Here is a 115024-nt window from a genome sequence, read left to right on the forward strand (position 1 = left end):
ATGCCGCCGTGCCGGTCCAGATGGTCAGGAGACAGGTTGGTGAACACCGCCACATCCGGCGTCAGCGCGCGGGCCAGCTCTGTCTGGTAGCTCGACAGCTCCAGCACCACCACGCCGCCCTCACCGGGCGGATCAATGTCCAGCACACCGCGGCCGATATTGCCCGCCAGCTGGCTCTCTCGCCCCGCCTCTTGCAAGATGTGGTGCAGCAGCGCCACCGTGGTCGACTTGCCGTTGGAGCCGGTGACAGCCACCACCCGCGGCGGCTGGTCGTGCATTTGCCAGTCGGCATCGGCAAAGGAGCGGAAGAACAGCCCGATGTCATTGTCCACCGGCACCCCACCCTCCATCGCGGCGCGGATCACCGGATTGGGTTTCGGGTAAAGATGGGGAATGCCGGGCGACGTGATTAGCGCCGCCACGTCATCAAAGGCACCGGCTTTGTGAAGATCGCGGCAGTCAAAACCTTCCGCCTCCGCCGCCTCGCGCGCTGCCGGGTTGTCGTCCCAGCACAGCGGCTCCGCACCGCCTGCCCGCAGGGCCCGTGCGGTTGTCAGGCCTGAGCGTCCAAGACCCAGCACCGCCACCTTGGCGCCCTCATATCCTTTGACCGGGATCATCACCTGCCCTCCCATAGACCTATTGCCAGAACCGCTATCCGATCCGCTCAGCCTTTGCCAGAGCCGTCAGATTGACAAGCCCCGGCCCATGCCGGAGATTCCGCGCAAATCAAGAAGGAAGGATCGCCCCGTGGCTGCGGATATGCAGGTTTTGCTCGACCGGATCAGTGCTGAGATGCAGGGCCGCACCGACCGCGGCGCCGTCGCCAGCTATATTCCGGAACTGGGGCAGGTTGACCCCAACCAGTTCGCGATTGCAGTGGCCACTGCCGAAGGCGGCCTGTTCCACGCGGGCGATGCGCTGACAAGGTTTTCCGCCCAAAGCATCACCAAGGTGTTCACGCTCGCCATCGCGCTTGGCCGCTCTGGCGACCAGCTGTGGAGCCGTGTCGGGCGCGAGCCCTCGGGCACCGCCTTCAATTCTATCGTCCAGCTGGAGCATGAGCGCGGCCGCCCCCGCAACCCCTTCGTCAACGCAGGCGCTATCGTCACCACGGATGAGCTGCTGGCCGGCCGCGCTCCAAAGGAAGCACTGGCGGAAATCCTGGCCTTCTTCCGCGCCGCCGCAGGGGACGAGGACATCCACATCAACAAGGCAGTTGCCAGCTCGGAAACCCGCCACGGGCACCGCAACTTTGCCCTTGCCAATTTCCTGGCGTCTTTCGGCAACCTCAAGAACACGCCGGAGAAAACGCTGGGCACCTATTTCCACCAATGCGCCACCGAACTGACCACGGTGCAGCTGGCCAAAGCAGGCCGCTTCCTGATCGGTGGCGGTGCCAAACCGGCATTGGTGTCGCAAGGCAGGGTGCGGCGGCTCAATGCGCTGATGCTGACCTGCGGCCATTACGACGGGTCGGGCGAGTTCGCCTACCGCGTCGGCTTGCCCGCCAAGAGCGGGGTCGGCGGCGGCATTCTGGCGATTGTGCCGGGCAAAGCCAGCATCGCGGTCTGGTCGCCAGGGCTGGACCACAACGGCAACTCCAAACTTGGCACCGAAGCGATGGAGCTGCTGGCCCGCGAGATGGACTGGTCGGTGTTCTGATCCGGTTGCTCCGAGCCCCCCTGCACAGCCTGCGCAGAGCGGTGCCGGGAAGGCGCCAAAACGTCCCTGGCACCTTCCATTTCAATCCAGTCTACGGCCTTAATTGAACCGGACACCAAATCGCATAGAGTTTGAAACCCCGCGTCCACCACCGAGGGCGGCGCCCGGCCCGGCGGGGTGGGAAGCGAAGCGCCCGCCCCGTGGGGGGCGGGACGGGCGCTGCCCGGCCTATCGGCCGGGCGGAAGGCTTTTGAAAGGTGTTGCGTACCCTGCGTACGCTGCCCTCACCACATCTTCACTCCGCCGGGTTACCTTCGAACCGTTGCAACAAGAAGACCAGGAGACCGGCCCCCTCAGACCACCTCTTCATTGGGTGCAGGGCGGGCCCGCATAGGCCGATAGACGGGCACAGCCCCTTGGCAAGGGCTGTCCGATGCTCCGCCCCTCCGGCGGCGCCGCCTTCTTCTTCAAAGACAAACCGCCCGCAGCAGCAGCCCCGGGCGGTTCCATGGAAAAGAGAGTTCAAACCACCCCGCCAAGGACACGGCGCGGCGGTAAAACGGCGTGTCTTACCGCACCTTCAGCGTCGCCAGACCGATCATTGCCAGGATCAGCGAGATGATCCAGAAGCGGATCACGATCTGCGGCTCGGCCCAGCCCTTCTTCTCATAGTGGTGATGGATCGGCGCCATCAGAAACACCCGCCGTCCGGTGCGCTTGAAGTACAGGACCTGAATGATCACCGACAGCGCCTCGACCACGAACAGCCCGCCGACGATGGCCAGCACCAGCTCGTGCTTGGTGGCAATGGCGATAGCGCCAAGCGCGCCGCCCAGGGCCAGCGAGCCGGTGTCGCCCATGAACACCGCCGCGGGCGGCGCGTTGTACCACAGGAAGCCAAGGCCGGCACCGAACAGTGCGGCACAGAAGATCAGGATCTCGCCGGTGCCAGGCACGTAATGCACGTCCAGATATTCGGTGAAGTCGACGCGGCCCACCGCATAGGCGATGACGCCCAGGGTGCCTGCCGCGATCATCACCGGCATGATCGCCAGACCGTCCAGGCCATCTGTCAGGTTCACCGCATTAGCAGCACCGACGATGACGCAGATCGAGAACGGCACGTAGAAAATCCCAAGATTGATCAGCGTGTCCTTGAACACCGGCAGCGCCAGATGGTTCTGCAAGGGCGCCGGGTGATAGGCCGCGGCCCAGACTGCCGCTATTACCGCAATCATGATCCCCAGTGCCAGCCGGACCTTGCCGGGCACGCCCGCGGTGTTCTGCTTGGAGACCTTGGCGTAATCATCGGCAAAACCGATCAGGCCGTAGGCCAGCGTCACAAACAGCACCAGCCAGACAAAGGGATTGTCCCAGCGCGCCCACATCAGGGTTGCGGTCAGCAGCGCGCCCACCACCAGCAGGCCGCCCATGGTCGGGGTGCCTGCCTTGGAAAAATGCCCCTCCGGCCCGTCGTCGCGGATCGGCTGGCCCTTGCCCTGGCGCTTGCGCAGCACGTTGATCAGCGGCTTGCCGAACAGGAAGCCAAAGATCAGCGCGGTCATGAAGGCGCCGCCTGCGCGGAATGTAATGTAGCGGAAGAGGTTGAAAACATCCCCCCCGTCCGACAAAGCGGTCAGCCAATAGAGCATCTGAGCCCTTCCCTCGTTCTCTTATGCGTTTTCCTGTGTGGGGGTGGAGTGACCCATTTCGCGGATGCCGTCAACGATCTTGGCCAGCGCCATGCTGAGCGAGCCCTTGGCCAGCACGATGTCGCCGCCATGGATTTCGCCCGCCAGATCGGGCACCGCCTCGGCACTGGTTGCGTACCAGCCGCCGCGTTTTTCCTCCGGCAAGGCTTCGTGCAGCGCCTGCATCAGCGGGCCAATGCAGTGAATCCTGTCGATGCCCTGGACCGCGTCCAGATCCGCCAGCCCGGCGTGCAGCTGCACCTCCTGCGGCCCCAGTTCCTTCATGTCGCCGACATAGGCGATCCGCCGCCCCTGCCCCGGCGTCGCCGCCAGCACCGCCAGCGCCGCCGCCATTGAGGTCGGGTTGGCGTTGTAGCTGTCGTCCAGCAGGGTAATCGATCCGCTCTCCAGTTGGATCGCTTCGCGCACGCCGCGGCCCTTGACCGGCGACCACAGGGCGAGGCTTTCAACGGCTTTAGCCGGATCAGCGCCCAGAGCTTCGGCGCAGGCCAGCGCACCCAGCGCATTCATTGCGAAATGGGCGCCAAGCGATTGAATATGCAGCTCAACATCCCGGCCGTTTGCCGTGGCGCGGGCCACGGTCTCCTCGCCCTCTATCCCGGCGGAATGCAAGGTGTAGTCCGCAGCGCTCTCGCCAAACCAGCGGGCGGTCGCACCCAAACCAGCGGCCACGTCGTGCAGTACATGGGCCTCAGCAATATCGGCGTTCAAAACCGCGGTGCCGCCGGGCTCCAGCCCTTCCATGATCGCGGCCTTCTCAGCCGCGATGCCTTCGACGTTTTCAAAGGCCTCCAGATGAACGGCAGCAACCGTCGTCACCATCGCCACATGCGGGCGCGCCTGCTTTGCCAGGGGCGCAATTTCGCCGGGGTGGTTCATGCCGATCTCGATCACCGCAAACTCGGTATCGCGCGGCATCCGCGCCAGCGTCAGCGGCACGCCCCAGTGGTTGTTGTAACTGGCAACGGCGGCATGGGTACGGCCCTGGTCCGACAGCATCCGCGCCAGCATTTCCTTGGTCGAGGTCTTGCCGACCGAGCCGGTCACCGCAACGACCTTGGCGTTCGTCCGTGCCCGCGACGCGCGGCCCAGGGCCTCTAGCCCCGCCTGCACATCGTCTACAATCAGCAGCGGCGCGTCCGCAGGCACCCCATCGGGAACGCGGGAGACCAGCGCAGCGCCTGCACCCTTTTCCAGCGCCTGCGCCACGAAATCATGGCCGTCGCGCGCGGCCTTCAGCGCCACGAACATATCGCCGGGTTCGATGGTGCGGGTGTCGATCGACAGGCCGGAAACAGACCAGTCGCCTTGCGCCTTCCCGCCAGTAGCAGCGGCGGCCTCAGATGCGGTCCAAAGGGTCATGCGATCCTCCCATCGAGCGCGGCCACGGCAATGCTGGCCTGCTCCACATCGTCAAACGGCAGCACCGTGTCGCCCACGGTCTGGCCGGTCTCATGGCCCTTGCCGCAGACAATCAGCGCATCACCCGCCTGCAGCATGTCAGCGCCGCGCAGGATCGCCTCGGCACGGTCACCGATCTCAATACAGTCGGGCGCGCCGCCTTTGACCGCAGCACGGATGATGGCCGGGTCCTCGCTGCGCGGGTTGTCGTCGGTGACGATCACCACATCGGCATTGTCATGCGCCGCCTGCCCCATCAGCGGCCGTTTGGTGGTGTCGCGGTCGCCGCCAGCGCCGACGATGGCAATCAGCCGGCCCAGCACATGCGGCCGCAGCGCCTTGATGGCGCTGGCAACGGCATCAGGAGTGTGCGCGTAATCCACAAACACTGCAGAGCCATTGTCGCGCGATGCCGCCAGTTGCATCCGGCCGCGCACGGTGGTCAGATGCGGCAGGGTTTCAAACACCCGCTCCGGGTCCTCGCCGCCGGCAATCACCAGCCCGCAGGCCAAGAGCACGTTTTCCGCCTGGAAACCGCCGATGAGGTTCAGCCGCACCTGGTAGGGTTTGTCATGCCAGGAGAAGCGCACGTCCTGCCCGGTGCCGTCATAGCGCATCCCCATCAGGTTCAGATCGCCCAGGCCGCGGCCGACGCTGATCACCTCCTGCCCGCGGGCGGCGGCAACCGCGCGCATCTCGGCGCCGCGGGGATCGTTCATATTGATGACCGCCACGCCCTCATCCGGCAGCACCCGGCGGAACAGGCCCGCCTTGGCGGCGAAATAGGCATCGAATGTCTCGTGATAGTCCAGGTGGTCCTGGGTGAAATTGGTGAAGCCGGCAGCCGCCAGCTGCACCCCGTCCAGGCGGCGCTGGTCGAGCCCGTGCGAGGACGCCTCCATTGCCGCATGGGTCACGCCTGCCGCCGCGGCCTCAGCCAGCGCGCGGTGCAGGGTGACCGGCTCCGGTGTGGTATGGGCCAGCGGGTAGCTCCAGGCACCTTCGATGCCGGTGGTGCCCATGTTGACAGCCTCATGGCCCAGCTCAGACCAGATCTGGCGCACGAATGTCGCCACGGAGGTTTTGCCGTTGGTGCCGGTCACCGCGACCACGGTTTGCGGCTGGCCGCCGAACCACAAGGCGGCGGCATAGGCCAGGGTCTGGCGCGGATCCTCAACCACCACCAGCGCGGCGTGGCTTTCGTCCAATACCTTGGCGGCGATTTCTGCCCCTGCGGCATCGGTCAGGATGGCGGTTGCCCCCTTATCCAATGCGCCGGGAATGAACTTGGCGCCATGCACCTGGCTGCCCGGCAGCGCGGCAAACAGGAACCCCTCGCGCACCTCGCGGCTGTCCACCGCCAGTCCGGAAATCTGCGGGTCAGCGCCGCCGCGGGCAGTGAGCCCCAATTGGCTCAGGGGCTGGTCTGGTCTGCTGCTGCTCATGGCGGCCCTCACCTGTGTCAGTTCGAGGTGAGGGTTATACCAGTCACCTCTGCGGGTTCAACTTGCGGACGCAGCCCCAGGAGCGGCGCGACGCGGCCGATCATCTCAGCCGCCACCGGGGTGGCGGTCCAGCCTGCGGTCCGGCGCTCCTCGCCGTGGGCAATAATCGAGGGCTCGTCCAGCGTTACGATCAGCACGTATTTCGGGTCATGTGCCGGGAAAATAGAGGCAAAAGTAGCGATCACCTTGTCATCATAATAGCCGCCGCGGGGTTTGGGCTTGTCGGCGGTGCCGGTCTTGCCGCCGACCTGATAGCCTTCAACTTCAGCAAAAGAGGCGGTGCCTTCGCTGACCACCTTGCGCAACATCTTGCGCGCGGCCCTGGCAGATGCCTCGCTCATCACCCGCTGGCCCAGCTGCGGCGCGGTCTGCTTCAGAATCGTCGGCGCCACGTAACGGCCACCATTGGCCACCGCCGCATAGCCCGCTGCCAGATGCATCGGCGTGGTGGAGATGCCGTGGCCGTAGGAGATGGTCATCGCCGACAGCTCCGACCAGTTGGCGGGCAAGAGCGGCTTGCCGCCGGCAGCCTCGGAAATCTCGAACGGCGTCGGCTCCAGCATTCCCATCGTTTCCAGGAAGCTTTTCTGCCGCTCCACCCCGATCTGCTGCGCCAGCCGCGCGGTGCCGATGTTGGAGGATTTGACGATGATCTTGGTCACCGACATTTCGTTTCCGTAGTTGCGGAAATCGCGGATCGCAAAGCGGCCCCAGCGCAGCGGCCCGCGGGTGTCGATCACGGTGTCGGCGTTGACCAGGCCGAGGTCCATCGCCTGGGCGGCGGTGAAGATCTTGAAGGTGGAGCCCAGTTCATACACGCCCTGCACCGCGCGGTTGAACAGCGGGCTGTCGGAGGGGTCAAAACCGGAGGTGGGCGGGCGCGGACGGTCGTTGGGGTCGAAATCCGGGAAGGAGACCACCGAGATCACTTCGCCTGTGTGAGCGTCCATCAGGATCGAGGTGGCTCCTTTGGCGTTCATCAGCTTCATGCCGCCATAAAGCACCTGCTCCGCCGCCGCCTGCACGGTGAGGTCCAGCGACAGCTGCAGCGGTTTGCCCGCATTGGCCGGGTCGCGCAGGTAGTCGTCGAACTGGCGTTCGACACCGGCAACGCCGATCACCTCAGCCGCGTTCACGCCTTCCTTGCCGAACCCGGCCCCGCCCAGCACATGCGCGGCCAGACTGCCGTTGGGATACAGGCGCATTTCGCGGGGGCCGAACATCAGGCCGGGATCGCCGATATCATGCACCGCCTGGAGCTGCTCTGGGCTGATTTTCTTCTTCACCCACAGGAACTTGCGCTTGCCGGTGAAGTCCTTGATCAGGCGCTCGCGGTCGAGGTCAGGGAAGATCTCGACCAGTTTCTCAGCCGCCCCCACCGGGTCAATCATCTGCGGCGGCTGGGCGTAAAGGGAATGGGTTTCGAAATTGGTGGCCAGCAGGCTGCCGTTGCGGTCAACGATATCGGCGCGCTGCGCGGCGATGGCGGCGCCGGGGACGCTGGCAACGGGCTCGGCCGGTTCCGACACTGCGGTCATGCCCATGCGGGCGATGATCGCCCCGAAGGCGCAAACAAAGAACAACCCCAGCACCAGAAGCCGCCCCTCGGCGCGCTGGCGGGCCTGCACCTGCATTTCCTGATGGCGCAGGCTGATGTTTTCCTCTTCGATCACATCCGGGTTTTCGCCGCTTGCGCGGGCGTGGAGGATGCGGGCCAGCGGGCGGAGCGGTGTGCGGATCATGGCTGGCTCCCTGCGTTCAGGCCGGAAACTTCAACCTCGTTGGTGATCTCCAGCACCGGCGGCGCCGGGTAGGAGACCTCATCCACGCGGCCGAACTGATCCGGGCGCAGCGGCAAAAGGCCAAGGCTGTCAAAGTTGATGTCCGCAAGGTCGCGCAGACGCTGCGGGCGGTTCAGGTAGGCCCATTCCGCGCGCAGCACGCTGAGGCGCACCTGGGCGGCGCCGATCTGGCGCTGCAACGCGCGGGTGTCTTTCAGCACCTGCTGAGTGGCGTAATTTTCGCGGTAGGCCCAGAAGGCGAGGCCGAAGACGGCCAGGCAGGTAGCGGCATACAGCAAAGTCTTCATTTGCGCGCCTCTTTCAGCTGCGGCATTCCAAGTTCCTTGGCCGTGATTGGCCCCGGTGCGGCGTCCGTCCGGCGTCCGACCCGCAGGCGGGCGGAGCGGGAGCGCGGGTTTTCGGCCAACTCCTGATCGTCCGGGCCCACGGCCTTGCGGGTGACCAGTTCGAATTGTGAGGGTGTTTCCGCCTGTTCCGGCGCGTAGCGATTGGCGCGGCCGGTTTTGCCTGCGCGGTGCTGGAAGAAGCGTTTGACCATGCGGTCCTCGACCGAGTGGAAGGTCACAACCGCCAGCAGCCCGCCGGGCTTCAGCGCCCGTTCAGCGGCCAGAAGGCCCTCGAACAGCTCGTCATATTCGGCGTTCACCGCGATGCGCAGGCCCTGGAAGCTGCGGGTCGCCGGGTGCGACTGGCCGGGCTTGGGGCGCGGCAGGCAACTCTCGATGATGCCCGCAAGGCGCAGGGTGGTGGTGATGGGTTCAATCGCGCGCTCTTTGACAATCGCCTTGGCGATGCGGCGGCTGGCGCGTTCCTCACCGTAGTGGAACAGGATGTCGGCGATCTGCGCTTCGTCCAGCTCGGCAATCAGGTCCGCGGCGGAGGGGCCGGACTGCGACATCCGCATATCCAGCGGGCCGTCTTTCATGAAGGAGAAGCCGCGCTCGGCCAGGTCCAGCTGCATAGAGGAGACGCCAAGGTCCAGCACCACGCCGTCGAGGTCCTGGGCGTATTCATCCATGCGGGAAAAGACACCGGGCTGCAGGATCAGGCGGTCGCCGTACTCCCCCGCCCAGGGTTTTGCCAGTTCAAAGGCCAGCGGGTCGCGGTCAACGCCGATCACCTGCTCAGCACCGGCCTCCAAGAGGCCGCGGGTATAGCCGCCTGCCCCGAAGGTGCCATCAAGCCAGCGGCCCGACACCGGCGCCACGGCTGCAAGCAGCGGGCGGAGAAGAACCGGGATGTGGGGACCATTGGCAGCTGTTTGGTCCTGGGTCATGTCTTAAGCGCCCCCGGCGCCGTCTAGGAATTCCATTGGATCGAAACCTTCTGGCAGGTCGTCCATCCATTCTTCGGCCTGGGCCAGTTCCTCTGCCTCGTAGGTTTCCGGCTTCCAGATCTGGAAGGTGTCGCCTGCGGCGATAAAGAAGGCCTCTGCCTCAAGGTCGATTTTCTGGCGCAGCTTGGCCGGCAGAACCAGGCGGCCGGTCTCATCCACGTTGGTCGGGAACGACTGACCGTGGAACATGCGCTGCAGCATCTTGCGCTGCATCGAGCCGCGCGGGAGCTGGTCGATCTTGGCGTCGACCTCCTCGATCGCCTCTATAGTATAGCATTCCAGGAAGTTGCGGCGCTGGTCGCCGTAGACGATCACCAGTTCGGGGTTCTGGCCGGGCTGCCAATTGGGGTCAGCGGCCTCCAGCACACGGCGAAAGGAGGCAGGAATTGACACCCGCCCCTTTGTATCCACCTTGTGGTGGCTTTCGCCTCTGAACCTGCGGCCCAATTTCCCGTCCTTTTCGCGCGTCCCTCGCGTTAATCCGTCCCCCAGAATGAAAAGGGGCGGGTTGATCTGCTGCCACTGATCAACCCGCCGCCTTGGCCCGCTTTGCGGGATGTCCGACTGCACGCGCCACCTGGGGGGATGTCTGCTCGCCCGCGCGCCGGATCTCTTGGTTCGATGAAAGCGAAGGCCTGTATGAAACCTGCTTGTTTTGTTTTTGGCTCTGGGGTCGTTTGGCGCCCCGTCCCTCGTCTCATCCGATGAACTAGGGATACTATGGGAATTGATGGTCCCGCAACTGTTTTCTGCGGGAAATCGCCGAAGCCTTGACAAGGAATCCGCAGATTCGGGCAAGATTCGCAGTCAAATTAGGGCAAAATTCGGAACCACTAGTGAGTAAACTCAGCGCAAACACTAGATATAGACACAGATTGCAGAGGCAACTTTTTTCCCATAGTTTCCCGCGATTCCACAGATCCCGCGCTCACGAATTTGAATGTTCCCGATACGTTCTCGCCCAGCAATCAGAAACAGCGCTAAAAACGCCCTGCATAAGCGTTTCAACACTGAGTGATTCGCAACTTCAAGGGGTGCATTGCAGGGAAAGGGCCATGATTTCCCATGCTGCCCATGATTTCCCGCAGTTCCCGTGATTTCCCATCAGTCCCACGCTTTCCCAGCGGTCCCATAAGTTCCCGCCCGGCGCAGCATGTGCCATGCAGTCCCATTTCCGGCGGGCAATCCCATTTGCGCCCAAAGCAACAGAATACTCCGCCCCCGCTGTGCTCTGCGCGCAGGCAACCAATGGTTCACCCCCGTCATGCTAATGGCCCGCCAAAACGGCGGGCCTGTCAGAAAAGTCTCTCAATTTTTGGGAGCGGACCGGCGCCTCAGGCCATGCCGCCGCCGATCAAGCCTTCGGCAATGCGGGCATAGGCCTGGGCCATTGGCCCCTCCCCCGCGGCGATGGGCGTGCCGCTGTCGCCGGCCAGGCGGGTCTCCAGATCAATCGGCAGAGCCCCCAGCAGAGGCAGGCCAAGGGTTTCGGCCTCTGCCGCGACGCCGCCGTGGCCGAAGATGTGATGTTCGCCGCCGCAATCGGGACAGGTGAAGAATGACATGTTCTCAATCAGTCCCAGCACCGGGGTTTTAAGGGTGTTGAACATGTCCATCGCCTTGCGTGCGTCCAGCAAGGCCACATCCTGCGGGGTGGAGACCACGATGGCGCCGGAAAGCTCTGCCTTGGTGCACAGCGTCAGCTGCACGTCGCCGGTGCCGGGCGGCAGGTCGACGATCAGCACGTCCAGCTCGCCCCAATTCACCTGCCCCAGCATCTGCTGCAGTGCGCCCATCAGCATCGGGCCGCGCCAGACCACGGCCTTGGCGTCATCCACCATGAAGCCGATCGACATCAGGGTGACGCCATGGGCGTGCAGCGGCTCGATGATTTTGCCGTCCGGGCTGGCGGGGCGACCCCTGGCGCCCATCATCCGCGGCTGGGACGGGCCGTAGATGTCGGCATCCAAGAGGCCCACCTTGCGGCCCTGTTTGGCCAGCGCCACAGCGAGGTTCGACGACACGGTGGACTTGCCCACCCCGCCCTTGCCGGAGGCGATGGCCAGGATACGCTTGACGCCTGCGGGTTTCAGCGGCTCCGCCTGCGGCTTCGGGTGACCGCCGACCTTGAGGCTGGGTGCGGGCTGCTGGGGGGCATGGGCGGTCAGCGCGGCGGAGACGGTTTCAACGCCTTCCAGCGACTGCACCGCGGCCTCGGCGGCCTTGCGCAGCGGCTCCATCAGCTTGGCGATCTCGGGGCTGGGCGCCTCGATAACGAAGCTCACCTTGCCGCCCTCGATGCGCAGGGCGCGCAGCATGTCACGGGAGACCAGGGTGCCGCCGTCCGGCAGCGCCAGCCGTTCCAGCACCGCGCGAATCTGTTCCTGTGTGACACTCATTGCTGCTCTCCTGCGTCAAATCCGGCCCATATATATGTGTGTGCCCGCGCGCAGGGAACCCGGCCTGCGCCTTTGCCGCATCAACAGGGCGGCAGATGTGTCAATCCACAGCCGCACAAGCCATGCGCTGAGCGTGGCTGCATGCCCGGAAATTATACAGCTGCGCAACGGGCCGCGGAAAATCTTGGCCAATTACAAAGGCCTACCCTGCGTCACCCATGCAGATGCTGCATAGCGGCATTGACGAAGCGCGGGATTGTGCATCTGCGGCATTTCCTTAAATTGTCATTCAAGAAACGCCACGACGGCACAGACGAGACGATAGACGAAGGAACAGAACGATGGCAGCAGCACAACAGATGTCCGCGGTGAGCATTGCATCCCCGGTAGGCTTCCTGGATGCCCTGCTGGTCAAGTTCACCCGCTACCGCCTGTACCGCCAGACCGTGAATGAGCTGTCCGCGCTGACCGCCCGCGATCTGGCTGACCTGGGCCTGAACCGGTCCGAAATCAAGCGCGTCGCCTACCAGGCGGCATACGAGAACAACTGATAGAGATCAGGCTCCTTCTCCTCCTCCCTTAGAAGAGCCTGTCTTCTGCGGCGGCATCCTCCTCCTCCCTGATGCCGCCGCACCCTATACCGGCCGAAAGCCGGGATTGGATCACCGGGGTCTCCTCCTCCCTGATACCCGGTGTTTGACAGAACGGCGGTGCCCCCTCCTCCTCCCTGGGCGCCGCCGTTTCTTGATTCTAGGGCCGCGGTTTGCCGCGCCCGGGCCGGGAGGCTGACGGTTTTGCGCTATCCCTTTGCCGCATCTGCTGATTTGATCGTAGGCATAGGCATCAGTGATTTGCGGGACCGCGCCATGAAATTCATCCACCTCACCGATATCCACCTAATGGCGCCGGGCGTGCCGCTGAATGGCGGCGATCCGGCTGCGAATCTCAGCCGGGTGCTGGCGGATATTACTGAGTGGCACCGCGATGCGGCGTTCTGCGTGATTTCGGGCGATTTGGCAGATGAGGGTGATCCGGCGGCCTATGGCTGGCTGCAGGAGCAATTGGCGGCGTTCCCGCTGCCCACATTCCTGATGCTGGGCAATCATGATGTGCGGGAGAATTTCCTGAGCGTCTTTGCGGATCACCCGCGCGACGGCGGCGGGTTTGTGCAGCACAGTCACGCGGCGGGTGGTGCCAGGTTCCTGTTTCTGGACACCCTGACCGGCGGGCCGGGTGTCCATGATGGCGAGTTGTGCACACAACGGCTGGCTTGGCTGGAGGCGGAGCTGGAGCAGGCCGGGGAAACACCGGTGTTCCTGTTCCTGCACCATCCGCCGTTTGACGTCGGTCTGCCCTATGTGGACGACATCAAGCTGCGCGATCCGGAATGTTTTCACGCCGCACTGCAGAAGGGGCGGAACATCCGCCATATCTTCTTTGGCCATATCCACCGGATGACCTATGTGAACTGGCGCGGCTACAGCTTCACCTCGCTGCCCAGCACCAACCACCAGATCCCGCTGGTGCCGGAACGGGCCGGGAGCGAATACTGCGTTGAGCCGATGGCCTATGGCGTGGTGCAGGTGAGCGATGACCAGGTAACGGTGCATTTCGATGCCTATCTGGACCGGCCCGGCCAGGGGGCTGTCTCCTAAGTGGAACTTCTGTGGATCTTGCTGGTCCTCTTGTCGGCGGTCACCCACCCGCTGCGCGACCTGACGCTGAAGGGCGTGGCGCATCCGGTGTCCTGCTACACCGGCGTGTGCCTGTCGTGGGTGGTGTTTGCAGGCCTGCACATGGCGCTGGCGGGGCATAGCCCTGCCCTGCCCGCCGGGGTCTGGCCTCTGGTTCTGGCTTCGGCGCTGGGGCTGACGGTTTACTACTATGGCACCCTGTCGGCGCTGCGGCGGGGAAACCTGTCGGCCTATTACCCGATCGTGCGCTCCTCGCCCCTGGCGATTGCCGCCTTCAGCTGGCTGGTGCTGGACCGCAGCTATACCGGGGCGGCGCTGCTGGGGATGGGGCTGATCATCTGGGCCGGGCTGATGATCCAGAAGGGCAAGGGTCGCTTGCTGGATGATCCGCGCGCCTTTGCCATGGCGGCGATGGCGATGCTGGGCTCCGCGGCCTATTCGATTTCCGACGCGGCAGCGATGCAAGGAGCAGCCAGCGCGCCGTTCCTGTTCTGGACCTATATCCTGGTGACGCTGGCGATGGGGGCGTTGCGCGCCTGGGAGGATAGGGGGCAGTCGGCGCCGCTGCTAGGCGTGGTGCGCGGCTGGGCGCAGAACCCCTGGCGCATCCTGTTTGCCGGGCTGTCGTCCTACCTGTCGTACCTCTTGATCCTGCGGGTGTTTCAGCTGGGCGCCGAGGCGGCGGCGGTAAGCGCGGTGCGGCAGGTGTCGATCCCGGTGTCTGTGATCCTGGCGGCGCTGGTGCTGAAGGAGCCGCGCGGTCTCAGCCGGCTGGGCTGGGCGGTGCTGATTGCCGCAGGTATTGCGATGATTGCGCTGCGGTAAACCTGCAGCCCTCCCCGCCTCACGCGAACTTCAGAGGAAGAGGGTGGCGCAGGCGCGGCGGGCAGCAGTGCTGCCCGCCGCGCCTGCGCCCGGATCGGATCGCTGCGCGATCCGATCCGGCGGTCATCCCGATGCAGATGGATGTTTCAGAACGGCACGTCGTCGGTGGCGGTCACAAACTTGGCCACCACTTTCTTGGGGCCTGCCTTCTCGAAGTCCACTTCAAGCTTGTCGCCCTCGATGCCGGTGATGGCGCCATAGCCGAACTTCTGGTGGAACACCCGCTCCCCCATCGTGAAGCTAGAGGTGGCGGTGAGGTCGATCACCGTGTTCCTGCTCTCCTTGGGCTGAGACATGCCGTACTGCCCTGCACGGGCCTGCATCCGTTTCCAGCCGGGGGAGTTGTAGCCGTCGGCCTGTGCCACGCGCTCGTCGATGGTGGAGCGGACTTGTGCGGCACCTGGAGCCGCCGCGCCGTAACCGCCGCCGTAGAGGCCCGGCGGAGTCAGCACCTCGACGTGCTCCTCCGGCAGTTCGTCAATGAAGCGGGAGGGCAGCTGCGACTGCCACTGGCCGAACACCCGGCGGTTGCCGGCAAAGGAGATGGTGCAGATCTGCTCTGCCCGCGTGATGCCGACATAGGCCAGGCGGCGTTCTTCCTCCAAGCCTTTCAGGCCGCTTTCGTCCATCGAGCGCTGCGAGGGGAACAGCCCATCCTCCCAGCCCGGCAGGAAAACAGCGGGGAACTCCAGGCCCTTGGCGGCGTGCAGGGTCATGATCGAGACCTTCTCATCCGCGTCCTGCTTGTCATTGTCCATCACCAGGCTGACGTGCTCGAGGAAGCCTTGGAGGTTCTCGAAGCTTTCCAGCGCCTTGACCAGCTCCTTGAGGTTCTCCAGCCGACCGGGCGAATCCGGGTTTTTGTCGTTTTGCCACATGGTTGTGTAGCCGGACTCGTCGAGGATGATCTCCGCCAGCTCCATATGGGTGATGTCCGCGTCGCCGGCCATGCGGCCCCAGCGGGCAATGCCCTCGACCAGTTCGCGCAGCTTGCCTGCGCCCTTGCCCTTGATATGGCCGCCTTCAACTGCCAGCCGGGCGCCCTCCACCAGCGAGACGTTGTTCTCGCGGGCAACCATCTGGATGGTCTGCTGCGCCTTGTCGCCAAGGCCGCGTTTTGGCGTGTTGACGATGCGTTCAAACGCCAGACCGTCATCAGGCGAGACCACAACGCGGAAATAGGCCATGGCATCGCGGATCTCCATCCGCTCATAGAAGCGCGGGCCGCCGATCACCCGGTACGGCAGGCCGATGGTGAGGAAGCGGTCCTCAAACGCGCGCATCTGGTGGGAGGCGCGGACCAGGATGGCCATGCTGTTGAGGCCGAGGGGAGACTGTCCACGGGTGCCGCGCTGCATCGATTCAATCTCTTCGCCGATCCAGCGGGCCTCTTCCTCGCCATCCCAGTGGCCGATAAGCCGGACCTTCTCGCCATCGCCCGCGTCGGTCCACAGCTCCTTGCCCAGACGGCCGGCATTGCCGCGGATCACGCCCGCGGCGGCGGCGAGGATATGGCCGGTGGAGCGGTAGTTCTGCTCCAGCCGCACCACCATGGCGCCGGGAAAATCCTTCTCGAACCGCAGGATGTTGCCAACCTCGGCGCCGCGCCAGCCGTAGATCGACTGGTCGTCGTCGCCAACGCAGCAGACGTTCTTGTGCGCACCGGCCAGCAGCCGCAGCCACAGGTACTGGGCGACGTTGGTATCCTGGTATTCATCCACCATGATGTAGCGGAACCAGCGCTGGTACTGCTCCAGAACATCGGGGTGGTTCTGGAAGATTGTCACCATGTGCAGGAGCAGGTCACCGAAATCGACCGCGTTCAGTTCCAACAGCCGCCTTTGATACTGACTGTAAAGCTCGACGCCCAGATAGTTGTAGGCACCGGCATCTGCAGACGGCACCTTGTCCGGCGTCAGGGCGCGGTTTTTCCAGTCGTCAATGATGTTTGCCAGCATCCGCGCGGGCCAGCGCTTGTCGTCGATGCCTGCGGCCTGGATCAGCTGTTTCAGCAGCCGGATCTGGTCGTCGGTGTCGAGAATGGTGAAATTCGATTTCAGCCCCGCCAGTTCCGCATGGCGGCGCAGGAGTTTGACGCAGATCGAGTGGAAGGTGCCGAGCCAGGGCATGCCTTCGACCGCCTGGCCGAGCATGCCTGCCACCCGCTCCTTCATCTCGCGGGCGGCCTTGTTGGTGAAAGTGACCGACAGGATCTCGTTCGGGCGCGCGCGGCCGGTGCTGAGGAGATGCACGATGCGGGTGGTCAGCGCCTTGGTCTTGCCGGTTCCGGCGCCGGCCAGCATCAGCACCGGTCCGTCGAGGCATTCCACCGCCTCCCGCTGGGCGGGATTCAGCGTGTCCAAATAGGGCATCACCCGCGCGCCCATGGCGCGGGACGACAGCGATGCGCCCTCAAAGGCGTCCATTTCGTCAAAACTGCTCATGGCCGTGATCCTAGCGTGATTCAGGTCCGGCGGAAAGAGGACGTTCACAGTCTGTTCACTTGTCCGCCCCTAGTATCCGCACCCGGCGTCAAGGCCTGCTTTTGCTTGCATTTTGCCTATTCGGCACAAGCGCAGACCGGTGTCTTCATGTTCTGTAAAGGCTAACGCGCAATTCTAGCGCAAACGCCCAATGCCAGAGGACCACCATGACACAGGGGACGGCCCGGAAGCTGATATCCAAGCTCAAAACATTTTCGATGCTGCCGCTGCTGCTGGCGGCGGCCGGCCTGAGCGCCTGGGCGGTCTATTCTGTGCCGGCACCTATTGTGGACCGGATGCTGGAAGCGGACCTGCGAAAGCAGGCCGACACCTGGCGGCGGGCGGTTCTGCTGCATCTTGATAACAGCAAGGATGCCTTTGTGCTGGGTGATCTGGATGAGCACGACCAGGAATACCTGGGCCTGGTGCCGGAAACCTCGGATGTGTACCGGCTGAAACTGTTTGAGGCGGATGGCACTATCTTCTGGTCGACGCGGCCCGAGGAAATCGGTGAGCGCAACACCAAGCCGTATTTTCAGTCCGTCGTCTCGCAAGGGCTGGTTTATTACAAGCATGAGGAAAAGCCCGCGACAGAGGTGGACGGGCTGCGCACCGCGGCCAATGCGGACGGGTCGATCCCGGAGCGCGAGGTGGCAGAGGTTTATTCCCCGGTGCTGCACGACGGCATTTTCATTGGCGCCATTGAGTTCTATTCGGACATCACCGATATCCGGAACACCTTCATCACCCGCGTCCGGATCTCGCTGGCGCTGATTTCGCTGGTGACAGTGGCGGCGATGACCATCGTGTCGGTTGTCGTCTTCAAGGCCAACCGCCGCAGCCTGCGCCAGGTTGAGGAACGCTCTGCCCGCGATCAGGAGGCAATGGCGAACCAGCTGCAACTGGCGCGGGAGGTGAAGCTGCTGGGCGAACTGAACGAGTGGCTGCAATCCTGCCGCTCGCTGGGTGAGCTGTTTGACATGGTGTCGGAGTTCATGGGCCATCTGCTGCCGGATGCAGAAGGCAGCATCTATGTGTTCTCTAATTCGCGTGATGTGCTGGATGGATGCTCCAGCTGGAACGGCGGCAGCCACAAGGACCATATCCAGCCAGGCGAGTGCTGGGGCCTGCGCCGCGGGCGGACCTATGAGTTCGGCGCCTCGGAAGTCGAGTTCACCTGTGCCCATGCAGAACCGCACGACGGGCGCCCCTATTTCTGCTTTCCGATTCTGGCGCATGGCGAGACGGTGGGCCTGATGCATCTGCGGGCGCGTCCCAGCCGGGCCGGGGATTTTGCCGGCTGCAAGCAATTGGCGCAGATGTGCGCCGAGCAGATCAGCATGGCGATTGCCAACGTGAAGATGCGCGATCAGCTGCACGACCAGTCGGTGCGCGATTCGCTGACCGGGCTGTTCAACCGCCGCCACATGACCGAATCCCTGCGCAAGTTCGTGGGGGCCAGCCAGAACAGCGGCAAGCCGCTGAGCGTGGTGTCGATCGACGTCGATCACTTCAAGAAATTCAATGACAACCACGGCCATGATGCCGGCGACATGGTGCTGCGCGCGGTTGGCGCCGCGATGGAGCAGGCCTGCGATGGCGATGAGGTGGCCTGCCGCCCCGGCGGCGAGGAGTTCGCGCTGCTGCTGCCGGGCGTGAGCCCGGAAGATGCGGTCACCAAGGCGGAACTGCTGCGCCAGGCCATTGAGGACGTGGTGGTGCGCTACGGCGAAAAGGCGCTGCCGCGGATCTCGATCTCGCTGGGGGTGGCCCATTACCCGGCGCATGGCACCATGCCGCAGGATCTGCTGCGCGCCTCGGACGAGGCGCTCTATGAGGCGAAGGCCAAGGGCCGCAACCAGGTCTGCATCGCCGAGGGCGCGAGCCCCCTGCCCCGCAATCCTGCGGCGCTGCCTGCCGCCGGCAGTGCAGAGGATGCAGAGGACCGGAAGAAAGGCGCGGCATAAGCCGCGGCTGGCCGCCGGCGCCCGATGCAGGCGCCGGCGCTTTTCCTTGCACAATCCCTTGCGGCGCGTACCAATGCGCAGATGGATCAGCATCAGACATACCCGGGCCTAGATGACCTGAAACGCCGCGCCCGGCAACGGCTGCCCAAGTTTGTCTGGGAGTATCTGGACAGCGGCACAGGTATTGAATCCGCCAAGGCGCAGAACCGTGCCGGGCTGGACCGGATCGGCATGCTGCCCTCGGTGCTGCACGGGCCGCTGGAGACGGACCTGTCTGCCGAACTGCTGGGTACGAAGCACGCTTTCCCGTTCGGGGTCGCTCCGGTCGGCATGTCGGGGCTGATCTGGCCGGATGCGGAGGGCATCCTGGCCCGCAGCGCTGCTGCCGCGGGCATTCCCTATTGCCTGTCCACCGTGGCCAGCCAATCGCCTGAGGACCTAGCGCCGCATTTGGGGGCGGATGCCTGGTTCCAGCTGTACCCGCCCAAGGATGAAGGCATCCGTGCCGATATGCTGGCGCGGGCGAAGGACGCCGGGTTCCGCACGCTGGTGCTGACGGTGGATGTGCCGGTGGCTTCGCGCCGGGAACGGCAGACGCGTTCCGGTCTGACGCAGCCGCCGCGGCTGACCCCGCGTCTGCTGGCCCAGATCGCGATGCGGCCCGCCTGGGCGCTGGGAATGGCACAGGCCGGAATGCCGCATATGCGGACGCTGGACAAATACATCAGCGGCGAGCAGGCCAACCTGCCGCCAACGGCACATATAGGATACCTGCTGCGCACCTCTCCCGACTGGGAGTATGTGCACTGGCTGCGGCGCAACTGGGACGGACCGTTTATCATCAAGGGGGTGCAGCGGGCTGCGGATGCGCAGCGGCTGCAGGAAGCCGGCGCGGATGCGATCTGGCTGTCGAACCACGGCGGCCGCCAGTTCGACGGCTGCCCGCCCGCCATCAGCCTGCTGCCGGAGATCCGCAATTCCGTCACCGTGCCAGTGATCTTTGACAGCGGCATCGGGGGCGGGCTGGACATCCTGCGGGCGCTGGCGCTGGGGGCGGATTTCGTCATGCTGGGGCGTGCCTTCCACTATGCGCTGGCGGCCCTGGGAAGTGCCGGACCGGCGCATCTGATCAGCATCCTCGCCAAGGATCTGGAGGCCAATATGGGCCAGCTGGGCCTGTCCAGCCTGGCCGGGGCATGCGGATTGCAAACCCGTCAACTGGGCTGATTGCGCACCCGGCCGGCGCTTTTTGCGCGAATTCGCACGAATTGCGCCAAAATGACGCACACGCAGCGTCACTTTGCGCTGCACCGCAACAAAAAAAGTTACAAAATCATGCTGCATGTGCAGAATTTCTGCAGAATCTGCAAATGTTAGCGCCGAGCAATGCGGTAAATTGCAAAGTCAGGAACCCCCAAAAACGAGGCCAGAAAGGAAAGGACAAGCCGCTTGAGAGCGCAATCATGCCGGAAATACCCAGAACTACTGTTGTGCGGTTCGATAATATCCGCCTAACACTGCACCAACTTGCACGGACCCCGAGGGTGACATGACCGACTTCAAAAAAATCCTGATTGCCAACCGTGGCGAGATCGCGATCCGCGTGATGCGCGCCGCCAACGAAATGGGCAAACGCACCGTCGCCGTCTATGCCGAGGAGGACAAGCTCGGCCTGCACCGGTTCAAAGCGGACGAAGCCTACCGGATCGGCGAAGGCATGGGGCCGGTTGCGGCGTACCTGTCGATCGACGAGATCATCCGCGTTGCCAAGGAAAGCGGCGCTGACGCGATCCACCCCGGCTACGGCCTGCTGTCGGAAAACCCGGAGTTCGTGGACGCCTGCGCCCGCAACGGCATCACCTTTATCGGCCCCAAGGCCGAAACCATGCGCGCGCTGGGTGACAAGGCCTCGGCCCGCAAGGTGGCGATTGCGGCCGGCGTGCCGGTCATTCCGGCAACCGAGGTGCTGGGCGACGACATGGACGCGATCCGCAAGGAAGCGGCCGAAATCGGCTATCCCTTGATGCTGAAGGCCTCCTGGGGCGGCGGCGGCCGCGGCATGCGTCCGATCCACGCCGAGAAAGAGCTGGAAGAAAAGGTGCTGGAAGGCCGCCGCGAGGCGGAAGCCGCCTTTGGCAACGGCGAGGGCTACCTGGAAAAGATGATCACCCGCGCCCGCCACGTCGAGGTGCAGATTCTGGGCGACAAGCACGGTGAGATCTACCACCTCTATGAACGCGACTGCTCGGTGCAGCGCCGCAACCAGAAAGTGGTTGAGCGCGCCCCTGCCCCGTACCTGAGCGAAGAACAGCGCGCCGAGCTGTGCGACCTGGGCCGCAAGATCTGCCAGCATGTGAACTATGAATGCGCGGGCACCGTCGAATTCCTGATGGATATGAACGACGGCAAGTTCTACTTCATCGAGGTGAACCCGCGGGTGCAGGTGGAGCATACCGTGACTGAAGAGGTCACCGGCATCGACATCGTGCAGGCGCAGATCCTGATCGCCGAAGGCAAGACCATTGCTGAGGCAACCGGCAAGGCCAGCCAGGGCGACATCCGCCTGAATGGCCACGCGCTGCAGACCCGCGTCACCACCGAAGATCCGCTGAACAACTTCATCCCGGACTACGGCCGCATCACCGCCTACCGTTCCGCCACCGGCATGGGCATCCGCCTGGACGGCGGCACCGCATATGCGGGCGGCGTGATCACCCGCTATTATGACTCGCTGCTGACCAAAGTGACCGCCTGGGCACCGACCCCGGAAAAGGCGATTGCCCGCATGGACCGCGCGTTGCGCGAATTCCGGGTGCGTGGTGTCAGCACCAACATCGCCTTTGTCGAGAACCTGCTGAAGCACCCGACCTTCCTGTCGAATGAATACACCACCAAGTTCATCGACGAAACGCCGGACCTGTTCCAATTCAAGAAACGGCGCGACCGCGGCACCAAGGTGCTGACTTATATCGCGGATATCTCCGTGAACGGCCACCCGGAGACAGAAGGCCGGGCGGCCCCCGCTGCCGACCTGAAGGAGCCGCGCGCACCGAAGGCGGATGTGGGCAACCTGCCTTATGGCACCCGCAATCTGCTGGAGCAGAAAGGCGCGCAGGCCGTGGCCGACTGGATGAAGGCGCAGCGCCAGCTGCTGCTGACCGACACCACCATGCGCGACGGCCACCAGTCGCTGCTGGCGACCCGGATGCGCTCGATCGACATGATCAAGGTGGCGCCGGCCTATGCGCAGCACCTGAACCAGCTGTTCTCGGTTGAATGCTGGGGCGGTGCGACCTTTGACGTGGCCTACCGCTTTTTGCAGGAATGTCCCTGGCAGCGCCTGCGCGACCTGCGCGAGCGGATGCCGAACCTGATGACCCAGATGCTGCTGCGCGCGTCCAACGGCGTCGGCTACACCAACTATCCGGACAATGTGGTGCAGGAGTTCGTGCGCCAGGCGGCGGAGACCGGCGTCGACGTGTTCCGCGTCTTCGACTCGCTGAACTGGGTCGAGAACATGCGCGTTGCGATGGATGCAGTGGTCGAGAGCGGCAAGGTCTGCGAAGGCACCATCTGCTACACCGGCGATATCCTGGATCCGAACCGCGCCAAGTACGACCTCAAGTATTATGTCGGCATGGCGAAGGAGATGGAGGCCGCCGGTGCCCACATCCTGGGCCTGAAGGACATGGCGGGCCTGTTGAAACCCGCCGCGGCCCGCCAGCTGGTCAAGGCGCTGAAGGAAGAGGTCGGCCTGCCGGTCCACTTCCACACCCACGACACCTCCGGCGTGGCCGGTGCCACCATCCTGGCGGCGGCGGATGCCGGCGTGGATGCGGTGGATGCGGCGATGGACGCCTTCTCCGGCGGCACCTCGCAGCCCTGCCTGGGTTCGATAGTCGAGGCCCTGCGCAACACCGACCGCGACACCGGCATCGACATTGCCAAAGTGCGCGAGATCTCCGGCTACTGGGAACAGGTGCGGGCGCAGTATGCGGCGTTTGAAAGCGGCCTCGCAGCCCCGGCTTCGGAAGTGTACCTGCACGAGATGCCGGGCGGCCAGTTCACCAACCTGAAGGCGCAGGCGCGCTCCTTGGGTCTGGAAGAGAAATGGGCCGACGTGGCGCAGACCTATGCTGACGTGAACCAGATGTTCGGCGATATCGTGAAGGTGACTCCGTCGTCCAAGGTGGTTGGCGACATGGCGCTGATGATGGTCTCCCAGGGCCTGACCCGTGATGAGGTCGAGGATCCCAAGACCGACGTGGCCTTCCCCGACTCGGTCGTCGACATGATGCGCGGCAACCTGGGCCAGCCCCCGGGCGGCTTCCCGGACGGCATCGTCGCCAAGGTGCTGAAGGGCGAAGCGCCCAACACCGAGCGCCCCGGCGCGCATCTGGAGCCGGTTGACCTGGAGGCGGTCCGTGCGGATCTCTCCAAGCAGCTGGAAGGCTTCACCGTCGATGACGAGGACCTGAACGGCTACCTGATGTACCCCAAGGTGTTCCTCGACTACATGGGCCGCCACCGCCAGTACGGCCCGGTGCGCACCCTGCCGACCAAGACCTTCTTCTATGGCATGGAGCCGGGCGAGGAGATCACCGCCGAGATTGATCCGGGCAAGACCCTGGAAATCCGCCTGCAGGCGATTTCCGAAACCGACGAGAAGGGCGAAGTGAAGGTCTTCTTCGAGCTGAACGGCCAGCCGCGGGTGATCCGGGTGCCGAACCGTCTGGTGAAGGCCTCAACCCAGGCCAACCCCAAGGCGGAAGCGGGCAACCCGAACCACGTCGGCGCACCGATGCCCGGTGTTGTGGCATCTGTCGCGGTTCAGGTGGGCCAGCAAGTGCATGAAGGTGATATGCTGCTGACCATCGAAGCGATGAAGATGGAGACCGGCATCCACGCCGAGCGCGACGCGGTGGTGAAGGCGGTGCATGTTCAGGCCGGCGGCCAGATTGACGCCAAGGACCTGCTGGTCGAGCTGGAATAAGCTGCAAGGCTGAACTCAACAGAGGGCGTCCCGCCGGATGGCGGGGCGCCCTTTTCTTTTTTTCAGGAGGCGGAATTCGGCGCGTTTTCAGGAGGCGGAATTCGGCGCGAATTCCGGCCAATTTACCGGCGCGGAAAACCGGCGTCGCCGGCAGCCGAAAATCCTCGCAGGATTTTGGCCGTTTCCCGCGCCGGGAAACGGATTGCTTCGCTGTCAGGCCTTTAAGGCGGCTGGAGCCGGCAGGGTCATGGTTTCAACCTGCACTGGCTTAACCGCCTCGAACTGCCCCGCCCAGCTGTCCGCCTGAGGTGTGCTGAAGTGATGATCACTGTGCACAAATAGCCCCAGGGCAATCGCGGCCGCCAAGCTGGCGATCCGCAGGTAATCCTTGCACGGCATGGGCTCAATCTCCCTGAAAATCTTCTTCTTCGCCAATCAAACGCACGTCCTTTGGCTTTCCGTCGCTGCCGATGCAGATTTTTTTCTTCCATTGCCGATTTTCCTCTTGCAGCTTAGCCCCCGAGACCCTATTTCACCGCTCACCGGATGGCAGCGCGGGCGTAGCTCAGGGGTAGAGCATTACCTTGCCAAGGTAAGGGTCGTGAGTTCGAATCTCATCGCCCGCTCCATCGGGAAACGGACAGGCCGCCCTTAGGGCGGCCTTTCGCTTTTCGGCATTTCCGCATAGTCTGGCCGGGTGCAGAAAACCTTGTGCGGAATCGCTTTACCGCTTAGGAACAGAGCGAGAACAGAAACGGGCGGGCAGAGCAGAATGCTGACATCGGTAGAACTATGCGCAGGTGCGGGCGGCCAGGCCCTCGGTCTCGAGGCGGCGGGCTTTGACCACACGGCGCTGGTTGAGATCGACAAGCACTGCTGCGCCACCCTGCGCCACAACCGCCCCGCGTGGAACGTGCTGGAAGAGGACGTGCGCAAGTTCAAGGACGTCGCGGGCGACTACAAAGGCATCGACCTGTTGGCCGGCGGCCTGCCCTGCCCGCCGTTTTCGGTCGCGGGCAAGCAGCTGGGCGAGAAGGACGAGCGCAACCTGTTCGATGATGCGATTGAGATCGTCGATGCCACCCGCCCTCGCGCGGTGATGATTGAAAACGTGCGCGGCTTTCTGGATGCGGTGTTTCATGACTACCGCGAAAAGCTGAAGAAACAGCTCTCGAAACTGGGCTATGAAACCGACTGGCGCTTGCTCAATGCCTCCGATTTCGGCGTGCCGCAGCTGCGGCCACGGGTGGCAATTGTTGCCCTGCGCAAGGAATTTGCCAGCCAGTTCAACTGGCCTGAGCCGCTGCCGCACAATCCGCCGACCGTGGGCGCAACCCTAGTGGACCTGATGAAGGAGCGCGGCTGGCGCGGGGCGGATGACTGGGCTGCCAAGGCGGATGAGATTGCGCCGACCATCGTGGGCGGCTCCAAGAAACACGGGGGGCCCGATCTGGGTCCGACCCGCGCGCGGCGCGCCTGGGCGGCGCTGGGGGTTGAAGGACGCACCATTGCGAATGAGGCGCCGGATCCCTTCCACAACGACATGCCGCGTCTGACGGTGCGGATGGTCGCGCGTATCCAGGGGTTTCCGGACTCATGGCATTTCACCGGCGCCAAGACCAATGCCTACCGCCAGGTGGGCAACGCCTTCCCGCCGCCGGTGGCAGAGGCGGTGGCGCGGGAGTTGAAGGCGGCGATTGCCAAGCCGAAGCTGCATGCCGTGCGGGCGTAATCCGTTTCCTACCCCCACTGTCTTGCGGATCGTTGGACAGCAGCAGCCATGAAACAGAACATTCCCGACAGCCTTGTTGATTTCGACCACCAGGATTTCAACGTTCTGCTCCACCTTGAGATGGAGATCACCCAGCGCGCCGGCGGGTTGCTGGCACTTGAGCATGACGTGGCCTTCATGCTGCGCGACTGCATCGACGATGTGATCATGACGCCCAAGACCGGGCGGCGGTCCTACGAAGAGCTGGAGAAGACCGAGAAGACATACATCGGCACCCGGGTGGAGATTGAACTGCGGGCGCTGCTGGGCCTGCGGAAGGGACGGCTGGATACCGTGATCCTGGGCCATGACGTGGACATCAAGCACACCATGGGCAGCAACTGGATGATCCCAACTGAAGCGGTGGGCAGCGCCTGCCTGCTGGTGGCCGCGGACGAGGCGCGGGCGCGCTGTTATCTGGGGCTGATCGTGGCGCGGCCCGAGTATCTGACCGCAGGCCAGAACAAGGATGCTAAGCGCACCATTTCTGCCGAAGGGTTCAAGCACATCCAATGGCTGCTGAAGGACCACCCCTACCCCGCCAACTTCTGGCGCACTGCAGATGCGGATGCAGTCGAGGAGATATTTGGCTGCGACACAGGCAACGCCCGCATGGCCACACTGTTCCGGCTGATGCAGCGCCGCCCGATTCCCCGCGCTGCGGTGGAGGCGGTGGCGCAGCAGAAGGATTTCATGCGCCGCATCCGCGCCGACGGCGGCCATGGCACCCGCGACATTCTGGGGCGGGAGCAGATTGTGGTGCTGGAGGGGCGCAAGGATGCCCAGCTGATCAAGGCGCTGGATCTGCCGCCCTGTGCGGCCAGCGAATTCATTTCCTGCCGGATTGAAACGGAGTACCATGCCCGCCTGGCCGGACAATCAGGGCATCCCATCGCGTGGCCGACAAGCTGACACCGGAACGGCGCAGCGCCAATATGGCCAAGATCCGCGCCAAGAACACCAAGCCGGAAATGCTGGTGCGGCGGATGGTGCATGGGATGGGCATCCGATACCGCCTGCACCGCAAAGACCTGCCGGGCAAGCCAGATCTGGTGTTCGGGCCGCGCTGCAAGGTGATCTTTGTGCATGGCTGCTTCTGGCATCTGCATGACTGCCGCGACGGGCGCATCCCGGCAACGCGCCGCGACTATTGGGAACCCAAGCTGCTGCGCAATGCGGAACGTGACGCGGAGCATCTGGCCGCGCTGCAGGCGGCAGGCTGGCAGGTGCTGACCATCTGGGAATGCGAGAGCAAGGATCTTGCTGCCTTGGAAAAACGCCTCACGCAGTTCCTTAAAACGGAAGAATAATGCTTATCCACAGATACTTGCCAGGTTTCGGAATTTTCCACTTGCGGCCCGTTTGGGAAATCCCTAAACACCGCCTCACCGAATGGCAGCGCGGGCGTAGCTCAGGGGTAGAGCATTACCTTGCCAAGGTAAGGGTCGTGAGTTCGAATCTCATCGCCCGCTCCATTCGAAAGCCGAAAAGGCCGTCCTCCGGGGCGGCCTTTCGCTTTTCTGCGCCGCGGCATCGGCGGCATTTTCTTCACCATCCTTTCATTTTCCGCTTGCGGGTTGCGCGCGGATTTCCTATTCACCGCGTCACCGGATGGCAGCGCGGGCGTAGCTCAGGGGTAGAGCATTACCTTGCCAAGGTAAGGGTCGTGAGTTCGAATCTCATCGCCCGCTCCATCGGGAAACGAAAAGGCCGCCTTCCAGGGCGGCCTTTCGCTTTTTCTAGCGCCCTTGTGAAATTTGATCAAATTCCTTTGACGCGGGCTGAAAAACAGGCCAATGCTACTGCCAAACAATGCTCACGGGCAGATCATCGCAGGAGTTTGGCCATGGCCCCAGTCATCTACCCCACCACCAATTTCACCGCGACCGAACAGCTGTGCCTGGACCGCGGCGAAGGCATCCATGTCTATGACACGGACGGTAACAAATACATCGAAGGGCTGGCAGGCCTGTGGTGCACCTCGCTGGGCTACAGCAATACTGAGGTGATGGACGCGATCACCGAGCAGCTGCACAAGCTGCCGTTCACCCACACATTCGGCGGCAAGACCCACAAGCCGATCATGGAGCTGGCCGAGAAACTGAAGGCGATGGTGCCGGTGGAGGATGCCTATATCTTCTTTGGCAACTCGGGTTCGGACGCCAATGACACCCACTACAAGATGCTGCGCTATTACTTCAACGCCATCGGCAAGCCGGAGAAGCGCAAGATCATCACCCGCGAGCGCGGCTATCACGGGGTGACCGTCGCGGCGGGCTCGCTGACCTCCCTGCCCGCGAATCTGGCGCATTTCGATGCGCCGCTGGAAGCGCTGCACATTCTGCGTTCTGACGCGCCGCATTATTACACCGGTCGCCAGGGCAATGAGACCGAGGAGCAGTTTGTCGACCGGATCATCCATAACCTGGAAGAGCAGATCCTGGCCGAGGACCCCGACACCATCGCAGCGATGATTGTCGAGCCGATCACTGGCGCGTCCGGCGTGATCGTGCCGCCGGAAGGCTATTACGAGAAGCTGCAGGCGCTGTTGCGCAAGCATGGCATTCTAGTCTGGGCCGATGAGGTGATCTGCGGCTTTGGCCGGACCGGCGCCGATTTCGGCTGCACCACCATGGGCATCAAGCCGGACTTGATGACATTCGCCAAGCAGCTGAGCTCTGCCTATTTCCCGATCTCCGCCTCGGTCATTCCCGGTTACATGTACGAGGCGATGATCGACCAGACCAATGAGGTCGGCGTCTTCGGCCACGGCTACACCTACTCGGGCCACCCGGCGGCCTGCGCTGCGGCGCTGAAGACGCTTGAAATCTATGAGCGTGACAACCTGTTCGAGCACGCCGCCGAAGTGGGTGCCTATATGCAGGCGCAGTTGCGCGAGGTTTTCACTGATCATCCGCTGGTCGGCGAAGTTCGCGGCAAGGGCTTGATTGCGGCGCTGGAGCTGGTGTCGAACAAGACCACCGGCGCCAGCTTTGACAAAGGGGCCGCAGGCGCCGCCGCGCAGAAGGCCTGCCAGGAAAACGGGCTGATCCTGCGGGCGGTGGCTGGCAACGCGCTGGCGCTGTGCCCGCCGATCATTATTACCAAGGAAGAGGTCAATGACATGCTGGTGCGGATGAAAACCGCGGTCGACAGCGCCTATGAGGAGCTGAAGGCGCAGGGGCTGATTGCAGGCTGAAGCCAGCGACCTGACAAATTTCCGTGAGACGCCCCGGCCTGTCCGGGGCGTTTTCCGTTAAGTGTCTGCTGCGCAAGAGGTTAATCACCCCTCGTCAAGCGGGTCGATTTTTCTGCTCAAATCCGCTACACTTCACACAGTTTGTTTCAGACCGAGATTTTAATTATGACACGCCGCACCGGCATTGCCGGTCCATCTGCCAGAGATACCACTGCAAGGGTCCGTTTTGTGACCGCTTAAGCGCTCTGCGCCGAATCTCAGCCTGCTGACAGCAGACCGGGCACCTGTTCCGGTCACGAGTTCCGTTGGGGACCGGGGACCCTCAATGCCCCTCGCAGCCCGGGCAGCTGCGGGGGGCTTTCTTTGACCTTTCAGAACACCTTGTAGGTCATGGTGGTCAGCGACCGTTCGATCCCGTCGATCTGCAACAGCTGGTCGTTTATGTATTTGCCGACGTCCTCCCCCGAGGGGATGTAGAGCTTCATCAGCAGGTCGAAATTGCCGCTGGTGGAGTAAAGCTCCGAATGGATTTCGCGCAGGGCAATCTCCTCGGCCACCTTGTAAGTGGTGCCGGGTTTGCAGCGGATCTGGACAAAGACGCAGGTGGACATGGGCGGCCCTTTTGAATGGTCACGGATTTTCGCCCAAGCTCGCACGCGGCGCAGGCGGGCGCAAGAGACCGGGATTGCTGCAACAGGTTGCCCCCCTTGCACAATGCCGCACTTGAGCCATGCCCCCTGCCCGCCCTATAAGCGCCCAGGCAGAATTGAAGTTCTTGCAGCATGACGAAGGATAAGCCGCTGATGCGTACCGCCAAAGTGACCCGCAAGACCGCGGAGACCGAAATCTCTGTCGAGATCAACCTCGACGGCACCGGGGTTTACGACAACCAGACCGGGGTTGGCTTTTTCGACCACATGCTGGACCAGCTGGCGCGTCATTCGCTGATCGACATGACCATTCGCGCCAAGGGCGATTACCACATCGACGACCACCACACGGTGGAGGACACCGGCATCGCGCTGGGTCAGGCGCTGGTGCAAGCGCTGGGGGACAAGAAAGGCATCCGCCGTTACGGCGAGTGCCACCTGCCGATGGATGACGCCCAAGTGCGCTGTGCGCTGGACCTGTCGGCGCGCCCCTTCCTGATCTGGAATGTGGAGCTGCCGACCCAGAAAATCGGCACCTTTGACACCGAGCTGGTGCGCGAGTTTTTCCAGGCGCTCAGCACCCACGGCGGCATCACCCTGCATATCGACCAGATCCACGGATTCAACAGCCACCACATCGCCGAGGCGGGCTTCAAGGCAGTGGCCCGCGCGCTGCGGCTGGCGGTGGAGACCGATCCGCGCAAGGCGGATGCGATTCCGTCGACCAAGGGTGCGCTGTAAATGCTGACCGCAATTATCGATTACGAGTCCGGCAACCTGCACTCGGCCGAGAAGGCGTTCCAGCGCATGGCGCGGGAGACGGATGCGGGAGAGGTCGTGGTAACCTCTGATGCCGATGTGGTGGCCCGCGCCGACCGGCTGGTGCTGCCCGGCGATGGCGCCTTCCCTGCCTGCGCGGCTGAACTGCGCGGCCACAAGGGCATCTATGACGCTCTGGTCGAGGCGGTGGAGCAGAAGGGCCGTCCGTTCCTGGGTATCTGCGTCGGCATGCAGCTGATGGCGACCACCGGGCATGAGTATCAGGAGACACCGGGCCTCGGCTGGGTTGGTGGTGATGTGGTGAAGATCACGCCCGCGGATGCCTCCCTGAAGGTGCCGCATATGGGCTGGAACGATCTGGTAATCGATCACTCCCACCCGGTGTTTGACGGCATCCAGAGCGGTGATCACGTTTATTTCGTGCATTCCTACCATTTCCGGGTGGCGAACCCGGCGGAACGGCTGGCGCATGTGGATTACGCCGGCGACGTGACCGCGGTCATCGGCCGCGACACGATGGTGGGAATGCAGTTCCACCCGGAGAAAAGCCAGACCACCGGCCTGCGGATGATCGGCAACTTCCTGACCTGGAAACCGTAAGGGGACGGCGCTGATGCGCCGTTGCCTCCGGCGGGAGTATTAGAGCAAAGGTGAAGTTAGGGGCGCTATGCAGCAGCCGTCCTCAGCGAAACCGGCGCGACGCCATAGGCCTTGCGGAAGGCGCGGGTAAAGCCCTCGGGGCTGGTATAGGCATAGCGGCGTGCCACCGCCTCCACCCTATCGCCGCGCGCAAGGTCCTGGTGCGCCAGGATCAGCCGCCAGCGGCGCAGGTAGCCGATCGGGGTTTCGCCCACCTCTGCCGCGAAGAGTTCCGCAAAGCGCGACAGCGACAACCCCGCCTCCTGCGCCAGATCGGCATTGGTCCAGAGCCTGCCGGGGTGATCATGCATCGCCACGATGGCGCGGCTGAGGCGCGGATCGGCGAGGCCCGCCAGCAGCCCCGGCTCTGTCGCGCCTTTCTGGATCTGGTTGCGCAACAGGCGCACCATCAGAACCTCGCCCAGCCGGTTGATCACCGATTGCGCGCCGCAGTGCTGGCCCTCTGCCTCGTCCCGCATCAGCCTAACCAGCCCCTGCGCCTCGGCATTGCCGGACACGTCATACTCCACCACCGGCGGCAGGGCGGCCAGGAACGGGTTGCTTTGCCCCGACCATTCCACCCGCGCCGCCCACATGACCGCACCCGGAGCAGGCTCCGACAGCGGGCTGCGGGTGCGGTAGAGGATCCGCACAGGCTCTCCTGCCGCGTTTGCCAGGGCGATCAGGTTGGCGCGGCCCGGGACGGCGGCCTGCACGGCGAGCTGAAAACGGTCCATTAAAGTCGTGAGGCGGTCCATGCTTTCGGTGTTTCCATCATGTTTTTCGGATTTTCCGGACATTAAACTGCGCAATACATTCAGGCAAGCACCACCACTCACACCGCTCACAAGGACCAATCACATGCTGATCCCCCGCCAGAAGACCCCGGACCTGACCCTGCCGACGCTGGACCACGGCCAGTTTGACCTGTCCTCGGAAACGGCCGAGCGCGGCACCGTGATCTGTTTCTACCGCGGTCTGCACTGCCCGATCTGCGCCACCTATCTGAAGGAATTCGAGAAGAAGGTTGCCGCCTTTGCCGAGCGCGGCGTCAACTGCATCGCGATCAGCTCCGACGGCGAGGAGCGCACCCGCGCGATGGCCGACAAGATCGAGGCCAAGGAACTGCGGTTCGGCTATGACCTGCCGCTGTCCGTGGCCAAGGAATGGGGGCTTTATATCTCAACCTCGCGCGGCAAGACCTCGATCGGGATCGAGGAGCCGGCGCTGTTCTCCGAGCCCGGCCTGTTCATGGTGACGCCGGAGCAGACGCTCTATTACGGGTCTGTGCAAACGATGCCGTTTGTGCGCCCGCATTTCGCCGAGCTGGTGGCGGCGCTGGATTTTGCCATCCCCAACAACTACCCGGCGCGCGGCGAATACACAGGTGAGGTGTAAGCGTCACAGCTGCCGCCGGGGCCGGTGCAATTCGCCGGATTGAACAATAGACAAGGGGTCCGCTTCGAGGCATACGGGGCGGACCTCTTGTCACTGCGGCAGCCCCCTTGCACATCCGTTTCGAGAAATACGACCACGCCGAAGGCAAGCACCGGTATTGCTTGCTGAGCCTGACGCCGACGCTGTTCGGCGACTGGTGTGTTGAGCGTGTCTCGGGGCCTCTGAATGCTCCGGGCGGCGTACAGAAGCGGACCTATTTCGCGGCGCAGGCCGAGGCGCAAGCAGTATTCGAGCGCTTCCGGGACCGGCAGCTGAAACGCGGCTATGCGCCGATCCCGGTGCAGCTGGGGCTGCTGTAGCGGCAGCCTTCAGGTGCTTACTGGACCCGGGTCCAGGTTTGCTTGGAGCAGATCAGCCCGCCCGCGACGCAGCCGCGCAAGGCCAGAGAGCTGCCCGACAGATCCATCTTGCCGGTGTAGATCTTGTCGTTGGACGGGCGCCATACCTTGCCCTCATAGGAGCCGTCGCCGTTCGGCACCATGTCGATCACCAGCGTCTTGCCGATGTTCGGAGATTTGTACTCGCCTTCGCTGTTGAAGGTACGGGCGATCTTGCCGCAGACCGCTGCGCCGCATTTCGCCATCTGGATATGAGCATAGGAGCCGTCATCTGCTTCCGTCTTCCAGACGCCCAGAACCGGGTCCGCCGCTGCGGCGCCTGCCAGTCCCAAGGCGACAGCAATGCCTGCCAGAAGATGTTTCATTCCATTTCCTCCCTGTTTTTCAGGCAGCCTGTCCCTGATGCCGTCTTTGAGGCAAGGTTGACTTCGGGTCGCGTTGCAATCTGCCCTTACGTTGTGCAAAACACCGCCAGCTTGATTTCACGAAGGACCGCCCGGATGATCCTCTACCCCGCGATTGACCTCAAAGACGGCCAGGCCGTGCGCCTGCTGCATGGCGAGATGGACAAGACCACTGTGTTCAATGACAACCCCGCCGCGCAGGCGCTGGAGTTTGTCGAGGCGGGTTGCGAGTGGCTGCATCTGGTGGACCTGAACGGCGCCTTTGCTGGCGAGCCGGTGAATGCGGCACCGGTGGAGGAGATCCTGAAGCAGACCAAGGTGCCCGCACAGCTGGGCGGCGGCATCCGCGACATGGCGACCATCGAGCGCTGGATCAGCAAGGGCCTGGCCCGGGTCATCCTGGGCACCGTGGCGGTGGAGAACCCGGAGCTGGTGCGCGAGGCTGCGCGGGAGTTCCCCGGCAAGGTTGCTGTTGGCATCGATGCCCGCAACGGCAAGGTCGCAACCAAGGGCTGGGCCGAGGAGACCGACGTGATGGTCACCGACCTCGCCAAATCCTTTGAGGACGCGGGCGTTGCCGCGATCATCTATACCGACATCCTGCGCGACGGTGCGATGAAGGGCCCGAATGTGGAAGCCACCGCCGATCTGGCCAATGCGGTCAGCATTCCGGTGATTGCCTCCGGCGGCGTGTCATCGCTGGATGACCTCAGAGCGCTGAAATCCTGCGGCGCGCCTCTCAATGGTGCGATTTCAGGCCGGGCGCTCTATGATGGCGCCATTGACCTGAAAGAGGCGCTGGCGGTTCTGAAAGCCTGACACCTTACTGGCGAAGGGAAAACCCATGCGCCTTGTCCGCCGAGTTCTGGCCATCCTGACCATTGGGCCGATTGTCCTGTGGCTCTTGTGCATTGCCTTTGTGATGCTGCTGGGGTTTGGCTTTGATTGCGAAATTCACGAAGGGTTTGCCAACCCCTGCGTGGTGCTGGGCCAGGACCTGGGTGAGACCGCCTATACCATGGGGGTCCTTGCCGCCTGGGGGCCGCTGATTTTTGGCCCGGTCTCCATGGGGGCCGGGCTGCTGTGGGGGCTGGCGATTGCGCTGTCACGCTATCTGGCAGCGCGGCGCTGAGGCTACTCGGCTGCTTTTGCGGTCAGCTTGCCCAAGGCGCCCTGCATCTTGGCGATAAACGCCGCGTCAGCCGGGATGTCGAGGCCAGAGAGCATTTCGCCTGGATCCTGATAAGTCAGCCAGACCTGGCCGTCCCCATCCTCATACGCCAGCACCTTGAGCGGCAGGTAGAGCCCCGCCCGCATGTCTGCCTGCATCGCCGGAGTGCCGAGTTTCGGATTGCCGAAGATCAGGAGCTGGGACGGGCTCAGCTCCAGTGCTGCATTCTGCGCTCCTGCGGCATGGTCCACCCGGGCAAAGACAGTCGCGCCCGCACCCTCCACCGCGGCCTGCAGCGCATCCATGGTTTCACCGACGGATTTCTGGCTTTGCACAGTCACCAGTTCAGCGGCGGCGGGGAGTGCAGAGGCGAGCGCAACGGCGCCTGCAAGAACAAGGGATTTTGTCATAACGAAGTCTCCAAATGTCACGGCGTCCATCCATGATCCGGGCAGGCAGGCCGGGCAGGCAACTCAAATCTGCGAGACCAGCCCGTTCCGGCGGTTCCACGCGGATGCTTCCTCCGCCGACAGTCAGGACCAAAACGCGCATCCCCCGCTATATTTGTTGCGCTTACGGCAGTCATTTCGTACCCACGGGGCAAGCAGCTTGAAAGGCACGATCCATGCTGAAAACCCGCATCATCCCCTGTCTCGACGTCGCTGACGGGCGCGTGGTCAAGGGCGTCAACTTTGTCGGCCTGCGTGATGCGGGCGACCCGGTGGAATGCGCCAAGGCCTATGATGCGGCGGGCGCGGATGAGATCTGCTTTCTGGATATTCACGCAACCCATGAAAACCGAGGCACCATGTTCGACATGGTCCAGCGCACCGCCGAGCAGTGTTTCGTGCCGCTTACCGTGGGCGGCGGCGTCAGGACCAAGGAAGATGTGCGCGCGCTGCTGCTGGCGGGTGCTGACAAGGTCTCTTTCAACTCGGCCGCAGTGGCAAACCCGGACGTGATTGCCGAAGCCGCAGACCAGTTCGGCAGCCAGTGCATTGTCTGCGCCATTGATGCCAAGACGGTGGAGCCGGGCCGCTGGGAGATTTTCACCCACGGCGGCCGCAAGCCCACCGGCATCGACGCGGTGGAATTTGCCAGGCTGGTGACAGCCAAAGGCGCCGGTGAAATCCTGCTGACCTCGATGGACCGCGACGGCACCAAGTCCGGTTTCAATCTGCCGCTGACAAAGGCGATTTCCGATGCGGTGGACGTGCCGGTGATCGCCTCGGGCGGCGTCGGCAACCTGGATCACCTCGTAGAAGGCGTGACCAAGGGAGGCGCCAGCGCGGTGCTGGCGGCCTCGATCTTCCACTTCGGCGAATACACCATTCAGGAAGCCAAGGACCACATGGCCGCCGCCGGCATCCCGATGCGGTTGAACTGAAGGGGCATGTGATGAGCCTGCTGCACGATCTCGAAGCCACCATCCTGTCCCGCAAGGGCACCGACCCGGAGACCAGCTGGACGGCCAAGCTGCTGGCCAAAGGGCCGGAGAAATGCGCCGAGAAATTCGGCGAGGAAGCCATTGAGGCGATCATCGAGGCGGCGAAGGATAACAAGGCAGGGCTCGCGTCCGAAGGTGCCGATGTTCTGTATCATTTCCTGGTGATGCTGGCCGCCCGTGATGTGGCGCTGGACGACGTGCTGCAGGTGCTGGCCGAGCGGCAAGGTCTCAGCGGCATTGCCGAGAAGGCCAGCCGCCCCAAGGACTGACAAACGGGTCCGGCGGCGGGTCAAGGGAGGCGCAGCCTCCGCGCGGCACGCGCGGCTTGTCCTTGACGCGCCTTTAAAACCACAATCAGCAACGCCCTTGAGGGCAAACCTGCCCCTCAAGGGCTTCTCAGCAAATCCTTTGCGCCGCGCAGCGGCGCCGGGCCCAACCGCGAAGGCTGTCCGGCAGGACGGCAGCAGCGGGCGGGAGCGCCTTGCCCCGCGCCAGCCGTCAGAGTTTCGAGGAAATGATCCCGGTGGCAAAGCCACCCATGCGCAGCTCACCAAACAGGCGCTGGTATTCGATTTTGGGGCAGCGGTTCTGGATCACGGTGACGCCGCGCGCCTCGGCCTTGGCGGCGGCCTCTGTGTGTTCAACCCCGATCTGCATCCAAATGGTCTGCAGCTTGGGAAAGGCCTCCAGCGCCTCATCGACAATGGGCGGCACTGCCTCTGAGCGGCGGAAGATGTCGACCATGTCCACAGGCAGATCAATATCCGAAAGGCTGGACCGTACCGCCTCTCCAAACAGCATCTTGCCGGCATGGCCGGGGTTCACCGGAATCACACGGTAGCCCTTGAGGCCCAGATAGCGCGCCACATAGTAGCTGGGACGCACCGGGTTCATCGACACGCCCACCACGGCCACTGTCTTGGCACGCTGCAGGACCTTCTTGAGATGCTCATCGCTGTAATCTGTCATACCGCGTACCCTAGCTGCGGTGCCACCCGCCGCAAAGCCGGATTCGGAGCTGAGCAAACAAAAAAGCGCCCGGAAGAACCGGGCGCTAGGTATGGAACGAGGGACAGTGAAAAAGATCTGCGGTGGTTCCACTCCGCAGTCTGTATTGAATATGGGTCACACATTGAAAAATAAAAGGGGCTGTCACGCAATTGTGAGGTGACAAGCTATTTTCGCAGGATTGCAGGCCAGTGGATGTGCCCGGCGGCAATCATCTGGGCGGTATCTGCCTGCCACAGAACGAGCACCCGCCTGTTATTCAGCAGATACAGGTCTCCATCAACGATCGCCCACAGCTGCGGATTGCCTTCGTGCAGCTGCCCCCTGGACATGGCATAGGCGCAGTAGCCGCCAAAGGCGGGGGCATAGGCGCGCGGGTTGGCCTCAAACAGCGCCTGGTTGCGGGAGGAGGCAAAGCGCCAGACGACTCCCTTCCACATTACAGCATGGCTGCGCCGCCCCTGCTCAGCCGCGCCGCGTTCAAAGAAGGCAACCGCATCATATCCGCCAATGGCCACCCCTGAGCGGGAGGAAAACACCGCTGGTTCGGCCCGCACCGTATCCGGCATGGACAAGAACAGCACCGCGGCAGCCATCAGGACCAGACGCAGGATCACATTGCACTCCATTCACTACTTGCAGCAACCCTGCGAGTCTGCCGCACAGGCCGCGCTTTGCAAAGGCAGCATACGCAGATGTGAACAGGGTGTGACGCGGGTCGCGTCAGCGGGCGATGGAGGCGTAAAGGGCGATGGCGGCTGCGTTGGAGACATTGAGCGATCCAAAACCGCCCGCAGCGTCGATCTTGACCAGGCCATCGACGGTTTCCTTGGTCTTCTGGCGCAGGCCCGGCCCTTCGGCCCCTAGCACCAGCGCCACCGGCAGGTGCTGCTTACCCGCCAGCGCGGTTTCGATGGTCTGCTCCGCCTCGCCATCCAGACCCAGCACGACAAAGCCCATATTCTGCAGTTCGGTGATGGTGTCGGCGAGGTTGCGCATCCGCAGATAAGGCTGGCGCTCCAGCGCGCCGCTGGCTGTTTTGGCCAGCGCGCCGGTTTCCGGTGCCGAATGGTGGCGGGTGCCAATGACCGCGCTGGCGCCCAGCACCTCGGCAGAGCGCAGAATGGCGCCGACGTTGTGCGGGTCGGTGACCCGGTCCAGCAGCAGCACGCGGGGCGCTTCACGGCCAATGCAGTTCTCTGCCAGCCCGCCCCAATTCAAGGATTTCACTTCTAGCGCCGCCCCCTGGTGCACCGACTGCGGGTCGATTGGCGGGTTGAACTTTCGCGGGTCGATGACCTCTGCCTCGATGCCGGAGTCAGAAATGGCATCTGCCAGTTTCGCCTGCGCGTTCATGGTCACCATCAGCCGCAATTTTTCACGCTTGGGATTGAGCAGCGCATCGCGCACCGCATGCAGCCCGAACAGCCATACGGTTTCTGCCGCGGCGGCCTTCTTGGACTGTTCTTTTTCGACGACCCATTTGGGTTTCTTGGACATTTTGCTCTCCGGCAGAAAGAAATTTCGAGGCACGCGAAAAACTTGCGTTTTTCCGGTTGACGCCCCTTTGGCCTGCTTGTAATCACGCCTCCACATCAGGTGCAACAAGCAACTGACAGTGGGCGACAGGCCGCAAGGTGTGGCAGGGGACTGTAACTCCCTCGCGGAGACGCACGCCTGGTTCGATTCCAGGGTCGCCCACCATCTTCTCTCTATTTCAGAAATGACGATGGTGGTTCAGCAGCAGGCTGGACAGGCCGCGCGCTGTGCGCACAGCAAAAAGCCCGCGTGAGCTTCGCAGGCCTTTACTTTGATTTGAATAGAGAATCCGCCACTCAGGCAGTTTCGGCCACGGCCTGTTCTGCCCATTCGGCCAGTGCATCCAGATCCGGGCCTGCCGCGACCGCCATGCCGTCGGCAAACGCCTGGAACGGCTCCACGTTCATCTTGTTGACACCGGAAATAACCGGGATGCCCAGCGCCAGCGCCTCGCCGATGATGGGCCGCATGCCGCGCCCGTCGGCTTCATGCTTGCCGAATTTGTTGACGATCATCAGCTGCGGTGCCGGGTCCGTCTGCAGGGTGGCAGAGACCTGCCCGACCGCCTGTTCCAGCGCCTCCGGGTTCAGGCGGCAGCCGCGGGCGCCAGCGCCAAGGGATTGCGAAATGCGGATGGTCTCGCCTGCGGGCAGCACCCGCACATCCATGTCGCACAGCTCCTTGTCGTAGCATTCCACATTGGTCTGCACGATGCCGGCCAGGCGGATCCCCTTGGCCTGCAGCCGTTCGGCCAGCTCGCTCAGCAAGCGGTCCGTGGCACCGCGTTCTTCGGTCATCACATAGGCCAGGTGCATCGGTCTTATTCTCCAGTCTCGTGTCGTTTCATAGGTGGTCATGCGGGCGCCGGGGTCAACCCCTACCAGGGCAGCGGGTTGTAGCCGATGACAGGGGCGTGCAGCAGCAAAAGCGCCAGGAACACCGCAGCGGCCAGCGCGGCTTCACTAGCCTTTGGGCGCATCCGCAGCAGGTTCAGCCGTGCGGTATCGCGGCTGAGGCGGCGCCATTCCCCCTGCCCCATTTGACGCTGCTTGCGCTTGTCGATCAGCGCCATACCCATCCAGGCAAAGCCCGCAAAGAGGCCGAACAGGATCACATGCGCCAGGTCGCCGTTTGCCAGCAGGTGCGCCCCGGCCCAAAGCGCCATCGCCGCCAGGAGCGGATGGCGGCTTACAGCCAAGATACCGGGGGCTGCCGGATCAAAGGGCTTGATGCCAAGCCCGCCAAAGCTGAAGGGGTTCTGCCGCATCATGCCACCCACAGCCAGCAGGCAGGCCAGCGGCATCACCAAGAGCGGCACCCAGCGGAAGCCCTCCCAATAGGGCAAAACGCCAACAAAAGGCGCGCGAGCGGCGGCGGCGACCAGCCAAGCGAGGATCATCAGCGACAGCAGGCTGTAGGCGATGATATAGACGCGCAGGCCGAGGCGGCTGACCAGCCAGGGCCGCACCGGCGGGCGCACGGGGATGGCATGGCTGGCCAGGAACAGCAACAGCGCGGCGGTGAATTCAAGCCAGCCCATCAGGGTCTCTCCGGATATAGATCAGTCTTCTGTGCAGCTATAGGCGGGCTGGCAGTATAAAACGTTGCCCCAGATCAAAAAAGGGCGCCGCTTGGGCGCCCTTTCTATTGGCTTCTTGGGCCGTTACAGACCCAACGCCTTACGCCGCTCCTCAGCAAAACCTTGCACCATGCGGTCGGCGATCAGGGCGAGGATCGCCATCGCCGCGCCTGCAGAGATGCCCAGCCCCACATCCGCCTGCCCGAGCGCCAAATAGATCGACTGGCCGAGGCCGGTGGTGCCGATCAAGGCCGCAATGACCAGCATCGCAAAGGCATAGAGGATGGTCTGATTGAGGCCAAGCAGGATCGACGGCGCCGCATAGGGCGCGCGGATGTCCTTGAGCATCTGCCATGTGGTGGCGCCGGAGGCGGTCGCAGCCTCGATCATCTCCTCCGGAGTGGAGACCAGCCCGTGCCGCGTGTAGCGGATCATCGGCACGATGGCATAGGCGATGATCGCCAGGAAGGCGGAGAATTCGCCGATCTGGAACACCATCAGCACCGGGATCAGGAACACGAACAACGGAATGGTCTGCAGCATGTCGCAGACCGGGCGCACCACACGCCAGACACCGGGTGAGACCGCAGAGGCCAGACCGATGGCGCCGCCCATCACCGCGCAGGCAAAGACTGCAGCGCCAGAAAGGTAGAGCGACAGCAGCGCCCGCTCCCACAGGCCGGACAGCAGGATGGTGCCCAGCAGAACCACAGTCAGGACGGCCAAATTGCGGCCGCCTGCAACCCAGGCCAGCGCGCCGGCACCCACCAGCACAAAGGGCCAAGGCAGCTGCGAAATGCCTGTTTCGAGCATTCCGGCAGCAATCAGCAGCATGATACCGAGCGCTACCTGTCCGCGCAGTGCAAAGACTACGCCTGCAGCGGCACCCGCCGCAAACAGCGCCGCACTCATCGCCGGGGTCCAGGCAAAACCCCAAGTGAAGGGCAGAACCGCCTGGTCCAGCCCGATCCGCATCGGCAGCAGCACATAGAACAGCACGTTGTTCTTGAGCGCGGTCAGGAACTCCGCATTGGCGCTGGTAAAGGACGACAGCCCCCGGTCGACACTGTCCGCCACCGGGTTGAACAAGCCGTAGTTGCCGGGCTGCTGAACGCTGCCCCAGAAGGCCGCGCTGACCAGGACGCCCAGCGCCAGGATGCCCCAGGCAACGCGCGGGTCATGCCTGTCGCGCCGGTCCTGGGTCAGGGTGCCGCTCATCCGGTCGATCAGGATCGCGAAGATCACGATCACCAGGCCTGCCAGCAGGCTCTGCCCGAACTGGGCCTTGCGCATGGTCAAGAGGACCTCCCAGCCGATGTCGTCAAAGCCGCCGATCACGGCGGCGATGATCACCATCGACAGCGCCGCCATCAGGCACTGGTTGACACCAACCATGATCTGCTGCCCGGCCGAAGGGATCTCGCACTGGAACAGCTGCTGCAGGCGGGTGCCGCCGGCCATGATCGCAGCTTCCTTGATCTCCGGCTCCACCCGTTCGAGGCCAAGGAGCACATTGCGCGCCATCGGCGGCGCTGCGTAGATGGCAGAGGCGATGAGACCCACCACAGGGCCAAAACCGAACAGCACCAGCAGCGGCGTCAGGTAAGCAAAGGTCGGCACCGTCTGCATGATGTCGAGCACCGCCTGCACCGGTTGGCGGATGCGGGGGTATTCATTGGCAAGGATGCCTATACCGCCGCCGATGATCAGCGCCAACGGCACCGAGACAGCAACCAGCGCCAGGGTGTTCATGCTTTCGGGCCAGTAGCCGGAAGCGAGCACAAAGCCGAGGCCCACCACCGCCATCAGCGCCATCCGCACGCCGCCCAGGGTCCAAGCCAGCGCCGTGGTGGCGCAGATGACCAGCGGCCAGGGCGTATGGCTCAGCACGTAATTCGCGGCTTCCATCGGGTAGAACATCAGCGCAGAGAAGGCCCGTGCCGTTGGTTTGATCAGCGCCAGGAACCACTCCATGAAGGCCCCAACCCAGCCGGTGGCGGGCAGCACCCAGGCGGCGGGAAACTTGACCAGCCAAGGCAGGCTGCTTTCCAAGAGAAGGCACAAGGCACCCACAACAGCTGCGATCAGCGCCGCAACCGAGCCTTTTGAGAGAGACGCCATCACCCCTGCTCCACCTGCAGCGCGGCAGCGAGGTCAGCAGGGTTCACCACGCCGACCAGCTTGCCGTCATCCGTGCGGACCGGCACCGGTTCGTACAGCTCCATGCAGCGCGCAAGGGCTGCATCCAGCGTCATGTCCTGGCGCAGGCCGGGATCGTCGGCGCCGTAGACATGGTGTTCGCCGGGCTGCATCACCGAGGACACATGCGCATGCTGGCCTTTGGCCACATCCTTGGAGAATTCGCGCACATAGTCATCGACCGGACGCAGCACGATGTCGGCGGGGGTGCCGATCTGCACCACCTTGCCGTCGCGCATGATGGCGATCCGGTCAGCCAGCTTCAGCGCCTCGTTGATGTCGTGGGTAATGAAAACGATGGTGGTCCTAAGTTTGGCCTGGATTTCCAGGAACTCATCCTGCAACTGCCGCCTGATCAGCGGGTCCAGCGCCGAGAACGGCTCATCCAGGAACCAGACCGAGCAATCGGCCACCAGAGAACGGGCGATGCCGACGCGCTGGCGCTGACCGCCGGAGAGTTCACGCGGGAAGTTCTTTTCACGCCCGCCAAGGCCAACGAGTTCGATCACCTCCTGCGCCTTGGCAAGGCGCTGCTTCTTCTTCACCCCCTGCACCCGCAGCGGGTAGGCGACGTTTTCGGCCACGGTCATATGCGGGAACAGGCCGAAATGCTGGAACACCATGCCCAGCTTCTTGCGGCGCAGCTCGATCAGCCGCTTGGGGCTGGCCTCGACGATGTTTTCGCCGTCGATGCGGATCTCGCCGCCGGTGGCGTGCAGCAAATGCGAGATGCATCGGATCAGGGTCGACTTACCAGAACCCGACAACCCCATGATCACAAACAGCTCCCCCTCCTTCACGTCAAAGGAAGCGTCCTGCACGGCGGGGATCAGCCCCTTGCCGCGCAAGTCCTGCGCAGCAGCTTCGGGTGTTTCGTGCCGCGACAGCGCCTCCTTCAAGGCGCTGTCTGCATTGTTGCCAAACACCTGCCAGACATTCCGGCAGGTGATGGCTGGCGTCTCAGAGCCGCTCACTTGGGTCAGCTCAGTTAATGGCGGCGTCGACAACCGGGCGCCACTTGTCCTCATTGGCGGCCATCCATTCGGCAACCACCTCTTCGACCTTGCCGCCATCCACGTCGACCGCGCCCATCATCGGCTGCTGGTCTTCCACGGCCAGGGTGTAGTTCGACAGGATCTCAAACGCCGCGGGCCAGGTTTCCGCGGTGCCGGACCAGGCGGCCTTGAAGATGCGCGAGGGTGAGAAGTCGCAGTCGTTGACAGCATCCGGGTTCGGGCCCCAGGCCGGATCGGAGAAGCAGGCGTCCTCGCCCGGCGGCAGATCGACGAATTTCACGTCATATGCCGACATCGCCCAATGCGGCTGCCAGAAGGTGATCAGGAGCGGCGTCTTGCGTTCGGTCGCGGCACGCAGCTCGACGATCAACGCTGCCTCGGAACCCGCAGGCACGGCCTTGAACGGCAGCGCCAGGCCGGTCATGCGATCGGCCCCCGGGGTGCCCCAATCTGCCGGATAGTCAACCAGGCGGCCTTCGGGCAGGGTTTCGGCGGTGGCGAATTGCGCGGCACAGTCCTTCAGCGCCTCCCAGGCCGGCAGGCCGGGGCAGATCTCGGCCACATGCGCCGGATAGGCAATGCCTTCGCGGGCGTTCAGCTCCAGGTCACCCAGCTCGACGACGGTGCCTTCTTCGACCTTCTTGGCGTATTCATCGGAGACATTGGAGGACCAGATTTCCAGCGTCGCATGGATGTCGCCATCTGCAATCGCCTGGAACTGGTTCATCATCCCAGCAGAGACATATTCCACATCATAGCCCGCAGCCTTGAGCATCTCGCCCGCGATGTGGGTGGTCACATGCTGGCCGGTCCATTCGTTCACCGCCAGCTTGATCGGCTTGCTGGTGTCGCCCAGCTCGGCGGCGGAGGCGATGCCCGCGGCAACCGTCATTGTTGCGGCGCCCAGCGCCAGCGCAAATCCCTTGAAGTTCATCCTTCTACTCCCTGTCATTGTTGTTGCGCCGCCGGTTGTCCGGCTTGGCGCGTCATTGGAACCCGGCGGTTCATGGCGCCTGGCCAGCCTTTTGGCCGGCCGTTCTGTTACTTGCAGACGCCGATGCCCCAAGTGTGGCCGGGGATAATGCAAGTATTGGAACATATTACGACCGCTTGTCGAGCAAATGCGACGCAAATGGCAAAAAATTTTGATTGACGGTTTAAGTTTTTGTGCAAACACACAAGTTCCGGAATCAACCGGCGTGCCCGCTGGACTTAGCCCGGGGGCTCTTCAGACCGCAAGCCGGATGCGATGAAACGGGACGAGCGCCCCCGCATCGCGGGAGCGCTGTCTTTTTTTTTAGCAGTTAAGAGCAGCCCGGCTCAGGAACGGCCCTTGCCCGTCGCCTCCTCGACAATGGGCATCCATTTGGCCCGGTTCACCGCCAGCCAGCCGCGGGCCGCACCCTGCGGGGTTTCGCCGCGGACATCCACCAGCCCGATCAATGGTTGCTGGTCCCAGATGCTCAGCTGGTAGTTCTTCAAGATCTCATAGGCGGCAGGCCAGCGCTCCTTAAACCCCGGCCAGCTCGCCTTGACCACGCCGCCGCGGTAAAAATCGCAGTCGCCAGTGGCCTTGGGGTTCGGCCCCCAGGACGGGTCTGTGTAGCAGGCGGGCTCCGGCTTGGGCAGGCGCACAAACTGCAGCGCATACGAAGACATTGCCCAATGCGGCGCCCAGAAGGTGGAGATCACCGGGCGTTTCTCGCGATAAGCCGCCTGGAAGGCTTCGATCATCGCCGCCTCCGACTCAGCCGCGACCACGTCAAACGGCAATTCCAGCGCGCGGATCCGGTCAGCACCGGGCGAACCCCAGGATTCCGGGTAGGCCAAGTAAATGCCACGTTTGCCCTTGCCGTCCTCTGAGAAGATGCCTGCGCAGTCGCGCAGCGCCTCCCAATTGGGCAGCCCAGGACACATCTGCGCCACGTAGGGCGGGAACACCACGCCGTTGCGCGCATCCAGCCCCATGTCGCCCAGGTTCTCCAGACGGCCCGCATCCACCAGATCGAAGTACTCAGCAGGATCGCTGCTGGTCCAGACCTCCACCATTGCATGCATATCGCCGTCGGCGATTTCACCGTACAGGTTGCTCTGGTCCGCCTCGGCATATTCGACGGTATAGCCCGCCTCCTCCAGCAGTCCGCCAGCGATATAAGTCGACAGGTGCTGGCCGGTCCAGTTGTTCAGCGACAGCCGGATCGGAGTTCCCATATCCCCCATATCTGCAGCTTCGGCGGCCCCCGTAGCCGCCAGTGCCGCAAAAGCTGCGGCAATCACATTGATTTTCATTGGCGTAACTCCCGTTCTGCCAGTCGTCCCACGCGCCGCGCCTCAGCGCAGCTCCGCGGACCGGCATATCAGGCGGGAGTTGACAAAGATTAACGGCTTGCGGGAACAGCTGCGCCTTTGAATAGGAAAAAGCCTAAAACTTGCTTCAAGCATCCGCCCGGATCAGCCAGCACGACGGGCAACCAGAAGCACCGGATCATAGGTCAGCGGCAGCTTGCAGCCCCGGCCAAACCGCTCGCGGTAGTCATCCTCGAACGAACACAGTTTCCTGCGGCTCCACCCCTGCTGAGCATTGCCGTTCACCCCGGTCTGGCGCAGATGCTTCAGCAGCTCTACCGCAGAGCCGAACTCCAGAACGGAGGGATGCTGGGCGATTTGCTGGACTTCCAAACCATCCGGCAGCACCGAGCACCATTCATCCGCATCAAGGTAACTGGGTGCAGCGGCGGCGGACCCCAACGCTGCCAGCTCGCGGAACTGGCTGCGGCCGAAACCCGATAGCGCCAGCCAGCCGCCGGGTTTCAGTTGCATTGCCAGCCGGGAAAGCAGCGCCGGCAAGTCAGGTATCCACTGCACGGTCGAGGCAGAAGCGATCAAATCCAGCTGATACGGCAGCGGCAAGCTCTCCACCGGACCGGCCTCGAACCTGGCGTTCAGCCGGGTCTCCTCATCCAGTGCCTGCAACACCTGTCCCGCCTCCGGCACAAGGTCATTGAGGATCAAACGGTCCGCCCGGAACCGCTGCATAAGCTGCCGCGTCAAATGGCCGGTTCCGCAGCCGAACTCGAGAACACTGCCGAAGCGCCGCGCCCCCGCCTGATCCTGCAGCATCCGGGCCAATTGGCGGGCAGTTTCCGCCTGTACCGATGCGGCGTCGTGATAACTCTCCAGCCCGCGCCGGAAGCTTTTCCGCACACGTGACTGATCCGGATGCTGGGGCTGCATGTCTTTCATCAGAACAGCGCCTCCCACTGCGCAAACCGGTCAAATGGCGCATGCGGCGCGTCCAGGTTCGCAACGTTCTGCCCCGCCCAGGCACGCGCCAGATTGGCTGGCGGAAAAATCTTGTCGCCGGAGCAAATCCAGACCTTGTCAAAGCGCATTTGAGGCGCGTCCCCGCGGCGCTCCACCGCCAGCAGTTCTGCCCGGCGCGCTTCCACATCCAGAGCTTCGGCGTCCTGCCGGGCGCCAAACACCCGGCCTAGGAATTGCTGATAGCTGTCAAGGCTCAGGGTTTCCACAGTGCGGCGGAACACGGCCGGCGGTATGCCCGCCCCGCGGTTCACCGGCTGCAGGCTGCCGTTCACTGCCGTCTTGCGGCTGAACGGGTCCGGACGCCCCTGCTGCCAATGCGCATAGGCAGCCACGCCAAACGACCAGGCCAGCAGGCTGACCCGCTCATAGCCGGAAAGGTCCGGCAGCTCTGCATCCAGATCGGTGTACCCGCTGGCAAACAGGATGTCCTGGGGGCCATCCAGGTGCCAGAACACCTCCGGCCCCACAGCCCAGCCGCCGAAAACCACGATGGCCTCGGCTGCCTGGATCTGTTTGAGCCAGCGGAACTCCATGGCTTACAGCTCCCGCGCCAGCCGCAGCATACCTGCGGTGATTTCGCTCAGCTGATCCGGCGAGGTGATGAAGGGCGGCATTGTGTAGATGTTGGTGCCGAAGGGGCGCAGAAACACGCCCATTTCATGCGCCCGGGCATGCGCCTCGTCGGCTGAGACGCGGTGCTTCATCTCAATGACTCCAATGGCGCCCAGTACCCGCACGTCCGCCACGTTGGGCAGATCGCGCGCCGGGGCCAGTTCTGCCTGCATCTGTTTGCCGATTGCCGCCACCGTGCCGCGCCAGTCCTGCCCCGTCAGCAGGTCCAGCGACGCCTTGGCAGCGGCACAGGCCAGCGGGTTGCCCATATAGGTCGGCCCGTGCATGAACAGGCCGGGATTGCCGCCGCCGATGCCCTCTGCCACCCGATCATTGGTCATGGTGCAGGCAAAAGAGATATGGCCGCCGGTCAGCCCCTTGCCGAGGCAGATGATATCCGGCTCAACCGAACAGGAATTGGTGGCGAACAGTTCGCCTGTGCGGCCAAAGCCGGTGGCGATCTCGTCGAAGATCAGGAGGATACCCAGCTCATCACAGAGCGCGCGCGCCTGATTGAGATATTCGGGGTGATAGAAATACATCCCGCCGGTGCCCTGCACCACGGGCTCCAGTATGAAGGCGGCGATCCTCTTGGCGTTGGCCTCCAGCACTGCCCGCAGCTCGCCCAGGCCGTTCTGCGCCGGGTCGTCGATCCAATCCTCATGAATGCGGACTGGCGGGCGGGAGACGAAGTGCTGCACGCTCAGCGCGCCCTGGAACAGGTGGTGCATGCCGGTATCCGGGTCGCAGACGCTCATCGCCTTCCAAGTGTCGCCGTGATAGCCGGAGCGGATGGTGGCAAATTCCTTGCGCCCCGCCTGGCCGATGGCGTGCTGGTATTGCACCGCCATCTTCATCGCCACTTCGACCGAGACGGACCCGCTGTCGCAATAGAAGATGCGCGTCAGGCTTTCGGGTGTGATCTCCAAGAGCTTGCGGCCCAGGTCGATGGCCGGGTCATGGGTCAGCCCGCCGAACATCACATGCGGCAGGGTGTCAAGCTGGTCGTGAATGGCTTTGGTGATCGCCGGGTTATTGTGCCCGTGCATCATGCACCACCAGGACGACATGGCATCTATCAGACGGGTGCCGTCGTCCAGGGTGATGTACATGCCTTTGCTTTCCTTCACGACGAAGGTCGGGCCGGGTTTGGCGACATTGGTGTAGGGATGCCAGAGGTGCTGTTGATCAAACTCCAGCTGGGTGAGGTCTGCGGCACTCATGCCATCTCTCCTTGGGCCAAGGCCTCCTTGATCAGATCCACCCGGATGCTGGCCTGAAAGGCCACGGCCAGCGCGTCAGAGGTCAGCTCGCCCAGCACCGGCAGCCGCCCCAGGTGCGCCACCTGGCCGAACTGGCAGATGGTTTCCTCAACCGCCGGCTCCGCGTCGCCGATGAAGGCCACGCCCGCAACCGGGCAGCCCGCATCGCGCAGGGCTTTCAGCGACAGCAGCGTGTGGTTGATCGTGCCCAGCTGGGTCCGCGCGCAGAGGATCACGGGGGCGCCCCAGCGGGCGAACAGATCGATATACAGCACCTTGCGGTTCAGCGGCACCATCAGCCCGCCTGCGCCTTCGGCCACCAGCACGCCATCAACCTCAGGCAAAGACAGCGAATCCGGGTCGATCTCCGCGCCTTCGGCCTCTGCTGACAGGTGCGGCGAAGCGGGCAGTTGCAGAAGGTAGCCCTCGGCCAGCGCCGGGCGGCCCGACAGGCGGGAGACGATTTGGCTGTCGGTCTCCTCTTCCAGCCCCGATTGCACCGGCTTCCAATAGGTGGCGCCCAGCGCCTGCACCAAGCCGGCCGAGAAGATGGTCTTGCCGATACCGGTATCGGTTCCGGTGACGATCAGCGCGCTCATGCTGCACTCTCCATTTCCCGGGCGAGGTCTTCGAACATCCGGGTGATGACCTCTGCCCCCGTATTCAGTGTGATCGACAGCCGCAGCCGCGAGGTGCCGCGCGGCACTGTCGGCGGGCGGATGCCGCGGATGTCGTAGCCGCGCGCCTGCATGGCCGCGGCCAGCGCCATGGTGCTCTTGTCGTCACCGATCACCACCGGCAGGATTTGGCTTTGGAAACCATCCAGCCCGCACAGGCGCTTGGCCTCATCTTGGGCATGGGTAATTCCCTGCCACGCCTGTTCGCGGCGGCCCGGGTTCTGCTGAAGTTCCTGCAAAGCTGCGCGCACCAGGGCCGCGTTCAGCGGCGACGGCGCGGTGGCAAAGATGAACCCGCGCGCCTTGTTGATCAGTGCCTCGATCAAAACCTTCTGGCCGCAGATCAGCGCGCCCGAGGCGCCCAGCGCCTTGCCGCAGGTGTGCAGGGACAGGACATTGGGGCGGTGGGCGATGCCGTGTGCCAGCCCGCGGCCCAGATCGCCGAACACGCCGGAGGAATGCGCTTCGTCCACCACCAGCACGGCGCCCTCGGCGTCTGCCACCGCCATCAGCGCATCCAGCGGCGCCAGATCCCCATCCATCGAATAGACCGCCTCAACCGCGAACCAGACCTGGCCCTCGCCGCCTGTCGAGCGCCAGTCCTTCAGCACCCGTGCCGCGTCCTCCGCATCGCTGTGGGCAAAGCTGCGGGTCTCTGCCCGGCCCAGCCGCATCCCGTCATGGGTGCTGGCATGGATCAGCGCATCATAGAGCACCAGATCGCCCTGCTGCGGCAGGGTGGAGAAGATCGCCTGATTGGCGTTGAAACCGCCGCCCATGAACAACGCGGCCTCAGTGCCGAAAAACGCAGCCGCCTCAGCCTCCAGCAGCTGATGTTCTGCATCGTTGCCGCGCAGCAGGCGCGAGCCGCCTGCCCCCACCGGCACCCCGCGCGCCAGCGCGTCTGCGGCGGCGGCGCGCAGCACATCGCTGCCCGCCAGCCCGAGGTAGTCGTTGGAGGCAAAGTCATGCCCGTCCCGCGGCATCAGCTGCCGGTAGCGTCCGCGCGTGCGCAGCGCTTCCAGCGATTTCTCATGCCGCGGAAAGGCGCCCGCCATCAGCGGCTGCCGTCGCAGCCTGCCGCCATCGCGGTGATGCCCAGACGGTCGAACAGCTGCTGGTCCTTGTCCTCTTCGGGGTTGTCCGCGGTCAGCAGCGTGTCGCCCACAAAGATCGAGTTGGCACCGGCAAAGAAGCACATCGCCTGCATCTCGTCCGACATATCGGTGCGGCCCGCGGACAGGCGCACGTGGGACTTCGGCATCAGGATGCGGGCCAGCGCCACCGAGCGGACGAATTCGATCGGGTCCAGCTTCTCGACATTGGCCAGCGGCGTGTCGGCGATCGGGATCAGCATGTTGACCGGCACCGAATCCGGGTGCACCTCCAGCGTGGCCAGCGCCAGCATCATGTCGATGCGGTCCAGCTGCTTTTCCCCCATGCCAACGATGCCGCCGGAGCAGACCTTGATGCCCGCCTCACGCACCCGGTTCAGGGTGTCGATCCGGTCGGCAAAGGTGCGGGTGGTGATGATCTCGGAATAGTAACGCTCCGAGGTGTCGATGTTGTGGTTATAGTAATCCAGACCGGCATCGCGCAGGCGGAACACCTGTTCCTCGTCCAGCATGCCCAGGGTCATGCAGGTTTCCATGCCCAGGTCCTTGACGCCCTGCACCATCGCCTCAAGTGCGGCCATGTCTCGGTCCTTGGGCGAGCGCCAGGCGGCCCCCATGCAATAGCGCGTCGCGCCGCCTTCCTTGGCTTTCTTGGCCTCGGCGATCACCCGCTGCACCTCGATCAGCTTGGAGGCAGAAAGCTGCGCGCCGTTGCGCGCCGACTGAGAGCAATAGGCGCAATCCTCGGCGCAGCCGCCGGTCTTGATGCTGAGCAGCTTGGATTTCTGCACCTGGTTGGGATCGAAATACTGCCGGTGCACGGTGTGCGCCTGAAACAGCAAGTCCATGAAAGGTTTGTTATAAATCGCTTCCGCTTCCTCGCGGGTCCAGTCGGTGCGGATGGGTGCAGCGTCCAGCATGCTGTCTCCTGTTCTCTATACCTGTTGGCCATGCGCGGATGGCGTTTCCGGTTTTATAGATAATTTTGCAGCCTTCGATCAAGCATCAAAGCTGCGCTGCAGCGATTTGCCCCAACCCGGTGCCAATAAGGCCAATACTGAACTGATATTAATGCCAAAAAATAATCTACAAAGATTCCGGTTGACGCAAACCCCGCACCTCCCCTAGCCCTATAGGCACGCAGGGGAGTCCCGCCCAAGGGACTGAGAGGCGTCATGGTGCGGAGGATCCCGGACCGGCGGCGCGACCCTTTGAACCTGACCCAGTTGATACTGGCGTAGGAAGCAAGAAGCATCGCACGGCGCCCCGGCGGCAAGCGGTGTTTCGGACAGGCAGCATGCGTGCACCGGCCGTACACCGGCTGTACACCCCCCCCTGCCCGTTTTCCTCCGTCCCGGCTCAATTGGTGTTTTTGAACCGAAGGCCCGGAGGAACACCAGATGAACGTCCCCAACCCGAAAATCACCACGGGCGCATTGCCCGCATCCCGCAAGATCTACGTCAGCGGCGAGGTCCATGAGGACATCCGCGTGCCGATGCGTGAGATCTCCACCCACCCCACCGCGGGCGAGGCGCCGTTGCCGGTCTATGACAGCTCCGGCCCCTATACCGATCCGGAGGTCCTGACCGACATCCGCCAGGGCCTGCCCGCCCTGCGCCGCCAATGGGTTGAGGCGCGCGGCGACGTCGAGAGCTACCAGGGCCGCGATGTGAAGCCCGAGGACAACGGCTTTGTCGAAGGCGACCGTCTGACGCCGGAGTTCCCGGTGAAGCCCGCCCCGCTGCGCGGCAAGGACGGCAAGGCGCCGACCCAGCTGGCCTATGCGCGTGCGGGCATCATCACGCCGGAGATGGAGTTCGTGGCGATCCGCGAAAACCAGCTGCGCGAGCTGTCGCCCTGCCACGGCAACCGCGACGGCAATGACTTTGGCGCCAACATCCCGGACTACGTGACGCCGGAATTCGTGCGGTCCGAAATCGCCGCCGGTCGCGCCATCATCCCCGCAAACATCAACCACCCGGAAATCGAGCCGATGATCATCGGCCGCAATTTCAAGGTGAAGATCAACGCCAACATGGGCACCTCTGCCGTGACCTCCTCAATGGAGGAAGAGGTCGACAAGCTGGTCTGGGCGATCCGCTGGGGCGCCGACACGGTGATGGACCTGTCCACGGGCCGCAACATCCACAACACCCGCGAATGGATCGTGCGCAACTCCCCTGTGCCGATCGGCACGGTTCCGATCTACCAGGCGCTGGAGAAGGTGAATGGCATCGCCGAGGACCTGACCTGGGAAGTGTTCCGCGACACGCTGATCGAACAGGCGGAACAGGGCGTCGATTACTTCACCATCCATGCGGGCGTGCGGCTGCATATGGTGCCGATGACGGTGAACCGGGTGACGGGGATTGTCTCGCGCGGCGGCTCGATCATGGCGAAGTGGTGCCTGCATCACCACAAGGAGAGCTTCCTCTATGAGCATTTCGAGGAAATCTGCGACATCTGCCGCCAGTATGATGTGAGCTTCTCTTTGGGTGACGGGCTGCGGCCGGGCTCCATTGCGGACGCCAATGACGAGGCGCAGTTTGCCGAGCTGGAAACCCTGGGTGAGCTGACCCAGATCGCCTGGGCCAAGGACTGCCAGGTGATGATTGAGGGGCCGGGCCATGTCGCCATGCACAAGATCAAGGAGAACATGGACAAGCAGCTGGAGTGCTGCCACGAGGCGCCGTTCTATACGCTGGGGCCGCTGACCACCGACATTGCGCCGGGCTATGACCACATCACCAGCGGCATCGGGGCGGCGATGATCGGCTGGTTCGGTTGCGCGATGCTGTGCTACGTGACACCGAAGGAACACCTGGGCCTGCCCGACCGTGACGACGTGAAGACCGGGGTCATCACCTACAAGATCGCAGCCCATGCTGCCGACCTCGCCAAGGGTTTGCCCGGTGCCCAGCGCCGCGACGATGCGCTGAGCCGCGCGCGGTTCGAGTTCCGCTGGGAGGACCAGTTCAACCTGTCGCTGGACCCGGACACCGCGCGCGAATTCCACGACCAGACCCTGCCGAAACAGGCCCACAAGGTTGCCCATTTCTGCTCCATGTGCGGGCCGAAATTCTGTTCGATGCGGATCAGCCACGACATCCGCTCCGAGGCGCAGAAAGAGGGCATGGAGGCGATGGCCGCCAAGTTCCGCGAGGGCGGCGAGCTCTATGTGCCTGCCGCTGAAGCAGCGGAACCGGCGGAATGATCACCATCGCAGGCGCGGGCCTGGCCGGCCTCGCCTGCGCCTATGAACTGGCGCAGCGCGGGGCCGCGGTCACCGTTTATGAGCGGGGCAAGGCGCCCGGGGCTGGCAGTGTCGCACGCTTTGCGGGCGGCATGCTGGCGCCCTGGTGCGAACGCGAAAGCGCCGAAGCAGAGGTGATCACCCTCGGCAGCCGCGCCTTCGGCTGGTGGGCCAAGGTCACGACCGTGCACAGGCGCGGCACGCTGGTGGTGGCGCCTGCCCGCGACCGGGCAGAGCTGACCCGTTTCGCCCGCCGCACAAGTAGCCACCGCAGTGTGGACGGAGCGGAGATCAGCGCGCTGGAGCCAGCGCTGGCGGGGCGGTTTGCGCAAGGTCTGTTCTTTGAAGGCGAGGCGCATCTGGACCCGCGGCGGGCGCTGCGGGACTTGAGCGCCAAGGTGCAGGAACTGGGGGTCGAGATCCGCTATGGCTCACCCGCCCCGGCCCGCGTCACGCTGGATTGCACCGGGATGGCGGCACCGCTGCCCGCCTTGCGCCCGGTGCGCGGCGAGATGGCCATCCTGCATTGCACGGAGCTGGAAATCCGCCGCACCCTGCGCCTGCTGCACCCGCGAATGCCGCTGTACCTGGTGCCCCGCGGCGATGGGCATTTCATGATCGGCGGCACCATGATCGAGAGCAGTTCCGACCGTGCCGTCACGCTGCGCTCGCTGAGCGAGCTTTTGAGCGCGGCCTTTGCCCTGCACCCGGGCTTTGCCGAGGCCGGCGTCGTGGAAACCGGCGCGGGCCTGCGCCCGGCCTTCCCCGAAAACCTGCCGCGGCTCACTGAACAAGACGGCACGCTTTACCTTAACGGGTTGTACCGCCATGGCTTTTTGCTGGCACCCGCGATGGCGCAGCAGGCCGCGGACCACCTGCTACCGGAGACTTCAGATGAAGATCATCGTGAACGCCAAACCGCATGAGGTTTCGGCAAGTGACCTGCAATCTGCCCTGCGGGAACTCGGCTTTGCCTGTTCCTCTGTTGCGACCGCTCTGAACGGCACATTTGTTGCCCGCGGCCAGCGGGCAGAGGTGCAACTGGCGGAGGGCGACCAGTTGGAAGTCCTGGCCCCGATGCAGGGAGGCTGAGATGGAATTCTACGGAACAGAGATCACCTCGCGGCTGCTGTTGGGCACCGCGCAATACCCCTCGCCCGCGGTGCTGGCAGAGGCGGCAAAATCAAGCGGCACGGAGATTATCACCGTCAGCTTGCGCCGGGAGACCGCCGACGGATCCGGCACCGCCTTTTGGCAGGAGCTGCAGAAGACCGGCTGCCGCATCCTGCCGAACACAGCGGGCTGCCATTCGGTGCAGGAGGCGGTGACAACGGCCCGTATGGCGCGGGAGCTGTTTGATACGCCATGGATCAAGCTGGAGGTGATCGGCCATTCCGACACGCTGCAGCCGGATGTATTCGGGCTGGTGGAGGCCGCGCGCATCCTGAGCAGTGAAGGCTTCCAGGTCTTCCCCTATACCACCGATGATCTGGTGGTGGGTGAGAAACTCTTGGAGGCGGGCTGCGAGGTGCTGATGCCCTGGGGCGCGCCGATCGGCTCCGGCCAGGGGCTGCGCAACCCGGATGCCTTGCGCGCGATGCGGGGGCATTTCCCGGGGGTGCCGCTGATTGTTGATGCCGGGATCGGGCGGCCCTCGGATGCTGCCCAGGCGATGGAGCTGGGGATGGATGCGGTGCTGCTGAACACTGCCGTGGCCAAGGCCGGCGACCCTGCGGGCATGGCCCGTGCAATGGCGCTGGCGGTTGAGGCGGGCCGTGCGGGCTTTGCTGCCGACCCGATGGAGCGGCGCGACATGGCGGTGCCCTCAACCCCGGTTCTGGGAATGGCGGAGTTTGCTTGATGGAACGGTTTTATCTGATCACAGGCCATGTGGGACGGCTGGAGCTGCTGGTGCCGCATGGGGTCAAGCTGGTGCAGCTGCGGATCAAGGACCAGCCGGAGGCTGAAGTCCGCCGTCAGATTGCCCGGGCGCGGGATTTCTGCGCGGTGCATGATTGCCAGCTGGTGGTCAATGACTACTGGCAGGCGGCTTTGGACCTGAACTGCGGCTTTGTGCACCTGGGACAGGAAGACATGGACACCGCCGACTTTGCCGCGCTGCGCCGCAAAGGGGTCCGCTTCGGCCTGTCGACCCATGACGAAGCGGAACTGGACCGTGCCCTGTCCCTTGGGCCCGCGTATGTGGCGCTGGGGCCGGTCTATCCGACACTCCTGAAGAAGATGAAATGGGGGCCGCAGGGGCTGGAGCGGGTCACGCGCTGGAAGCAGATGACAGGCGATGTGCCGCTGGTTGCCATCGGCGGGCTGACCCCGGAGCGGCTGCCGGGGGTTTTTGCAGCGGGCGCCGACAGCGCGGCGGTGGTGACGGACATCCAGCTGGCAGACGATCCTGAGGCCCGCACCCGCGAATGGGTGCAGGCTTGCCGGATCCGGGAGGACGCATGAGCCGCTATGCGCGTCAGATGGTCCTGCCGGAAGTAGGTGCGGAGGGCCAGGCACGCCTCGCCCGCGCCCATGTGCTGGTGGTTGGTGCCGGGGGGCTGGGCTGTCCGGTGCTGCAATACCTGGGCGGTGCCGGTGTCGGGCGGATCACCATCATGGACGGGGATGTGGTAGAGGAAAGCAACCTGCACCGGCAGGTGCTCTATTCCATGGCGGACATCGGTTTGCCCAAGGCGGAAGCGGCCCGGCAGCACCTGCTGGCGGCCAATCCGGGCCTGCAGATCACAGCGCAAGTCCGGCGCCTTGATGCGGCCAGCGCAGAGCAGATGGTGGCTGACGCCGCTGTGGTGGTGGATGCGGCGGACAGTTTTGCGGTGTCTTATATCCTCTCTGACGAGTGCCTCAGGCAAGGTAAGGTGCTGATTTCAGCCTCCGCATTGGGGCAGTCGGGCTATGCCGGGGGCTTCTGCGGCGGCGCACCGTCGCTGCGTGCCATTTTCCCGGACTTGCCTGCACAGGCCGCGACCTGCGCAACCGCCGGTGTGATGGGGCCGGTGGTGGGCATGATCGGCGCCCTGCAGGCGCAACTGGTGCTGAAGGCGCTGCTGGGTCATCAGCCCTCGCCGCTGGGGCAGCTGTTTGTTTTCCGGATGGGAGAAATGCAGGTCAGCACTTTCCGCTTTGACGAAGCCGAAGAGCCGGGGGAGGCCCTGCCCTTCATTGCAGCGGCTCATATCTCGCCTGACGACACGGTGGTTGAACTGCGGGACACCGCTGAGGCGCCCAAGTTGCTGGCTCCGCAGGCCCGCCGGATCGCGCGTGCGGAGCTAACAGCAGCGGGGCTACCAAGGGAGAGCCGGATCGTGCTGTGCTGCCGCAGCGGGTTGCGGGCCTGGGGTGCGGCACAGGATCTGCGGCAAGCGGGATACCGCAACCTGGCCTTGCTGGCCGCCGGGGACAGCGCATGACGGTGATCCTGGCCATTGGCGGCACCGACAGCAGCGGCGGTGCGGGGCTGACACGGGATACGGCGATGGCCGCAGAGCTGGGCGTGACTGTCCGCCCGGTGGTGACAGCCGTCACGGCGCAAACAGACGAGGCAGTTCTGGGTGTTCACCCCTGCCCGCTTGAGGCGGTGGCGGATCAGATCCGCGCGTCGCTGGCAACATCCCCGGCGCCGGGTGCTGTGAAGATCGGCATGCTCGGTTCTGCCGCAGTCGCGGAGGCTGTGGCGGCCGCCCTGCCAGCCGGGCTGCCCATTATCCTGGACCCGGTCCTGAAAGCGAGTTCCGGCGGCACGCTGATGGACGCGGACGGGTTTGGCACCTTGCTGCGCCGTGCGGCGCTGGTCACGCCCAATCTGGCGGAGCTGAAAGTGCTGGCAGGCGTCGGCGGCTCAGTTGAAGTGAAGGCTGCGGCGCTGCTGGCCCAAGGCGCGCAGGCGGTGTTGGTCAAGGGCGGGCACGGCACCGGCACCAAGAGCACCGACCTGTTGTTCACGCCGCAAGGGTCAGCCAAGCGGTACACGGCGCAGCGGCTGCCTGTTGCGAAACGCGGCACCGGATGCAGCCTCGCCACCGCAATTGCCTGCCATCTGGCGCGGGGCGCTGATTTGGACAGCGCTTGCGGTCAAGCCAAGCTCTCTGTCCACCGCTGGCTGCGCCGCTGACCGCGGCAAGGTCGCTGGCAGGCCGCTTTCAGGCCGGTTTCAGGACGGAGCGAAGCGTTCAGTCTCCCTAGGGTCGCGGCAGCACCGCTGCCATCTTAACCGGGAGACTTGCCGCATGGCCGATATAACCGCGCTTAGCGCCGAAACGATGGCTGCCAAACTGCGGGCGCGGGAGCTGAGTGCCCGCGAAGTGCTGGAGGCCCACCAAGCGCGGACCGAAGTACAGGAACCCACGGTCAACGCTTTCATCACCCTGGACTGGGAGGCAGCAGAGGCGCGGGCGGCGGAGCTGGATGCAATGGCGACACGCGGGGATTTTGCCGGCCCGCTGCACGGTCTGCCCGTTGCCATCAAGGATTGCTTTGAAACCAAGGGGCTGCGCACCACCTGGGGGTCCAAGAGTTTTGAGACCTTTGTGCCGGATTACGACGCGCTGCATGTGGCCCGGCTGCGCGCAGCCGGTGCGGTGATCACCGGCAAGACCAATACACCGGAGTTCACCCTGTCGGGCCAAACCGCCAACCTGGTCTCCGGCACCACCCGCAATCCGCTGAACCCGCAAAAATCCGTTGCGGGAAGCTCCGGCGGCGCGGCAGCGGTACTGGCGGCAAACATGGCGGCGCTGGCCGACGGCTCCGACCTGGGCGGCAGCACCCGCACCCCTGCCGCCTGGTGCGGTGTGGTGGGGATGCGCCCTTCCTCCGGCCTGATCCCCTATGATCCGAACCCGGCGCCTTTTGACGGGCTGTCGGTGCCGGGGCCGATGGCGCGGACGGTGCGGGACCTGGTGCTGATGCTGGAGGTGATGCAGGGCAATGCGGCTTGCCAGCCGCTGGGGTACTGGCAGGCGCTGCCGCGGCTGGCGGAGCTGGAAGAGGCCCCTGCACCGCGCTCTGGCCGGGTGGCGCTGTCACTGTCCCCGTTTGGCTCCAGCGTGGAGCCATCCGTGCAGGCGGCGATTGCCCCGGTGGAGGCGCTGTGCCGCGAGCTGGGCTGGCAGGTCGCGGAAGACACGCCGCCTCTGGAGCCGCTGCTGGCGCATCAGGACATCATCCGGGGCCAATGCGCGCTGCAGCTCCGGTCTGCATTGCAGCCGGATATGGCGCTGGCGGGCGAAAGCTACCGCACCGCTTGCGCCCAGGCCGAGGGGCGCAGCCTAGCGGAGCTGATCGCCTATCAGACCACCCGCGCCAAGGTCTGGGCAAATGTCTGCGCCTTTTTCGAGCGTTACGACTTTGCCCTCTGGCCCACTGCGACGGGGATGCCGTTTTCCGCTGACCTGCGCGACGGGGAGATCACTGAGGACTGGCGCACGGTGACGCTGACGCCGCCGATGGAGCTGCCCTCTGCCTCCATCCCCTTTGGCAATTCAGCTGACGGGATGCCGACGGGGTTGCATATCACCGGGCCGAAAGGGTCGGATGCGCGGCTGCTGCAGTTTGCCCGCAGCATTGAGCGGGCGCTTCAGGGCTGACGCGCCTCAGCGCATCCAGAAGCCTTCGGATTTGATCCGGTTGCGGATCGCCTGTTCGCGCCGGGGCAGGTTTTCGCGGTCAAACAGCGCCCGCACCTTGTCGCCGCGGCCCTGGTAGACCATGCGCTTGATCGGCTCGTAGCCTTTCAGCACCTTTTTGATCCTGTTTGGTGCGGCAACCTCCTGCAGCACTTCCACCACGCGGTCGCTTTCGCGCGCGTAAAGCAGCGGGAACAGCCGGTAGTGGCAGCTGACCTCGCCGTCGAGATAGCCTGCGGGCAGCGCATCGCGGCCGCCGCCAAAAGAATGGATCACCAGCGGCAGCACGATCTGGTCCAGCCAGGGGTCCAGGCTTTGGCCCGCCAGTTCCTGCGGCGGGTCGTTCCGAACAGATTGCGCATAAACCAGAAAGCGTTTGCCAAAGGCCCGCGGGCAGGCGCCATAGAAAAAGCCCGCGTTGAAATAGAGGTAACGCTTCCAGTATTCATCCGGCTGGCTGAGATCGAGGCTGGACAGAAAATCAAGGCCGAAGCGGTCATAGAGCACCTGCCAGATGCCCGCGTAGCCCGGACCGTACAGCGTCGGCTTCGGCCAGGTGCCCTCAACCCGCAGCGAGGCGCTGGGGCGGGAGAAGTCAAACGGCACCTCTGCCAGCTCGCCGGTGATCAGCGTGTCGGTGTCAAAGAACACAAACGGCTCCCCCTCGGGCAGCGCCTGCAGCGCCTCGATCTTGTTGCCATAGGGGTAGGCCGCGCCGAACAGCTTGCTTTCGAACGGCAGGATCTCTGCGCCCAGATCCGCAAGGGCCTGCAGGACATCCTGATTGCGGATGCCGGGATCTTTGTCCCACAGCGGCCCCGGCTGCGGCACGGCCACGAACAGGCGGCCGGAAAATCCCGGGGAACAGTGGCGCAGCGAGGCAGCAAACAGCAGCGCCTCATACTGCAGCCGGCCCGCTTGGCCGACGATCATCACATTGAAGGGGGCATTTGCCATTGTTTTCCCCGTTTTCCGTCTCTGCCGGGCGGTTAGGACTGCGCGTTAAGGCAGCAAAGAGAATTGCCTGCTAAGCTAGCTATAAGCCGGCAGGAAGCCGCGCAACCGGCCTTAGGAATTTCAGGGCGCCTTGTGACGCAAAAGGCGCCCGAGAGTGGAGAGAGACGATGTTTGACGTAATCCTGGCCATCATTGCTGCCTCGGCCCGGCCCGGGGTGGACAGCGGCGCGCCGGCAGCTGCCGCAGCGGCACCCGCCGCGGAAGCGGCGCAGACCGCCCTGACCGCGGAACCGCAAGAGGCGACTGGCAGCTTTACGACTGCGCTTGAGGTCAAGCCGATCCTGGCGGCGACGCAGGCCAACTGGATCCATGTGCGCGAGTTTGATGGGCAGGATCTGCTCTATGTGACCCACCTGTGGTCCTGGCGCTGTGGCCTGGCGCAGATCAAGCTGGGGGTGAACGGCCAGGCGCCGGAAATCTGGCCGCTGCCGGACTGCCATCTGGACGAAGGCTTTCCCAACATGATCAAGGAAGAAGACGGCCTGCCCTACCGCAGCTACCCGCTGGGCTCGATCCAGCAGATCGCGGTTGAGGTGACCTATGATGACCTGACCTCCGAAAGCCTGACCTTCGGCCGCAACGGCCAGCCGGTGCAGTAATACAGAGCAGCTGCGGCCTGCAATCCGCGCGGCAAACGGGCTGTTACGGGGAAATGAGAGACACGCCGGGCAGACGCTGGATGGAATAGAGATCCTCCTCATAGGCCTCACTCATTTCCGCGACCAGCCCTGCAGTCCAGCCGGGGAAATCCAGCTCCTCCTCGAGCGCATCCTCCCTTGCGAATTTTTCGAGAAAGGCTGCGCAGACCCGGCGCTTGTGGATCTCTGTCATATCCGGGTGTGCGTCCAGATAGGCGCGCAATCGCTCAACCCCTGCGGGCTGCATGAGCGACGCCAGCAGGTCGAACCCGCCCTTGACCGGCGCTGACATTTCCAGCCCCGCGAGGTCACGCAAAACCTGGCCCCAGATCAGTGGCAAATCCTCGTAACACCAGACCGTGATTGGCATCTGCGGCACCGCCTGCCGCATCCGCTGCAGCAGGCCGGACCAGCGCAGCTGCAACGGATCGCATCCCTGGAGAGCTTCGCGCACGGTGCCGCGGGCGGATTTTGCAAACAGCGCAGGCAGAAAGGCCGCCGGGTTGCGCAGCGCCATGAAGATTTCCAGCTGATCATAGGGAAACAGCTGCTGCAGCCCTTGCAGCCGCTGCTCTGCGTCCGGATAAAAACTGCTGCCCCGCAGCGCATGCCGCGGCGAACCGAAGAAATGCGGGTTAGAAAACACTACCCGGCTGGCCGGGCTGTCATCCAGAATGGCATCCCACAGGACATCAGGCGCCTCTGCTGCGGCGGTGCCGCTTTTCATGGCGGCCAGGCAATCCTTCAGCAAACTGCGGTATTTTCCGGGACCGGGTACAGCGACGCCTTGCCGTGACAGCGCGCCTGTGTTCTTCAACAGCGCCTTCAGCAACAGGTCCTCCTCAGTGGCATGCGCGCCGCAGTGAATGATGACCTGCATGAGCGGACCCGTGTTTGCCTGTTGCCTGTGTCCAGACCTACTGCGGCGCGGCCGCCAGGTCAAACCAGAGGCCAGGCACCTGCCCGGTCTGCAACGGATATTCATCAGGTTTTCCCCACATGAGAGCAGGCCTGTCCGCTTGTTGAAAAAGACCTCTTGCGACCGACCCGCGAACGATGCTAAGCGCGGTTTCACAGCTCAGCGCCCCTATAGCTCAGCTGGTAGAGCAACTGATTTGTAATCAGTAGGTCCGCGGTTCGAGTCCGTGTGGGGGCACCATTTTCCCGGATGTCAGTTATTCCGAAGCAACCAGGTTGCGGTCTGCACAGGCGGATGAAAATACCTGCGGCAAAACTGCTCTGTATTTCGCTGCGGCGGGAAAAGACTTCAATTGCCTGCGCAGATGCGGGCAGCTTGCCGGCACAGTTTACCCAAGGCGTTTCTACAAAATGCTGGCTTCGATCGCCAGGCCTCAGATGCGGAACGTGCTCCCGGCCCTCGCGCCGAGCTGCGGTTTTTGCTGAGCACTGGTCGCCAGCTTCAATGGCCAAAGTGTAACTTGGCACTCGAAAAAGTGAACTGGAGCTAGACTCCAATTGATGCTGGGAAATTCAAAATGATACCCGATCCGCGCTAGTGTGGCGGGTCCGCATTTCAAATAATTTCTTGAAAATTTCGTAAAAATGACATAAGCTGATACTGCCATGCAACAGTGAGTGGTTAAATTATCCTAACATGGTAAACCGTGGACTTGATGCGTTCATCCGGGATCACGGAGAGCGTTGAATAGCAATTTGCTATTCTTCTCATTTGCTAATGGAGCAAAACTAGGGGGTTTATTTACTAGGGGGGGTATCAAATGATTGTTAGGCCAGAATTGCGCTGCGAAACACAAAGCAGCGCAAGCGTCCGTTCTGCACCTAAAAGCCTGCTTTCCTCTCGTGGAGAGCGTGCGGCCATCCGCAAGGACGCCGCCACCGGGCATGTGGGCAATTCTCCGAAGGCAGACCTGAAATTCCAGCTTGCAAAGACGAAAACCGGCTTGTGGCAAGTTCTGGATGCCAGGTTTGCTTGCGGCGGAGTGTTTCAGGACCGCGTGTCTGCCACGCGGTTTATCCGCCAGGAACTTGCCGGCTGCAGGGCGCCCCTTGTGTACGTGCTGATTGGGTCCTCAGAATAGGCGCCCCTCCTGCACGGCCCCGAACCGGGCTGCCACACAACTTCAAATACAGTTAATTTCCCCGGCCAGACCTGTGTCTGGGGTGTGCTGCGTTAGATATGGAGAATACCATGGAACACGTGCAGCAATTCGGATCGGAAAATGTCCAATTTTCCGAAACCGGACTATTTGCGAGATATGAATCCAATGTGCAATCCTATGCCAGGTCAATGCCTGCAGTTTTTGCAAAAGCCGTCGGCTGTGAAATCTGGAGCGAGGCGGGAGACCGCTATCTCGATTTTCTATCAGGTGCAGGATCACTGAATTACGGGCACAACAACCCCGTTCTGAAAACGGCACTGACCGAATATGTGAATTCGGATGGCATCGTTCACAGCCTTGACCTGCACACAGAGGCCAAGGCGTTCTTTCTGGCGGAACTTGCGGACACTATCTTGCGGCCCCGCGGGCTGGATTATGTTACTCAGTTCACCGGGCCGACCGGCACAAACGCGGTGGAAGCGGCGTTGAAACTTGCCAGAAAAGTGACCGGCCGGACCACTGTTGTGCACTTTACCAACAGCTTCCACGGTGTTTCGCTTGGCTCGCTTTCCATGACCGGCAATCAGACCCTGCGCAAGGCGGCCGGCGTGCCGCTGCAGGGGGCGGTTTGCATGCCATTCGACGGCTATCTCGGGGACGGCGTGGATACGATCGCCATTCTGGACCGGATGCTTTGCGACAACTCCAGCGGCATCGACCTGCCAGCGGCGGTGCTTGTTGAAACCGTTCAAGGGGAAGGCGGCCTCAACCCCGCAAGCCGGGAGTGGCTGCGCAAGCTTGAGGCGCTGTGCAACCGCCTGGAGATCCTGCTTATTGTCGACGACATTCAGGCCGGCTGCGGACGCACCGGCACGTTCTTCAGCTTTGAGGCGGCGGGCATTGTTCCGGATATCGTCACGCTGTCGAAATCCCTCTCCGGCTATGGGCTGCCGCTGGCGATAGTCCTGCTGAAACGGGAACTGGATCAATGGGAGCCCGGTGAGCACAACGGAACCTTCCGCGGCAATAACCATGCCTTCGTGACCGCCGCTGCAACGCTGCGCCACTATTGGCGGACAAAGGACTTCTCCCGGGATGTCATGCGGAAGGCTGAATATCTCGAGGGACGCCTGCAGGGCATCGTCGCCCGGTTCCCCGGGCATCTGGAGAGGGTCAAGGGGCGCGGGTTCATGCGGGGCATCAGCTTTGCGAACGCAGGCAAGGCCGGTCAGGTGCGCGACCGCTGCTTCGCCCTTGGGCTGATCTGCGAGCGCTGCGGACCGGATGACGAAGTCGTCAAATGCATGTCGCCTCTGACGATCACCGACGGGGAACTGGCCGAGGGACTGGACATCCTGGAGCGCGCCACCGCTGATATTCTGGGTGCGCGAGGCAGATCCGGCCCGAAAATCCGCATCGCGAAGTCCTGACCCGGCAACTGTGCATCAGCTTTCCTAACCGCTGGACAGCGCTGTTGAGGGACGTTTGCATGAGAATTCCGGCTCAAAGTCTGCCGTTCTGCGACCCTTGAGCCGGAAAGGTTGGGAAGGGGGGGCACAGTTTTCCTTCCCAACCGGACTGCGGGCACCGCATTTGCGAGCCTGCAGCCGCATCCATCCACGCAAACCCCGCCAGGGCGACGGAAAGCACAGAGCACAGCACCACCACGCAACGACGCCTGAACAGCCCGCGCTGCACGGCGTTCCGGCCAATGGAGCTCAAAAGTGCTTACGTGTCATTCAGCAGTGAACTCTGTCCGCTGGCAGCCCGGTGAACGGCTGCACCACCTGTTCGAAAGACGCTGCGATGAATTCGAGGCCTCCGGCGACAGTGACCACCTTGCAGTCATTTCCAGGGACGCCACGCTGACCTTCCGGGATTTGGACAACTGTGCCAATCAGCTGGCCCGCTACCTGCTGTCAAACGGGCTGGGACCGGGCAACCGCATTGGCCTGATGTTCGACAAATCCGCGGCATCCTATACCGCCCTTCTGGCGGTGCAGAAGATACACGCCGCATATGTGCCGCTGGATGAAGGTTTCCCCCGCGAGCGCATAGCCTTCATTCTGGAAGACGCGGGCGTCGACGCGGTTCTTTCGCTTGAGCGGTATGCCGGCTGCTTTAGCGGAATTGATCTTCCCGCACATTTTCTGGACTTCGCTGCGCCGCAAATCGAAGCCTGCAGCACGGCCCGGCTGAGCCCCGCTGAACTGACAGGCAAAGGCGACGAGGTTGCCTATCTCATCTACACGTCAGGCACGACAGGGAAGCCGAAGGGCGTCGTGATTGAACAGGCGAGTATCTGCAATTTTGTGCGGGTCGCAGCCGAGACCTATGGCTACCGGCCCGACGACCGGGTGTATCAGGGCATGACGATTGCGTTCGACTTTTCCGTCGAAGAGCTTTGGGTGCCGCTATTGGCCGGGGCGGCACTTGTTCCCACCAAGCAGGGAGTGAGTCTGGTCGGAGAAGAACTGGCAGATTTTCTGCGCCGGCGCCAGGTCACTGCGATGTGCTGCGTGCCGACGCTGCTGGCGACATTGGAAGAAGAATTGCCAGACCTGCGGCTGCTGCTTGTTTCGGGAGAGGCATGTCCGCAAGGCCTGATCTCTCGCTGGCACCGGGATGGCCGCACGATCCTGAATGCCTATGGACCAACGGAAGCGACCGTTACATGCACCATAACTGAACTGCACCCGGACAAGCCGGTCACCATCGGCGGCCCGCTGCCCAGTTATTCGATTGCCATCCTCGACCCGGACGAGGACACCGAGCTGGCAGATGGCGAGCTGGGGGAAATAGCCGTCGCAGGCGTTGGCTTGGCCGCCGGCTATCTCAACCGTCCGAATCTGACCGCCAGGAAATTTGTTCCCGATTGCCTGAACGGCCCCAACAACCCTTCCCGCCGGCTTTACCGCACGGGCGATCTGGGCCGTATCAACGCCGATGGCGAAATCGAATTTCACGGCCGGATAGACACCCAGGTCAAACTGCGGGGGTACCGTATCGAGCTGACGGAAATCGAGTCGGTGCTGCTTGAACTTCCTGAAATCTCTCAAGCCGTCGTCGACACCTGGGAAACCGAACCCGGCACGCGGGAGCTGGTTGCCTACTACGCCCTTAACCAAGGTGTTGCAGCGCTGGACAAGGAAACCGTCGCCCGGAAGCTGAAGGAGCGGCTGCCGGCCTATATGATCCCTTCATATCTGGAGGAGCTGAAACACATTCCAATGACCGTCAACAACAAGGCGGACCGGAAGCAGCTGCCGGCCCCGGCCGGGCCGCGATTCATTGTCAGCAGCAAGAATGCGGTTGCCCTGCAGGGCGAAGTGGAGGAATTGCTCGCCGGGCAGCTTTACCCGATCCTGGATGTTGAACAGATTTCGGCGGACGACCATTTTTTTGATGATCTTGGAGCCCATTCCCTGCTGATGGCGCGCTATTGCGCGGCACTGCGCAAATGCCCCGAGCTGCCGAGCATCTCGATGCGCGATATCTACCTTAACCCGACAATCCGTAAGCTGGGCGATTTTGCAAAGGCCGCAGCACCTGCCCCGCAGGTCCGCAAACCGCCGCAGGCGCCCAAACCCGCACACATCGCAAGCGACCGCGCGTACCTTCTTTGCGGAGCTGCGCAAGCCGCCTGGATGATGGCCTATGGGCTGGCGGGCTTGTGGCTGATTGTCAAATCCATTGAATGGGCGCTGTCGGGCAGCCCCACCGCCGTAGAGGCGGGCGGGCGCATGATGCTCGCCGGTTTTGGTCTGTTTGTGCTGTTCAGCCTGCTACCGATTGCCGCGAAATGGACGCTGATCGGCCGTTGGAAGCCAGGGCGTTTTCCGATTTGGAGCATGGCGTATTTCCGGTTCTGGCTGGTCAAGGGACTGGTGCGCAGCGCTCCGCCGGCCCTGCTCGCCGGCACGCCGGTCTACAATGTCTATTTGCGCGCCCTTGGTGCCAGGATCGGACGCGGCACTGTTATCCACTCCGCCACGCCGGTCTGTACCGATCTGCTGTCAATCGGCAGCAACACAATCCTGCGCCGCGAAACGGTTGCACTTGGTTACCAGGCCGAAGCCGGCTTCATCGAGACCGGGCCAGTCACAATCGGAGATGATGTGTTCATCGGCGAGGCCAGCATTCTTGAAATCGGCTCGTCAATGGAAGACGGAACCCAGCTTGGCCACGCGTCGAGCCTGGAAAGGGATCAAGTTGCACTTTCCGGCAAGCGCTATCACGGCACCCCTGCTGTCGAAACAAATGATGACTATTGCAGGATCGAACCGCGCCGCTGCAGCGAACTGCGCCGGTGGGCCTATACGCTCGGCGGACTGACCTTCGGCTTCCTGATGTTAGGGCTGATGTCCAGCGTCTTGGGCGCGGTCATTCTGGGCGGTCATGTGAATGAAATCGCCGCTGTCACTGACCTGCGGGAGATGGCAATCCTCGCCGTGCAAGTCACGCTTGTCCTTTACCTCGTGGCCTTTCCTGCCGGGCTTCTGTTCATCGGTATCATGCCCCGCATTGCACATAAATTCGTGGAGCCCGGACGGGTCTATACGCTGTATGGTTTTCACTATTTCATGCACGGCCTTGTTGCCCGCTGGTCGAATTCGCGCTTCTACAATCTGATTTTCGGCGACAGCTCGGCAATTGTCTATTACCTGCGGTATGTCGGCTACAACCTGAACAAGGTGGTGCAGACCGGGTCGAATTTCGGGATCAATCACCGCCACACCGATCCGTTCCTTTGCGACATTGGCAGCGGAACAATGGTTTCGGACGGGCTGTCCATGATCAACACAGAGTATTCGGCCTCGTCCTTCCGCGTGCTGCCCGTGAAGATCGGTGCGCAGAACTATCTGGGCAACAACATCCACTATCCTGCCGGCGGGCGTACGGGTGAAAACTGCCTGATCGGGACCAAAACGATGATACCTGTCGAAGGACCGGTATTGGAGAATACAGGCCTTTTGGGTTCACCCCCGTTTGAGATTCCCAGGGCCGTGCAGCGTGACACAGAGATGGCAAGCCAACTTGAAGATGCAGCCCGTGCCGGCCGGCTAAAGGAGAAGAATTATCACAACCTGATCACGGCCCTGATCTATCAGGCAGCTATGCTTGTGCTTGTCTGTATCATGCTGTTCTCGGCTCAAATCGCCTGGCAGGGCTATCTTGCGGTTGGTTTTCCGGCCTTTGCAGTCCTGGCCATTTGCCTGAGCTTCTTCACCATCGGCTATTTTGTCTTCTGCGAACGGGCCAGTCTTGCTTTCGGCAGGCTGAAACCCCGTCAGGTGATCGTGCTTGATGATTATTTCTGGTCGCACGAACGGCATTGGAAAATGTCCGAACATCCAGTCCCTGCCCTATTTGCAGGAACGCCAATGCGCGGTCTCCTTGGCCGCCTGCTGGGCATGCGTATCGGCCGCAAGCTGTTTGATGATGGCGCCCAGTTCGTGGAACGAACACTTATCAGCATCGGCGACAATGCAACTCTTAACTACAGGGCGACGCTGCAGTGCCACTCCCTGGAGGAAGGCGTGTTCAAATCGGACCGCATCTCAGTGGGCAGCGGGGCCACAGTAAGCGTTGGCGGCTTTGTCCATTACGGTGCCAGCGTTGGTGACAAGGCGGTCTTGGGAGCCAACGCCTTCCTTATGAAAGGTGAAGAAGTCGGTGCAGGCGATGTGTGGTGCGGCAACCCGGCCTGCCCGCCGCCGCATACCGAAGCAGAAAGCGCACTGAACTTCGGCCACCGCGACGCAGAGGTGCGAGTAAACGCTTGCCAGCAGCCGCTTTGTGCCGAATGATTCAACCGGGCATTGCTTGCCCGCCGTGTTGCAGACGGCAATTGAGTGCGTCATGTTCGACCGGCAGGGATGCTCTGCTTTGGGCAGTATCTTGAGCACGGACCGGGCAGGACCTCAGGAGGACCGCAAGGAAATGAAATCCATTGTTGTGACATGCGCGGCGTGCGCCTTGGCGCTTGCGGTGCCTGCGGGTGGCTGGGCCGAAGAAAACCGTCTGGTTCTTCTGGATGGAGCAGACGGGCCAGAAGACGAAAGCTATGATCCAGCCGCGCCCTTTCTGGCTGAACTGACATTGGAATATCTCCACAACGACAGTGATGATCCGGACGATCAGGAAGACGAATACACAGCTACGCTGGATCTCGAATTTTACTTGAACGAGAACGTCTTGCTGGTTGGCACCTTGCTTGGCACATCGGTGAAAGGTGAGGGAACATTTCCGAACGACTACGATTTCTATTTTGAAGAGTTGTACCTGAATGCAGAGATTGACAGCGTTGGTGTCTTCGGCGGCAAGTTCAACCCGGTGTTCGGAATAGGTTTTGATGACGTGGCCGGAGAGCTCTACGGTGCGGGCTATCACGACGATTATGAACTGACTGAGCGGCTTGGAGCAGGTGTCTACTATTCCTTTGAGGATGCTTCGGGCGGTGAACACACCCTAGGCGCCAGCGCCTTTCAGCTGGATACCAGCTTCCTCGCCAAGAGCTTTTTGCGCGGTGAGCGGCTTGCGTCCCGTGCCGACGGCGGGCTGAGCAACACTGGCGGCCTGAATTCCTACAACATCTGGCTGGAAGGCGAAGATGCCTTTGGCATCGAGGATTCCCGCTACAACATCACTTACCGCTCGCAAGAGGGCGGGCTTCCGGGAGAGGCAACGGAAACCGGCTTTGCCGCTGGCGCCAGCAAGCTGTTCGAGCTTGCCAACGGCAATGAGCTGGAAGTGTTCGCCGAACTGGTCAGCCTGGACAACTCGCAAGACGACGGCGTGTCCTTTGATCAGGAAACCTTGATGGCGAACGCCGCATATTATTTCGGCGCCGACTGGGTCGCCACACTTGGCGGCGGCGTGCAGGACATCGGCAACAGCAGCGACACAACCGAAATTGCCAATGGCAGCAACCGCTTTGCCACCGCGTCTGTGGGCAAGACTTTTTTTGACAGCCTGTATGTGGAGCTGGCATACAAACGCGAAAAGACGAGCGGCAGCTACGAAAACTCCGCTGGCGTTTTGTTCTCCTATAGCGTTGATTTTTAAGTAAGGCTGGAAAACTGCGCGAATTTTGGCGGTTTCAATTGTCCCCCGTCAGCCAGCCGGAAACCTGCGGCGCCCTGCCTGATGCCTGGTTGTGCAGTTTGGCAAAGATCTCAAGCGGCTCCGAAATCATGCCAAGCGGCAGTTTAACCAGATACCGGCTTGGAAGACTGGCTCCTTCAGGAAGAACTACACAACCAAATCAGGCGTTCCAGCACCAATCAGGACACTTTGAAAATATTGCCATTGGTGATTTGGCGCACTGCCCGGTCCATGCGGAATTGATTGCCCCGATCGGTGTGCTCATCCGCCAGCAGATCCTCGTATCTATCGGCCACGGCACGCAAGTGTTCCAGAGCGTCATTCTTGCGGTCCTTCAGTGCCATCAGGTAGCCGCGCGACAACTCCAGGAAATACTCGTACTTGCGCTCAATACCCGGGAAGGCAACAGCGTCGTGATATGCCAAGCATTCTTCGTAGCTGCCTTGGGTGAAAGGATCATAGTCAGCTACTTCCTGCGGTACGTCCTTGATGCTGGTATAAATTGATGACGTGAAGACCTGGCCCTCCCAGCGGTAGTAATCCCTGAGGTAGCCCATCGTGACCTTGATCCAGGGCAGCCGGTCAAAGAAGAAGTCCTGATTGATCAATACAGAGTTCCCACCGATCATCGAGGGGTAAAACTGTTTCGAGACATGGGCGTTCAAGCGCATGGTTTTGCAGACATCTATGAACGCTATCTCGATAGGAGCGCCCTCCCACACTTCTTCGTTCAAGTCACCGATGTGAAGCGAGATCAGGTCTCTGTAGGGGTCTACGTTCTTTTCCAAAATGGGAACAAAGCTCTCCCCGAGAACGTAGGGTGTGCCATGGAAGACCCTGTTTTTGTCGATCTTGTCGCTGGCAGGCGCAGGCAGGAACCCCAGTTCGTAACCATGCAGAGGCCTGGCATCGGGAAAACCCGAGAAATCCATTCTGGCAAAGTCCGGGTTGGTTTGGAGACCAGAAGCACTGGCAACCAGGGAAGATCCAAAGAAGCTGCCACCGTCGATGATGGCCCCATCACCGCGGTACAGCTTGCTGGTCAGAGCAGCCAGCATTGCCCGTTCCATATATGACAGCATGCCCGGTGCGCCGCCCTGGCGTTGGCTAAGCACTAGGTTGGGAAGGTCAAGTTTTTCTACAAACGAGCTGCCGACGACCCCCGCCGCAATCACTGAATACATATCAAATCACCCTTTTCTGTTCTGGCGCGCCACAAACAACCGGTAGCAGTTCAAGCCAGCCGAGGAGAGGCTTAGGTCTGATGCCTACAGCGGCAGTTACGAGCAAGGAGGCGGCCGGGAGAAGCAATCCGCCCGGCCGCCGTCTATGCTTATAAGAAGTCAGCTGCCGGAAAGGCCCAGAAGGGTCCCTTGGGGGTCAGCCGCTGTGTCTCCTTACCGCTGTTTACTTCCAAAGCGATACACAAGGGATTTTAGATGTGTCGCAGCGCGTAGCGTACTTCTGAGCGATCTCGCGCACTTCTTCCATCAGGTTTTCTTTCAGCCTGACGGGCTCAAGGCCAAGATACATGAAGCCTTCGTTGTTCACTTTCAGCTCATTCTCGGCCATTTCGTTCCGCGGGTTTTCGAGATAGGAAATTTCAGCTCCCATCATGGTGCGAAGCATTTGAGCCAGGTCGCGAACACGGTGTGTCTCCGTCATCTGGTTCAGGATCCGGACACGTTCACCATCCTCTGGCGGGCTTTCCAGTACCAGTTCAATACAGCGGCAGGTGTCCTGGATATGGATGAAGGCGCGCGTTTGACCGCCTGTCCCGTGCACAGTGACAGGATAATTGACCGCCGCTTGCATGATGAAGCGGTTCAGAACCGTGCCGTAGTCTCCGTCGTAGTCGAAACGGTTGATCAGCCGTTCGTCCAGCTTGGTCTCCGGCGTTTGCGTTCCCCACACGATACCCTGGTGCAGGTCGGTGACCCTGACACCGTCATTCTTGTTGTAGAAGGCGAACAGGAGCTGATCCTGGCATTTGGTCATGTGGTAAATCGACCCCGGGTTCGGCGGGTACAGGATGTCCTGTTCGATGTCGCCCGAAGGAGTTTCGATTTTCACATTCAAATAACCCTCTGGGATCTCAATCCCGGCGGTGCCATATCCATAGACCCCCATGGTCCCGAGATGGATCAGATGGGCATCCGAACCAGCCTCGACCAGAGCCGCCAGAACATCGTTGGTCGCATTGAGGTTGTTTGAGACTGTATAGCGTTTGTGCGCCGCGCTTTTCATGGAGTAAGGCGCAGCCCGCTGTTCCGCAAAATGGATTACGGCATCCGGCCGCTCTTCACGGATCAGAGTGAGCAGCCGTTCATAATCCTGCCCCACCGTCAGGTTTTCAAAGCGGATCGTTTTGCCGGTCAGCTCCTTCCAGACACGCAAGCGCTCGCCGATCGGCCGGATGGGGGTGAGGCTTTCAACCTCAAGCTCTACGTCGATTTTCCGGCGGGAAAGGTTGTCAACGATAACAACGTCATGCCCACGGTTTGAAAGATAGAGACTGGTCGGCCAACCGCAGAACCCGTCTCCTCCAAGAATGAGAACTTTCATCCAAAATTCCCCTTATGATTGTTTTGAGTGGAGATTAATACCGCTTAGATTTCTTTCGCAAGCGGAAATGCGCATTTGAAACTGGAGCACTTTTTACTGCTGGAGCTGCCTGAATGAACTCTCCGGCAGGGCGGCCGCCTTGCCGTGGTCTTCCTCCAAGTCAGCACCAGACGTCTGCCCGCACTCAGCTGACAGCGGTGTTGATATTGCCTTGGCAAGCGCCAATGCGTGTGAGGCCTCTGTCCGCTCCTGTAACAGAGCGTCGCGCAATTGCAGCGCATTTGCGCGCGCCTTCGCGGGATCAGCCAGGACTTTCCGAAGGACGGCGGCCCATTGATCAGCAGGCGCATCCGCGGGCAGGCAATGGGACAGCCCGGGACGCAGCACTTCCCGTGTCCCGCCGGCATCCGCCCCCACAAGCGGAATGCCCGTCATGCCAGCCTCCAGCAGTTGCACTGGCACCCCATCCCACGCGGAGGTATAGAGCCACACGTCGGCTTCCCCCAGCGGCAGGCTGGCAAAATGCTCATATTCCCCTTCCAGGCATACATTGGCAGGGCGATCCGGAAGCGGCGGCCCTCCTTCCAGCACACTGGAACCCCACATCCGGAAGTCCGCTTCCGGCAGGCTGCGGGCAATCTCATATACCAACCCGGCTCTCTTTTGCGGATCCATCCGCCCGCCCCAAAAGATCTGGGGACGCCGGCCCGTGCCGGATGGCGGCGCTGGCGCGGCCGGGATCGAGCTGTCTGCCGGACTCGGCAGAACATGCACCCGCTCAGCCAACTGGCGCGGCAGCATAAAGCGTTCACAAAGTTCGCTGGCCAGGAACTGGCTGTCCGTGAGAATTCCCGCCAGTTTCTGGAAATGCGGATAGACACGCCGAAGCGGATACCCCGTCCAATATCCATACGGGGTTTGCTCGTTGCAGAACAGGCAGGCAAACAGGCGAGCTGAAGACGCAAGCGCGGTTCCGAAAGGGGGCATCGCGTCCCACAGAAGCCGGGAATTCACATTGAAGACACATTCCGGATGCAGAGCCCGCAAAAACTCCACCAGAACCCGCAGCCGTGCCTCCTTTTCCAGACCGGACGTCAGTGCTGCGAAGTCCACCACGCGAACGCCCGGCGGCAGCTTGCCTTCTGGCATGGTTCCGGATTGATCCGTCAGGATGACCAGCACTTCGTTCGCATCACCGTCTGCCAGCACCCGGGCAATATGACCTTCGAAGCGTGGTGCAGCACCGAAACGCGGACGGTTCACGCAAATCACATGGCGCGCGCGCCGGTGGCCTGCAGCGCCATTCAAGCGCCACATCGCCGCCGTGCGTTCCGATACTGCATCCGTGTGGAACGGCGGAATCTTAATCTGCAGAGCCTGCATCCACCCTTGCTCAACCAAGGGTTCGTGCTGAGCGGCACGCGCCACCTGTGCACCCAGCTCTCCAAACTCCAGCCGCTGGCGGAGCCCGCCGTACCGGGACCTCCACAATTTAAATGCATCCCCTGCGGAACAGCCGAGCATCTCGGCAATTGTGCCGAACGCAGTTACCGGGCGGGGCACATATCCCTCATGCTCGCCTTTTTCCAGCCAGTGCAAAAACGGGTTCATCCCGCTGCGGGCCACATCCGGATAGCTTTTCAGGTAGGCTTTGGTGGAAAACCAAGGAGCCGGATTACGGCCTTCTTTCCAGCCGGCTCGGACATAATGCGCTACCGGGTCAAAGTTTTCGAGAGCGGCAATGTCCGGGTAAGAAGCAAGGTAGAAAGCGTAGTCAAACTTGGCCCGTATAACCTTGTAAGCCCGCCGGTCGCGCCAAGAAATTCTCCTCTTGTGCGCCCGGGCACGTTCCACCCGCGCTGCAAATGCAGCGCCGTAATGCGGAACCTGCTCAAGCTGCTGACCTGGGGGCACGTGCGGGCTTTCCGGAGGAAGTGCAACCTGACCGCAAGCGCCAAGGTCTGCAACCCGGTCCACGGCCATTGGCTCCAGCTGCCGGACAACTGCCTTGCGCGCACGGCTCTGAGTAACCAGAGACGCGTCGCGCCGCCGCTTGAAGATAATTGTGTCAGGCGCGTTCAGGTGCAGCCAGCCGCCCGCCATTGTTTCGATAGAAAACTGCCAGTCCTGAAACGACAGCCCCGCCGGAATATCACGTGCAGAATATTGAAACTCCAAATGTGCCTCGCGCGGAGCAAGGCACAGGCTGTCGTAGTAATTCATGCAATAGAAGTGATACGGCGAGAACAAAGGGTCTGTCTGGTCTGGCTTCAAGAACACCGAATGCGCCCCGTCAAAGAGCCAGTTGAGTTCAGGGTGCACGATCACCCGGTGCCCTGCCCGCTCAGCTTGGCGCAAGCGGTCCATCCCGTCGCTGAGCCAGTTTTCCGAAAAAAGGTCATCAGCATCCAGGAAGGCAATGCTGCGCCCCTTTGCCAAACGCACGGCGGCATTGCGCACCCTTCCCAGGTCACCCTCTTCGAAACTGATTTTCCGCCAATTCAGAAGTTGAGGCTGCGAGAACCACTGGCAGGTTTCTTCAGTCGCATTGTCCAGCGCGACAAGGCGCTCAACTGAGTATCCCTTGGCTTCGGCAGCACGGATCGCATCATCAGCTGCCCTGATCGTTGGCCCGCAGACCAGCGTTTCATCGTGCGCCGTGAGAATTACAGACAAATCAAAACTGATGCCCGGCACTACTCTGCTTCACCCCTGAACGGATTTTTTGTTTTCAACGCCCGTCCACAGGACCGAAGCACCGCTGCAGCCCCTGGTATTAGAAGCACGCCATCAATAATTTCGCCTTTTATCGCGCAGCGATTGCGGGTACGCAACCCTCAGACGAAAGGATTTTTCATGAAGAACAGCTCTGCATTTATCCTGATTGGCGGCTATGGTTTCGTGGGCCGCAACATCCTGGATGTTGTCCAGAACGGCCCTGAATTCGCCGGGCTGTCCCCCGCTGTGATCGACAACATGTCCAATGCGGCACCGGGCCATGAAACAATCGACGTTCCAGCCTTTTGCGGCGGCTATGAGGAGCCAGGTGCCAAAGATTTCCTGGCTGATCTGGACAAGCAAGAGTTCAACGGCCGCATCTTTGTGTTCCTGGCTGGGGAGACCCGGGTCGCTGAATCCAAGGACAGACCCCTTGATTTCATTGAGGCAAATATCAGCCAGCCGGCCGGTTTCGTTCTGGATGCCGTGAAACCCGGCGACCACTTCATCTTGATCTCAACGGCTGGTGCTCTCTTCGACGGCACCTTCGAGGTCCGCAACACCTCTGCGTACTGTCCCAAGAATTTCTACGGCGCCACAAAGGCAGCTGAAGAAATGATTCTGGAAAAGCTGGTCGAGCTGCGCGGCGGCACATTCTCGGTTATCCGGATGACTAACGTTTATGGCTGCTATTCCGAAAACAAAAAAAGCGCCATCCACGCCTTCACCCGCGCAGCACTGGAAGAAACGGATGTGTTTATTAACGGCGACGGCGAGCAGCGGCGCGATTTCATCTATGCCGGGGATGTCGGCCGTGGCATTGCTACCCAAGCGTTGAGGGTTCAAAACGGCGCAGAAACGTCCCGCGTGAACACGCTGGGCGCCGGAGTTTCAACTTCGCTGATGGATGTTGTCAGTGCGATTGAGGCTGCAACCGGCAAGACGCTGAGCTACACGAAAATTCCAGCCGAAGAACTTCTGAAAACCGAACCCCGGGATGTCATCGCGTCACGCGAAGATACTGCGGTGCTGCTCGGGGGGGAGTTCACCCCATTGGTCGAAGGAATTCGAAGCACACACGCCTATTATGCGCGCCGGAGCGCTGGGGCTGACACCTGATGAAAACGGCCCTTTATGTCGCCTATCATAAACCGGCACCGCGCCTTCAGAGCACCTGCGTGCTCCCTGTTCAGGCAGGCAGGGCGCTGACCCGGTCTCCGATCCCCGGAATGATCGGCGACGAAACCGGCAAAAACATCTCGGAAAAAAACGAAACCTGGTGCGAACTAACCGTACTCTACTGGGCTTGGAAGAACCATACGGGAAATGACCTGACCGGACTTATGCACTACCGTCGGCTGCTGGATTTTTCGGGCCGCGTTTCATCCGGTCCGGTGGAGACATTTCCGAACGAATTCGACACGCGTGCCTGGTGCCGTGAGGCCGAAGAGTGGATCATGCAGGAAGGTGCGAATTGGGACATCGTGCTGCCGCGGCCGCACCGGATGGGCAAAACAGTAGAAGAAAACTACCGGTCCGGCCACAATGCGCAGGACTGGGAAGAGATGTGCCGCATAATCCGGCGCGACCACCCGGAATATTCCGCCAGCCTGGATGCCGTGGCTTCCGGCTACGAGGTGCGGCTGGGCAATCTGGCCCTCATGGCCAAGCCTGTACTCGACAGGTATTGCAGCTGGCTGTTCGACATTCTTTTCAAAGTTGAGGCCGCTCCTGTAAACCGTGACACCTACAGCCCTTACCAGGCTCGATATCCCGGGTTCCTGTCGGAACGGCTGCTAACCGTTTTTGTCCACCACGAAGCCAAGACAAACCCGTCGGCACGCATCAAGGAAGTGTCGGTCCTGAACCTCAGCCGCGCGGCGGTGTCTCCGTTCTTGGTATCTGCAGACTGCCGGGGGCAAAGCGCCGTTAATATTGCCTGTTCGGCAGACCGGGCTTACCTTCCCCACGCAGCTGCAATGCTGCGCTCGGTACTGGATCATGCAGACCCGTCGCGGCCGCTGAATTTCTTCTTCCTGCATTCGAATATCGACAATTGCGACCTGTCACTCTTGCAGGCAATGATGGATGAGCGGCCAGGCACCAGCTTTCACCCGATCAATGCCAATGGCATTTTCGAATCCAGTTACCGGTCTGCATCACGCGCACCTTCCAATGCCACTTACAACAGGTTCCTGCTCCCGTCTCTGTTTCCTGAGCTCAATCGCCTGCTTTACCTGGATGCGGACCTCATCGTCAGGGCTGACATCGGCAAACTGTTTGATGCAGATATGGGTTCAGCAGAAATCGCTGCTGTTCCCGACTGGATTATGACGCGTACCTTGTCCGGCCCGACCAGAACAATCGATCCCGAAGTCCCGGATCTGACCAAGTACCAGCGGGAAACTCTTGGACTAACAGAAGCTGAGATCGGGCGGTATTTTAATGCAGGGGTTCTGCTGTTCGATTTCGCTGCAATGAAGAACCCCGAAGCGATAGGCGGGAAGCTCCGCCGGATGGCCAGCGAGCGCCGGTATCTATTCAGGGATCAGGACATCCTGAATGTGTATTTCAAGGACAAGGTTTGCCTTCTTGATGCACGGTGGAACGTCTTCAACGCGCCGGAGCAGGCCTATGCCCGAGTACCGAGAAACAACCATGTGCAAGCAATGGCGGCCCGCCGCAGCCCTTGGATCACTCATTACGCCGACCGGGACTTCAAACCCTGGCTGGGCCATGCGGTCCCCGAAGCGCAGCACTACTGGCAGGCGCTGATCCGCACGCCATTCTATGGCGAGGTGGTAAGCGGACTGGCAAGGAAGGGCAGCCGCCGCAAGCGCAGGCTGGCCCCCTTGCTCGTGAGCGCTGGCCGCAAAACCGCAGAACGTATTCCCTTTTTGAAAGTTCCAATGCTGAAGCTCTACCATGCCTGTTCGGGCATCCGTCTCTGAGGGACGGTCAGAGGCAGCAGACGACAGCATCGAAACACATGGAGATTTCATGCAGATCGACAATTTTAAGACCAAGAGCTTCCCTGCGATTTCGTCACTCGGCCTGAGCAGTTCGAACCACAAGCTCCGCGTTTGCATTGTTACCGAAGAAATCATCGGACCGGTCCGTAATGGCGGTATTGCCTCTACCTATTACCACCTGTCCAAGGGGCTGGCTGCGCATGGGCATGAGGTGCATGTTCTGTTCCTAAAAGGACCCGTGGTTCAGGATGAAACACCTGAACACTGGGTAGAGCATTTCGCCGCTTTCGGGGTCACTCTGCACTACCTCGATATTCCAAGCGATTCAGCCTGGAGCAGTGCTCCGAACTGGCAGCCCCGGTACGCCGCTGCCTACCAATGGCTGAGAGATCAGGAACGGTTTGATGTGGTTCATACATCGGAATGGCGCGGGGGCATGTTCTATGCGCTGATGGCCAAGCGCCTGGGCCTTGCCTTTCAGGATACGCTTTTCCTGGTAAAAACCTCTTCGCCGCACATCTGGAACCGCCACTACCAGATGCAGCCGATTGAGCGGCGCGATCTGGTTCTTGCCGCCTATGCGGAACAAAAGTGTGTAGAACTGGCCGACGCAGTCATTGGGGGCTCCGCCCATCTGATCACCTTCATGGAGCAAATCGGCTACCGGATACCGGATGCCAATGTTTTCGTGCAGCCCAACATCGTAGATTTTTCCAAGGTGCCAGTCACCGATCAGCGCCCGCCGCGCCAGCCGGGTGACGTTGTAAAATCACGTGAACTGATCTTTTTTGGCCGCTTGGAAGGGCGCAAAGGTGTCGAACTGATGTGCAACGCGCTCGATATTCTGCGCGAGCGCCAGATCTCTCCGTCCAGCGTGACGTTCATGGGGAAATGGGGTGGCGCCCTGGCCACTCAGGGCGGTATGAAGGTGCAGGATTATATCGAGGAAAAGGCGCGGGATTGGGATTTCCCGGTTTCCTACATCACCGATAAGAACCAGCCTGAAGCGCTCAGCCACATGTGTTCGCGCGATATGATCGCAGTGATGCCGTCGCTGATCGAAAACTCCACTATGGCAGTCTATGAAACGCTGGAATGCAACATTCCATTCATTGCGACCGATGTTGGCGGCACCGCTGAACTGATTGACCAAAGGGACCACGCCAGTTGCTTGGTTGAGCCTATTTCCACAGCGCTCGCGGACCGGTTGGAACAGGTGTTGGAACACGGCCAGCGTATCGCAAGGCCGGGGTTCTCCAATGATGAGAACCTGCAGGTCTGGTATGGCTTCCACGCCTATCTCGGTGAACAGATCGAACAGCTCGGCGCACGGCAAGCTATTTCAGCCATTACAGCTGAAATTGACGCGCCCGGCCAGCCCGTCGACACGATCCGTTATGCTGTGCTGTTGCGCAACGGCGATGACGTGGAAGCCCTGGCACAAGCCTTGCTGAGTGAACGCCCTGACAGCGTGGCCCTCGCCTACAACGACGCGAAACTGCAAAGTGCCGTTGCCAAGGCGAAGACTACCCTGCAGGATGCCGGACACGAAGTAATCGAGCTTTCCTGTATCGGTCAGGCAGCTGGCAGCACGCTGCATGCGCTGGCGAACCTGCCAGGGGCAGACGCCATCGTAATCGCGCATGGAGCCTCTGTGAGGCCGGCTCCGGGCTTCCTTGCTGCTGCCCGCACGGCGCTGAAACACCGGCCGGCCAGCCTGTTCACCAGCTTCTTCAGTGCCGCAGGAGATCTCCGGGGACTGCCAGCAGGCAGCGATGTGGCCTCGCAGCTGCTGTCCCCGCGCGCCTACGGGCCAGAGGTTTTCGCCATGCTGCGCACCACCTATGACAAGGTCGGTCAATTCGAGCCCTACGACGTTCAACGGGGGATCCTGCACGAGTTTGTCACCCGGGCTGCTGTGCAGTTCAATGACGATCTTCTGGTCTGCCCCGAAGAGCTGCTTGATTGGCCGCAGGCGCTGGAAGAAGCGCAGGCGATGGCAGACGATACTGTGTATGCCTACCTCAAATCCAAACCACTGCTTGATGAGTCAGGGTTGGCCCAGCGGAAATTTCTGCTGAGCGCTCTGCATATGGTCAACGGCAGCAACCGGTCCGTCGGCAGCAATTCCCTTCGCGATGGAGGACGCCCCGCGGAGAGCCCGCTGTGGTTGACACCGGCTGACTGGAACCGGGAAGAAATCCGGGGTGCGCTGAAACGGAAACTTGTAGCCGGCCTTGATGAAGAGTCCAACACGCTTTGGCTGTTCGCACGGGGCTCTGGCAGCCGCCGTCTCATAGCACGCGACGCTGATCAGCCGATTGAACTGGTGGAAGAACATCTGAGCCCGGACGGGAAGGATCACCTCACCCTATACTGCTTCAGGATCCCCGAAAGCTGGGAAACCGGTACGGCCTATGCTCTTAACTGGTGCCTGTTCGATGGCGAAACGAGGACGGGAAATCAGTTTCTTCGTGTTAGCAAACTTGCCAGCAACACCTATGCGCTTTCCTCGCGGAAGCCTGTCCTGACTAAAGAGACACTGCAAAAGGTATTCAGTCTGCAGATCGAGGGTGCTTCCGCAACGGCTGCACTTGAAAACAAGGCCCTAGCTGCCTCGCTCCCGCATCTGGAAGAAGCGGCAAAGCATCTCCCTGCCCGCCCGCAGGACGCGCCGCAACAACAGCCTAAGCCAGCTGCGGTTGCTCCGGTTTCCGGCAATACCTCAGCGCAAACCGTAACCGAGCTGTTGCGGCTTGCCCAGGAAACGGACCGGCCCGAGCTGGAACGCCTGGCGATGCAGACCCGCAGCGAACTGCTGCTTGCAGAGAAATCTCCGCTTGTTTGGAACGAAAAGACCGCCAGCGATCCGCGGGATGTGCGTTCATTCCTGCCCCTGCCAGCCGATGGGCGCTGGCAGGAAAACGAATGGCTGCAAGGCTGGGCTTGGGACAAGAACAGTCCGGAAGAAACGCTTCATATTGTGGTCTTGCAAGGCTCAGTACCCGTATTTGCAGGTCCAGCAGGCTATCATGATCCTAACTTGGGCCGCCGCACGCCAGGACTGGAGCGGCACGCCTTCCGCATTCCGGTGCTGCCCGCGTTTCTAAATAGCAGCAAAGGCCCCCTTTCGCTGCGGATCCTGGAAACGGGTGACCTGGTCCGCAACGGCCAGATTGAATTGGACAGTGCAGCTCCAAGCGTCCTTGTTCCTGCCAAGGGCGGCACTCAACACGCCCGTACAGGCACGCGCCCTCCTGCCAGAAACGAGTCCTTGATGCGGCGCGCAGGCAGGGTTCTGAAGGCGATGGGAAGCAAAACCCGCTGAATGCAGAGACATCTATCAGACACTTGCTTGAGCTAGGATCAAGCAAGTGTCTGCACAATATGCACTTTGAGGGCTCACAGTGAGACCCGGCCCTGCGCGGCCCTCACCGTATAGCCGGCTGGTTTCAACGCTAAGGAGGCTGACTGCCAATGCAATCAGGAACTATTCACCTCGCACAACCTGCAAACGGCTCGCAAGCGGATCTGCCGCGGGCGATCGGGGCCATGCAGCGCCAGGAGTGGGAGGAAGCCCGCCGTATACTGGTGCCGCTTGCCGCTCAGAAACCCAAAAGCGTGGCCTCTTTTCATCTGGCCCGCCTCGAACTGGAAGCCGGGGACACAGCTGCGGCTGAAACTCACTTGAATGCGTTCTTGGAATTCCGCCCCCGGCACCCTGGCGCACTAGCGCTGAAGGCCCGGGTCGCCTTGATCCGTGGTGAATTGGAGCTGGCGTCAGAACTGGCGGACGAAGCTCTTGAGCAGGACCCAAAAAACTTTGGTGCTTTGAGCACACGTTCCCAGATTGACGATGCACTGAACACAAAGGCAGCCGCCCAAGCACTGGAAACACTGAACTCCGGCTATCTCAAAGCGCGGCAGGACGGACCAGACAGCAAACTGCTTGCCGCCGCTGCGACGCTGGCCGAATTGGATCCTGGAAACCGCTGGAACGACGACACAACAGCAGCAGCAATCGCCTATTTCAAGCATGCCGGTGATCTGCAGGCAGCCTTGAGAAACTATGACCCGCATCTGATCAGCGCATCGGTGGAACTCGATTACATCACCTGGCCCAAGCGCATCCAGCCCCATATCCGCGGCGGGGCGGTTCTCGATGTCGGCTGCGGTTTCGGCGGCTATGGCATGGGTTTTTTGATTGCCGGTGCCAAATCCTACACAGGCCTGGATCCTGTGATGCAGCTTGACAGCACAAAGGCGCGGAACAAACGCACCCGAAGTGTTGCAAACCTGGGAGTGACACCACGGGAAATCAGTGCTTCGCTTCCCGCGATCAATCTTATCCAGGGCAAGTTGGAAGACCTGCACATTGACAGCACGTTTCACGCTATTTCGCTGCACAATGTAACGGAACACCTGATCCAGCTCGAGGAGGTGTTCAAAGAGCTCGCCACGCTCTGCAAAAAAGATGCGAAGCTCATTTATACCCACCACAACTACTATTGCTGGAACGGGCATCACGGAAACCCGGCGTGGCCGGAACAGCTTGATACCGACAATCCTGAGCATCTGCGGCTTTACGATTGGAACCATATCGAATTTGCCGTTAACGCCCCAGAGGACGACTATGTAAGAACTCATTTGAACCGGGTTCGCCTCGACGAAATCCGGTCAATCACCGAAAAATACTTCGACATCGAAACCTGGCAGGAGATCCCGTCTTCGCCCTCCACCTTGTCGCGTCTGACGCCAGAAATCCTTGGCAGAATCCGCAAGACGATCCCCGATATCGAAGAACGCGAGTTGACAACAAATCTCGTCTTCTGCGTTGCGGCCCCCAAGCCTCCTACCGGTTGATAGTTGCTTGAACATTGGACCGGTCACTAAAAGGAAATGTCCAAGCTTTCGGTTTAACCTGCACGTTTTCCGCTGCGGGATCGTTTGGGCCCTGAACTGAGCCATCCGGACGGATTGGATACGGCGTTAAGTGTTCTCAGCGAGACCGGAGTATTTGGCTGCTTTTGTCAGTTCTGGCCCTCAACTGACCATCGGCGCTGCTCCACCGGGCAGGTCCTTCGGGCCGCACGTGAGGCAGCGTTGGCTGCCTATGCCCTGACGGGGGCAGAAGCAGGCGAATGCTGTTTTAATGGAGATTTCACGAAGGATAACAAAACGTTATCCATTCATTCACTTTCCGGCCCCACTCTGCGTAGAGCAACCGCTTGCTATCGCAATCACAGCGAGTGCAATCGCCTTGAGGGCCGCAAATGTTCAAAAGTTCCGCTTCCTCGCTCAGAGGCCGGGTCGCCGGTCTTTCCGCTGCGATTTCGATCACGGCCGTTGTTCTGCTTACCCTCGCAAGCGGCCTGACCTCCAGATACCTGGAACGGCAAAGAACCCTCGACGAGGTCATGGATACCGCTGCGCTGATCGCGCGCGCCACCGAAGATGCCAACGGCCAAGTGGTTTCGGATGCAGTCATTCTCGCCAGCATGCCGGCGGTCGCTCAGCTGACCAGGAACGGCGGCGGTGACCCGGCTAGCAGTGAAAAGCGGGAGGAGGCGCTTGCCCGGCTGGCCAAAATTTTCAGCGCCTTTTTTGAACTCCGCCCTGCCTATGAGCAAATCCGCCTGGTTGGCATTGATGACAATGGCCGGGAAATCCTGCGCCTCAACAGACAGGGCAGCGAAGTGCTGCGCGTTCCAGAGGACGGGCTGCAGGAAAAGGCTGGGGAATCCTATTTCCAGGACGCCCTGTCATTGAATCCGCGTTCGGCGCTGACAGGAACAGCCTCCTACAATCGCGAAAACGGCCGCATCGCGGAACCTAGGACGGTGATGTACCGCGTCCTTGTGCCCGCCTTCCGCGACAGCGGAGAGATGTTCGGCTTTATCATTATCAACGTGAACGTGCTGAAGCATAACAGGAACACCTTCAGAAATCTGCCGCTCAAGGCAGATTTTGTGCTGCATAACACAAAGGGCGGCAGTTACGCTTGGGACGCAGGTGATCAGGAAGGCGTCTTTTCCCTGGCTGGCAGCGCCGGCCTGCCGGACAGTGTCTGGCAGGCGGCGACCTCAGCCGCAGACGCGCCGGTACGGACAACCAGCGGCGGAAGATTGTTTGTAACGACGCGGCTCGACAGCCTCAGCAACTCCGGTCATGCCGTCAGCTTCACCCTGATCAAGCAGCAGGATTTCTTTGCCCGTTTCCTGCCGGACAGCACACTTGCCCTTATCGCCCTGGGCCTGGTTTTTGTTGGCTGGTCCGCCCGTTTCTCCAGGAAACGGGTCGAAAGGGAAATGACGCCAATGGTTGAAATGAGCTCTGAAATTATCAGGGCATCCAATCAGGGGCGGTTGCCTGATCTTCCAACCCATCTACAAGACGAGGTCGGCGATCTTGCCCGAAGCTTTGAAAAGCTGATCACCAAGCTTCGGCAACAGGAATCCAGTGCGCTGATGCTGTTCAATGGGGTTGGAGACGGGCTTGCCATTCTCGACCGCCAAGGCAAGATTCTGCGCATTAATTCGGCCATGCAAATCATGTTCCAAGTGTCCGAAGCTGATGCCGCAGGTAATGACTTTGCGCAGTTTCTGGCACCGGGCGAATGGGAGCGCTTTCAGCATGGCCTATCGGACTACCCGCACGAGAAGGACTGCCCGGTTCTGGGCCGGATGCATGAATGCGAAGGCCCGGTCCAGGAGGGCGGCCGCACTTGGCTGGAGCTGACCCTGTCCCCTATTCCGGAGCAGGCCTCCCCAAGTTTTGCGCTGGTAGTACGTGACATCACCGAACGCCGGAAAATGCTGCTCCAAGCGGAACATTTGATTGAACAGTTGAACAGGTCGAACAAAGATCTGGTGGAGTTTGCCTATGTGGCTTCCCATGACCTGAAGGCACCTTTGAGGGCGATTTCCCACGCCGCGGCCTGGCTGGAGGAGGACCTGGCGGACAAGCTGACGGAAGGAACCCGCGAACACATCTCCTTCATGAAGTCCAGGATCGGGCGCATGTCGCGCCTGCTTGATGACCTGCTAGAACATTCCCGGATCGGCAACGAAACTCATGCTCCGGCGGAAGACATGGTTGACGGCAGCAGTTTTGCCGAAGATCTGGAGCTTCTGGCAGCGCCGCCCGATGATTTTTCATTCACATTCGACGACAGCTTCAAGCAATCAGTTTTTTCCCGCTTCCCGCTGCAAATCGTTCTGCTCAATCTGATCACCAATGCGATCAAGCATAACGACAAGGAGCATGGAGAGGTTCATGTCAGTCTCGCGGACAAAGGGGACCTCCTGGAGTTCACCGTGACCGACAACGGTCCAGGGATCCCCAAACGCCATCATGAAACCGTCTTTGGCTTATTCAAGACACTGGCCCCACGGGACAAGGTCGAAGGCAGCGGCATGGGACTATCCCTCGTGCGCAAGCATTTGCATGTGCTGGGACATGACATTCGCATCGTATCCGATGGTGATAACGGCGGAACCCAATTCATTTTCACATGGCCCAGGAAACCAGAAAGCGGAGAACAAAATGCAGCTTAATCCGCCGGAACAGATGCAGCCGGTCAACATTCTTCTAGTGGAGGACGACGACTTTGAAGCAATGGCCGTACGGCGGGCCTTTGCCAAGGCGCGGCTTTCGAACCAGATCACCCGCGCACACGACGGTGAGGAAGCCCTGGAAATTCTTGAGCAACGGCATCCGGAGGTGTCTGTCAACGGCCCCGTAATCATGCTTATCGACATCAACATGCCGCGGATGAACGGGCATGAACTGGTTGAGGCGATACGGTCCAGGCAGGCCCTGCGCCACATGATTTGCTTTATGCTGACGACCTCCCGCGAACCCCGCGATGTAGACCGCGCCTATCAGCAGAACGTGGCAGGCTACATCATCAAGGAAACTGCCGGCCACGATTTCTCAAACCTGCTCAATCTGCTGGGAGACTATTGGATTACAGTGCAGCTGCCGACTCCGCACTAGGGGCATGACGCGCCTTGCCTCCACAGGCCTTTACCGCAGCCCAAGTCCACTGCCGGTTTTGCGGGGTGTCACCACACCCGGCTCTGGCATGGATACCGCCCGAGGACATCCAAACAGCGCCTGCCTCTTGCACCGCAACAGCCATGCAGACAGACAGAGTTTGTGGTAGCGGCACATTGGCCCCTGCCCTCCGCTCTTTGCACAAGCGGCAGCCCCGCTGCGAACCCGCCGGTTCAGCGGAGCAAGCTCCGGAAGCCGGCCGGCACGGAATGTCGCTATTGCAACTGGTTCAACACATGGCGCCAGCAGGTTCACTGCTGGCGCTGGTTTTCAGACACTTCCGCTGGGTAGCCAATTCTGGTGCCCAAAGGCGGTGTTCACCGCGCTGGCGGAAGGTTAAGACTTGCATTCCCAAGCACGTTTGACCAAGCGGTCTTTGCGATCGAACCAATAGTTTTGCTCATTCGCGCTTAGCCTATCCGGATTGCGGACAACTGCGTCAGCCTGAGCTATGGCCTGAGGCAATTCGCGGCACGGATAGTATTCCGGCGGCGTAACTTCAGGCGCTTGTTCTCCTTCAAACTCTTCGCATCCGGCCAGAATGGAACTCGCCAAAGCGAATGCAAAAACACTTACCAACTTCATCTTCGACCCCTTTTGTCTCCAGGAAAAATTAGATTTCCACCATTTCTGCATTTCAGCACTATTCACTTCATCCGCTCGGGTGCATTTGACTTTTTAACGTCCTGCAAGGGGAAACAGATCGCTTGAATATTCTTTCCAGTCCAGTTGGTGTGTTTTTCCGGCAAGTCAAATCAAGGCTTCTCTTTTCAGGAAAAATCCGGGATCAAACCTTTGGCAAGAGCGGCGAGACAGGAGAGAGGAAGCAGCCCTTCCAGGGGCGGCCGGAACGCTTCTTAGAGTAAGCAGATGAGGGCAAACAAGGACACTTTCGGGATTGCCAATGCAGAAATTCAAAACGCGTTCTGCGCCTGATAAGCCATGCCTCCATTACTCGATTTGCAGAACAAAATGGCAAAGAGAACGCAGTTCAACTCTCTTGGCATCACCGGCAGACATCGCGGCATAACATTCCGCGGTTCACTCCATCAAAAGCTGAGGATTAGTTTCGCAGCTCCCTTTGATGGATAAAAGCGCTGGGACGACCCCTGACCAAAAGTGGTAATGCCACACGATTAAGTACTAGAGGCGCACCCGGTGCTTGATGGCGGGCGTCTTGCAGCTATCGTCTTTCTGCGAGGCCGGCAGTGTATTGAAAGATGCAACGCAATTTAGTTTGTCCGGGGGCGCTGGTTAATAACATTAAATAATAGCCAGCTGAAGCAAGAAACGCCGTCGCGCACGGCGGTTTTTCAGGGGACACGTGTCCCGACAATTATATTGTGGTGCTGTACCGGATGGGGGTTGGGTACATGACGCTGCGAAACGATAACAAGCGTGTAATTCACGCCAAGGCTGAACCGTTGGTGCCGATGCGCAAGACGGTTCTGGTAACCGGGGGCGCTGGATTCCTGGGATCTCAGCTCTGCGCCCGCAAACTGGAACAGGGCCATCAAGTGGTTTGTCTGGACAACCTGCAGACCGGGCGAATGCGCAACATCACACCGTTGATGTCACACCGCCGGTTCCGCTTTGTCGAACATGACGTCGTGGCGCCTTACCAGCTCAAAGGTCCGGTGCATCAGATCTTCAACCTGGCGTGTCCGGCCTCTCCGCCGAAATACCAGCTTGATCCCATCCACACCTTCAAAACCAGCGTGATGGGTGCAATGAACGCGCTTGAACTTGCTCGTGAAAAGGGGGCCAAGGTGTTCCAGGCGTCCACCTCCGAGGTTTATGGCGACCCTGAAATCAGCCCGCAGCCGGAAGGATACCGGGGCTGCGTCAATACCTTCGGGCCGCGTGCCTGCTACGACGAGGGCAAGCGCGCTGCCGAGACGCTGTTTTACGACTATCACCATCGCTACGGCGTGCAAATCTCGATTGCCCGCATCTTCAACACCTACGGCCCTTTCATGGACCCGCAGGATGGCCGCGTGGTGTCCAACTTCATTAATCAGGCGCTTCGGGGCGAGGATCTCACTGTTTACGGCAGCGGTGCTCAGACGCGCTCCTTCTGTTATGCAGATGACCTGCTCGATGCAATTGAAGCGCTGATGGAACTCAATGATCCCAGCCCGGCACCCGTCAATCTCGGCAACCCTGGTGAGTTTACGGTGCTGGAACTGGCCAAAAAAGTCTGCAGGCTGACCGGAACCGGATCGCAAGTGGTTTTCCGCGAATTGCCTCAGGACGATCCGCAGCAGCGCAAGCCCGACATCAGCGCGGCCAGAACCAAATTGGGCTGGCGCCCGAAAGTGCGGCTTGAAGACGGGTTGCGCAGGACCATCCGCCATTTCCAGGCTGAGATGGCTGAGCCGGACCAGATGTCCGCGGCGGTCCGCTGATGCCCCGCCGGTTTGCCATACTTGTGACCGGCGGCGCCGGGTTCATTGGCAGCCACGCTTGCAAAGCTTTGCACCAGGCGGGCTACCTGCCGGTCACGGTCGATAACTTGACCACCGGACATGCAGATGCGGTCAAATGGGGTCCGCTGGTGCATGCAGATGTGCGCAACGCTGCAGCACTGAAGGACGCCATCAAAAATCACGGCATCAAGGCGGTCATGCACTTTGCCGCTTCGGCCTATGTCGGGGAGTCTATGGCGCGCCCGGCCTTTTACTACGACAACAATGCCGGAGGGATGATCTCCCTGATCAATGCGTGCCTGGATACAGGAGTGGACAAAGTCGTGTTCTCTTCCAGCTGTGCGACCTATGGCAGCCCCGAAGGCGGCCCTATACGTGAGGATACGCCGCAGGCACCGATCAACCCCTATGGCCGCAGCAAGCTGATGTGCGAGGAAATGCTGCGTGATTGCTCTGCCGCGCATGAGTTGCGGTTTGCGGCGCTACGCTATTTCAATGCAGCCGGAGCCGACCCGGAGGGCGATCTGAGCGAGCGTCACGATCCCGAAACCCATCTGCTGCCGCTGGCGCTGCAGGCGGCTTCCGGCCGGCGCGGACCGCTGCAAGTCTTCGGCACGGATTACCCCACCCGCGACGGCAGCTGCGAGAGGGACTACATCCATGTCAGCGACTTGGCGCGCGGCCATGTGCTGGCAGCGGACTATCTGGCAGAAGGCGGTGCCAGCACCGCTCTGAATCTGGGCAGCGGCACCGGGCATACGATCTTTGAAGTGCTGGAGACAATCCGCTGCGTCACCGGCAAAACGGTGCCGCATGACCTGGCACCGCGCCGCGCCGGAGATCCTCCCTCGCTGACCGCGGACCCGCGCCTGGCACAGCAGACGCTGGGCTTCCGCACCGAACGCTCCAAGCTGGACCAGATCATCAGGGATGCGGCGCCATCCTTCGGATTGGCCGCCGCAAGAGAGGATCGCCATGGGCGCCATGCAGCGGAATAACCGGACATCGCCCTCCCCCAAGCCCGGCTTTGACTGGGCAGTTGCTGCTGTGTTTGGTCTGTGGATTTTGGCTGCCGGCTATTTCTGGCACTGGTGGCTGCAGCCCGGGCACAATATAGGCACCGGGCGATATATCATTGTTTCAGCAGCTATTTTCTGGCTCTACTTCCTGCTTGCCTATTTCATGCTGTTTTTCCTGAATGGCACCCGCCGCCGCCTGCGGCCGTCGCTGCAAGGACCGATGCGGGTGGCCATGATAACCACCAAAACCCCAGCCGAGCCTTTGTCCGTTCTGAAGGAGACCCTAACGGCCATGCTGGCGCAAACGACGCCGCACGATACCTGGCTGGCTGATGAGGATCCTGATGACGCAACCCGCGCCTGGTGTGCGGCGCATGGTGTCAGGATCTCAACCCGCAAGGGCCTTTCTGAGTACCACCGCAAGGAATGGCCGCGCAGAACCCGCTGCAAGGAAGGCAACCTGGCCTATTTCTATGACCAATACGGCTATGAAGCCTATGATATCGTATCCCAGCTTGATGCCGACCATGTGCCGCAACCCGGGTATCTTGAAGCCATTCTGCAAGGGTTTGACGACCCGGCCACCGGCTATGTCAGCGCCCCCTCCATTTGCTGCAGCAATGCGGACAGAAGCTGGGCAGCACGGATGCGGCTTTTTGCCGAGGCACCGTTTCATGGCGGCATCCAGCTAGGCTATAGCGCCGGCTGGGCACCTATGTGCATCGGCTCGCATTACGCAGTGCGCACCCGCGCCCTGAAGCAAGCAGGCGGCTTGGGGCCCGAACTTGCTGAGGACCATTCCACCACGATGCTCATGAACTCCGCAGGCTGGCGCGGCACCCATGCAGCAGATGCCATCGCGCATGGCGCCGGCCCGGCCTGCATGGCTGATCTAGCAACTCAGGAATTCCAATGGTCGCGCAGCCTGACAACGCTGCTGCTGAGCTACACCCCGCGCTATCTGAAGGGGCTGCCGCCGCGGCTGCGGTTCCAGTTCCTGCTGTGCCAGCTGTGGTACCCGCTTTTCGCCCTGTTCATGGCGCTGATGTACCTGTTTCCGATTGCAGCCCTGCTGCTGGATATCCGGTTTGCCGGGGTGACCTTCCTTGGTTTCGTTCTGCACGCGCTTCCTTCAACCGTTGCGGTGATCTTGTTCGTCTACCTCATGCGCGCGCGCGATACTCTCAGACCGTATGACGCCAAGGTTCTCAGTTGGGAGCGCGCATTGTTTCCCTGTGCGCAGTGGCCCTGGGTTCTGCTTGGCTGCGGAATGGCCATTGCGGACAGGCTGAGGGGCGGGTTTGTCGACTTCCGTGTAACGCCAAAAGGCGGCGGAGAGGCGCCGCCGGTGCCCTTGCGAGTCCTTCTGCCTTACCTGTTGCTGGCATTGGGGGCAGCGCTGCCGCCGCTGTTTGTGCAAGACCTGCAACAGGCCGCGGGATTCGTGGTGCTGAGCCTGATTAACGCCACCGTTTATACCGTGCTATTCACCGTAATTACTGTCCAGCACTTGCGGGAAAACAGGCTGTCGCCCTTCAGATGGCCGCTTGCCTCAGCCTTTCAGGCGACAGCCTGCATGGCACTCGCCGCAGTCATTGCTGCTGCGCTCGGCAGCCAGGGCGCGCACAGCCTCTATGCACTGTCTCACGGCAGCGGTGTGTTCTCTCCCTACACCCCCAAATACATTGTGTCCGGCGCGGGTCTCGGCCCGCCGGGTACTGTGACCTACCAAATAAACCTGGAATGGCCGGGGAATGCCCTGTTCCAGCAGAAGATGGAGTAGACAATGTCCCGTTCTAGCCGGCATATCCTAGTCACCGTCGCTGTATCAGCGGCCCTGTTCGGAACCGCCCTTCCTTCCTTCCCGCCACCTCCCGGTGAGCTGCCTTTCGGCGTCTATGATCCGAATGGCGACTTTTCAGATGAACAGAATGTTCAGGTCGAACATCTCTTCCTGCCGTGGGAGGACTTGTTTCTGGAGTCGCTGACCGAGGCTGACAAATACGCCAAGGAACGCAACCGCGAGGTCTTGGTCACGATTGAACCCTGGACCTGGACGCGCGATGCCCGCAACACGCCAGCGCGGCTGATCCGCGGCATCCGGGACGGTACCTACGACGGCAATATGGCCGCTATCTGCGAAGTGCTGAACCGGTTTGAGAGCAAGGTTACCGTCCGCTGGGCGCAAGAGATGGACGACAACAGCGGCCAGTTCATCTGGGCGCAGTGGCAGCCGGAAACCTATGTGTATGCGTTCAAACGGATGATAGACGTCTGCCGCAACAAAGCACCGGAAATTCGTGTGATGTGGTCACCGCTGGGATATGAAAACCTGAATAAGTATTATCCCGGCGACGACTACGTGGATATCATTGGGCTTTCCGTTTTCGGCTTGCAGCCTTGGGAGCAGATCTACAAAGGCGGCGAGATGAGCTTTGATGAAATCTTCGCCCCCCGCTACGAGCGGGTGAAGGAGTACGGCAAGCCCGTCATGGTGGCCGAACTAGGCTATTCCGGCGATGAAGCATACGTTGCCCGCTGGGAACAGACCGTCCGGCAAGACAAGAGCGCCTACCCCGCCCTCACCGGCATCGTCTATTTCAACCAGCAGGAAGTCTACCCCTGGCCCAATGGGTTCGGTCTCCCGGATTGGCGGGTGGAACACCGTATCCGAGTCGAGACCGCAGGAAACTGACCCGTTTTCCGGCTTGGTGCTGTCCCTCCACAGTTCAAGCAACGCCCGGCCAGCATCGGCAGGCAAGGCAACGAACCATTTGATTTCAGAGCCTTTCCACCTGTGCAAGGCCGTACAGGGTCAGGCCTTTTGAGCGGGTTTCCGCACAGCTGCGTTGAAAAAAAATAGAATTGCGCCTAAGAAAAACGTGCTGTGCAGATCGTGCAGCGCGTGAATTGGCTGTTTGGCTGCCGCATGCCGTTTAGGCATAAATGAGCTGCCTGGGGCCTATGAGGACGAGGTGCAGTTTATGTACGCAGTACGTGCGATGCTCCGGCTTGTGCCGGTTTTTTCTTATTCAATCAAGATTGCAGGCGGCGCGCTTCTGGCCTGTCTGTTCAGCCTGGGCAGCGCCAGTGCGCAGGACAGCAAATCCCTAGCTGGAGAAACTGTGTTGGCCAAGGGGACATACGTCTGCTCCCCCAGCGGCTTTGGGCAAAAGTCCCGCTGCTACCGCAAGTAGGTCCGGCCCTCTCCTTCCAAACGATCCAAATCCGGAGCGCAGCCTGAACCGCAGGGCTGGCTGCGCCTGAATTGAATATCCAGCAGTTCTCCTGGAATTGCAGCGTCCGGCATTTGCCGGAGGCCCATTTGTGCGGCATTGCAGAAGCCTTCCTCTGCGGCATTCACGCGATTGCCTTCTGCGCGCAGCCATGCTGTGGTGCGCGCGACAGAAGACCTTTCAGGGAGACATACTGATGACCGACGCCCCGTCCTATGGTTTTGACACCTTGCAAATCCATGCCGGCGCCAAGCCGGACCCTGCCACCGGCGCGCGGCAGACGCCGATTTATCAAAGCACGGCCTACGTCTTCCGCGATGCCGAACACGCCGCCGCGCTGTTCAACCTGCAGGAAGTCGGTTTTATCTACTCCCGCCTGACCAACCCGACCGTTGCGGTGCTGCAGGAACGCCTGGCAACGCTGGAAGGCGGCGTCGGCGCGGTCTGCTGCTCCTCCGGCCACGCGGCACAGATCATGGCACTGTTCCCGCTGATGGGGCCGGGCTGCAACGTGGTGGCCTCGACCCGGCTTTATGGCGGCACCGTCACCCAGTTCAGCCAGACCATCAAACGCTTCGGCTGGTCTGCGAAATTCGTCGACACCGACGATCTGGACGCGGTGAAGGCGGCGATCGACGAAAATACCCGCGCGGTGTTCTGCGAATCCATTGCCAACCCTGGCGGCTATGTGACCGACATCCGCTCGCTGGCCGACATCACCGATGGCGCCGGCATCCCACTGATCGTCGACAACACCTCTGCCACGCCTTACCTGTGCAACCCGATTGCCCAAGGGGCCACGCTGGTCGTGCATTCGACAACCAAGTACCTGACCGGCAACGGCACCGTGACCGGCGGCTGCGTGATCGACAGCGGCAAGTTCGACTGGTCCGGAAATGACAAGTTCCCGTCTCTGTCCGAGCCGGAACCGGCCTACCATGGCCTCAAGTTCCACGAGACCTTCGGGCCGCTGGCCTATACCTTCCACGGTATTGCGATCGGTCTGCGTGATCTCGGCATGACGATGAACCCGCAGGCGGCGCATTATACCCTGATGGGGATTGAGACCCTGTCCTTGCGGATGCAGCGCCACTGCGAGAACGCCCGCACGGTTGCGGAATGGCTCGAGAACGACGACCGGATTGATTACGTGACCTATGCCGGCCTGCCGTCCTCCCCCTATTACGAGCGTGCGCAAGCCTGCTATCCCAAGGGCACCGGCGGTCTATTCACCTTTGCGGTCAAGGGCGGTTATGAGGCCTGCATTAAGCTGGTGGATTCGCTGGAGATATTCAGCCATGTGGCCAACCTCGGCGATACCCGCTCGCTGATCATCCACTCCGCATCCACCACGCACCGCCAGCTGACGCCGGAACAGCAGGAGGCGGCAGGCGCCAGCCCCAATGTGGTGCGGGTGTCGATTGGGATTGAGGATGCCGGCGACCTGATCCGCGATCTGGACCAGGCACTGGCCAAGGCCTGCGGCTAAGGTTCGCTTTATCAGGAACAGGAAGGCCGGGCGCAATGCCCGGCCTTTTCGCTTTTCCGGTTACTCACCGCCCGGCACCAGCATATCAAACACAACCGACACATTATGGGTGAAGGTCAGTTCCCCTGCCTCGATCGGCATTGCGTCGCTGCGGGCCATCTCCATGGTCATCATTGGACGTCCGCCACCGCCGCCATGCTCGGAGATCGAACGCACCGGGCCCAGCTCCATGCCTGCTGCCTCAGCCAGCTGCTCCGCCTTGCGGATCGCGTCCTTAACTGCTTCGCCGCGGATTTGGTCGGCGGCCGCAGAGGGATCATTAACTCCGAAGCTTAGCCCTTGAAAGCGGTTTGCCCCGGCCGTCAGCACGGCGTCCAGCACCGGCCCCAGTTCGCTCAGGTCACGGACCCGCACCATCAGGGTATTCGAAGCCTCGAAACCCGTGATCCCGCGCCGTCCGCCGCTGTCGTAGGAACGGTCCTGCGACCAAACCGGGTGCATGGCAATCTGCTGGGTTTGCATATCCTCAGCGGCGATACCAGCGTCCTTCAAACGCGTGATCACCGACTGCATCCCCTCTGCAACCGCAGACATGGCTGCCGCCGCCTCCTCAGCCTCTTCTGTCACGCCCAGGGTGATGGTAGCCAGTTCCGGCGCCATCTGAAGCTTGCTCTCGCCCGTAACAGTGATCTGGCGCGGGACTTCGGCCCCGCTTGCCGCCAGTGCGCCTGTGCTCATCGACAGCATCAGGGCAGCTGCCAAAAGTTTCTTTGCCTTCATGCTCAAAAGCTCCTTTTCCGAATGCAGCTTACATGGGGACGGCAAACTGCCGCCCGCAAGGCCTGCACCCCGTCTTTTCCTTTAACTCGGCAGGTTCCTGCTTTAAGGTCCGCGGCAAAACACCGGGCGCAGCAGCGGCCCCGGGCAGTATGGATTTGGATGGTTTGACCCAAAGCATGAAACCGGCCTTCGCTCTTTCCCTTTCCGCTGACGGCATAGAACTTCTGCACCGTGCCCCGGACGGCTGGCGGAGCGTGGCCAGCACTCCATTTGACACCGGGGACCTTCCTGCAGCGCTTGCCTCAATGCGCAAGACTGCACTGCGGCTGGCATCAGAAGGGGTCTATTCCAAGCTGATCCTGCCGAATGACCAGATCCGCTATCTGAGCATTGAGACTGGAGATCTGACCGCGGGCGAACGGATTGAGGCTGCGCGCAAGGCACTGGATGGCGCAACGCCTTATCCCGTGGACGAGCTGGCCTTTGACATCTGCGCCGAAGGCGGTGTTACCCATGTCGCGGCAGTGGCGCTGGAAACGCTCGACGAAGCGGAAACCTTTGCAGTGCAGCACGGTTTCGGGCCTGTCAGTTTTGTTGCCGCACCTCAGGACAGCGGCTTCCGGGGCGAACCGTTCTTTGGCACCACCCGGATGATCCGCGGAACCGAAGTTGAACCGGACAATGCCGTGGTCGAGGTGATCGGTCCGGTTAACCTTGCGGAACCTGAAACAGGTGATCTTTCTGAAGACCAGCCCCCTGCTTCCGTTGAACCCGAAGAAACAGAGGCTCTTGCAGCCTCTGCTCCACCGGCAATTTCATCTTCTGACACGGACAAAGCTGCCCAGCCCGGCGCCGCTCCGGAAAGCCCGGAAGCCTTAGGCCAGCAGGAGCCCCTCGAGGCCCCCGTCACAGCCGCGTCAGCCGGCCCCGCCTCAGAACCTGACCCCTTGCACCCAGAGCCGCCCGAAGCTTCACAGCCGGATGAGGGCCACGCTGCGGCGGCACCTGCTGCAAAGGTTTCCAGCAGCCGCCGCGGCACCGCGCCAGAGCAAGACGCGGAAAACCCGCCGCTGCCCCCCGCACTCAAATCTGCCCCTCTCGCGCCTCCAGCCGCTGCTCCGCTCGCAGATGGCAGCACGCCGGTAGCTGATCAGGGGCCTGCAAAACCGCTGGGCGCGGCAAACACCTCAGCGGCAGAAGAAAAGAAAGTACCGCAACGGACCATTCCGCCAGCACCCGCAGCTCTGCGCGCACCGTCTCCTGCCGCGCCCGCACCGCGGCCGGAAACCAAGCCTGACCGCAAAAAGGCAACTGGCGGCAAGCCGCGCTACCTAGGACTTGCGCTGACCGCCGCGCTGCTATTGCTGCTGGCTACGGTCGCAGTCTGGGCACTGTTCAGCGAGGGCGGTTTCTTTGCCGCCCGCCCGGCCACGGACAATGACCAATCCCCTGCCCCGGCCGTCATCTCTGGCGAACTTCAACCCGAAGAAACCGAGCCGACAACTTCTTCCGGCACTGCCGGCCAGCCGGCTGAGATTTCCCCGCAAGTCAGTGTTCTGGCGGATCAGCCGGATCCGGGCCTGAGCGAAGCCGCACCATCCTTACCCGACGATTCGGAGGCAGTCCCCTCTGTAGAGGATGAAGCCACCGCCGACGGCGTCGCCCCCCCGGAAGAAGGAACGGATACCGCGTTCCTGGATCCACAAGCCCTGCAGCCCGGGACGGCAGACGCCCCAGTGTCAGAACCGCTGGACGAACTGGCCCAGGCCGCCCGCTACGCTGCGACCGGTGTCTGGCCGGTGGCTCCGGAACTGGACACTATCCCCGCCGCTCCTGGCCTGGATGAACTTTATACTGCCTCCGTTGACCACTCGGAAATTGCGGCTGATGCAGTTGCTTTGCCGCAACCCGAAACTTACGCCCAGGACGAAGTTCCGGGCGCGATTGCCTCCCCTGCCGCAGCAGGGTCCGAATTTGATCTGGACGAACGCGGATTGGTCAAGGCCACCCCCGAAGGCACGCTCAACCCGGATGGCGTCACGGTTTTTCTTGGCAGGCCGCAGAAGGTGCCGCCGCCTGCGCCGGACCGCAGCGACCCGGCAGCTGAGGCGCTGGCGGAGGAAGTCGCCCGCAACCAGGTGCTGTCACGCAAGCGCCCCAAGGCCCGGCCTGCTGATCTGGCGGAACAGGTGGAACGGGCCCAGAACGGCGGCCTCAGCCGTGCCGAACTGGCCGGGCTGCGCCCGCGCAAGCGCCCTGCCAGCCTGAAATCGGCAGAGGAAGAAGAACTGCCGGTCACCGCGCAGGCCATTGCGTCGTCGGTTGTGCCGCGCGGCCGTCCCGCAAATTTTGCCAATCTGGTCGACCGCGCCCGCCGCAACGCGCAAAACCAGGTGCAGACCGCGGCCGCCGTGCCTGCGGCTGCCGCTGCTGCACCGCCGCGCATTCCGACCAGCGCCTCCGTGGCCCGGCGTGCGACCGTAAACAACGCCCTCAACCTGCGGAAACTGAACCTGATTGGCGTCTATGGCACCGCTGCCAACCGCCGTGCCTTGGTTCGTTTGCCCTCGGGCCGCTACAAGAAGGTGCAGGTCGGCGACCGGATCGACGGCGGCCGCGTGATTGCCATTGGTGAAGGCCAATTGCAGTATCAGAAAGGCGGCCGCAACCGAACTCTGACGATGCCAAAGAGCTGAACAGCCGCATAGCTGCCTGCTTCCCTCTTGGCACTGTCTTCTCTGCAAGGGTCAGAAACTGCGCCTTTTCCTAATACCCCACCACAAAAAAGCCGGGCCTGCTATGCAGGCCCGGCGCAGTCAGTCTCTCTGATGCCGCTTACTCCGCAGCCTGGATCTCGCCGCTTTCGATCTGCTCGCGCTCGATCGATTCAAACAGCGCCTTAAAGTTGCCCTCGCCGAAGCCATCGTCGCCTTTGCGCTGGATGAACTCGAAGAAGATCGGCCCGATCACGGTTTTCGAGAAGATCTGCAGCAGGATACGGGTCTCACCACCGTCCACCACGCCTTCGCCGTCAATCAGGATGCCGTGCTTCTTCATGCGGTCCAGCGGCTCATCATGGCCCTGCACCCGCTCCTTGGACATCTCGTAATAGGTGTCATTCGGGCCGGGCATGAACTTCAGGCCCTTGTCGGCAATTGCGTCGGTGCTGGCATAGATATCCTCGGTACCAACCGCGATGTGCTGAATGCCTTCGCCGTTGTACTTCTTCAGATAGGACACGATCTGCCCGGTTTCGCCGCGATCCTCGTTGATCGGGATCCGGATGCGGCCGCAGGGCGAGGTCAGCGCACGGCTGAAGAGACCGGTGAATTTACCCTGGATATCAAAGAAGCGGATCTCCTTGAAGTTGAACAGCTCCTCGTAGAACTTGAACCACTTGTCCATGTTGCCCTTGTAGACATTGTGGGTCAGGTGATCGAGGTAATAGAACCCGTCACCGCGCGGCTTGGACTGCTTCAGCCACTCGAACTCTGTGTTGTAGGGCGAGGTGTCGTAATACTGGTCGATGAAGTAGATCAGCGAGCCGCCAATGCCCTTGATCGCGGGCACATCCATGACCTTGCCCGGGCCTTCATAAACCTCGGCGCCTTTGGACACCGCGTGTTCAAACGCCTTTTGCGCATCAGCAACCCGCCAGCCCATCGCCGGGGCGCAGGGGCCGTGCTCATCCACGAACTTCGCGGCAAAGCTGTCGGGGTCTGCGTTCAGGATGTAGGTGACGTCCCCTTGCTGCCACAGCTCCACCAGCGGCTGGTCCTTGCGGCGGCCGGTCAGCTCATAACCCATACGGGTGAACAGCGCCCGCAGTTCGTCCGGCTCCGGGCTGGCAAATTCGACAAACTCAAAGCCGTCGGTGCCTGCGGGGTTTTCAGGGGTGATTTCGGATTTCGGGGCGTTGTGCGGGAAAGGACCCATTGCGCGTCTCCTTCATGTCATTCGGGACAAGGTGAATTCTTGAATCAAGAATACCGCATTCGCTATGCAGTTTTTCCGCGTATTTGCGCACCACACCCTTGATTTGCGCGCAAGTTACGCATCACAATGCTGAACTCAGGAGAAATCACGCATGCTGGATCCGACTGACACAAAACTGCTCGCAGCTCTGCAGAAAAATGCCCACCTCACCGCGCAGGAACTCGGGGAGATGCTGAACCTGTCCCCCAGTCAGGCCGGGCGGCGGCGGCAGCGGCTGGAAGCAGAGGGATACATCGAAGGCTACGCGGCCCGATTGAACCCGGCCAAGCTGGGACTGGCGGTTCAGGGCTTTGTGCAGGTTCACCTAAGCAGCCACGGGCCGGAACAGTCCAAGGGATTTGCGCGGCTGGTCGCCAGTCAGCCGGAAATCACGTCAGCCTGGACCATGACCGGCGAGGCAGATTACCTGCTGCGTGTCTATTGCACCGATCTGCAAGCACTGAACACGTTGATCCATGAAATTCTGCTGCCCCATCCCGGCGTTGCCAGGGTCCAGAGCCAGATCGTGATGGCACAATTAAAACGCGACGCGCCGCTGCCGACTTAACCAGCTGAGAAGGATTTGGGCCTAAAGATGCAGCAACGACTTCTGTAACCCAAAGTGGAACTTTTCCGTGTCCTTTGTAGACCGCCGTGTTGAAACCCGCCCAACCAGCGGCGAGGCACCGTTTGGCCTCAATGAAGTATTCTTTTCCCGAACCGACAGCCGGGGGGTGATCCGCGCCGGGAACTACGTGTTCCGCCGCGTCGGCGCTTACCCCTGGGAAGAACTGATCGGTGCGCCGCACAAGGTGATCCGCCACCCCGACATGCCCAAGGGGGTGTTCTCGCTGTTCTGGGACACCATTCAGCGCGGCGAAAGCATCGGTGCCTACGTCAAGAACAAGGCCAAGGATGGTTTGTACTATTGGGTCTTTGCAGTGGTGGTGCCCTGCGGGGACGGATACCTGTCGGCCCGTATCAAGCCCAGCAGCAAGCTGTTTGACGAAGTGCGCGGCCTTTACGCCAAAATGCTGAAGCGTGAAAAGGACGAGGGCGTCAAACCGGAGGAAAGCGCTCAATACCTGCTCGATTGGCTCAAAAGCCAGGGCTTCGAGGATTACCACCAGTTTGCTGCACATGCCCTCAGCCAGGAACTGATCGCGCGGGACAAGGGCTTGGGCAACCAGCAAAACGCCCGGATTCAGGAACTGACCGGCATGCTGGAAGATGCCGAAAAGCTGGCAGAGGAAACTGATGGTCTGATCGCAGACTTCGATGCCATGCACACCATTCCGCATAATCTGCGGGTGCTGGCGTCGCGCATCGAACCCTCAGGCGGGCCGGTCACTGTTCTGTCTCAAAACTACGGCGCCATGTCACGGCAGATGTCGGATTGGTTTGGCGCCCACGTGATGGGCGAAAACAGCAACTTCGCCAAGATCAAATCCTCGGTGAACGACAGCCTGTTTGTCGAGGGCATGGCGCGCGTTCTGATCGAATGCGACAACCAGCTGCAGCAGGAACGCCGCGATCTGGGCGATGCCGACATGGAATCAGAACGAACGATTCTGGGTGACCTGGTGAAACAGCAGGTCAAGCGGTCTGAAGAGGGCATGAAAGAAGTGGATGAGGAAGCCGCGCGCATCACCGGTGCCTGCCAGATCATGCACCGCCATTTCCTGGGTCTCAGCTCCACCCGGGTTCTGCTCAAGATCGAAAGCGCTCGCCTGACTGATTCCGGTGAAACCCTGGCGGATATTATTGACCAGCTCGGCGGCTTCCAGGAGCGGATTTCCAGGCGGCTGGACCGGATCGGCAAACTCAGCGAAGATATCCGGATGCTTGAGCAGTAAAGGCCGCACAGGCGCCCGATTGCCGCAACAGCCTGTTCCGCCGCCGCAAAGCCATTGCCAAGGCCGGGGCAGGCTTGCGATACCTGTAATATGGAAGAATTTTTCTATCAGGCGACAATTTACCTCGGCGCAGCAGTGATTGCGGTGCCGCTGGCAGCGCGTCTCGGCCTGGGCTCTGTGTTGGGATACCTTGCGGCAGGCATCGCCATCGGCCCGGTGCTGGGCCTGACCGGTGCGGAAACCGAGGACCTGCGCCATTTTGCTGAATTCGGCGTGGTCATGATGCTGTTCCTGATCGGGCTGGAACTGGAACCGCGCGCGCTTTGGGCGATGCGGGACAAGCTGATCGGGCTGGGCGGCATGCAAGTTGCCCTATCGACGGTCGTCCTGATGGGCGCAGCAATGGCCATGGGCCAGCCCTGGCATGTCAGCCTAGCCGTCGGCCTGGCACTGTCTCTATCCTCTACAGCTATTGTGCTGCAGACCCTGTCGGAAAAGGGGCTGATGCAGACCGGCGGCGGCCGCTCCGCCTTCTCGGTGCTGCTGACCCAGGATATCGCGGTCATTCCGATCCTCGCCTTTTTGCCCTTGCTAGGAACCTATGCCATCCCCCAGTTTGCCGCAGATGGTTCGATCAGCCGGGAAGGCGCTGGCGGCCATGGCGGCCACGGCTCTTTGTCACTGGTGGACGGGCTGCCAGGCTGGGCGGTGGCGCTGGTCACTTTGGCTGCAATTGCCTTCATCATCCTGGCGGGCATTTACCTGACCCGGCCGCTGTTCCGCTTCATCCATGCCTCCAACCTGCGCGAGATGTATACTGCACTGGCGCTGATGATCGTGGTCGGCATTTCCTTCGTGATGACCCTGGTCGGCCTGTCGCCTGCGCTTGGCGCCTTCCTGGCGGGTGTGGTGCTTGCCAACTCCGAGTTCCGGCACGAGATGGAAAGCGACCTCAATCCCTTCAAGGGGCTTCTGCTCGGGCTGTTCTTCATCACAGTGGGGGCCGGCATCAACTACCGCCAATTCCTGGCCGACCCCGGCGACCTGATCGGTCTCGCGCTGCTGGTGATCTTTGCCAAGGGCGCTGTGCTCTTTGTTGTCGGCCGCGCCTTCGGCCTGCGCCGGCGGCGTCTGTGGCTGTTTACACTCAGCCTGGCGCAGGCCGGCGAATTTGGCTTTGTGCTGCTGGCCTTTTCCACCCAGCTCAACGTGCTTCCGCCGGCGCTGTCCGAAAAACTGCTGCTGGTGATCGCCCTGTCGATGCTGATTACCCCGCTGTTGTTCATTGCCTATGATCTGCTGTCCAAACGCATGGGAGAACCTCTGCAGGCACCTGAGCCGGACGAGATCGACGAAGAAGGCCCGGTGATCATTGCCGGCATCGGGCGGTTCGGACAAATCGTCAACCGGCTGGTGCAGGCCAGCGGCTTCAAGACCGTGGTTCTGGACCACGATATGGAGGCGGTGCAGCTAATGCGCCGCTTCGGGGTCAAGAGTTTCCTGGGCGACCCAACCCGCCCGGAGCTTCTGAAGGCCGCAGGTATCGCCAAGGCCAAGGTTTTTGTTGTGGCGCTGGATGACCCGGAAGGTGTGGTCAAGATGGTCTCCTATGTGCGCCGGGCCTACCCGGACCTGCACATCATTGCCCGCGCCAAGGACCGCAACCATGTCTATGAGCTGTACCAGGCCGGTGCCGACGACATCGTGCGAGAGCTGTTCGACAGCTCCGTCCGCGCCGGCCGCTATGTGCTGGAGAACGTCGGTCTCAGCGAATACGAGGCCGCGCAAGCCGCGCAGACCTTCTACAATCACGACCGCCAGAACCTGCGCGATCTGGCACAGCACTGGATCCCGGGCGTGCCCGCCAGCCAAAACCCCGCTTATATCGAACGGGCGCAGGAATTGGAGAAGGCTATCGAAAGCGCGATCTTCGAAATGGCTGAGCGGAAGCGCAAACGCTCTTCCGAAGCTGCAGAATGAAAAAAAGCCCCGGCACAGGCCGGGGCTTCAAAATTGGATCTTCAGGCCGATAGGTTCAGCTGTCGGAAACGCCGGCTTCGGCAAAGGTCGCCATACCGCTGTGGCAGGCGATGGCGCCTTTCAGAACCTGAATCGCCAGCGCCGCCCCGGAGGCCTCGCCCAGGCGCAGGCCCAGCGACAGCAGCGGTTCCTTGCCCAGCTTTGCCAGCAATGCCGCATGCGCAGCTTCGGCGCTTTGATGACCCGCAACCGCATGGTCCAGCGCACCATCCGCAGTCTGCAGCAGGCAGGCCGCCGCGGCGCAGCAGATAAACCCGTCAAGGATCACCGGGATATGCAGCACCCGGGCGGCGGCGATTGCACCCGCCATGGCCGCAATCTCACGCCCGCCCAGGCAGGCCAGCGCGTCCAGGCCGTCGCGGATTGCAGCGCGGTGCAACGCGACGCCTTCCGCCACCACCCTGGTCTTGTTGGCCAGGCCTGCGTCATCCACACCGGTGCCACGGCCGGTCCAGTCCGACGCCTCTCCGCCAAACAGCGCACAGGCCAGGGCCGCAGCCGGTGTGGTGTTGCCGATCCCCATTTCGCCAACAACCAGCAGGTCCGCCGAAGGGTCCACAGCCTCCCATCCAGCCTTCAGCGCCACCAGCAATTCGTCCTGGCTCATTGCGGCGCTTTTGGTGAAATCAGCGGTCGGACGGTCCAGTTCCAGCGCATGAACGTCCATGCGTGCGCCTGCCATCTTGGCCAGCTGGTTGATTGCTGCACCGCCGTGCTCGAAGTTGATAACCATCTGGGCCGTCACTTCAGCCGGGAATGCCGAAACACCTTGCTCCATCACCCCGTGATTGCCTGCAAAAACGATCACCTGGGGCGCGGCAATTTCCGGCCGCTCACTGCCGCGCCAGCCGCCGTACCAGATCGCCAATTCCTCCAGACGCCCCAGCGCGCCCGGCGGCTTTGTCAGCTGACCGTTTCGCGCCGCAGCGGCGGCGGCAGCTGCTTGGTCCTGCGCTGGCGCGCCGGCCAGTACGGCGCGAAAATCATCAAGGGAGGAAAGCTGTGGCAGCATAGGAAAGCCTCGTTGCATCTGAGTGGTGGACGCGGATAAAGCGGATTGACCCTGTTTAACCGCTGGCAGCCCCGCCGCAAGCACTGCAATAGGCCCGCAAATGCAAAAAAACGACATTCAGGCAAAAGACATTCTGCTGGCGCTGGTGCTGCTGACCAGGCTGCCGCTGCCGCACCTGCCGCAGCAGGCCTTCCAGCGCCAGGCCAAGGCGGTCTGGGCGTTTCCGCTGGCCGGTCTCGCAGTGGCGCTGCCCGCAGCGCTGCTGGCGGCGCTGGCGCTGGCTGCCGGGCTGCCTGCCATGGTGGCCGCAGGTCTTGCGCTGGCAGTGCAGGTGATGCTGACCGGCGCCATGCATGAGGACGGGCTGGCCGACACCGCCGACGGGTTGTGGGGCGGCTTTACCCGCGAGCGGCGGCTGGAGATCATGAAGGACAGCCGTATCGGAGCTTACGGGGTGATCGCGCTGATCCTGGGGCTGGGACTGCGGTGGAGCGCCTTGGCCGCTGTGTTCGCGGCGGCCGGTGTCTGGCCGCTGCTGACAATCGCAATGATGAGCCGGGCAGTGATGCCCCAGCTTATGGCATTTTTGCCAAACGCCCGTTCCGCCGGCCTGTCACAGACCGTTGGCCGCCCCCGCGCCCTGCCCTGCCTGCTGGCTGCAGTGCTGGCAATTGCTCTGTCGCTGCCACTGATCGGCGGCGCGGCCTTTGGCGTGGCTTTGGCTATGGGTGCTGCTGCGGCCGGGCTGGGCGCCCTGGCCAAGGCCAAGGTCGGCGGCCAGACCGGAGATGTTCTGGGCGCTTCGCAGCAGGCGGCTGAGATTGCCGGACTTCTCGTCCTGCTTGCCTTCTGCGGTTAACTCACCCTGAGACGAACAAAAGCCGCGCCCTTTCGGGCACGGCCTTCAATCTTAGATCAGCGCAGCGATCAGGCAGCGCGGGAAGTCAGGACCTCATCCACCTGCTTGGCAGCGGCGATTTCATCGTTGCCGGAAACAGCGGCCACTTCGCGGGTCAGGCGCTCCAGCGCAGCCTCGTACAGCTGACGCTCGGAATAGCTCTGCTCGCGCTGGTCGTCGGTGCGGTGCAGGTCGCGCACCACCTCAGCGATGGAGATCAGGTCGCCGGAGTTGATCTTTTGCTCGTACTCCTGGGCGCGGCGCGACCACATGGCGCGCTTCACCTTGGCTTTGCCCTTGAGCGTCTTCATCGCCTGGGCGATCACATCCGGCGAGCTCAGCGAACGCATGCCCACTTCAGTTGCCTTGTTGGTCGGCACCCGCAGGGTCATCTTGTCCTTTTCAAAGGTGATCACGAAAAGCTCCAGCGCAAAGCCGGCCACTTCCTGCTCCTCGATCGAGATGATCTGGCCGACGCCATGCGCCGGATAGACCACATAATCATTGGGGCGGAATTCGAGCTTCTTCGACTTGGTCATACAGGTTCTTCCTCACTCATGGCCGGGCGGCACCGGCACTATGGCGTAAAAAAAATCCAGATCCGGTCAGTTCAGTTTGACCAGCCCTCAGGACATTTTCTCCGCAGAAATACCGCCCATTTTGCACGCCACTGCTACGGCGCACCGGGGGCGGACTCCGATTGTTTATGTCTATTGTGCGCTAAGTATATCATAAAAAAGGGCCGCCCGAAAGGCGGCCTTCTGGCAAGGCTCCGTGAAAACCCGAAGTGATACGGCGGTTTTCCGCACAAATGCGGCGTTCCCGCGGGAGCCAGAGAATCAGCCGCCTTCGCCGGGGGCCTCGGAGAAATACTTCTCCATCTTGCCCTCTTCGCCGTCGCGCTCCTCGTAGCCCGGCATCGGATCTTTCTTGGACACGATCACCGGCCACAGCTCTGCATATTTGCGGTTGAATTCAACCCATTTGTCCATGTCCGGCTCGGTATCCGGGCGAATTGCGTCTGCCGGGCATTCCGGTTCGCAAACGCCGCAGTCGATGCATTCGTCGGGATGGATCACAAGGGTGTTCTCGCCCTCATAGAAACAGTCCACCGGGCATACCTCGACACAGTCGGTGTATTTGCAGGCGATGCAGTTTTCCGTCACGACATAGGTCATTGTACCGAGTCCCGTTATCCGTTTGCGCCTAGCTAATCCAGACGCGGCTGCACTTCAAGGCGTCAAAAGCCCTCTGGCTTGCGGGTAAGATCAAGCGCCCTGCGGGCTTTTTTGTCCGGACGGCCTTTTCCCTCGAACTTTGGATTGGCCGGAATTTTTTCCTGCTTTTCCGTCATGTCAAAGTACAGCGCCTGTGCCTCCGGCGCCGGGCCGCGGCGTTCGCCGATGGCTTCCACCTTGACCACCCGGATCACTTTGCCTTGAGCAAAGGTCAGAACGTCACCCGGGGCAACGTTCTGAGCCGGTTTCAAAGCCTTGGTGCCGTTGAGGCGCACATGGCCCGCGCTGACTTGTTTCGCGGCCAGGCTGCGGGTTTTGAAAAACCGCGCATGCCAAAGCCATTTGTCGATGCGGATCTTGGGCGCCCCCTCAGTCATAGCCGGGTCAATCGCCCTGCTTCAGCCCCATCAGCGCTGCGGCGAAGGGGTTGTCCGGGTCGATCTGCTTTTCCTTCTTGGCAGGACGCGAGGAATAGGTCTTGGCGCCCTGATCCTGGCGCGGACCGCCCTTGCGGCCCGGCTTGCCCCGGCCACCATCACGGTCGCCGCCCTTGGCACCGCGCGGCTTGCCCTTGCCGCCAGGCTTGCCGTCGCCCTGCGGGCGGCGGTTCTGCTGGCGCTGGCCGCCTTGGCGTCCGCCGCGGTTACCGCCCCAAGTGAAGGTGAAAAAGACTTCCACCTCCGGCGCGTCAACAGCCGCATCGGCTGCTTCACCAACCGGGGTTTCGCCCGCAGCCGTTTCCGCAACGGGCGCCTCGGCTGCCGGCTCGGCCGGTTCCTCGGCGACGGGGGCAACGCCCTCGTCTGCGATGGCTTCAGTGCCGGCAGGCACATCCGCCGGCGCAGGCTCGCCTTCGGCATCCGGTGCCGCGGCCGGGGTGTTCTCTGCCTCTGCAGCGGCATCCATCACCGGCTGACCTTCGGCAGGCGTGCCGGTTTCTGCCACCACGGCGTCGGCAGGCTTCACCTTTTCGCGTTCGCCCTTCTCGGCTTTGTAGCCCAGGCCCTGCATCAGATCGGCGAACTGCTCCAGCGTCATACCGGTGATCGACAGCATGTCCGCCTTGGCTTCAAAGCCGCCGCGGCTGTCTTCGCCGCGCAGCATGTCAGCCAGACGCTCCAGCATGTCGATGCGGATCATCCGCTCGCCGGCGGCACGGTAGCCGGACATGGTGTCATAGCCTTCCGGCGCGTCTTTGATGGACGGCACGGTGACCAGACCCGGGGGCGGCGCCTCTGGGAAGTCTTGCAGGCCGTTTGCCAGCGACCACAGCACCAGGCGCAGACGGGTCGGCGCCGGCTTCAGCAGCAGCGGCATGAAAATGGTGAACTGGCCGAAGCGGATGCCGTGCTTGCGCAGCGCGCCGCGGGCGTCCTGATCCAGGTCCTTGACCTCTTGCGCCACGCCTGCACGGGGCAGCACGCCGAGGTTTTCGACCATGCGGAAGGCAAAGCCGCGCGCGAGACCGGTCAGTTCTTCATCTTTCTGCAGGTTCAGAAGCGGCTCGAACAGCGCGTTGATCTTGCGGGTGATGAAATGCAGCAGGCGGCGCTCGACCTTCTGGGCGACATCCGGGCCTGCGGCGTCATCAACGAAGACCTCGATCTGCGGGTTCAGCGCGTCGGCGCCGGCAACCAGCTTGCCCACCGCATGTTCGCCCCACATCAGACCGCCCTGTTCGGTAAAGTCGATCTCGGTATCGGGCGCGTTGTAGAACCGGTCCGCACGCAGATGGAATTGCGGCGCCAATGCCTGCAGCGAGGCCGCCTTGAGGGCCTTTGCCTCAGTGCCTTGCGCAGCTTTGTCCGGGCTGAACCGGAACCCCTCCAGACGGCCGACGAATTCGCCTTCGACCGTCACTTCACCCTTGTCATTCACTTCGGCCAAAAGGGCCTCCTTCTGTTTGAGCCGCCGCAACAGCACAGACGTGCGCCGGTCCACAAATCGCTGAGTCAAACGCTCATGCAGAGCATCCGACAACCTGTCTTCTACAGCGCGCGTCTCCCCGCGCCAATGGCTTTCGTCACGCAGCCAGCCATTCCGCTGCGCGACATATGTCCACGTCCGGATAAATGCCAGACGCTTGGACAATGTGTCGATGTTTCCGTCGGTGCGGTCAATCCGCTTTATCTGGCGGGCCATCCAGTCGTCCGGCACCACCCCGCCGCCATGCAAATGCTCGAAAATCACCCCCAGAAGCGACGTGTGTTCGGCATGGGAGATACCGCGGAAATCAGGGATCCGGCAAACATCCCACAACAATTTCACCGACTGCGCGTTGGTGGTGCGCGAGATCACGGCGGATTCCCGCGACAGCATCTTCAGCGCGCCCAGATCATCGGCTTCACGCGCTTTGATCAGGTTCTCGTTCGAGGGGCTTGATTCGAGCGAATTGATCAGCGCCTCAACCGAGCCGAATTGCAAATCGGCAGAGCGCCAGTTGAGTTTCTTCAGCGGCGTGAACTGATGGTTCATGATGGCCGATGCGGTGCCCTCATCCAGTGGCCTTGCATCGCCGGTGACGCCAAAGGTGCCGTGGCTCATCCCCCGGCCCGCGCGGCCTGCGATCTGCGCCAGTTCATTCGGTGCCAGCGGGCGCATCCGGCGGCCGTCAAACTTGGTGGTGGAGGAAAACGCCACATGGTCAATATCCAGGTTCAGCCCCATGCCGATGGCATCGGTCGCCACAAGGTAATCGACCTCGCCATTCTGATAGAGCGCCACCTGGGCGTTGCGTGTCCGGGGGGAGAGCGCCCCCATCACCACCGCTGCACCGCCCTTCTGGCGGCGGATCAACTCGGCGATTGCATATACATTATCAACCGAAAACCCGACGATTGCGGTCCGTGGCGGCATACGACTTATCTTTTTCGAACCAGCGTAGACCAGATCGGACATCCGGTCGCGGCGGACGAATTCGACACCCGGCACCAGCGCCGAGATCGGTCCGCGCATGGTGTCTGCGCCCAGAAACAGCGTCTCATGAGTACCGCGGGCGCGCAGCAACCGGTCTGTGAACACATGGCCGCGCTCCGGGTCGGCGCAGAGCTGGATTTCGTCGATGGCCAGGAAATCGCACCCCATGCCCTCCGGCATCGCCTCGACGGTGCAGATCCAGTACTGCGCCCGCGGCGGCACGATCCGTTCCTCGCCGGTGACCAGCGCCACGACTGACGGGCCGCGCGCAGCCACCACCTTGTCATAGACTTCCCGCGCCAACAGGCGCAGCGGAAAGCCCATCACTCCGGTGCGGTAGCCCAGCATCCGTTCGATGGCATAGTGGGTTTTGCCGGTGTTGGTCGGGCCCAGAACGGCCACGATCCGCGATGCGCTTGCCATAACTTCAGCCCCCGCGCCCCAGCGGGGCTTACAGTTCCCTGCCCTCGATCGAGGGCCTCAGACGTTCGAGGGCGCTGTTTACTTCCTCGTGGTGCGGATGTATAGCCTTGGCGCGCTGGTAGGCCTCATAGGCGCGTTCCGGCTGGCGGAACTGCTCAAACACCACGCCCAGCGCATAGACCGCGTTGTAGTCCTGCGGGTTCAGTGCCAGCGACCGTTCCAGATCCGCTATCGAAGGGCCGTAGAGGCCGATCTCGAAGTAAACCCGCGCGCGTTCATACCAGCCGCGGGCAAAGCCTGGCGCGTGATCGGTCAGCGCGGTCAGATGCTCCACCGCCTCCTGCAGGTCGCCGCGTTCCATCGCGTCCCGTCCCCGCCGCAGCAGCAGGTCCATTGAAGGAGAACCGCTCCTGGCCCACAGCGCCTGCAGCTCGCGGTCAATCGCCGCGGCCTCCGATGCTTCGGACTGCGCCAGATCCTGCAGCAGCACCTCGGCAGACAGCGCCTGCGCGGCACCACTGCCAGGCAGGGAAAGCGCGGCCATGGCAGCCGTTGCCGCCACGATAGCTTTGAGCTTTGGGAAATTTGCCACCATGATGCCCCCAGTGTAATCCCGCGCGCTGCATTTACCAGTAATAGCTGCTATGGCTTCACAGGTTTGTGCTATAAGGCGCGCAAAACAGATTGAGGATCAAGATGAGCGTTACCCTTGAACAGGCAGCTGAGGCCCTGAACGGCAAACTGGATGCAGGCGAATTCACCGCCTCCGCCAAATTCCAGATCGAAGGCCTGGGCGCCATCATGCTGGACAGCTCCGGCGCCCGCGTCGCCGATGAAGAGGCCGACGTGACCATGTCCGCCGACGCCGACACGTTCCAGTCGATCCTTGAGGGCGACCTGAACCCGACCGCGGCCTTCATGTCCGGCAAGCTGACCATTGACGGCGACATGGGCACGGCGATGCAGCTCGCCTCGGCGCTGGCCTGATGGACGGAACCCCGGTGGACCTCCAGCCCGCCCCCTTGTTTGCGGAAATCGCGCAGGGACCGGCAGGCGGGGAAGCCCACTGGGTGCACACCTCAGATGGCCTGCGCATCCGTGCGGGCCACTGGCGTCCTGAAGGGGAGGCAAAGGGCACGGTCCTGCTGTTCCCCGGACGTACGGAATATATCGAGAAATACGGGACCGCCGCGGCCGAGTTTGCCGCCCGCGGCTATGCCACCCTGACCGTGGACTGGCGCGGTCAGGGGCTTGCCGGACGGATGCTGGCCGAACGGCGGCTAGGCCATGTCGGCCATTTCACCGATTTCCAGAAAGATGTGCAGGCGCTGGCCGCGCTGGCCGCGCAATTGGACCTGCCCCGGCCCTGGCACCTGGTTGGCCATTCAATGGGCGGCGCCATCGGCCTGCGCGCCCTGATCGAGGGGCTGGAGGTCAACTCCTGCGCCTTCACCGGCCCGATGTGGGGCATCCAGATCCCGCCGCTGCTGCGGCCGCTGGTACGTGCCCTTGGCGGCATCGCGCCGCTGCTGCGTTTGGACGAACGGCTGCTGCCGACCACCGCGTTGGAGCAATACGTGCAGATAACCCCGTTCGAGGGCAACACGCTGACCACCGATCCGGAAATGTACAAGCTGATGCACGCCCAACTGGAAGCCCAGCCGGATCTGGCGCTTGGCGGTCCCACCATCCAATGGCTGCGGGTCAGCCTGCAGGAATGCGCGGAACTGGCAGCGATGCCCTCCCCCGCCCTGCCCTGCATCACCTTCCTCGGCACTGACGAGCAGATCGTCAATCCCGGCGCCATTCACGACCGCATGAACCGCTGGCCGGGCGGCGAGCTGGACCTGATCAAAGGGGGGCAGCACGAGGTGATGATGGAAACCCCGGAAATCCGCGCCCATGTGTTTTCCCGCATGTGCCGCTTGTTTGATCAGTACAGCCGCTGACCCCCGTTGCCTGGGCTGCGTACGCCCCGTTTACCCGGCTCTTACCCGAAAATGCCATTCTCTTGCGGCCCGGCGTCCGGCCTGCTTGTGATCCCGCAAGCCCGCCCTTAGATGTTGGGTCAAAGAATTTCTCATGACAGGAGCCCCCATGTTCCAGCTTCCCTTCCCCGTCCGCGACGCAAACGCCACTGCCGGTTCCGGCGGCCTCGGCGATCTGCCGGAATGGGACCTCAGCGATCTTTACGCGTCTGAGGACGCCCCCGAACTGGCCCGCGACCTGGAGTGGCTGGAGAAGGAATGCGCCGCATTTGCCGCCGATTACGAGGGCAAGCTCGCTGATCTGGATGCAGACGGGCTGCTGGAATGCGTGCAGCGCAATGAGAAGATCAACAACATCGCCGGCCGCATCATGTCCTTTGCGGGCCTGCGCTATTACCAGCTGACCACCGACGCCGACCGCGCGGCCTTTCTGTCCGATTGCCAGGAAAAGGTCACCATCGCCACCACCCCGCTGGTGTTCTTCACGCTGGAACTGAACCGGATCGAAGACAGCGTGATGAACGCGCATCTGGCCGCCAATGCGGAACTGGCGCGCTATGACAGCGTTTTCCGCCGCATCCGCTCGATGAAGCCCTACCAGCTGTCGGATGAGCTGGAGAAATTCATGCATGATCTCGGCATTGTCGGCGACGCCTGGGAAAAGCTGTTTGACGAGACCATCGCGGGCCTCACCTTCACCGTGAACGGCGAAGAGCTGAACATCGAAGGCACCCTGAACCTGCTGACTGAGCAGGACCGCAGCAAGCGCGAGGCCGCAGCCCGCGAACTGGCGCGCGTCTTTGCTGAGAACATCAAGACCTTCGCCCGTGTCCACAACACCCAGGCCAAGGAAAAGGAAATCATCGACCGCTGGCGCGGCATGCCCAGCGCCCAGACCGGCCGCCACCTCTCCAACGACGTGGAGCCCGAGGTCGTCGAGGCGCTGCGCGAGGCAGTGGTTGCCGCCTACCCCAAGCTTTCCCACCGCTATTATGAGCTGAAGCGCAAATGGCTGGGGCTGGACGTGATGCAGGTCTGGGACCGCAACGCGCCGCTGCCGCTGGAGGATACCCGCACCATCGGCTGGGATGAGGCTGAAAAGACGGTGATGGAGGCCTACAACGCCTTTGATCCCCGCATGGGTGAGATTGCCGCGCCGTTCTTCTCGGACGGCTGGATCGACGCCGGCGTGAAACCCGGCAAGGCCCCTGGCGCTTTTGCCCACCCCACCGTCACAAACGTGCACCCCTATGTGATGCTGAACTACCTGGGCAAGCCGCGCGACGTGATGACCCTGGCGCATGAGCTGGGCCACGGCGTGCATCAGGTGCTGGCGGCGGAACAGGGCGAAATGCTGTCCTCCACCCCGCTGACCCTGGCGGAAACCGCGTCTGTGTTCGGCGAGATGCTCACCTTCCGCAAGATGCTCGACAAGGCCGAAACCAAGGAGCAGCGCAAGGTGCTGCTGGCGGGCAAGGTCGAGGACATGATCAACACGGTGGTGCGCCAGATCGCCTTCTATGACTTTGAATGCAAGCTGCACGAAGCCCGCCGCGGCGGCGAACTGACCCCGGATGACATCAACGCCATCTGGATGTCGGTGCAGGCGGAAAGCCTGGGCGAAGCCTTTGAATATATGGACGGCTACGAGACCTTCTGGGCCTATATCCCGCACTTCGTGCATTCACCCTTCTATGTCTACGCCTATGCCTTCGGCGATGGTCTGGTGAACGCGCTCTACTCGGTCTATGCCGAGGGCGGCGAAGGGTTCGAGGACAAGTATTTCGAGATGCTCAAGGCCGGCGGTTCCAAGCACCACAAGGAGCTGCTGGCGCCCTTCGGCCTCGACGCCACCGATCCCAAGTTCTGGGACAAGGGCCTTTCGATGATCTCCGGCTTCATTGACGAGCTGGAAGCGATGGAAGACTGATGCCAATAGCCCTGCGCCCGGTGGCCCGCAGCGAGTTTGACCTGGTAAGCCGTATTGAGGTTGAACCGGATCAAATCCGTTTTTCCGGCACCGTAGCGCAGGCTTTTGGAGAAGATGAGGACGGCGTGGATTTTCACGCCATCCTCGACGGCACCCGCGCGGTCGGGTTCTTCAAAACAGACCGTCTTTATCATGAGACCTATGATTTCGCGGAGGCAAATACCCTGGGCCTACGCGGCTTCATGATTGATCGCCGCGCGCAGGGCAAAGGTTATGCCACTGCCGCCGTAGCGGCCCTGAAAACCTACCTGCCCGCCCAATACCCGGATCGTCCTGCCGTGGTGCTGACGGTCAACATGCAGAATCCTGCGGCAGTCCGCTGCTACCTGAAAGGCGGGTTTCAGGATACAGGGGGCATCTACCCGCACGGCCTTGCAGGCCCGCAGCACATCCTGCGGATGGCGCTGCCGCAGGGCTAAACCTGCACCCTAATTCGCTACCAGGGGCGGCCACTCTAAGCAGCAAAATCTAATACAGCTTGCAATCACGCCGTCGGATTTCCGAACAATTTATGGTATAGTCACTCCGTTCACCAGTTGGAGGGTACAAGTGATGTCTGTGTTCAAGAAAATCTGCGTTTTGGCGTTTGCGTCGATCATTGCAGCAGCACCAGCTTCTGCGGCTGGCCCAGACAAAAAGAACGGGGTCAGCGGTGAAACCATCGCCAAGCTGTACGCCGGGAAAACCTGGATCTGGAGCAAGGGCGGCACCTATTGGGCGCCAGACGGCAGCTTTCAAGCTATCTGGGAAGACAGCGTCGGCCTCGGCAAATGGTATGCAACCTCCAAGGGCAATCTTTGTTATGAAGCCCTCTGGTACCACGGCAAAGACGAACCAGGCAAACAGCGCAAGGAGTGCTTCCGCCACGTCGCCGACAGTCAGGGCCAGCTATGGAAGTACAGCGACAAGGACAAGTCCTGGTACAAGCCGACTAGAGAGTTTGCTGAGCGCATCAAGCCAGGGAACAAGATCAGTTCTCGGGTACGCAAGCTGAGAAAACGCTACGGGGTATAAAGGCACTCATCAGGCGTCAAATGACGCTGCCAGCCGCATCGGCTTCGCAAACATTCCAGACATGCAGCACCCCATGCCCAAGGATGATCCCATCAGCCAAGGGAGGCCCCCATGCATGGACGCTGCCTGTGCGGATCGGTGACATTTGAGGTGGAGCTGCCGGTCTTGTCGGTCGTGAACTGCCATTGCGAGAGCTGCCGAAGGCAATGTTCGGCGCCGATGACCACCTATATCGGCGTCACCGACGGCCAGTGGCAATGGACCGGAGAAGAGCCGAAACTGTTCCGGTCATCCCCGGGAGTAGAGCGGACATTTTGCGGCACCTGCGGCTCGCCCATGTCGTTCCGCTCGCAGGCGATGTCCGGCACCATGCATTTCTATGTTGCGGCGATGGCGGACCCGGAGGCCTTTGCCCCGGCCCTGCATGTCGCCCATGAAGAGAAGCTCTGCTGGTTCAACAGCGACGACGGGCTGCTCAAGCGCACCGGGCCGGAATACCTCTGACCGGCGCTCCGGACGTAGCGCAACCGGAATTCTGCAAGAATTCCGGCCAGGAAAACGCATGTTTTCCTAGCCGTTTCCCGCGCCGGGTAACGGCGCAGGGGGTCCCAGAGGGCCTTATTGATGCGGGAAATA

Annotated in this window: 98 protein-coding genes, 5 tRNA genes and 1 riboswitch (2 of these 104 running past the window's edge); of the genes, 58 read left to right on the top strand and 45 right to left on the bottom strand. The window is 62.0% G+C overall.

Features of this window, described 5'->3' with window-relative positions:
• Positions 1-620, bottom strand: the 5' end (the start) of a protein-coding gene (gene murD, locus GC1_RS13500; protein WP_019298304.1) for a UDP-N-acetylmuramoyl-L-alanine--D-glutamate ligase. 778 nt of this gene lie to the left of the window's left edge; 620 of the gene's 1398 nt are visible here — the first part of the coding sequence; the start codon lies at positions 618-620; the stop codon falls past the left edge of the window.
• Positions 621-750: 130 nt separating this feature from the next.
• On the opposite strand from murD, the gene GC1_RS13505 reads away from it, so the two are divergent.
• Positions 751-1665 carry a glutaminase gene (locus tag GC1_RS13505; RefSeq protein WP_019298305.1) on the top strand — a complete coding sequence of 305 codons (915 nt, stop codon included), beginning with the start codon at positions 751-753 and terminating at the stop codon, positions 1663-1665.
• Positions 1666-2234: 569 nt separating this feature from the next.
• Here the strand turns inward: GC1_RS13505 and mraY are convergent.
• From mraY to GC1_RS13545, 8 genes are all read right to left on the bottom strand, one after another.
• A complete protein-coding gene (gene mraY, locus GC1_RS13510) occupies positions 2235-3317 on the bottom strand; it encodes a phospho-N-acetylmuramoyl-pentapeptide-transferase (RefSeq protein WP_019298306.1) in 1083 nt (360 codons plus the stop codon).
• Between the two features lie 21 nt (positions 3318-3338).
• On the bottom strand, positions 3339-4739 hold the full coding sequence (locus tag GC1_RS13515) for a UDP-N-acetylmuramoyl-tripeptide--D-alanyl-D-alanine ligase (protein ID WP_019298307.1): 1401 nt from the start codon (positions 4737-4739) through the stop codon (positions 3339-3341).
• The gene (locus GC1_RS13520; RefSeq protein WP_019298308.1) at positions 4736-6223 is read right to left on the bottom strand and encodes a UDP-N-acetylmuramoyl-L-alanyl-D-glutamate--2,6-diaminopimelate ligase; all 1488 of its coding nucleotides are present in this window, start codon (positions 6221-6223) and stop codon (positions 4736-4738) included. Before GC1_RS13520 ends, GC1_RS13515 begins: the two co-directional genes overlap by 4 nt.
• A 17-nt stretch (positions 6224-6240) precedes the next feature.
• Positions 6241-8025, bottom strand: a complete 1785-nt coding sequence (locus GC1_RS13525) for a peptidoglycan D,D-transpeptidase FtsI family protein (protein ID WP_019298309.1) — start codon at positions 8023-8025, stop codon at positions 6241-6243.
• A complete protein-coding gene (gene ftsL, locus GC1_RS13530; RefSeq protein WP_019298310.1) occupies positions 8022-8372 on the bottom strand; it encodes a cell division protein FtsL in 351 nt (116 codons plus the stop codon). The genes GC1_RS13525 and ftsL overlap by 4 nt, the downstream gene beginning before the upstream one ends.
• The gene (gene rsmH / locus GC1_RS13535; RefSeq protein WP_019298311.1) at positions 8369-9361 is read right to left on the bottom strand and encodes a 16S rRNA (cytosine(1402)-N(4))-methyltransferase RsmH; all 993 of its coding nucleotides are present in this window, start codon (positions 9359-9361) and stop codon (positions 8369-8371) included. The genes ftsL and rsmH overlap by 4 nt, the downstream gene beginning before the upstream one ends.
• Before the next feature lie 3 nt (positions 9362-9364).
• Entirely contained in the window at positions 9365-9868 is a 504-nt protein-coding gene (gene mraZ, locus GC1_RS13540) for a division/cell wall cluster transcriptional repressor MraZ (RefSeq protein WP_082020165.1), read from the bottom strand.
• An 887-nt stretch (positions 9869-10755) separates the two neighbouring features.
• The gene (locus GC1_RS13545; RefSeq protein WP_019298313.1) at positions 10756-11820 is read right to left on the bottom strand and encodes an Mrp/NBP35 family ATP-binding protein; all 1065 of its coding nucleotides are present in this window, start codon (positions 11818-11820) and stop codon (positions 10756-10758) included.
• A gap of 341 nt (positions 11821-12161) precedes the next feature.
• Between GC1_RS13545 and GC1_RS13550 the strand changes: the two genes are divergently transcribed.
• The 3 genes from GC1_RS13550 to GC1_RS13560 all read left to right on the top strand — a co-directional run bounded on the left by GC1_RS13550 (position 12162) and on the right by GC1_RS13560 (position 14339).
• Positions 12162-12371, top strand: a complete 210-nt coding sequence (locus tag GC1_RS13550) for a DUF1127 domain-containing protein (protein WP_019298314.1) — start codon at positions 12162-12164, stop codon at positions 12369-12371.
• Between the two features lie 315 nt (positions 12372-12686).
• Positions 12687-13475: a phosphodiesterase gene (locus GC1_RS13555; protein WP_036762726.1), complete on the top strand. Its 789-nt coding sequence runs from the start codon at positions 12687-12689 to the stop codon at positions 13473-13475.
• Entirely contained in the window at positions 13476-14339 is an 864-nt protein-coding gene (locus tag GC1_RS13560) for an EamA family transporter (RefSeq protein WP_019298316.1), read from the top strand.
• 146 nt (positions 14340-14485) lie between these two features.
• On the opposite strand, the gene GC1_RS13565 is transcribed toward GC1_RS13560, so the two are convergent.
• A complete protein-coding gene (locus tag GC1_RS13565; RefSeq protein ID WP_019298317.1) occupies positions 14486-16843 on the bottom strand; it encodes an ATP-dependent helicase in 2358 nt (785 codons plus the stop codon).
• Between the two features lie 206 nt (positions 16844-17049).
• On the opposite strand from GC1_RS13565, the gene GC1_RS13570 reads away from it, so the two are divergent.
• The 3 genes from GC1_RS13570 to GC1_RS13580 all read left to right on the top strand — a co-directional run bounded on the left by GC1_RS13570 (position 17050) and on the right by GC1_RS13580 (position 23842).
• Entirely contained in the window at positions 17050-18849 is a 1800-nt protein-coding gene (locus GC1_RS13570; RefSeq protein ID WP_019298318.1) for a sensor domain-containing diguanylate cyclase, read from the top strand.
• A gap of 81 nt (positions 18850-18930) precedes the next feature.
• Positions 18931-20076, top strand: a complete 1146-nt coding sequence (locus GC1_RS13575; protein ID WP_036762728.1) for an alpha-hydroxy acid oxidase — start codon at positions 18931-18933, stop codon at positions 20074-20076.
• A gap of 322 nt (positions 20077-20398) precedes the next feature.
• A complete protein-coding gene (locus tag GC1_RS13580; protein ID WP_029205049.1) occupies positions 20399-23842 on the top strand; it encodes a pyruvate carboxylase in 3444 nt (1147 codons plus the stop codon).
• A 213-nt stretch (positions 23843-24055) separates the two neighbouring features.
• Here GC1_RS13580 and GC1_RS13585 read toward each other — a convergent pair whose 3' ends face one another.
• Positions 24056-24277, bottom strand: a complete 222-nt coding sequence (locus GC1_RS13585; RefSeq protein WP_019298321.1) for a hypothetical protein — start codon at positions 24275-24277, stop codon at positions 24056-24058.
• A 119-nt stretch (positions 24278-24396) separates the two neighbouring features.
• On the opposite strand from GC1_RS13585, the gene GC1_RS13590 reads away from it, so the two are divergent.
• The 7 genes from GC1_RS13590 to GC1_RS13620 all read left to right on the top strand — a co-directional run bounded on the left by GC1_RS13590 (position 24397) and on the right by GC1_RS13620 (position 28812).
• Positions 24397-24471: transfer RNA gene (locus GC1_RS13590), tRNA-Gly, on the top strand.
• 143 nt (positions 24472-24614) lie between these two features.
• Positions 24615-25574: a DNA cytosine methyltransferase gene (locus GC1_RS13595; protein ID WP_019297439.1), complete on the top strand. Its 960-nt coding sequence runs from the start codon at positions 24615-24617 to the stop codon at positions 25572-25574.
• A 48-nt stretch (positions 25575-25622) separates the two neighbouring features.
• Positions 25623-26525, top strand: coding sequence for a NaeI family type II restriction endonuclease (locus tag GC1_RS13600; RefSeq protein ID WP_019297438.1), 903 nt, complete (start codon positions 25623-25625; stop codon positions 26523-26525).
• Positions 26510-26923 carry a very short patch repair endonuclease gene (locus GC1_RS13605; RefSeq protein ID WP_019297437.1) on the top strand — a complete coding sequence of 138 codons (414 nt, stop codon included), beginning with the start codon at positions 26510-26512 and terminating at the stop codon, positions 26921-26923. The genes GC1_RS13600 and GC1_RS13605 overlap by 16 nt, the downstream gene beginning before the upstream one ends.
• Before the next feature lie 90 nt (positions 26924-27013).
• Positions 27014-27088 (top strand) — tRNA-Gly (locus GC1_RS13610).
• Positions 27089-27232: 144 nt separating this feature from the next.
• Positions 27233-27307: transfer RNA gene (locus GC1_RS13615), tRNA-Gly, on the top strand.
• Positions 27308-27459: 152 nt separating this feature from the next.
• Entirely contained in the window at positions 27460-28812 is a 1353-nt protein-coding gene (locus GC1_RS13620; protein WP_019294628.1) for an aminotransferase, read from the top strand.
• A gap of 371 nt (positions 28813-29183) precedes the next feature.
• On the opposite strand, the gene GC1_RS13625 is transcribed toward GC1_RS13620, so the two are convergent.
• The gene (locus GC1_RS13625) at positions 29184-29423 is read right to left on the bottom strand and encodes an Lrp/AsnC family transcriptional regulator (RefSeq protein ID WP_019294629.1); all 240 of its coding nucleotides are present in this window, start codon (positions 29421-29423) and stop codon (positions 29184-29186) included.
• Between the two features lie 192 nt (positions 29424-29615).
• On the opposite strand from GC1_RS13625, the gene hisB reads away from it, so the two are divergent.
• Both hisB and hisH read left to right on the top strand, forming a co-directional pair.
• Positions 29616-30203, top strand: coding sequence for an imidazoleglycerol-phosphate dehydratase HisB (gene hisB / locus GC1_RS13630; RefSeq protein ID WP_029204647.1), 588 nt, complete (start codon positions 29616-29618; stop codon positions 30201-30203).
• Positions 30204-30842 carry an imidazole glycerol phosphate synthase subunit HisH gene (gene hisH / locus GC1_RS13635; RefSeq protein ID WP_019294631.1) on the top strand — a complete coding sequence of 213 codons (639 nt, stop codon included), beginning with the start codon at positions 30204-30206 and terminating at the stop codon, positions 30840-30842. It begins immediately after the preceding gene.
• Positions 30843-30907: 65 nt separating this feature from the next.
• Here hisH and GC1_RS13640 read toward each other — a convergent pair whose 3' ends face one another.
• Positions 30908-31639 carry an AraC family transcriptional regulator gene (locus GC1_RS13640; protein ID WP_029204648.1) on the bottom strand — a complete coding sequence of 244 codons (732 nt, stop codon included), beginning with the start codon at positions 31637-31639 and terminating at the stop codon, positions 30908-30910.
• 103 nt (positions 31640-31742) lie between these two features.
• Between GC1_RS13640 and GC1_RS13645 the strand changes: the two genes are divergently transcribed.
• The gene (locus GC1_RS13645; RefSeq protein WP_019294633.1) at positions 31743-32279 is read left to right on the top strand and encodes a peroxiredoxin-like family protein; all 537 of its coding nucleotides are present in this window, start codon (positions 31743-31745) and stop codon (positions 32277-32279) included.
• Positions 32280-32386: 107 nt separating this feature from the next.
• Positions 32387-32638: a WGR domain-containing protein gene (locus GC1_RS13650; protein ID WP_019294634.1), complete on the top strand. Its 252-nt coding sequence runs from the start codon at positions 32387-32389 to the stop codon at positions 32636-32638.
• Between the two features lie 17 nt (positions 32639-32655).
• On the opposite strand, the gene GC1_RS13655 is transcribed toward GC1_RS13650, so the two are convergent.
• On the bottom strand, positions 32656-33042 hold the full coding sequence (locus tag GC1_RS13655) for a DUF2147 domain-containing protein (protein ID WP_019294635.1): 387 nt from the start codon (positions 33040-33042) through the stop codon (positions 32656-32658).
• A gap of 135 nt (positions 33043-33177) precedes the next feature.
• Here GC1_RS13655 and hisA point away from each other — a divergent pair, with 135 nt between their 5' ends.
• On the top strand, positions 33178-33900 hold the full coding sequence (gene hisA, locus GC1_RS13660) for a 1-(5-phosphoribosyl)-5-[(5-phosphoribosylamino)methylideneamino]imidazole-4-carboxamide isomerase (RefSeq protein WP_019294636.1): 723 nt from the start codon (positions 33178-33180) through the stop codon (positions 33898-33900).
• Between the two features lie 25 nt (positions 33901-33925).
• Positions 33926-34213, top strand: coding sequence for a hypothetical protein (locus GC1_RS13665; protein WP_019294637.1), 288 nt, complete (start codon positions 33926-33928; stop codon positions 34211-34213).
• A gap of 2 nt (positions 34214-34215) precedes the next feature.
• Here GC1_RS13665 and GC1_RS13670 read toward each other — a convergent pair whose 3' ends face one another.
• Positions 34216-34662: a DUF302 domain-containing protein gene (locus GC1_RS13670; RefSeq protein WP_019294638.1), complete on the bottom strand. Its 447-nt coding sequence runs from the start codon at positions 34660-34662 to the stop codon at positions 34216-34218.
• A 215-nt stretch (positions 34663-34877) separates the two neighbouring features.
• Here GC1_RS13670 and hisF point away from each other — a divergent pair, with 215 nt between their 5' ends.
• Positions 34878-35639 carry an imidazole glycerol phosphate synthase subunit HisF gene (hisF, locus tag GC1_RS13675; RefSeq protein ID WP_019294639.1) on the top strand — a complete coding sequence of 254 codons (762 nt, stop codon included), beginning with the start codon at positions 34878-34880 and terminating at the stop codon, positions 35637-35639.
• A gap of 11 nt (positions 35640-35650) precedes the next feature.
• On the top strand, positions 35651-35968 hold the full coding sequence (locus tag GC1_RS13680; protein WP_019294640.1) for a phosphoribosyl-ATP diphosphatase: 318 nt from the start codon (positions 35651-35653) through the stop codon (positions 35966-35968).
• Between the two features lie 229 nt (positions 35969-36197).
• Here the strand turns inward: GC1_RS13680 and GC1_RS13685 are convergent, their stop codons facing one another.
• The 3 genes from GC1_RS13685 to rlmB form a co-directional block, all read right to left on the bottom strand.
• Entirely contained in the window at positions 36198-36668 is a 471-nt protein-coding gene (locus GC1_RS13685) for a CoA-binding protein (RefSeq protein ID WP_019294641.1), read from the bottom strand.
• Positions 36669-36874: 206 nt separating this feature from the next.
• On the bottom strand, positions 36875-37324 hold the full coding sequence (locus GC1_RS13690; protein WP_237754596.1) for a YHS domain-containing (seleno)protein: 450 nt from the start codon (positions 37322-37324) through the stop codon (positions 36875-36877).
• A gap of 106 nt (positions 37325-37430) precedes the next feature.
• Positions 37431-38207 carry a 23S rRNA (guanosine(2251)-2'-O)-methyltransferase RlmB gene (rlmB, locus tag GC1_RS13695; RefSeq protein WP_019294643.1) on the bottom strand — a complete coding sequence of 259 codons (777 nt, stop codon included), beginning with the start codon at positions 38205-38207 and terminating at the stop codon, positions 37431-37433.
• 120 nt (positions 38208-38327) lie between these two features.
• Between rlmB and GC1_RS22480 the strand changes: the two genes are divergently transcribed.
• Positions 38328-38411 (top strand) — tRNA-Tyr (locus GC1_RS22480).
• 131 nt (positions 38412-38542) lie between these two features.
• Here the strand turns inward: GC1_RS22480 and GC1_RS13700 are convergent.
• From GC1_RS13700 to bioB, 12 genes are all read right to left on the bottom strand, one after another.
• On the bottom strand, positions 38543-39061 hold the full coding sequence (locus GC1_RS13700) for a DUF2478 domain-containing protein (RefSeq protein ID WP_019294644.1): 519 nt from the start codon (positions 39059-39061) through the stop codon (positions 38543-38545).
• Between the two features lie 62 nt (positions 39062-39123).
• On the bottom strand, positions 39124-39786 hold the full coding sequence (locus GC1_RS13705; protein WP_019294645.1) for an NnrU family protein: 663 nt from the start codon (positions 39784-39786) through the stop codon (positions 39124-39126).
• Positions 39787-39909: 123 nt separating this feature from the next.
• A complete protein-coding gene (locus tag GC1_RS13710) occupies positions 39910-41946 on the bottom strand; it encodes an ABC transporter permease (protein WP_019294646.1) in 2037 nt (678 codons plus the stop codon).
• Complete coding sequence (locus GC1_RS13715) at positions 41946-42998, bottom strand: quaternary amine ABC transporter ATP-binding protein (RefSeq protein WP_019294647.1); 1053 nt, start codon at positions 42996-42998, stop codon at positions 41946-41948. The genes GC1_RS13710 and GC1_RS13715 overlap by 1 nt, the downstream gene beginning before the upstream one ends.
• Positions 42999-43008: 10 nt before the next feature.
• Positions 43009-43974 carry an ABC transporter substrate-binding protein gene (locus GC1_RS13720; protein WP_019294648.1) on the bottom strand — a complete coding sequence of 322 codons (966 nt, stop codon included), beginning with the start codon at positions 43972-43974 and terminating at the stop codon, positions 43009-43011.
• Positions 43975-44360: 386 nt separating this feature from the next.
• Positions 44361-45329: an ABC transporter substrate-binding protein gene (locus GC1_RS13725; protein ID WP_019294649.1), complete on the bottom strand. Its 969-nt coding sequence runs from the start codon at positions 45327-45329 to the stop codon at positions 44361-44363.
• Between the two features lie 162 nt (positions 45330-45491).
• Complete coding sequence (locus GC1_RS13730) at positions 45492-46283, bottom strand: methyltransferase domain-containing protein (protein ID WP_019294650.1); 792 nt, start codon at positions 46281-46283, stop codon at positions 45492-45494.
• On the bottom strand, positions 46283-46897 hold the full coding sequence (locus GC1_RS13735; RefSeq protein ID WP_019294651.1) for a pimeloyl-ACP methyl esterase BioG family protein: 615 nt from the start codon (positions 46895-46897) through the stop codon (positions 46283-46285). Before GC1_RS13735 ends, GC1_RS13730 begins: the two co-directional genes overlap by 1 nt.
• A gap of 3 nt (positions 46898-46900) precedes the next feature.
• Positions 46901-48199, bottom strand: coding sequence for an adenosylmethionine--8-amino-7-oxononanoate transaminase (bioA, locus tag GC1_RS13740; protein ID WP_019294652.1), 1299 nt, complete (start codon positions 48197-48199; stop codon positions 46901-46903).
• Positions 48196-48837, bottom strand: coding sequence for a dethiobiotin synthase (gene bioD, locus GC1_RS13745; RefSeq protein WP_019294653.1), 642 nt, complete (start codon positions 48835-48837; stop codon positions 48196-48198). The genes bioA and bioD overlap by 4 nt, the downstream gene beginning before the upstream one ends.
• Positions 48834-49973, bottom strand: coding sequence for an 8-amino-7-oxononanoate synthase (locus GC1_RS13750; RefSeq protein ID WP_019294654.1), 1140 nt, complete (start codon positions 49971-49973; stop codon positions 48834-48836). Before GC1_RS13750 ends, bioD begins: the two co-directional genes overlap by 4 nt.
• Complete coding sequence (gene bioB / locus GC1_RS13755; protein ID WP_019294655.1) at positions 49973-50950, bottom strand: biotin synthase BioB; 978 nt, start codon at positions 50948-50950, stop codon at positions 49973-49975. The genes GC1_RS13750 and bioB overlap by 1 nt, the downstream gene beginning before the upstream one ends.
• Positions 50951-51162: 212 nt before the next feature.
• Positions 51163-51291, top strand: a riboswitch (TPP riboswitch).
• Positions 51292-51430: 139 nt separating this feature from the next.
• On the opposite strand from bioB, the gene thiC reads away from it, so the two are divergent.
• The 8 genes from thiC (at position 51431) to GC1_RS13795 (ending at position 58890) form a co-directional block, all read left to right on the top strand.
• Complete coding sequence (gene thiC / locus GC1_RS13760) at positions 51431-53245, top strand: phosphomethylpyrimidine synthase ThiC (RefSeq protein WP_019294656.1); 1815 nt, start codon at positions 51431-51433, stop codon at positions 53243-53245.
• A complete protein-coding gene (locus tag GC1_RS13765; RefSeq protein WP_019294657.1) occupies positions 53242-54210 on the top strand; it encodes an FAD-dependent oxidoreductase in 969 nt (322 codons plus the stop codon). The genes thiC and GC1_RS13765 overlap by 4 nt, the downstream gene beginning before the upstream one ends.
• Complete coding sequence (gene thiS, locus GC1_RS13770) at positions 54179-54376, top strand: sulfur carrier protein ThiS (protein ID WP_019294658.1); 198 nt, start codon at positions 54179-54181, stop codon at positions 54374-54376. The genes GC1_RS13765 and thiS overlap by 32 nt, the downstream gene beginning before the upstream one ends.
• 1 nt (position 54377) lies before the next feature.
• Positions 54378-55145 carry a thiazole synthase gene (locus GC1_RS13775; protein WP_019294659.1) on the top strand — a complete coding sequence of 256 codons (768 nt, stop codon included), beginning with the start codon at positions 54378-54380 and terminating at the stop codon, positions 55143-55145.
• A complete protein-coding gene (locus GC1_RS13780) occupies positions 55145-55750 on the top strand; it encodes a thiamine phosphate synthase (protein ID WP_019294660.1) in 606 nt (201 codons plus the stop codon). The genes GC1_RS13775 and GC1_RS13780 overlap by 1 nt, the downstream gene beginning before the upstream one ends.
• On the top strand, positions 55747-56715 hold the full coding sequence (locus GC1_RS13785) for a HesA/MoeB/ThiF family protein (protein ID WP_019294661.1): 969 nt from the start codon (positions 55747-55749) through the stop codon (positions 56713-56715). The genes GC1_RS13780 and GC1_RS13785 overlap by 4 nt, the downstream gene beginning before the upstream one ends.
• Positions 56712-57416, top strand: coding sequence for a bifunctional hydroxymethylpyrimidine kinase/phosphomethylpyrimidine kinase (gene thiD / locus GC1_RS13790; RefSeq protein ID WP_019294662.1), 705 nt, complete (start codon positions 56712-56714; stop codon positions 57414-57416). Before GC1_RS13785 ends, thiD begins: the two co-directional genes overlap by 4 nt.
• A 115-nt stretch (positions 57417-57531) precedes the next feature.
• On the top strand, positions 57532-58890 hold the full coding sequence (locus GC1_RS13795) for an amidase (RefSeq protein WP_019294663.1): 1359 nt from the start codon (positions 57532-57534) through the stop codon (positions 58888-58890).
• 6 nt (positions 58891-58896) lie between these two features.
• Here GC1_RS13795 and GC1_RS13800 read toward each other — a convergent pair whose 3' ends face one another.
• Positions 58897-59886 (bottom strand): hypothetical protein, encoded by a 990-nt coding sequence (locus GC1_RS13800; protein WP_019294664.1) that lies wholly within the window; start codon positions 59884-59886, stop codon positions 58897-58899.
• A gap of 167 nt (positions 59887-60053) precedes the next feature.
• Here GC1_RS13800 and GC1_RS13805 point away from each other — a divergent pair, with 167 nt between their 5' ends.
• Positions 60054-60545, top strand: a complete 492-nt coding sequence (locus tag GC1_RS13805) for a hypothetical protein (RefSeq protein WP_019294665.1) — start codon at positions 60054-60056, stop codon at positions 60543-60545.
• A gap of 43 nt (positions 60546-60588) precedes the next feature.
• Here GC1_RS13805 and GC1_RS13810 read toward each other — a convergent pair whose 3' ends face one another.
• Positions 60589-61464, bottom strand: a complete 876-nt coding sequence (locus tag GC1_RS13810; RefSeq protein ID WP_019294666.1) for a hypothetical protein — start codon at positions 61462-61464, stop codon at positions 60589-60591.
• A 203-nt stretch (positions 61465-61667) separates the two neighbouring features.
• On the opposite strand from GC1_RS13810, the gene GC1_RS13815 reads away from it, so the two are divergent.
• The 4 genes from GC1_RS13815 to GC1_RS13835 all read left to right on the top strand — a co-directional run bounded on the left by GC1_RS13815 (position 61668) and on the right by GC1_RS13835 (position 69733).
• Positions 61668-61743, top strand: a tRNA-Thr gene (locus tag GC1_RS13815).
• Positions 61744-62754: 1011 nt separating this feature from the next.
• On the top strand, positions 62755-64095 hold the full coding sequence (gene ectB, locus GC1_RS13825) for a diaminobutyrate--2-oxoglutarate transaminase (protein ID WP_019294668.1): 1341 nt from the start codon (positions 62755-62757) through the stop codon (positions 64093-64095).
• 315 nt (positions 64096-64410) lie between these two features.
• On the top strand, positions 64411-68475 hold the full coding sequence (locus GC1_RS13830; RefSeq protein WP_019294669.1) for a Pls/PosA family non-ribosomal peptide synthetase: 4065 nt from the start codon (positions 64411-64413) through the stop codon (positions 68473-68475).
• Between the two features lie 133 nt (positions 68476-68608).
• The gene (locus GC1_RS13835; RefSeq protein ID WP_019294670.1) at positions 68609-69733 is read left to right on the top strand and encodes a hypothetical protein; all 1125 of its coding nucleotides are present in this window, start codon (positions 68609-68611) and stop codon (positions 69731-69733) included.
• A 218-nt stretch (positions 69734-69951) separates the two neighbouring features.
• On the opposite strand, the gene GC1_RS13840 is transcribed toward GC1_RS13835, so the two are convergent.
• The 3 genes from GC1_RS13840 to GC1_RS13850 form a co-directional block, all read right to left on the bottom strand.
• Positions 69952-70956 (bottom strand): hypothetical protein, encoded by a 1005-nt coding sequence (locus GC1_RS13840; RefSeq protein ID WP_019294672.1) that lies wholly within the window; start codon positions 70954-70956, stop codon positions 69952-69954.
• A gap of 223 nt (positions 70957-71179) precedes the next feature.
• Positions 71180-72337, bottom strand: coding sequence for an NAD-dependent epimerase/dehydratase family protein (locus GC1_RS13845; RefSeq protein WP_019294673.1), 1158 nt, complete (start codon positions 72335-72337; stop codon positions 71180-71182).
• A gap of 93 nt (positions 72338-72430) precedes the next feature.
• A complete protein-coding gene (locus GC1_RS13850; protein WP_019294674.1) occupies positions 72431-75034 on the bottom strand; it encodes a glycosyltransferase in 2604 nt (867 codons plus the stop codon).
• Here GC1_RS13850 and GC1_RS21960 point away from each other — a divergent pair.
• From GC1_RS21960 to GC1_RS13880, 6 genes are all read left to right on the top strand, one after another.
• A complete protein-coding gene (locus GC1_RS21960; RefSeq protein ID WP_193748120.1) occupies positions 74990-76174 on the top strand; it encodes an NAD-dependent epimerase/dehydratase family protein in 1185 nt (394 codons plus the stop codon). The two genes, GC1_RS13850 and GC1_RS21960, sit on opposite strands and share 45 nt — an antisense overlap.
• Entirely contained in the window at positions 76174-78006 is a 1833-nt protein-coding gene (locus GC1_RS13860; RefSeq protein WP_019294676.1) for a DUF4422 domain-containing protein, read from the top strand. Before GC1_RS21960 ends, GC1_RS13860 begins: the two co-directional genes overlap by 1 nt.
• Before the next feature lie 49 nt (positions 78007-78055).
• Complete coding sequence (locus GC1_RS13865; protein ID WP_019294677.1) at positions 78056-81355, top strand: glycosyltransferase family 4 protein; 3300 nt, start codon at positions 78056-78058, stop codon at positions 81353-81355.
• Positions 81356-81504: 149 nt separating this feature from the next.
• Positions 81505-82890: a methyltransferase domain-containing protein gene (locus tag GC1_RS13870; protein ID WP_082020162.1), complete on the top strand. Its 1386-nt coding sequence runs from the start codon at positions 81505-81507 to the stop codon at positions 82888-82890.
• Between the two features lie 410 nt (positions 82891-83300).
• Positions 83301-85583 carry a sensor histidine kinase gene (locus tag GC1_RS21965; RefSeq protein ID WP_019294678.1) on the top strand — a complete coding sequence of 761 codons (2283 nt, stop codon included), beginning with the start codon at positions 83301-83303 and terminating at the stop codon, positions 85581-85583.
• Entirely contained in the window at positions 85573-86025 is a 453-nt protein-coding gene (locus GC1_RS13880) for a response regulator (RefSeq protein WP_019294679.1), read from the top strand. Before GC1_RS21965 ends, GC1_RS13880 begins: the two co-directional genes overlap by 11 nt.
• A gap of 396 nt (positions 86026-86421) precedes the next feature.
• Here GC1_RS13880 and GC1_RS22485 read toward each other — a convergent pair whose 3' ends face one another.
• The gene (locus GC1_RS22485; RefSeq protein ID WP_152610550.1) at positions 86422-86670 is read right to left on the bottom strand and encodes a hypothetical protein; all 249 of its coding nucleotides are present in this window, start codon (positions 86668-86670) and stop codon (positions 86422-86424) included.
• Positions 86671-87458: 788 nt separating this feature from the next.
• Here GC1_RS22485 and GC1_RS13885 point away from each other — a divergent pair.
• The 5 genes from GC1_RS13885 (at position 87459) to GC1_RS13910 (ending at position 94258) form a co-directional block, all read left to right on the top strand.
• Positions 87459-88493, top strand: coding sequence for a UDP-glucuronic acid decarboxylase family protein (locus GC1_RS13885; protein WP_152610551.1), 1035 nt, complete (start codon positions 87459-87461; stop codon positions 88491-88493).
• Entirely contained in the window at positions 88493-89512 is a 1020-nt protein-coding gene (gene galE, locus GC1_RS13890; RefSeq protein ID WP_019294681.1) for a UDP-glucose 4-epimerase GalE, read from the top strand. The genes GC1_RS13885 and galE overlap by 1 nt, the downstream gene beginning before the upstream one ends.
• Entirely contained in the window at positions 89490-91316 is a 1827-nt protein-coding gene (locus tag GC1_RS13895) for a glycosyltransferase (RefSeq protein WP_019294682.1), read from the top strand. Before galE ends, GC1_RS13895 begins: the two co-directional genes overlap by 23 nt.
• Positions 91317-91319: 3 nt before the next feature.
• A complete protein-coding gene (locus GC1_RS13900; protein ID WP_019294683.1) occupies positions 91320-92228 on the top strand; it encodes a glycoside hydrolase family 26 protein in 909 nt (302 codons plus the stop codon).
• Positions 92229-92965: 737 nt separating this feature from the next.
• Positions 92966-94258, top strand: a complete 1293-nt coding sequence (locus GC1_RS13910; protein ID WP_019294685.1) for an O-acetylhomoserine aminocarboxypropyltransferase/cysteine synthase family protein — start codon at positions 92966-92968, stop codon at positions 94256-94258.
• Positions 94259-94318: 60 nt separating this feature from the next.
• Here the strand turns inward: GC1_RS13910 and GC1_RS13915 are convergent, their stop codons facing one another.
• On the bottom strand, positions 94319-95038 hold the full coding sequence (locus GC1_RS13915) for an SIMPL domain-containing protein (RefSeq protein WP_019294686.1): 720 nt from the start codon (positions 95036-95038) through the stop codon (positions 94319-94321).
• Between the two features lie 305 nt (positions 95039-95343).
• Here GC1_RS13915 and GC1_RS13920 point away from each other — a divergent pair, with 305 nt between their 5' ends.
• Positions 95344-97734, top strand: a complete 2391-nt coding sequence (locus GC1_RS13920) for a hypothetical protein (RefSeq protein ID WP_237754602.1) — start codon at positions 95344-95346, stop codon at positions 97732-97734.
• Between the two features lie 139 nt (positions 97735-97873).
• Here GC1_RS13920 and hppD read toward each other — a convergent pair whose 3' ends face one another.
• Positions 97874-98974, bottom strand: a complete 1101-nt coding sequence (gene hppD, locus GC1_RS13925; RefSeq protein WP_019294688.1) for a 4-hydroxyphenylpyruvate dioxygenase — start codon at positions 98972-98974, stop codon at positions 97874-97876.
• A 151-nt stretch (positions 98975-99125) separates the two neighbouring features.
• Between hppD and GC1_RS13930 the strand changes: the two genes are divergently transcribed.
• The 3 genes from GC1_RS13930 to GC1_RS13940 all read left to right on the top strand — a co-directional run bounded on the left by GC1_RS13930 (position 99126) and on the right by GC1_RS13940 (position 102849).
• Positions 99126-99581 (top strand): Lrp/AsnC family transcriptional regulator, encoded by a 456-nt coding sequence (locus GC1_RS13930; RefSeq protein WP_019294689.1) that lies wholly within the window; start codon positions 99126-99128, stop codon positions 99579-99581.
• A gap of 67 nt (positions 99582-99648) precedes the next feature.
• Positions 99649-100869, top strand: a complete 1221-nt coding sequence (locus tag GC1_RS13935) for a PAS domain-containing protein (RefSeq protein WP_019294690.1) — start codon at positions 99649-99651, stop codon at positions 100867-100869.
• A gap of 90 nt (positions 100870-100959) precedes the next feature.
• Positions 100960-102849 carry a monovalent cation:proton antiporter-2 (CPA2) family protein gene (locus GC1_RS13940; protein WP_019294691.1) on the top strand — a complete coding sequence of 630 codons (1890 nt, stop codon included), beginning with the start codon at positions 100960-100962 and terminating at the stop codon, positions 102847-102849.
• 55 nt (positions 102850-102904) lie between these two features.
• Here the strand turns inward: GC1_RS13940 and cobT are convergent, their stop codons facing one another.
• Complete coding sequence (gene cobT / locus GC1_RS13945; protein WP_019294692.1) at positions 102905-103921, bottom strand: nicotinate-nucleotide--dimethylbenzimidazole phosphoribosyltransferase; 1017 nt, start codon at positions 103919-103921, stop codon at positions 102905-102907.
• Positions 103922-104021: 100 nt separating this feature from the next.
• Between cobT and GC1_RS13950 the strand changes: the two genes are divergently transcribed.
• On the top strand, positions 104022-104780 hold the full coding sequence (locus tag GC1_RS13950) for an adenosylcobinamide-GDP ribazoletransferase (protein WP_019294693.1): 759 nt from the start codon (positions 104022-104024) through the stop codon (positions 104778-104780).
• 68 nt (positions 104781-104848) lie between these two features.
• Here the strand turns inward: GC1_RS13950 and GC1_RS13955 are convergent, their stop codons facing one another.
• The 5 genes from GC1_RS13955 to GC1_RS13975 all read right to left on the bottom strand — a co-directional run bounded on the left by GC1_RS13955 (position 104849) and on the right by GC1_RS13975 (position 109991).
• A complete protein-coding gene (locus tag GC1_RS13955; RefSeq protein WP_019294694.1) occupies positions 104849-105358 on the bottom strand; it encodes a CarD family transcriptional regulator in 510 nt (169 codons plus the stop codon).
• 300 nt (positions 105359-105658) lie between these two features.
• Positions 105659-105997, bottom strand: a complete 339-nt coding sequence (gene fdxA, locus GC1_RS13960) for a ferredoxin FdxA (protein ID WP_019294695.1) — start codon at positions 105995-105997, stop codon at positions 105659-105661.
• Between the two features lie 62 nt (positions 105998-106059).
• The gene (locus tag GC1_RS13965) at positions 106060-106434 is read right to left on the bottom strand and encodes an RNA-binding S4 domain-containing protein (RefSeq protein ID WP_019294696.1); all 375 of its coding nucleotides are present in this window, start codon (positions 106432-106434) and stop codon (positions 106060-106062) included.
• Positions 106435-106441: 7 nt separating this feature from the next.
• A complete protein-coding gene (locus GC1_RS13970) occupies positions 106442-109396 on the bottom strand; it encodes a helicase-related protein (RefSeq protein ID WP_019294697.1) in 2955 nt (984 codons plus the stop codon).
• Between the two features lie 28 nt (positions 109397-109424).
• Positions 109425-109991, bottom strand: coding sequence for a tetratricopeptide repeat protein (locus tag GC1_RS13975; RefSeq protein ID WP_019294698.1), 567 nt, complete (start codon positions 109989-109991; stop codon positions 109425-109427).
• A gap of 101 nt (positions 109992-110092) precedes the next feature.
• On the opposite strand from GC1_RS13975, the gene GC1_RS13980 reads away from it, so the two are divergent.
• The 6 genes from GC1_RS13980 (at position 110093) to GC1_RS14005 (ending at position 114892) form a co-directional block, all read left to right on the top strand.
• Complete coding sequence (locus tag GC1_RS13980) at positions 110093-110383, top strand: SCP2 sterol-binding domain-containing protein (protein ID WP_019294699.1); 291 nt, start codon at positions 110093-110095, stop codon at positions 110381-110383.
• Positions 110383-111345, top strand: coding sequence for an alpha/beta hydrolase (locus GC1_RS13985; protein WP_019294700.1), 963 nt, complete (start codon positions 110383-110385; stop codon positions 111343-111345). Before GC1_RS13980 ends, GC1_RS13985 begins: the two co-directional genes overlap by 1 nt.
• A gap of 148 nt (positions 111346-111493) precedes the next feature.
• Positions 111494-113314 carry a M3 family oligoendopeptidase gene (locus GC1_RS13990; protein ID WP_019294701.1) on the top strand — a complete coding sequence of 607 codons (1821 nt, stop codon included), beginning with the start codon at positions 111494-111496 and terminating at the stop codon, positions 113312-113314.
• Positions 113314-113793, top strand: coding sequence for a GNAT family N-acetyltransferase (locus GC1_RS13995; protein WP_019294702.1), 480 nt, complete (start codon positions 113314-113316; stop codon positions 113791-113793). The genes GC1_RS13990 and GC1_RS13995 overlap by 1 nt, the downstream gene beginning before the upstream one ends.
• 133 nt (positions 113794-113926) lie before the next feature.
• Positions 113927-114388, top strand: a complete 462-nt coding sequence (locus GC1_RS21970; protein WP_019294703.1) for a DUF995 domain-containing protein — start codon at positions 113927-113929, stop codon at positions 114386-114388.
• A 111-nt stretch (positions 114389-114499) separates the two neighbouring features.
• Positions 114500-114892 carry a GFA family protein gene (locus GC1_RS14005; protein WP_029204651.1) on the top strand — a complete coding sequence of 131 codons (393 nt, stop codon included), beginning with the start codon at positions 114500-114502 and terminating at the stop codon, positions 114890-114892.
• A 114-nt stretch (positions 114893-115006) separates the two neighbouring features.
• Here the strand turns inward: GC1_RS14005 and GC1_RS14010 are convergent, their stop codons facing one another.
• Positions 115007-115024, bottom strand: the 3' portion of a protein-coding gene (locus GC1_RS14010; protein WP_019294705.1) for a serine/threonine protein kinase. It continues 1104 nt past the right edge of the window; the window shows 18 of its 1122 coding nt (coding positions 1105-1122); its start codon lies off the right edge, out of view — the gene reads right to left on this strand; the stop codon is at positions 115007-115009.

This window comes from Leisingera sp. ANG1 (assembly GCF_000203975.2).
Classification (GTDB): domain Bacteria; phylum Pseudomonadota; class Alphaproteobacteria; order Rhodobacterales; family Rhodobacteraceae; genus Leisingera.

What these genes read in the sequence shown, in the direction of transcription:
- GC1_RS13920 (WP_237754602.1), top strand. Translation starts at nt 95,344, where the DNA reads ATGCGCAAGACTGCACTGCGGCTGGCATCAGAAGGGGTCTATTCCAAG.
- fdxA (WP_019294695.1), bottom strand. Translation starts at nt 105,997, where the DNA reads ATGACCTATGTCGTGACGGAAAACTGCATCGCCTGCAAATACACCGAC.
- GC1_RS13565 (WP_019298317.1), bottom strand. Translation starts at nt 16,843, where the DNA reads ATGAGCAGTTTTGACGAAATGGACGCCTTTGAGGGCGCATCGCTGTCG.
- GC1_RS13640 (WP_029204648.1), bottom strand. Translation starts at nt 31,639, where the DNA reads ATGGACCGCCTCACGACTTTAATGGACCGTTTTCAGCTCGCCGTGCAG.
- GC1_RS14005 (WP_029204651.1), top strand. Translation starts at nt 114,500, where the DNA reads ATGCATGGACGCTGCCTGTGCGGATCGGTGACATTTGAGGTGGAGCTG.
- hisB (WP_029204647.1), top strand. Translation starts at nt 29,616, where the DNA reads ATGCGTACCGCCAAAGTGACCCGCAAGACCGCGGAGACCGAAATCTCT.
- GC1_RS13885 (WP_152610551.1), top strand. Translation starts at nt 87,459, where the DNA reads ATGACGCTGCGAAACGATAACAAGCGTGTAATTCACGCCAAGGCTGAA.
- GC1_RS13845 (WP_019294673.1), bottom strand. Translation starts at nt 72,337, where the DNA reads ATGAAAGTTCTCATTCTTGGAGGAGACGGGTTCTGCGGTTGGCCGACC.
- GC1_RS13545 (WP_019298313.1), bottom strand. Translation starts at nt 11,820, where the DNA reads ATGAGTGTCACACAGGAACAGATTCGCGCGGTGCTGGAACGGCTGGCG.
- GC1_RS13990 (WP_019294701.1), top strand. Translation starts at nt 111,494, where the DNA reads ATGTTCCAGCTTCCCTTCCCCGTCCGCGACGCAAACGCCACTGCCGGT.
- GC1_RS13840 (WP_019294672.1), bottom strand. Translation starts at nt 70,956, where the DNA reads ATGTATTCAGTGATTGCGGCGGGGGTCGTCGGCAGCTCGTTTGTAGAA.
- hisA (WP_019294636.1), top strand. Translation starts at nt 33,178, where the DNA reads ATGATCCTCTACCCCGCGATTGACCTCAAAGACGGCCAGGCCGTGCGC.
- ftsL (WP_019298310.1), bottom strand. Translation starts at nt 8,372, where the DNA reads ATGAAGACTTTGCTGTATGCCGCTACCTGCCTGGCCGTCTTCGGCCTC.
- GC1_RS13880 (WP_019294679.1), top strand. Translation starts at nt 85,573, where the DNA reads ATGCAGCTTAATCCGCCGGAACAGATGCAGCCGGTCAACATTCTTCTA.
- GC1_RS13895 (WP_019294682.1), top strand. Translation starts at nt 89,490, where the DNA reads ATGGGCGCCATGCAGCGGAATAACCGGACATCGCCCTCCCCCAAGCCC.
- rsmH (WP_019298311.1), bottom strand. Translation starts at nt 9,361, where the DNA reads ATGACCCAGGACCAAACAGCTGCCAATGGTCCCCACATCCCGGTTCTT.
- GC1_RS13730 (WP_019294650.1), bottom strand. Translation starts at nt 46,283, where the DNA reads ATGAAAGACATGCAGCCCCAGCATCCGGATCAGTCACGTGTGCGGAAA.
- GC1_RS13520 (WP_019298308.1), bottom strand. Translation starts at nt 6,223, where the DNA reads ATGAGCAGCAGCAGACCAGACCAGCCCCTGAGCCAATTGGGGCTCACT.
- GC1_RS13720 (WP_019294648.1), bottom strand. Translation starts at nt 43,974, where the DNA reads ATGAACTTCAAGGGATTTGCGCTGGCGCTGGGCGCCGCAACAATGACG.
- rlmB (WP_019294643.1), bottom strand. Translation starts at nt 38,207, where the DNA reads ATGTCCAAGAAACCCAAATGGGTCGTCGAAAAAGAACAGTCCAAGAAG.
- GC1_RS13655 (WP_019294635.1), bottom strand. Translation starts at nt 33,042, where the DNA reads ATGAAACATCTTCTGGCAGGCATTGCTGTCGCCTTGGGACTGGCAGGC.
- GC1_RS13705 (WP_019294645.1), bottom strand. Translation starts at nt 39,786, where the DNA reads ATGGGCTGGCTTGAATTCACCGCCGCGCTGTTGCTGTTCCTGGCCAGC.
- GC1_RS13785 (WP_019294661.1), top strand. Translation starts at nt 55,747, where the DNA reads ATGAGCCGCTATGCGCGTCAGATGGTCCTGCCGGAAGTAGGTGCGGAG.
- GC1_RS13980 (WP_019294699.1), top strand. Translation starts at nt 110,093, where the DNA reads ATGAGCGTTACCCTTGAACAGGCAGCTGAGGCCCTGAACGGCAAACTG.
- GC1_RS13780 (WP_019294660.1), top strand. Translation starts at nt 55,145, where the DNA reads ATGGAACGGTTTTATCTGATCACAGGCCATGTGGGACGGCTGGAGCTG.
- GC1_RS13810 (WP_019294666.1), bottom strand. Translation starts at nt 61,464, where the DNA reads ATGCAGGTCATCATTCACTGCGGCGCGCATGCCACTGAGGAGGACCTG.
- GC1_RS13595 (WP_019297439.1), top strand. Translation starts at nt 24,615, where the DNA reads ATGCTGACATCGGTAGAACTATGCGCAGGTGCGGGCGGCCAGGCCCTC.
- galE (WP_019294681.1), top strand. Translation starts at nt 88,493, where the DNA reads ATGCCCCGCCGGTTTGCCATACTTGTGACCGGCGGCGCCGGGTTCATT.
- GC1_RS13955 (WP_019294694.1), bottom strand. Translation starts at nt 105,358, where the DNA reads ATGACCAAGTCGAAGAAGCTCGAATTCCGCCCCAATGATTATGTGGTC.
- GC1_RS13750 (WP_019294654.1), bottom strand. Translation starts at nt 49,973, where the DNA reads ATGGCGGGCGCCTTTCCGCGGCATGAGAAATCGCTGGAAGCGCTGCGC.
- GC1_RS13775 (WP_019294659.1), top strand. Translation starts at nt 54,378, where the DNA reads ATGGAATTCTACGGAACAGAGATCACCTCGCGGCTGCTGTTGGGCACC.
- GC1_RS13835 (WP_019294670.1), top strand. Translation starts at nt 68,609, where the DNA reads ATGAAATCCATTGTTGTGACATGCGCGGCGTGCGCCTTGGCGCTTGCG.
- GC1_RS13765 (WP_019294657.1), top strand. Translation starts at nt 53,242, where the DNA reads ATGATCACCATCGCAGGCGCGGGCCTGGCCGGCCTCGCCTGCGCCTAT.
- GC1_RS21970 (WP_019294703.1), top strand. Translation starts at nt 113,927, where the DNA reads ATGTCTGTGTTCAAGAAAATCTGCGTTTTGGCGTTTGCGTCGATCATT.
- GC1_RS13725 (WP_019294649.1), bottom strand. Translation starts at nt 45,329, where the DNA reads ATGAAAATCAATGTGATTGCCGCAGCTTTTGCGGCACTGGCGGCTACG.
- ectB (WP_019294668.1), top strand. Translation starts at nt 62,755, where the DNA reads ATGGAACACGTGCAGCAATTCGGATCGGAAAATGTCCAATTTTCCGAA.
- GC1_RS13805 (WP_019294665.1), top strand. Translation starts at nt 60,054, where the DNA reads ATGTTTGACGTAATCCTGGCCATCATTGCTGCCTCGGCCCGGCCCGGG.
- GC1_RS22485 (WP_152610550.1), bottom strand. Translation starts at nt 86,670, where the DNA reads ATGAAGTTGGTAAGTGTTTTTGCATTCGCTTTGGCGAGTTCCATTCTG.
- GC1_RS13735 (WP_019294651.1), bottom strand. Translation starts at nt 46,897, where the DNA reads ATGGAGTTCCGCTGGCTCAAACAGATCCAGGCAGCCGAGGCCATCGTG.
- thiC (WP_019294656.1), top strand. Translation starts at nt 51,431, where the DNA reads ATGAACGTCCCCAACCCGAAAATCACCACGGGCGCATTGCCCGCATCC.
- GC1_RS21965 (WP_019294678.1), top strand. Translation starts at nt 83,301, where the DNA reads ATGTTCAAAAGTTCCGCTTCCTCGCTCAGAGGCCGGGTCGCCGGTCTT.
- thiS (WP_019294658.1), top strand. Translation starts at nt 54,179, where the DNA reads ATGAAGATCATCGTGAACGCCAAACCGCATGAGGTTTCGGCAAGTGAC.
- GC1_RS13860 (WP_019294676.1), top strand. Translation starts at nt 76,174, where the DNA reads ATGAAAACGGCCCTTTATGTCGCCTATCATAAACCGGCACCGCGCCTT.
- bioD (WP_019294653.1), bottom strand. Translation starts at nt 48,837, where the DNA reads ATGAGCGCGCTGATCGTCACCGGAACCGATACCGGTATCGGCAAGACC.
- GC1_RS13940 (WP_019294691.1), top strand. Translation starts at nt 100,960, where the DNA reads ATGGAAGAATTTTTCTATCAGGCGACAATTTACCTCGGCGCAGCAGTG.
- hppD (WP_019294688.1), bottom strand. Translation starts at nt 98,974, where the DNA reads ATGGGTCCTTTCCCGCACAACGCCCCGAAATCCGAAATCACCCCTGAA.
- hisH (WP_019294631.1), top strand. Translation starts at nt 30,204, where the DNA reads ATGCTGACCGCAATTATCGATTACGAGTCCGGCAACCTGCACTCGGCC.
- GC1_RS13625 (WP_019294629.1), bottom strand. Translation starts at nt 29,423, where the DNA reads ATGTCCACCTGCGTCTTTGTCCAGATCCGCTGCAAACCCGGCACCACT.
- GC1_RS13645 (WP_019294633.1), top strand. Translation starts at nt 31,743, where the DNA reads ATGCTGATCCCCCGCCAGAAGACCCCGGACCTGACCCTGCCGACGCTG.
- GC1_RS13870 (WP_082020162.1), top strand. Translation starts at nt 81,505, where the DNA reads ATGCAATCAGGAACTATTCACCTCGCACAACCTGCAAACGGCTCGCAA.
- GC1_RS13700 (WP_019294644.1), bottom strand. Translation starts at nt 39,061, where the DNA reads ATGCACCTGGCCTATGTGATGACCGAAGAACGCGGTGCCACGGACCGC.
- GC1_RS13670 (WP_019294638.1), bottom strand. Translation starts at nt 34,662, where the DNA reads ATGACAAAATCCCTTGTTCTTGCAGGCGCCGTTGCGCTCGCCTCTGCA.
- GC1_RS13525 (WP_019298309.1), bottom strand. Translation starts at nt 8,025, where the DNA reads ATGATCCGCACACCGCTCCGCCCGCTGGCCCGCATCCTCCACGCCCGC.
- hisF (WP_019294639.1), top strand. Translation starts at nt 34,878, where the DNA reads ATGCTGAAAACCCGCATCATCCCCTGTCTCGACGTCGCTGACGGGCGC.
- GC1_RS13865 (WP_019294677.1), top strand. Translation starts at nt 78,056, where the DNA reads ATGCAGATCGACAATTTTAAGACCAAGAGCTTCCCTGCGATTTCGTCA.
- GC1_RS13665 (WP_019294637.1), top strand. Translation starts at nt 33,926, where the DNA reads ATGCGCCTTGTCCGCCGAGTTCTGGCCATCCTGACCATTGGGCCGATT.
- GC1_RS13580 (WP_029205049.1), top strand. Translation starts at nt 20,399, where the DNA reads ATGACCGACTTCAAAAAAATCCTGATTGCCAACCGTGGCGAGATCGCG.
- GC1_RS13570 (WP_019298318.1), top strand. Translation starts at nt 17,050, where the DNA reads ATGACACAGGGGACGGCCCGGAAGCTGATATCCAAGCTCAAAACATTT.
- GC1_RS13550 (WP_019298314.1), top strand. Translation starts at nt 12,162, where the DNA reads ATGGCAGCAGCACAACAGATGTCCGCGGTGAGCATTGCATCCCCGGTA.
- GC1_RS13970 (WP_019294697.1), bottom strand. Translation starts at nt 109,396, where the DNA reads ATGGCAAGCGCATCGCGGATCGTGGCCGTTCTGGGCCCGACCAACACC.
- GC1_RS13915 (WP_019294686.1), bottom strand. Translation starts at nt 95,038, where the DNA reads ATGAAGGCAAAGAAACTTTTGGCAGCTGCCCTGATGCTGTCGATGAGC.
- GC1_RS13555 (WP_036762726.1), top strand. Translation starts at nt 12,687, where the DNA reads ATGAAATTCATCCACCTCACCGATATCCACCTAATGGCGCCGGGCGTG.
- GC1_RS13515 (WP_019298307.1), bottom strand. Translation starts at nt 4,739, where the DNA reads ATGACCCTTTGGACCGCATCTGAGGCCGCCGCTGCTACTGGCGGGAAG.
- GC1_RS13575 (WP_036762728.1), top strand. Translation starts at nt 18,931, where the DNA reads ATGGATCAGCATCAGACATACCCGGGCCTAGATGACCTGAAACGCCGC.
- GC1_RS13995 (WP_019294702.1), top strand. Translation starts at nt 113,314, where the DNA reads ATGCCAATAGCCCTGCGCCCGGTGGCCCGCAGCGAGTTTGACCTGGTA.
- GC1_RS13965 (WP_019294696.1), bottom strand. Translation starts at nt 106,434, where the DNA reads ATGACTGAGGGGGCGCCCAAGATCCGCATCGACAAATGGCTTTGGCAT.
- GC1_RS13600 (WP_019297438.1), top strand. Translation starts at nt 25,623, where the DNA reads ATGAAACAGAACATTCCCGACAGCCTTGTTGATTTCGACCACCAGGAT.
- GC1_RS13795 (WP_019294663.1), top strand. Translation starts at nt 57,532, where the DNA reads ATGGCCGATATAACCGCGCTTAGCGCCGAAACGATGGCTGCCAAACTG.
- GC1_RS13620 (WP_019294628.1), top strand. Translation starts at nt 27,460, where the DNA reads ATGGCCCCAGTCATCTACCCCACCACCAATTTCACCGCGACCGAACAG.
- mraY (WP_019298306.1), bottom strand. Translation starts at nt 3,317, where the DNA reads ATGCTCTATTGGCTGACCGCTTTGTCGGACGGGGGGGATGTTTTCAAC.
- GC1_RS13680 (WP_019294640.1), top strand. Translation starts at nt 35,651, where the DNA reads ATGAGCCTGCTGCACGATCTCGAAGCCACCATCCTGTCCCGCAAGGGC.
- thiD (WP_019294662.1), top strand. Translation starts at nt 56,712, where the DNA reads ATGACGGTGATCCTGGCCATTGGCGGCACCGACAGCAGCGGCGGTGCG.
- GC1_RS13800 (WP_019294664.1), bottom strand. Translation starts at nt 59,886, where the DNA reads ATGGCAAATGCCCCCTTCAATGTGATGATCGTCGGCCAAGCGGGCCGG.
- GC1_RS13975 (WP_019294698.1), bottom strand. Translation starts at nt 109,991, where the DNA reads ATGGTGGCAAATTTCCCAAAGCTCAAAGCTATCGTGGCGGCAACGGCT.
- GC1_RS13910 (WP_019294685.1), top strand. Translation starts at nt 92,966, where the DNA reads ATGACCGACGCCCCGTCCTATGGTTTTGACACCTTGCAAATCCATGCC.
- bioA (WP_019294652.1), bottom strand. Translation starts at nt 48,199, where the DNA reads ATGAGTGCCGCAGACCTCACCCAGCTGGAGTTTGATCAACAGCACCTC.
- GC1_RS13950 (WP_019294693.1), top strand. Translation starts at nt 104,022, where the DNA reads ATGCAAAAAAACGACATTCAGGCAAAAGACATTCTGCTGGCGCTGGTG.
- GC1_RS13685 (WP_019294641.1), bottom strand. Translation starts at nt 36,668, where the DNA reads ATGACAGATTACAGCGATGAGCATCTCAAGAAGGTCCTGCAGCGTGCC.
- GC1_RS13710 (WP_019294646.1), bottom strand. Translation starts at nt 41,946, where the DNA reads ATGGCGTCTCTCTCAAAAGGCTCGGTTGCGGCGCTGATCGCAGCTGTT.
- GC1_RS13900 (WP_019294683.1), top strand. Translation starts at nt 91,320, where the DNA reads ATGTCCCGTTCTAGCCGGCATATCCTAGTCACCGTCGCTGTATCAGCG.
- bioB (WP_019294655.1), bottom strand. Translation starts at nt 50,950, where the DNA reads ATGCTGGACGCTGCACCCATCCGCACCGACTGGACCCGCGAGGAAGCG.
- GC1_RS13985 (WP_019294700.1), top strand. Translation starts at nt 110,383, where the DNA reads ATGGACGGAACCCCGGTGGACCTCCAGCCCGCCCCCTTGTTTGCGGAA.
- cobT (WP_019294692.1), bottom strand. Translation starts at nt 103,921, where the DNA reads ATGCTGCCACAGCTTTCCTCCCTTGATGATTTTCGCGCCGTACTGGCC.
- GC1_RS13930 (WP_019294689.1), top strand. Translation starts at nt 99,126, where the DNA reads ATGCTGGATCCGACTGACACAAAACTGCTCGCAGCTCTGCAGAAAAAT.